This is a genomic window from Knoellia pratensis (assembly GCF_042666395.1).
In the GTDB taxonomy this organism is placed as follows: domain Bacteria; phylum Actinomycetota; class Actinomycetes; order Actinomycetales; family Dermatophilaceae; genus Knoellia; species Knoellia pratensis.
In genome coordinates, this window is the sequence record NZ_JBHTDJ010000001.1 from 1246054 (window position 1) to 1361396 (window position 115343).

Here is a 115343-nt window from a genome sequence, read left to right on the forward strand (position 1 = left end):
GCCGGCCTGGGTGTACGGCGAGATGACGATAAAGGGAATCTGGGACGACTTGGAGTCGCCCTCGTCGAAGGTGATGATCACGGCGCTCTTGCCGGCGGCATACTCCGATGAAGCCAAGAGCGCGGGAATGAACGTGCTGGCCCAGCGGTCGCCAGCTTGGATCCGTTCGGACGCGGTGGTGGTCGCGGAGGTGCCGTGCATGATGTTGACCCGGTTGGGGATGACGAGGTTGAACTTGGCGCTCATCGCGTTGTGCGAGCCGAGCGGGATGGCGTACATCGGGCACAGCGTCTTTTGGGTGCGGGTGTAGTACTGGAAGGGTGTGTGTCCGACCTCGAAGAGGTCACCGGAGTTGCCCATAAAGCAGTTGCTGGGCATGCTCTCCGCCCACTCGCGGGCGTCAGGTCCCATGGCCTCGAAGATGCTGACGCTGTCCTGTGGCCAGATCCGGGGGAGCTTGGTGCCTGTGATGAGAACCTCCTTGCCACCGGAGTGGCCCGTGTACCCAGATGTGAGGGCGATGTAGTTGGTGAGGCTCGTCGTGGTCATGTGGTGCATGTTGGTGGCATACGAACAGGCGCGGGCCAGTGACGTCAGGTACGGCGCGTCTTGAGTGTTGCCGATGATCTTGGGCAGCGTCTTGTTCTCGAAGATGACCACGGTGAGGTGTTCCCACTGGCCGTACCCGGGCTGGGCACCGACCTGGGTCCCGCATCGGGTATCTGCCGTGCCCGTCGCTTGAACGAGTTCACTTGGCTGCCCCAAGGCGCCGGACAGACTCATCACGATCAAGCCCGCCACAGTCATGCCCAGCCCTGTGCCTCGCATGCTGCAAGGATCTCCCCGTTGCTGCGTATACGACATGGCTCAGTCGGGTCATCTTCGCCTGCATGGCCAGAACCCAAGCATGTCCTGACCCGTACGTTTATGTGCCCTCGGCGTGATTCGAACACGCGACACCTTCTTTAGGAGAGAAGTGCTCTTCCCCTGAGCTACGAGGGCGGGAAGGGCCCGGAGGCCGCGACCAGACTAGAGGACGGCATACTCGCGCGGGTGACGGCACCGGACTCCGCAGAGGCGACCACCCATCGCGATTCCGTGCAGCGGCGCACGGTCGCCACCTTGTCGATGTCCCAGATCCTCGGCGGCGTCTCGCTCGCAAGCGGGGTTGCCGTCGGCGCGCTGCTCGCCGAGCAGGTGTCCGGCTCACCCACCTACGCGGGACTCGGGTCGACCTTCCAGGTCATCGGCTCGGCCCTCATCGCCGTCCCCCTGGCCCGCCTCAGCGCCGCGCGGGGGAGGCGGCCGGGGCTCGTCCTCGGCTACGCGCTGTCGTTCGTCGGGGCGCTCGGGCTCATCGCCGCCGGCATCATCGGCAACTTCGCGCTACTCCTCGTGGCGAGCCTGCTCTTCGGCGGCTCGACGGCGTCGAACAACCAGGCGAGGTATGCCGCGGCCGACCTTGCGGACCCGTCTCACCGTGGGCGTGACCTGAGTCTGGTGGTGTGGGCCACGACGATCGGGAGCGTCCTCAGGCCCAACCTCGTCGGGCCGAGCGAGCCCGTGTCAGACCTACTCGGCATCCCGCGCCTCACCGGACCGTTCGTCTTCTCGCTCATCGGCCTGCTGCTGGCCATCGCGGTTCTCATCTGGCGACTGCGCCCGGACCCGCTGATCGAGGCCCGTCACCGACTCACGGCCTCCGACCCGAGTGCCTCCGGCCAGACGCACGGCTCGATCGGCCGTGGGTTGCGCGTCATCGTTGCGCGCCCGAAGGCGTTGCTCGGCCTCATCACGCTGGCCCTCGGACACGTGACGATGGTGAGTGTCATGGTCATGACGCCGCTGCACATGCGCCATGGCCACGCCGACCTCACGATCATCGGCTTTGTCATCAGCATGCACATCCTCGGGATGTTCGCGTTCTCGCCACTCACTGGCATGGCGGTCGACCGGCTCGGGGGCCGCGTCGTCGCGATGGTGGGATCGGGGATCCTCGTTGTGGCCACCTTGTTGGCGTCGACAGCGCCCATGGGTCACTCGACTCGTCTGCTCATCGCCCTCTTCCTCCTCGGGCTGGGCTGGTCCTGCACGCTCGTGTCCGGCTCAACCCTGCTCACCGGCGCGGTGCCGACCGCGGAGCGGCCCGGAGCCCAGGGAGCCAGCGATCTCGTCATGGGACTGTCCGCTGGCCTCGGTGGCGCGCTCGCCGGAGTGGTCGTCGACCGGGCGAGCTTCCACGCACTCTCGCTGGCCTGCCTCGTCATCGCCCTCGCGATCGGCGCGGCGGCCCTCGTCCTGCGGGACTCCACCGATCAGCACAGGTGAGACGCCACACCGAGTGCGGCACGGCATACCCGCTCGTCGTTGTTAGCCTGCTGAGGTGAGTGACATCGGACCGCAGTCAGAGATCGACTCGCGGACCGAGCGAGTCCGCCACGCAGTAGCCGGGTGGACCAGGCACCTCGTCGACCTGGGCGGGCGCAACACCCTGCTCTGGTATCGCGACCTCCCCACGGGAACCCTCGACCTGACGACCGCACACCCCGGCGGAGTCTCGATGCTCCTCGCAGGTCGTCCCACGCGACTCTCTGACCTCGTGCGCGAGCCGGCAGCGTTCGACGAAGCGCGCCGACGGGCCCGCACCATCTCCGGCAAGACGCGCGAGCTGCGCGAAGAGCGCGGCATCGACACGGGCTTCGTCGCCCTGGGCATGGCGACGTGGAGCCTCGGCCGGGGCAAGGCGGCCGCCGCACGCCAGCCGGCCGCGCCCGTCCTCCTGCGCAGCTGCACGCTGCGACCCACGACGCCGCAGCACGACGACTACGAGCTGGACCTCGGCGACGAGATCGAGTTCAACCCCGTCCTCGAGCACTACCTCGTGTCGGAGCAGGGTCTGTCGATCGACTCCGAGAAGCTCGAGGCCCTGACCCATACGTCCGGCGGGTTCGACCCCTATCCGGCGTATGCCGCCCTGACCGAGGCCTGCGCGGACATCCCCGATTTCGAGGTGACGCCACGGATCGTGCTCGGCACGTTCTCCTACGCCAAGCTGCCGATGGTCGCCGACCTTGCCACCCAGGGCGACGCGCTCGCTGACCACGACGTCATCGCGGCCATGGCCGGTGACCCGACGGCACTGCGCTCCGTGCGTCACGAGCTGCCCTCCCGACCGGCCGACAGCGTGCCCGACCCCGCCCAGGGGCTCCTCGTCCTCGACGCCGACTCCTCGCAGCAGGAGGCCATCGAGGCGGCCCGCTCCGGCGCGCACCTCGTCATCCACGGCCCTCCCGGGACCGGCAAGTCCCAGACGATCGCCAACCTCGTCGCCGCCCTCGCGGCCGACGGCAAGCGGGTCCTCTTCGTCGCCGAGAAGCGCGCCGCCATCGACGCCGTCGTCGGTCGACTCGATCGCATCGGACTGGCCGACCTCGTGCTCGACCTGCACGACGGTGCCCGTGGCCGACGCCGCATCGCCACCGAGCTCGCCGACGCCCTGCCCGGTCGCTCGACCAAACCGGCCGACCCTCCCGGGCGCGACGTCGACCGGTTGCGCGCCGCCGCCTCCACCCTGCGCGAGCACCGCGACGCGATGCACGAGTCACGTCACCCGTGGGGAGTCTCGGTCCATGACGTCCAGGAAGCCATCAGCGCCCTGGGGGCCAGCGAACACCCGCCGCGCTCCCACGTGCGCATCCGGGGTGAGGCGTTGCAGGCGCTGCCGCGCGAACGCTACGAGGTGCTCACCCGCGAGCTGACCCGCATCGCCTCTCTCGGTGCCTGGCGCACCGACCACGCCAGCGACCCGTGGTTCGGCGCCACCGTGCGCACCTCCGACGGGGCCGTCAAGGCTCGCGAGCTCGTCGAACGCTGGTCCGGGGATGGGATTCCCGAGGTCGGCACCACGCTCGCCGACGTGTTCACCGGTCTGCGTCTGCCCGCGTCCCGCACCGTGCGCGACTGGGGCCACATCCTCGACACCGTCTCGCAGGTCCGCGACACCCTCGAGGCCTTCCGCCCCGAGATCTTCGACGTCCCGCTCGGTGACTTCGTCGCCGCGACCGGCACCGCGGCATACCGATCGTCCGTCGGCGCCGACCTCGGGTGGTGGGAGCGACGCGGTCTCAAGAAGCAGGTGCGCCGCTACGTCCGTCCGGGACGTCCTCCGGCCGACCTCCACGCGGCCCTCCTCTCCGCCAACGAGCAGCGCAGTGCCTGGAAGCAGATGGCCGGCGCCGGTGGCCGGCCGGAAATGCCGTCCGATCTCGACCGCGCGATGACGGCGTATGCCGGTCTGTCCGCCGATCTGACCTGGCTCGAGGAGCGCGTCCCGTCCACCGAGGGCGCGCCCTCCCTGCACGACGTCCCGCGTGAAGAACTCAGTGCCCGCCTGCAGTCCCTCGCCGATGCGCCCGAGCGCCTCGCCGTCCTGCCGTCGGTCATCGGACCCGTCGAGTCGATGCGCGACGCCGGGCTGGGTGCTCTGCTGGACGACCTCTCGACCCGCGGTGTGGCCGCGGACCGCGTCGCTGCCGAAGCCGACTTCGTCTGGTGGAGCTCGGTGCTCGACGACATCGCCCTGCGCGACCCCCGGGTGGGCGCTCACGACGGTGAGGACCTGCGTCGCACTGTGGGTGAGTTCGCCACGGCGGACCGAGAAGTGCTGCGGCAGAACGCTGGTCGCGTTCGTGCGGCCGTTCGAGCCAACGTCGATCGCATCCTTGCCGACGCGCCCGAGTACGAGAGTGTCATCCGTGCCGAGGGCGCCAAGTCGCGGCGGCACCGTTCGCTGCGCGACCTGCTGCCCGCCACCGGTGAACTGCTCACGGCCGTCCGGCCGTGCTGGGTCATGAGCCCGCTCGTCGTCGCGTCCGTCCTGCCGCCCGGGGTGTGGTTCGACGTCGTCGTGTTCGACGAGGCGTCCCAGATCCCGCCGGCCGAGGCCGTGTCCGCGATCTCACGTGCGCGGCAGGTCGTCCTGGCCGGTGACGCGAAGCAGTTGCCGCCCACCTCCTTCTTCACGACCGTGACCGATGTCGGCGACGCCACGCCCGACGACTCCCTCACCGAGGGGGTCGAATCGGTGCTCGACGTCATGGCCGCAACGCTGCCGAGCCGGCGGCTGTCGTGGCACTACCGCTCGCAGGACGAGCGGCTCATCGCGTTCGCCAACGAGCACGTCTACGACGGGTCGCTCGTCACCTTCCCGGGCGCCGGGGCAGCACCCGTGCTGCGCCACGAGCTCGTTGACGGTGTCGGAGTCGTGGCCGAGGCGGCCGGAAGCGTCGAGACCACGCAGGCGGAGGTCGAACGGGTCGTCGAACTCGTCATCGAGCACGCGCAGAAGCGGCCGGGCGAGAGCCTCGGGGTCATCGCTCTCGGTCTGGCGCACACCCAGCGCCTCGACGACGCGGTGCGGCGGGCACTGCAGGGACTCGACGCGCAGACGGTGGCGTTCTTCAAGGAGGACGTCCACGAACGGTTCTTCATCAAGAACCTCGAGCGCGTCCAGGGCGACGAACGCGACGCCATCATCCTGTCGGTCGGCTACGGCAAGACGCCGCACGGTCGCGTTCTGCACCGCTTCGGACCGCTCAACGTCGAGGGCGGCGAGCGGCGTCTCAACGTCGCCATCACCCGGGCCAAGAAGCGCATGACCGTCGTGTCATCGATCAGCCCCGACGAGCTCGACCCGCAACGCCTCAAGGCTCGCGGGGCCCTGATGCTGCGCGACTACCTGGCACACGCTGCAGCAGCGTCCCCGGCGGCTCCGACCGGCCCGGTGTCCGGCGGCGAGGCGGCAGCGGACGGTCACGCTGCCGCCAGTCCGGCGCAGTCGATCGTCATGGCCGAGTTCGCGCGACGCCTGCGAGCCGGTGGCCTCATCGTCCACGAGCGTTACGGCTCGTCGGCCGATCCCATCGACCTCGCCGTCGAGGACCCCCACCACCGCGGTCGGCTCGCCGTCGCCGTGGAATCCGACGGACCGGAGTATGCCGCGATGTCCAGTGCACGCGACCGCGACCGGTTGCGTGCCGAGCACCTCGGGCGCCTCGGTTGGCGCCACCACCGGGTGTGGACCCGCGACGCCTTCCGCGACCCGGCCCGCGACGTGGCCAGGATCAAGGACCTCGCAGAACGCGGCGGGTCGTGACCCGACGTTCACGCCGTGCCTCGAGCGCTCCCCAGCAGGTCGGCTCCGACGAGGGGCTCACCTCGAGCCGGCCCAGCGACGCCGAGGCGAGCGAGCCCACAAAGGCGGACACACGGCATACGCCCAAGAAGGTCGAACAGACCAAGGACGACACGGACGTGGGTTGGGGTGAGCGCGGCGACGACGACGCGTCGGCGCGATGGCTGCGCGAGAACCGTCCGCCCCACTGGGACTGAGCGCACCAACTTCGTGCCCCTGACGGACGCGTCTCGCTGCCCTCGCCGTGTCCGTCAGGGGCACGAAGTCGAAGTGGCCCGCCCCGTGGCGGTTGGGTCAGTCAACCCGGGTGATGCGTTCTGGTCAGAGGGTGGGACGCGCGCGCACGCTGTCGCGGATCTCCTTGAGGAGCTCGGTGTTGGGGTCGATCGTCTCGGAGTCCGGCTCCGCCGGGAAGAACCGGTCCTTGGCGTGGGTGTAGGGCTTGACGATGAAGAAGTAGACGACGGCGGCGAGGATGAGGAAGCCGACGAGTGCGGTGGTGAACGCGCCGAGCGGCAGGCCGGCCGGCTTCCACGTGCCGAAGTCGGGGTTGCCGCCGATCTTCCCGACGAGCGCCATGATCACGTCAACCAGGGCCGTGACGACCTTGCCGAACGCGCCAGCAATGACGAACGCCACCGCGAGCTCGACCAGGTTGCCGTGCATCACGAAGTCCTTGAAGCCCTTCATGGGGTGCTGTCCTTTCAGTCGGAAATCTTGCTGCCCGACGGCACTCGCCGAAGCGCTGCCACAGTACAAGTTGTCCGGTGACCTTGAGCGTCCAGACTCAGGGCACGTCGTGGCCGACCGGGACCTCGTTCATCGGGTGATCACGGTCAGGATTCTCGGTGGGCCACCGTCTGGCCGTTGACCTGCGAAGACGCGGTGCAGACCCTCTGGTGACAGGGCAAGGACCAGCCCTCGTGGGAGGACGCCCGATCCGGGCAACGATCCGGTCAAGGAGGCGTTTTCGGGCGTGTCGATGGCCAGAACAAGGACGTCTCGGGCCAACGCCTCTCCGCCCGTGTCGGCGAAGATCGTGACCCGTTGACCGGCGCAGACGAGGTCGAGGGAGCGCTCGTCGGCGTGGAGAACGTGGGCAGCGACGGTGTCGGCGGGCAGGCCTTCCGCGGCGGACCGCGGGACCAGGCGAGACGTCGTGACGAGCTCTCCGGTCTGCATGGCCGACACGAGACGGCGGCCGACGAGGTCGCGTGGCTCGCCCACGGCCCCGACCGTGCCCGGGCTGTCCGGCCCGCCGGGGAGCCTCGCGGTGCGGAGGTCGGCAGCGGTCAGGACCGCACCCGGCGGCAGGTCTCTGGCTGCGACCAGGGCTGAGGTGGTCGGCGGGGCTGGCGGCCGCACGAGCGCGAGCAGCATGAGCACGGCCGCCACCGCGCACAGGGCTGAGGCGCCTCGGCGCAGGACCCAGCGCCACCAGTGCGCCCTTCGCGAGGGCCCGAGGATCGCGGGGCGAGGAAGGGCAGGAAGGTGCGGTCGTGGCATGGCAGCGACGCTAGGTTCGGCCGCCGACGAGGGGGAGGGTGCGGACCAAAGCTGTGGATGAAAGGGCCGTTGAGGCACCGCCTGTGGATGTCGGCGAGTGCTGGTGGAGGCCCGTCATTCGCTGTGGCGGGGTGTGCGCCAGTACGGTCGTGACGTGAGCGATGACAGTGTGACCCCCGAAGAGACCGAACAGACCACCTTTTCCGACCTCGGTCTCGACGAGAGAGTCCTGCGGGCCCTCAAGGACGTGGGCTACGAGACGCCGTCCCCGATCCAGGCCGCGACCATCCCCGCGCTCCTCGCGGGACGCCACGTCGTGGGCCTCGCGCAGACCGGAACGGGCAAGACGGCGGCCTTCGCGCTGCCCATCCTCAGCCGCCTCGACCTCAAGCAGAAGACGCCCCAGGCCCTGGTGCTCGCGCCGACCCGTGAGCTCGCGCTCCAGGTCTGCGAGGCGTTCGAGAAGTACGCGTCGCGCATGCCCGGCGTCCACGTGCTGCCCGTCTACGGCGGTCAGGCCTATGGCGTGCAGCTCAGCGCCCTGCGTCGTGGCGTCCACATCGTCGTCGGCACCCCCGGCCGCATCATGGACCACCTCGAGAAGGGCACCCTGGACCTCTCGGAGCTGCGTTTCCTCGTGCTCGACGAGGCCGACGAGATGCTCAAGATGGGCTTCGCCGAGGACGTCGAGACGATCCTCGCCGACACCCCCGCCGAGAAGCATGTCGCCCTGTTCTCCGCGACGATGCCCTCGCAGATCCGCCGCATCTCCAAGAAGTACCTCACCGACGCTCTCGAGATCACGGTCGAGCGGACGACGGAGACGGCGCCCAACATCACCCAGCGCTACCTCTTCTGCTCCTACCCGCAGAAGATCGACGCCCTGACGCGCATCCTCGAGGTCGAGAACTTCGAGGGCATGATCGTCTTCGTCCGCACCAAGAACGAGACCGAGATGCTCGCGGAGAAGCTGCGCGCGCGTGGCTTCTCGGCGACGGCGATCAACGGCGACATCGCCCAGAACCAGCGCGAGCGCACCGTGGCCCAGCTCAAGTCCGGAAAGCTCGACATCCTCGTGGCGACCGACGTCGCGGCCCGCGGTCTCGACGTCGAGCGGATCAGCCACGTCGTCAACTACGACATCCCCACCGACACCGAGTCCTACGTGCACCGCATCGGTCGCACGGGTCGCGCCGGCCGTTCCGGCGACGCGATCTCGTTCGTCACGCCGCGCGAGAAGTACCTGCTCAAGGCGATCGAGAAGGCCACGAAGACCACCCTCACCGAGATGCAGCTGCCCTCGGTCGAGGACATCAACGCCACGCGACTCGGCCGCTTCGACGACCACATCACGACGGCGCTCGCGTCGAGCGAGCTCGATGCCTTCCGCGACGTCATCGCGCACTACGTCCGCAACCACGACGTTCCCGAGGCCGACGTGGCTGCGGCGCTGGCGATCGTGCTCCAGGGCGACGAGCCGATGCTGCTCGGTCCTGACCCGGTCCGCCCGCCGCGGCGCGAGCGTGACGCTGGAGGCGCTCAGGGCGGTCGCGAGTTCTCTGACCGTGGCCCTCGTCGCGATGACCGTGGCGGAAGCCGCTTCGACAAGAGCGGTGGAAGTGAGCGTCCCGCCCGTCGAGGATCGAACGTCCCGATGGCGACCTACAGGATCGCCGTGGGGCGTCGCCACAAGGTGGAGCCGCGTCAGATCGTCGGCGCTCTCGCCAACGAGGGCGGGCTCGGCCGTCAGGACTTCGGCCACATCGACATCCGCGCGGACCACTCGCTCGTCGAGCTGCCCGCGACCCTGCCCGCCGGCACGTGGGACCTCCTGCGCACCACGCGGATCTCGGGACAGCTCATCGAGCTGAGCGAGTCGAGCGAGCGCGGCGGACGCCTCGACAAGAAGCCGCACCGCAAGGGCGGCCCGCGGGACCGCTGACCCGTGTCCCCAACCGCCCTATGGGGACTGGTCAGGGACGAGGCGTCGGGGTCAGGCCGACTTGGCGGACGTCGCCGAGCTGCTGCTGGAGGAGCTCGACGAGGTCGCGGCGCTCTTTGACGAGTCGCTCGAACTGGAGCTGCTCGAGCTGCCGGACTCGGTCGAGCTGCTGGTCGAGGCCGAAGGGGTGCTGCTGCTGGCGGCGGCGCGCGAGTCCGTGCGATAGAAGCCGCCGCCCTTGAAGACGACTCCGACGGAGTTGAACACCTTGCGCAGGGATCCGTCGCACTCGGGGCAGATCGACAGCGAGTCGTCGCTGAACGACTGCACGACCTCGAAACGGTGGTCGCATTCGCGACACGCATAGGCGTACGTGGGCACGGGGTTCCCTCCTGGGCACTGCGGGATGAGCGCTTCCAAGGATACGGAACGCTGGGGGATGCTCCGGTATGCCGCCCACGCACCGAGCCATCCGGCATACCGGATCGTCGTTCTTGCGTTTCGGACCGGCTCAGGTGGTGGGTGGGGGACCGGAGGGTGACCAGCCGGCGAGGCGGCCTCCGCGGCTCACGGCATACAGGCGCTTCTCGACGACCGAGCGGACCGCAGCGGGCGTGACGACGAGCAACTGGTCGCCGCGGCGCAGCGGCGTCGTCTCCTTCGGCACGAACGAGACGCCGTCGCGCACGATGAGCGCCACGTTGACGCCCGAGGGAAGGCGCAGCTCATAGACCTGGACGCCGGACAGGCGTGACGTCGGCCCCACCGAGACCTCGATGAGGTGCGCGCCGATGTCGTCAAAAGCCGTCGCCTCCAGGGTGAGGTCGACCGAATGGTGCGACGTGTCGAGGCCCAGCCTGTGCGCGACCCAGGGCAGTGTCGGCGCCTGGACGAGCGTGAAGATGATGACGAGGACGAAGACGAGGTTGAAGATCCCCTGCACGCCCTCGGTGCCGAGGGTCATCGGCACCGTCGCGAGCACGACGGGCACAGCTCCACGCAGACCCGCCCACGACAGGAAGGCCTGCGAACGCCAGCTCAACCCGAACGGTGTGCAGGACACGATCACCGACAGCGGTCGGGCGATCAGCAGCAGGACGAGCCCCAGCACGAGGGCGGGCAGCAGCTGCGACGGGAACCCGGCGGGGTCGGCGAGCAGGCCGAGCAGGACGAACAACCCGATCTGGGCGAGCCACCCGAGTGCTGTCGAGAACCCCAGGACGGCTGCCCGGTGGGGAAGTCCCATGTTGCCGAGGAGCAACGACGCGAGGTAGCAGGCGATGAACCCGGACGCGTGGACGACGTCGGCAGCGGCATACGCCAACACCGAGATCGTCACGACCCCGATGGCGAACAGGGCCGACGACCCACCGGCAACGCGGGCCATGAGGTGGCCACCGAGCCACCCCACGGCCAGCCCGACGGCGGAGCCGACGACGAGTTCGACGACAACCGTGCCCACGATCGACCACCAGGAGAGCCCGCCAGAGCTGGCGGTCTGGGCCGCGAACGCGGTGACGAGGATGACCACGGGGGCGTCGTTGAAGCCCGACTCGGCCTCGAGCATGCCGCTGATCCGGCGCGGCAACGGGACCCTGCGCAGGACGGCGAAGACGGCGGCGGCGTCGGTCGAGGCGAGGATCGCGCCGATGAGCAGGGCAACGTTCCATGACATGTCGAGGACGAAGTGGGCGGCGACGGCGACGACTGCGATGGACACGACGACGCCGACGGTCGCGAGGGCGGCGGCCGGGGCGAGCGAGCCCTTGATCGACTCCCACTTCGTCGTCACACCCCCCTCCGTGAGGATGAGGACGAGCGCGGCGTACCCAAGGACCTGCGTGAGCTCCTCGTCGGAGAAGTCGATCCCGAAGCCCCGGTTGCCCAGCGCGAGACCGATGCCGAGATAGATGAGCAGCGACGGCAGGCCCGAACGGGTCGAGAGCCGCACCGCAGCGATGGCGGTGATGAGGACTGCCGTGCCGATGAGCAGCGCCATCGAGAGGGCGTGCAGGTCGCCGGACTCGGCCGCAGCCAACGTGTCGGCGGCCGAGTGAATCACCGTGCCCTGGGCACCGCTGAGGGCGCGCGGCACACCCAGGGTGTCGATCACGGCCCGTCCTCGCTCGTCGTCTCGCCTGACTGTCCTAGTCTCGCAGGGTGACTTCACACCGTGTTGCCCGACGGGTGGCGTTCGCGGTCATCGGCGTCCTCGCCGTGACCGCTCTCGTTCTCTCGATCGTCGGCGTCTCCCTCATCCGACGCTCCTTCCCGCAGACCGAGGGCGAGATCACCATCGCCGGTCTGAGCGGCAGGGTGGACGTCCTGCGGGATGAGCACGGTGTGCCCCAGATCTACGGAGACAGCGTCACGGACATCGCCAAGGCGCAGGGTTTCGTCCACGCCCAGGACCGCTTCTTCGAGATGGACCTGCGCCGCCACGTGACGTCGGGCCGCCTCTCCGAACTCGTGGGCGACGCCGGGCTCGAGACCGACAAGGTCATCCGCACCATGGGTTGGCGGCGCATCGCCGAGGCCGAGCTGCCCACGCTGGAGCCGTCGACGCGCACCTATCTCCAGGCCTATGCCGATGGGGTGAACGCCTACCTGCGTGGCCGGTCGCCGTCGCAGGCGTCGCTCGAATACGTGGTCCTCGGCACGAGCGTCAAGGACTACCGCATCGAGGACTGGACTCCGGCCGACTCGATCGCGTGGCTCAAGGCGATGGCGTGGGACCTGCGCGGCGACTACTCCGACGAGCTCGCCCGCGCCCGCCTCTCCACCCGCATCTCCCCGGCCCAGATCGCCGAGCTCTATCCGGCCTACGACCTCGCCAGGAAGCCGATCCTCTCGCCGCAGGACTGGCGTGCGCCCGTCGCGCAGAGCCAGCAGTCGTCGGCCGTGCCGTCTGCGCTGAGCGTGCCCGCCGCTGCGCTTTCGGGTTCGTCGTCGAGCAGGGACGGCGCCGCGAGCACCGTCACGAGCCCTTCGGCACAGCGGGCGTATGCCGCCGTCGGACGTGCGCTCGAAGCCGTGCCTGCGCTGTTGGGTCGCGGAGACGGCATCGGCTCCAACTCGTGGGTCGTTGGACCCGGCAAGTCCTCGACGGGCAAGCCGCTGCTCGCCAACGACCCGCACCTCAGCCCCGGCCAGCCCGGGATCTGGTACCAAGTGGGCCTGCACTGCCGCAAGACCTCGGACCAGTGTCCGCTCGACGTCTCCGGCTTCTCGTTCTCCGGTGTTCCCGGTGTCGTCATCGGCCACAACAACCGGATCTCGTGGGGCTTCACCAACCTCGGGCCCGACGTGAGCGACTTCTATCTCGAGAAGCTCGACGGTGACAAGGCCTTGCGTGGCGACGCGTGGGAGCCGCTCACCACCCGACGCGAGGTCATCAAGGTCGCCGGTGCCGCTGACGAGACGATCACCGTGAGGGCGACCCGTCACGGGCCCCTCATGTCGGACGTCATCGCCAACCTCGACGACGCCGGTGAGCGCTCCCCGGTGCCCCAGTCCGAGGGGCCGGCGGCGCCCGGTCAGGACTACGCCGTGTCGATGGCGTGGACCGGTCTGCGCGCGAGCAAGACGGCCGATGCCATCTTCTCGATCAACGTGGCCCAGAACTTCGACGAGTTCCGCGAGGCGGCCAAGTCGTTCGCGGTCCCCGCCCAGAACCTCGTCTATGCCGACGTCGACGGCCACATCGGCTACCAGGCGCCCGGCCAGGTGCCGGTGCGGGTGTCGGCTTTCCCCGGCGCGCCTCCGGGCTACTGGCCCGCTCCCGGCTGGGACGAGGCCTATGACTGGCAGGGCGACGTGCCGTTCGAGTCGATGCCCACGTCACTTGACCCCGTCGAGGGGTTCATCGTCGCCGCGAACCAGGCCGTGACGGCGAGCACCACACCGTTCCTCACGACCCAGTGGGACTACGGCTACCGGGCCCAACGCATCCGCGACCTCATCGAGACGGCCACCAAGGGTGGCGGCAAGATCTCGGTGCCGAAGATGGCGGACATGCAGATGGACTCCCGCAACGAGTTCGCGCCGACGCTGGTCAAGGCGCTGCTTGCGGTGCCTCTGGGTGACGCCGACGACTCCGACCAGGAGGTCGCCTTCACCCGCGAGGCGCAGGACCTGCTGCGCGACTGGGACCACACGACCCCCGCCGATGACTCCCCCTCGGGGGCTGCGGCGGCCTACTACAACGCCGTGTGGGCCAACCTCCTCCAACTGCTCTTCGATGACGAGGTGCCCGAGGACCTGCAGGCCGACGGCGGCAGTCGCTACATGGCCGCGGTCGGGCGCCTCCTCGCCAAGCCCAAGAGCGCCTGGTGGGACAACCGCCAGACGGCCGGCATCACCGAGGGCCGCGACGAGATCCTGCGTCAGGCCCAGGTCGAGGCTCGCCTCGAGCTCACCAAGCGCCTCGGCAAGGACCCGGACGACTGGCGCTGGGGTTCGCTGCACACCCTGGAGCTCAAGCACCAGGTCCTCGGTGGCGACAGCGTCCCCGGCATCGTGCGCAGCATCTTCAACCGTGGTGGTTTCGAGATGCCCGGTGGCTCGGCGATCGTCGATGCCAACGGCTGGGACGCCAGCTTGGGCTACGAGACCGACTGGGCGCCGTCGATGCGCATGGTCGTCGACCTCGGCGGCCTGGACCGCTCGACCTGGGTCAACCAGACCGGCGCCAGCGGGCACGCCTTCAACGGTCACTACGACGACCAGACGCAGGACTGGGTCGAGGGTCGGCAGCACCCGTGGCCCTTCAGCGAGAAGGCCGTTCGCGAGGCGGCCGAGGACGAGCTCACCCTCGTCCCCAGGACGGACTGACGTCGCGATCACCTAGAGCCAGGTGATCCCGTCGACGGTGAGCATGCCGTGGACGGGCTGGTCATGGTCGTCGCGAGGGAGCCGCACGCTGTGCACCTCACCCGGGTGCAGGACGACGACGACTCGGGCGTGCGGGCCCAGGCGGGCGAGCGCGCGGTCATAACTGCCGCCACCTCGCCCGAGGCGGGTCCCGACGAGGTCGACGCCCAGACCGGGAGTGAGGACGAGACCGGCGGCCGAGATCGTGTCGGGACCGAGCGGCATACGCCGCTCGTCCTGGGCGTCGCACCAGTCAAGATCGTTGTCCGACAACGTGATGGGAACGATGACGCGTATGCCGTGTGCCACCAGTGCGTCGACCGTCGCCGCCGTGGGTGGCTCGCTCCGCAGCGCCTCGTAGGCCGCCACGGTGTGGCCCGGAGCGAGGGCGAGTTCGCGCACGAGGGCGACGGACTGCGCGGCCAGGGCGAGGTCGTCGGCACCACGGTCACGCGAGGCGGCGATCTCACGTCGGGCAGCAATGAGTGTCGGGCGCAATGCGGCCTTCTCCTGGCTGACGCGGTCCTGGGTCATTCACACAGTCTCGCCGCAGACAGCACTGCGGAGGCACGGAGCGGTCCCCTAGGGTGGCGGCCATGGGTGAAGATGGCCTCGGACGGGGCACCGATCTGATGCGCGCGCGTGGGGTGGATGAACGGGCGGTCATGGCCTTCACCCGGTTCTACGCGATGCTCGAGCACGACGCGACGGGGCACATCCTCGAGGACACGATCGAACCGCTGGGCGAGGTGCATGCCCTCACGGACATCGAGCTCACCGATGCCGAGGCGCGCGACGCGCTCGCCACGACGGTTGTGCTCAAGCTCAATGGGGGCCTCGGCACGTCGATGGGCATCAGTGGGCCCAAGTCGGCGTTGCCCGTGCGTGACGGGCTCAGCTTCCTCGACATCATCGCCCGCCAGGTCCTCGCTCTCCGCAAGCAGTACGACGTCGAGCTGCCGGTCGTCTTCATGGACTCGTTCCGGACCCAGTCAGAGACACTGGAGATCCTCGCGGCCTACGACGACCTCAAGGTCGAGGGAGTGCCGCTCAGTTTCCTCCAGAGCGCCGAACCCAAGCTCCGTGCCGATGACCTCACTCCCGTCTCGTGGCCCGATGACCCCGAACTCGAGTGGTGCCCACCGGGACACGGCGACGTCTACATCGCCCTCCAGTCCAGTGGCCTGCTGGACACGTTGCGCGAGAGGGGTTTTCGTCACCTCTTCCTGTCGAATGCAGACAACCTGGGAGCGGTGTGCGACCCCCGGGTCCCTGCATGGATGGCCGACCAGGACATCCCCTACGTGGCTGAGGTCTGCGCCCGCACGCGCAACGACCGCAAGGGTGGACACCTGGCCCGACGTCGCGACGACGGGCGCCTCGTCCTGCGCGACTCGGCCCAGGTGGCGCCGGGCGAGGAGAGTTTCTTCGCCGACAACGAGCGGCACGAGTTCTTCCACGTCAACAACCTCTGGATCGACCTCGACGTCCTCGCGACCCAGCTCGCCGATCGCGCCGGAGTGCTCGAGCTGCCGATCATCGTCAACCGCAAGACCGTGGACCCGACTCGCAAGGACTCGACGCCGGTCATCCAGATCGAGTCGTCCATGGGCACGGCCATCGAGGTCTTCGAGGGTTCGCAGGCGATCTTCGTGCCGCGCGACCGCTTCCGCCCGGTGAAGACCACCAATGAACTGTTGTTGGTGCGCTCCGATCTGTATGAGCTCGATGCCGCGAGCCGGGTGGTCTCACTCATCGACCACGAGGAGCCGTTCATCGACCTGTCGAGCGAGTTCAAGTTCGTCACGGACTTCGAGGCGCGCTTCCCTCACGGGATCCCGTCGATCCGTGAGGCTCGATCGCTCAGCGTCAACGGTGACGTCACCTTTGGTCGCGACGTGGTCTGCGTGGGTGACGTGACCGTGCGTGCCGACTCGCCGCGCGTCATCGACGACGGTGCCCGTCTCGAAGGTGACGCGTGAGGACGGTCGACGAGCACCGGGCGGCATTGCTCGCCCTCGTCTCGTCCCTGCCCTCGGTGACGGTGCCGTTGGCCGAGTCCCTCGGACGCGTGCTGGCCGCCGATGTCGTTGCAGCAGTGGACCTTCCGGGCTTCGACAACAGTGCCATGGATGGGTATGCCGTCCGCTCGGCCGACGTCTCCGGGGCCAGTTCCGCTTCGCCAGCGGTGCTGGACGTCGATGGAGACATCGCTGCCGGGGACACCCGCCGTCACGTCCTGCGGCCCGGTCTGGCGATGCGGATCATGACGGGTGCGCCGCTCCCTGAGGGCGCCGATGCGATCGTTCCGGTGGAGGCGAGCGACGGGGGAGTGGCGCGTGTTTCGCTCACGTTGGCGGCCGAGGTCGGACGCCACCTGCGCTTGCAGGGCGAGGACGTGAAGGTGGGCGATGTGGTGCTCCGGGCCGGCACTCACCTGGGCCCGGGCCAGGTGGCGCTCGCTGCTGCGTCGAACGTTGCCGAACTGACGGTTGCCCCACGGCCGCGCGTCTCGATCCTGTCCACCGGTGACGAGCTGGTGCTGCCGGGACAGTCGCTCGAGCATGGCCAGATCGTCGACTCCAACAGCGTGATGCTGGCTGCCCTGGTCACCGCCGCAGGCGCAGACGTCATGGGGAGCGGCCACCTCAACGACGACGCCGACGCCATGGCGTCGTTGCTCCAGGACATGCCCGGGCAGCCCGACCTCATCCTCACGACGGGCGGGGTGTCGATGGGGGCCTACGACACCGTCAAGGAAGTCCTGTCGACCACCGGGACGGTCGAGTTCGTCAAGGTCGCCATGCGACCGGGGATGCCGCAGGGTGCCGGCGTGGTGGGTGAGCGGCGCACCCCGATCATCACGTTGCCGGGCAACCCCGTGAGTTCGTTCGTGTCGTTCCACGTCTTCGTGCTGCCCGTGCTGCGCGCTCTGGCCGGTCTCGACCCCGAGGTGCCGACGACGCAAAGCGTTGCAACACAGGGATGGTCGTCGATCGAGGGCAGGGCTGAGTTCACCAGGGTCGTGCTCGGGCCCGACGGTGTTCGACCCTCTGGTGGGCAGGGGTCCCACATGCTCGGAGCCCTGGCCGAGGCAACCCACTTGGCCGTCGTCGCCGCCGACGTCACGCAGATCCGGGCCGGGGACGCGGTCCACCTCCTGCCGCTGGTGGGGCAGGATTCATCTCGTGGCCACCGATGACTCCAGCAGCCCCCCTCACAGCGGGCTGACGCACGTCCGGGCTGACGGGACGGCGCACATGGTCGACGTCTCGGCCAAGGCCATCACCGCCCGTGAAGCCAGTGCCCGCGGGCGGGTTCTCCTGTCGCCGGTGGCCGTGGCCGCCCTGCGGGACGGGACCGTCCCCAAGGGTGACGCGCTCGCGGTCGCCCGGCTCGCCGGCATACAGGCGGTCAAGCGCGCACCGGAGCTCATTCCGCTCGCGCACCCGGTGGCCGTCCACGCAGCCTCGGTCGACCTGGACGTCGTCGACGACGGCGTCGACATCGCGGCCACCGTTCGAACTGCCGACCGCACCGGCATCGAGATGGAAGCCCTCACGGCCGTGAGCGTTGCCGCCCTCGCCCTCATCGACATGGTCAAGGCCGTCGACAAGCACGCCCGCATCACCGACGTGCGCGTCACTGCGAAGTCCGGTGGCCGCTCCGGCGACTGGGTCGAGCCGTGAGCACCGAGCCGGGCCTCGCCGGCCGCCGCGCCATCGTCGTCACGGCCTCGACACGCGCATCGCAGGGCGTCTACCCCGACAAGGGTGGGGCTCTCATCGTCGAGACCCTGCGCGCCTGGGGGGCCGAGGTGGACGACCCCACCGTCGTGGCCGACGCCGACATCGCCGAGACACTCGCTGCTGCCCTGGCGGTAGGGCCCGACCTCCTCATCACGACCGGCGGCACCGGCATCAGCCCTACGGATGCGACTCCCGAGGCGACCGCCCCGCTGCTCGATCGGGGGATCCCCGGGATCGCCGAGGCGATCCGTGCGGCCGGAGTCGCCGCGGGTGTGCCGACGGCGATGCTGTCGCGCGGACTCACCGGTGTGGCCGGTGCGACGCTGGTCGTCAACCTGCCCGGGTCGACCGGTGGGGTGCGCGACGCTCTCGCGGTGCTCGAACCCGTCCTTGGCCACGCCCTCAGCCAGCTCGCGGGAGGTGACCACTGATGCACTGGAACCGTCCGCGTCGGGGCTGGTCACTGCTCCTGGCCGGCACCACGCCCCGGGGTGTGCCGATCCTGCTGCGGCCGCTGCGACCGGAGGACGCCGACGAGTACACGTCAGTGCGTGCGCTCAACCGTCACTGGCTCAGCCCGTGGGATGCCACCTCGCCCACGCCGGCAACCTCGCCTCGGACCTTCGACGACCTCGTCACCCTCTATCAGGAGGATGCGCTCGCCGGGCGGATGATCCCACTCGTCATCGAGACCGACGGCCGGCTCGTGGGGCAGCTCAACGTCAGCAACATCGTCATGGGGTCGCTCCGGTCGTGCACGGTCGGCTACTGGGTGGCGCAATCGGTCGCCGGCAAGGGGATCATCCCGACGGCGCTCGCGCTCGTCGCCGACCACGTCATCCGGGATCTCGACCTGCACCGGATCGAGATCAACATCCGGCCCGAGAACACCGCCAGCCTGGCCGTCGTCCGCAAGCTCGGCTTTCGCGACGAGGGTCTGCGTGAGCGGATGCTCCACATCGACGGAGACTGGCGCGATCATCGCTCTTTCGCCCTGACGACAGAGGATCTCGCCGGTGGGACGGTCATGGACCGTTTGACCCACACGTCACAACAGTCACGTGGGCGACACACCGTAGAGGGTCCGACTGACTGACCCTCTGCACGCATAACGTCGTGTTCGTGCAGCCGAGCAGCCTGATCTTCCTGGTCATCATCGGGATCTGGGCTGCCTATTTTGTGCAGTACTGGGTCCGTCGGCGCGAGCACCTCGCCACAATCCGGTCCGTGGACGCCTTCTCGGAGACGATGCGAGTCCTCCAGCGACGCGCACCGCTGCCCTCGCTCGACCACGGCGGACAGGCTCCCCGCACGTATGCCGTGAGTCCCGCCCGTGCGATGCGACCCCAGGTCACGGTCAAGCGCGCCGAAGCCCACGTCGCTGCCCCGATCGAGCAGATCGAGCGCACTGAGGTCATCGAGCCGATCGCCGGGACCCACGTCGGCATGCGCCCCAACCGCGCCACCCGCGGCACCGTCGTCCTCATCGGCCTGGCCGGCACCGTCATCTTCGGACTGCTGTCCGTCCTCGGTGTGCTGGTGTCGTGGTCCTTCGTCGTGCCACTGGTGATGGCGGCCGGTGGTTTCGTCTGGCTCCGCGCCGGTGTCCAGGCAGAGATCAAGGCGAAGCGCGCAGCTCGCGGCCGCGCCCGTCGTGCCACGGCTCGGACCTCAGCACCTGCTGCGCGGATGTCCGCACCTGTTGCTGCGTCCCTGTCCACTGCGTCGCCGCAGCGTTCGGTCGACACCGTCGCCAGCGAGCCCACCCCTGAACCTGTCCACGAGTCGGCACCCTTCGACGTGGCCTCCGAGGTTGCGGTCAGCACCGCCACGTCCGCGCCCGCTGCTCACGAGCCCGTGGAGTTGCAGCCCGTCGCCCAGCACGAGGTGCCCCTGCCCGAGCTCGACGAGGACGACATCCCGCTCACCTGGGACCCCCGTCCGGTGCCGCGCCCGACCTACACGATGAAAGCCAAGGCCGCCGAGCGTCCCGCACCCACTCGGGAAGCCGAGCCGGCAGCTGAAGCCGAGCACCCGGCATACGACGAAGTTCTGCAGCGCCGCACGGCCGGCGGCTGACTCCCCTTCACACCTACGACGAACGCCCCGCGAACTCGCGGGGCGTTCGTCATTCGGCTGGGGGCTACTTCAACTGCTTCGCTTCCTCGACTTCGTCCGCAAGGGCCTCGGGCACCGGCTCTCCGTCGAGGAGGTGGTGGCCCACGGCGTTGAGAACGGCCACGAGGGGGACGGCGATGAGTGCACCCAGGATGCCCGCGACAACCACGCCACCGGCAATCCCGAGGATGACGGCCAAGGGGTGCACCCGGACCGCGCGCCCGAGCAGGAACGGCTGCAGCACGTGCGACTCGAGCTGCTGCACCGCGACGACGCCACCAAGCATGATCAGGGCCTGGACCGGGCCCAGGGCCACGAGGGCGAGCAGGACCGGCACAGCACCCGAGATGGCGGCACCGATGACAGGAACGAACGCGCCGAAGAAGACGAGCACGGCGACACCCGACGCGAACGGCACCCCGAGCACGCCGGCAACGATGCCGATGCCGAGGGCGTCGACCGCAGCCACGAGGATCGTCGCGCGGGTGAAGGCCGAGAGCTGACCCCAGGCGATGACGCCGGAGGAGTGGACGCGGTCGCGGGAGGTGCGTGGGAAGAGGCGGACGACCCACGCCCAGATGCGCTCACCGTCATAGAGGAAGAAGAACAGCGCGAACATCGCGATGAAGAAGCCGGCGAGGACGTGCGTCACGGTCAGGCCCGCCTGCGCGGCCGTCTCGCCGATGTTGCCCCCACCAGAGCTCAGTTCTTCGCGAGCCTTGTCGATCCACTCGTCGACCTGGGTGTCGGTGACCCCGAAGCTTGTGCGGAACCAGCTGCGGATCTCGTCAATTCCGTCACCCACTTGGGCGCTGATGTCACTGAACTGCGCCGAGAACTGCGAGCCGACGAAGCTCAGGGCGCCCACGATGACCGCGAGGGTGCCGAGCACGGTCAGGCCGGCCGCCGCACCGCGCGGGATGACGCGAGCGAGGCCGCGGGTGATCGGCATGAGCAGGGCCGCGAGGAGCAGGGCGATGATGATCGGCACCGTGACCTCGGAGAGGTAGGCGAAGACCCACAACGTGCCGAGCACTGCTGCCGCGATGATGATCAGTCGCCACGACCACTCGCTGGCGGTGCGCACTCCCATGGGGACCTGCCACGCTGCTGGCTGGTGCGTCGGATCGGTGTCGACGGCGGGTTGACCGGGTGCTGGTGAGGCCTCGATTGCCGGGGCCGGCATCCCAAGTCTTGGCAGGTCAGCGGGGTCGGCGCGGCCGACTCGGCCGGACGGCATACGAAGGCGCATGCCGTTGAGCGTATGCCGCGCTCGTCCGGTTTCGTGACCAGCCGCGGCCGGTGTTATCGTGATGCCGCTCAATGGGGCTGTGGCGCAGTTGGTAGCGCGTCTCGTTCGCAATGAGAAGGCCAGGGGTTCGAATCCCCTCAGCTCCACCCGTTCGGAACCCCGTCTGACCAGCACGAAGGTGCTCGGTGAGGCGGGGTTTCTTCGTGTCATTCCCATCGGGTCCGGTTGTGTGTGCCTCCGGGTACCCCCGGGTGTTGAGACGGTCCAGTTCAGCCGGAGGTGAAGGTCACCACCGATCAGAGGCGGAGCAGGTGACCCTCACCCGGGCCGGGGGACCTTTGGCCCTACGCCTCCTGCTCGAGCGATGATCGAGTGGTGCGCGGAGAGGCTTCTCGTCTGCCAAGAAGAAGCCATGACCCATTCCTCGACACCTCACGGAGACCCCATGCTGTCCACCAAGTCCGCCGCCGTCGTCAAGGCCACGCTGCCCGTCATAGGCGCCGCCATCGGCGACATCACGCCGGTGTTCTACAAGCGCATGTTCGCCGCGCATCCGGAGCTCGAACGTGATCTGTTCAATCGTGGCAACCAAGCCCAAGGTGACCAGCAGAGCGCGCTCGCAGGCGCGATCGCGGCGTACGCCACGCTCTTGGTGGCGGAGGATGGGCGCGACCCGGTCGAGGTGCTGGCCCGCATTGCCCACAAGCATGCCTCGCTCGGCATCACTGAGGATCAGTACCCGATCGTCCACGAGCACTTGTTCGCCGCGATCGTCGAGGTGCTCGGTGACGCGCTCACCGCCGAAGTCGCCAGCGCCTGGGACGAGGTCTATTGGCACATGGCCGGAGCGCTGGTCACCATCGAGAAAGGCTTGTACGCCGAAGCCGGCGTGGCAGACGGTGACGTGTGGCGCACCCTCGTCCTGCGCCAACGCCGCCAGGAGTCGCCGGACACGGTGTCCTTCGTGGTCGGCACCGCTGACCGCAGCGCGCTGCCGGACGCGCGTCCGGGACAGTACGTGTCGGTCCAGGTGACACTGCCGGATGGCGCCCGCCAGATCCGCCAGTACAGCCTCACTCGATCTTCCGAGCCCAGCGAGTGGGGAATCTCGGTCAAGGCCGCCCCCATGACTCATGCTGCTGACGGCACAGTCATTCCGGCTGGCGAGGTGTCGAACTTTTTGCACCACAACTTCTTCGAGGGTGACGAGATCAGGGCTTCGGCTCCCTTCGGCGACCTGGTCGTCGAGGACTCAAACCAGCCCTTGGTCCTCATCTCTGCGGGCATCGGCGCCACCCCCATCATTGGCATCCTTCACTACCTGGCGGGCATCGGCTCTGCCCGCGAAGTTCTGGTGTTGCACGCCGACCGCTCACCGGCGCGGCACGCCCACCGGCAAGAGCTGAAGGAGTTGGTGGCAGCCATGCCGACTGCCTCCCTGCACCGGTGGTACGAGGACCTCGGCGTTCGCCCGACCCGCGACGTCCTCCGGGCCGGACGGGTCGACCTCGGGACGGTGGAGATCCCCACCGACGCGCAGTTCTACCTGTGCGGACCGCTGCCGTTCATGGAATCCGTACACACCAGCCTGATCGAACAGAACGTCCCCGAGACTGACATTCACTACGAGGTCTTCGGCCCGGACAAGTGGTTGGCGTCGGCCTGAGTCACAGACCGCCGTGACCCGTTCTTCGCGATCCCCAGGAGAGCGAGCCACTCGACCCACCGAGGAGACCTTGTCTGCGCGGGCCGGCCCGTCCCCATTCCCGTGATGAGGTGCCGCGAGGGCGCAACTTTCTGTGACCCCGCCGCACGAGCGCCAACGCCTTAGTCTCCTTTGGTGGGCAGACCGGTCCTCGGACGGTCCGCGTCAACGAAGACACACCAGCAACGGAGGACCGATCGTGATCGACACCCGAAGCAGTTTCAGTCTCGACGGACGAGTCGCCGTGGTCACTGGCGGGACCCGAGGCCTTGGTGAAGGTTTTGCCCGGGCCCTCGGCGGCGCCGGGGCGTCGGTGATGCTGCTCGGCCGGGATCGGGCGCGGGGCGAGGCCGTTGCCACAGAGCTGATCGGCGAAGGCGTCGACGCGGCATACCTGACCGCGGATGTCACCGAGCCCGATGAGGTGACCCGGGCTCTCGAGGAGACCATCACTCGGTTCGGGCGATGTGACATCTTGGTCAACAACGCCGGCGCGTGCGTCCATGCGCCAGCACTGGATGTGACGCCCGAGGACTGGCGCAAGGTCATGTCCGTGAACCTTGACGCCGTGTGGACCTGCAGCCAAACCTTCGGCCGGCACTTCGTCGAGCAACGCGCAGGGGTGATCGTCAACATCGGGTCCATGTCCGGACTCATCGTCAACCGGCCTCAGTGGCAGCCTGCCTACAACGCCTCCAAGGCTGCCGTGCATCACCTCACTCGCAGTCTTGCGGCCGAATGGGGTGAGTTCGGCGTCCGCGTCAACGCTCTCGCGCCGGGCTACATCAAAACGGACATGTCGCCCGTGGACGAACCACGCTTCCGACAGAACTGGATCGAGGACGCTCCACTACGGCGCTACGGAACGGTCGAAGAACTGGCGCCAGCAGTGGTGTTCCTGGCCAGCGACGCGTCCTCCTTCATCACCGGCTCGGTGCTCGTCGCCGATGGTGGCTACACGGCCTTCTGACCGACCCGGTCCCTGTAGTCGATCAGGTGTGATGAGATGCCCGCGTGGCACAAGTCGGACGGCTGGACCGTTTCCAGCGCAAGCACCCCGTCGTGGGTTACCCCCTTGCCGTCATCTACAAGTTCATCGACGACCAGGCGGGCTACCTCGTCGGGCTCATCGCCTACTACGCGTTCCTGTCCTTCTTCCCGCTGCTGATCCTCTTCACGACAGCGCTGAGCTTCGTCCTGTCCAACTACCAGGACCTGCAGGACCTGGTGCTCAACTCGGCGCTCTCGGAGATTCCGATCATCGGCCAGCAGCTGGGGGAGCCGCAGACCCTGCGGGGCAGCGCGACGGGAATCATCGTGAGCAGCGTCGTCGCCCTGTACGGCGGACTCGGCGTCGGGCAGGCCTTCCAGTACGCGATGAATACGGTCTGGGGCGTGCCGCGCAACTCTCGGCCCAACCCCTTCAGGGCGCGGGGCCGCAGCTTCCTGCTCCTGTTGACGATCCTGCTCTTCGTCATCCTGACCACCACGATCTCCATCGTCAGTGCTCGGGCCAGTGACGACTTCCCGGTGACCACGCGTTTCGCGGTCACGGTCATCACCTTTTTGGGGACGGCGCTGGTGTTCGCGCTCGGGATGCGTCGCGCCGTCGCGCTCGACCTGGGGCTGAAGCAGGTGGTGGTCGGAGCAGTGGGGGCCGCAGGCACGTGGCAGGTGCTGCAGTACTTCGGGGTCGGGCTCGTCGAAAGAGCGGCGAGCTCGACGTCAGCGACCAACGGTGTGTTCGGCATCGTCATCGGGCTGTTCGCGTTCTTCCACCTGGCCGCGTTCGGCACGGTGCTCTTTGCCGAGGCGGACGTCGTGCGTGAACGCCACCTCTATCCGAGGGCGCTCCTCACGCAGTTCACCGACAACGTCGACCTCACCGATGGCGACCGCCGCGCTTATGCACAGCAGGCGCGCATCGGTCGGTTCAAGGAGTACCAACAGATTGACGTCGACTTCGAGCGCCCGATGGAACCGGTCGAACCGATCGAGCCCGACCAGCCCGTCGATCCAGCGCGCTGATTCGAGCCGGTCAGGCGCTCACCGTCGGGTGCTGCACGTTGGCCGTCGTTGTCACGGCGCGCTCGCACAGCCCGAGGAATGCGCCCAACGCGGTGAGCTCGTCGGGAGTGCGCGGCGCAAAGTCCGTCAGCACGGTCGAACGAACCAGGTATGCCGCGTGCTGGGCTCGTGAGACCGCGACGTTGATCCGGTGGCGATCGAGGAGAAAACCGATGCCCCGAGGGACGTCGGCGTGGGCGGACGCCGCCATCGACACGATCGCCACGGGCGCCTCGCGACCCTGGAACTTGTCGACGGTGCCGACGGAGATGTCGAGGAATCCCGCTGCGTCGAGGGCAGCCCGCAACGTGCCGACCTGCGCGTTGTAGGGCGTGATGACGAGGATGTCGTTCTGGCCGAGTGGCCGCGACGCTTCGTCGGGGGAGAGTTGCCAGCCCCGGCCGACGTGGTCGCGCACGAGGTCGACGACGACGTCGGCTTCCTCGGGTGACCACTGGGCGCGGTCGCGGTGGTCGACGAGGCGGACGTGCAGGCCCGGGTCCACTCCCTCGAGCAGGCGCTTGGCGGTGCGGTCCTCGTGGGAGCGCAACCGGCCCTCGTAGGCCAGTCGGGAGACCGGCTCGGTGAGGGCAGGGTGCATGCGCCAGGTCGTCTCGAGGAAGTAGCCGTGGGTCGAGGGCAGCACGCGCTCGTCCTCACGCTCGGCGCGGATGACCCATCCGAGGGCTGACGCATCGACGGGCTCGGGGTGGGTGCCCTGTGAGACCTGGGGCAGCTGCTGCGGATCGCCAAGCAGGAGAAGGCGATCGGCCGACTCCGCCACGGCCAGGGTCTTCGCCAAGGAGTACTGCCCCGCCTCGTCGATGACCAAGAGATCGAGCTGACCCGGCTGAACGCGCTTGGGGTTGGTGAGATCCCAGGCCGTGCCGCCGATGACGTAGCCACCCTGCTGCTCTGCCGCAAAGCCTGCGAGGTCGTCGGCCGAGGCGAGGTCGGTCCACGAAGGATCCGTCGCATCCTTGGTCATCTTTCCCACCTGCTCGGGCTCGACCCCAGCCTCGACAACGGCGGCGAGCACGTTCTCGATCGAAGCGTGGGACTGGGCGCAGACCCCGACCCGCCAGCCGTGGTCACGCACGAGGTGCGCGATGACCTGCGAGGCGACGTAGGTCTTTCCGGTCCCGGGAGGGCCCTGCACCGAAAGGGCTGATCGGTCGAGATCGAGCAGCGCAGCCTCGATGGCGCGGACATATCGGTCATCACCCTCACCGACGACGGGCAGCGAACCACCGGACCGCAGGCGCGGCGGCTGCCGCAGCAAGACGTCGACTCCGGCGCCGGCAGGCAGCTCGGGCAGCGAAGCCTGCACCCGACGGGCCAGGCGCTCGAGGGCCGCGTCGATGTTGGTCGTGCGAACGATGCCGCTCGGCACCAGGGCGGCGGGAGCGTCGGAGTGCTCGTCGCCGTCCTTGGGCATGAGCTCCTCGAGCGTCAGCACCTGGTGCACGTGACCATTGGGCGCGATGACGTCGTCGGTCTCGAGGACCTTGACGGAGGCCGACGACTTGGCGTTGAGGTGGCCCGGCAGCACCTCGACGCCCAGCGGCGGGGGAGAGGCATAGACCGCAGCAATCTCGGCCCCGGGTGCCAGCAGGGTTCCACCCATTGGCTCGCCCTTGACGACGATCGTGCGCCGAGGACGCTGCCGCGGGGTGTCCTTGTGCCAGTCCTCGACGACCTCGCCGTCCTCGATGAGGAAGACACCGGGGTCGGGCATCCACTCGGTGACGGGCAGCCGCAACCGGTCGAAGTGCTTCCACCAGAACGGCTTGTCCTCACGGGCGTGGAACAGCAGGGTCGCTGCCACCATGGCGATGGTCTGCTGCTCGGCCGTGCGGTCCTGAGGCTTGACGCCGTCGATCGTGGAACGCAGCAGCGCCTCGAGCTCTAGGAGGGCCACTCGCGAGTCGCTCGGCAGTTGCGCCGAAGCAGCAACACCGGGCAGCGATCCGTCACCAGACAGAGGCGACGCGGTGGACCCATTGGGCTCGCCGACACCATCGGCCTCGACCCGACGCGACAACAGCCAGTTGCGCAGGAGCAGGGTCGAGACGCAGTCCTCTTCGTTGTAGTTGGCGATGTCCTGGATCTCGCGCTCGGCGGTGGCGCGGTCCTCGATCTCACGAGCGAGGACGAACCGGTGGTAGGCCACGATCGAGTCGTCACCCTTGGCCACCGCCGCGGTGCGGTCGCCCATGTAGAGGGGCTCGAGCTTCTTGATGGAGTAGGACCGCTGCGACACGCGAATTCCCGCTCGCACCACGGCATACAGGTCGACGAAGACCCCGTCGCGCAGGAACTGGTCGATGTCGTCCTCGCACACCCCGTGGCGTGCCGCCAGCCGCAGCAACGCCGTCTTCTCGTAGGGCGCGTAGTGGTAGACGTGCAGATCCGGCCACTGGCGCCGACGCTCGTGCAGATAGGCGACGAAGTCGAGGAGAGCCTGCTTCTCCTGAGCGCGGTCATGCGCCCAGAACGTCACGAACCGCGGCTTCTCGCCGCCAGTCATGTCGACACCGTCGATCTCGACGAGACCGAACAGGTACTCCAATCCCCAGTCGTGAGAATCCCGCTCACTCCACAGGGGGTCGCCCTCGAAGTCGAAGAAGATGTCGCCATCACTCGGCGAGGGCAGGGCACGCAAAGCGGCAGCAGACGTCACCTCGGCGACGACGCGCCCCCCCGGATCGGCCTCCTGCACAAGCTGCAACCTGGCCTGCTCGCGCAACCGCGCCAACGTCGACTCGCGCACGTCGGCCACCGGCTCGGTGCGCACCGCCAACTGCTCGATCGTCGTGACTCCGGCCTCCAGCAGCCGGCGACGCTGCGGCAACCGCACGCCCGCCACCAGCAGCACGTCACGCGCAGCCTCCGACTCGGCCTCGCACACCTCACAACGGCCACACGCCAACCAGCGCGGGTCGCCCCACTGCGCCAGTCCCGACTCGGCGCGGTGCTCCGCCAGCACCGACTCCAACCGAGCCCGTCGCGCGGCATACACAGGAAGGATGTCGTCGAGCAGGTGGTCCGTCGACACACCACTGCCCAGGACCAACCGCGCCACGGGAGCAGTCGGCACGCCCGCGGAACGCAACTGGGCGGCATACGCCGCGATCTGGAGCAACGCTGGGACGCTCGCGGACCGCGCAAGCTTGGTGTCGCAGACGAGCCACCCGTCGGAGGTGCGCTCGAGGAAGTCGGCGTGACCGACGAGTCCGCCGTCGAAGAACGTCGCCTGGAACACGACGTCCGTGTCGTCACCCCGCAGCGTGGCAATCGTCGTGTCGTGAGCCGCGGTCAGGGAGGCCAGGTCATAGGCCGGCCGAGGGAACTGCTTGACCCGCCCCGGGTGCGCGGCCGAGAGCCGAAGCAGCTCCTGGCGTTCGTGGGCGTCTCCGAGCTCCTTGAGTCGCTCCATCATCAGCTCCTCTGCCTGCGGCGCCCTGGGCGCGCGACCGAGCGTGACGTCGAGCTCGCGGACGAGCGCGAACTCGCACAGGGAGGCGAGGCGCAGGTCGCTCGGGCTGAGGATCAGACGCCCGTCGTCACGAAGGAGGAACATGTTTCACACGATAGGTACGTGCACTGACACGGGCCGGGAGGTGGGGGCCCGCCAGGACCTCTCACTTCGCTTGGCATCGGTGTCAGCGATGTCTTGGCACATCACATGGCCGCGGCGATCAGGCGAAGTGAGTGAAACCCACTTCCGGCGGGAAAGTCATCGCGCTCAGATCCAGGACGGGAACCACATGAGCCGCAACCAGTGCGAGTACGGCACGACCTGCGCCGAGTAGATCGGGTAGAACCACGCGAACAACGCGATCGTCACCAACAGATAGCCGCCGACCACGATCGCGCCCCACCGTCGCCGCTCCCGCGTCGCCGACCGGCCCCCGAGCACCAACCCCGCGCAGAACGTCAGCCCCAGGATCACCCACGGCTCGAACGCGACGGAGTAGAAGGCGTAGATCGTGCGGTGCTGGTACATGAACCACGGCGCATAGCCCGCGAGCATCCCGGCCAGCACGGCGCCCGCCCGCCAGTCGCGACGCACCACCCAGTAGAACGCGCACACGAGCAGCGCCACGATCCCGACCCACCACACCGACACCGTGCCGATCGTGTGCACGGCCTGCGAGCACGAGTCGACGGTGCACGACCCCTCACCGCGCTTCGTGCCCGCATAGAAGAACGACGTCGGCCGCGCCTGGATCATCCAGCCCCACGGGTTCGACGAGTAGGAGTGCGGCGTCGACAGGGTGGTGTTGAAGTCCCACATGTCCTGGTGGTACTTCACGAAGTTGCGCAGGACCGCCGGCAGCCACTGGATGCCCTCGCCGGGGTGGAAGGTGTTCCACTTCCGGTGATAGCCGTCCGATGACGCGAACCAGCCCGACCACGACGCGACGTAGACGACGGCGGAGGTCACGACGAGCTGCACCGCGGCATACGGGCCGTCCTTGAAGAGCCCCTCGCGAAGCCACGGCCGCACGCCCACCGCACGGCGCGCGCCCACGTCCCACAGCACCGTCATCAACCCGAAGACCGCCAGGAAGAACAGGCCCGACCACTTCGTGGAGATGCACAACCCGAGTGAGATGCCCGCGAGCCAGCGCCAGGGCCGGACTCCCAGCCACGGACCTCTTTTCAGGGGTATGCCGGGTGCTCGCCGTCCGACGATCGTCGCGAGTTTTTCGCGGCTCTGGTCTCGATCGACGACGAGCGCCGCGAAACCTGCGAGGGCGAAGAAGGACACGATCATGTCGAGGATGCCGGTGCGGGACATTGTGAAGTGCGTGCCCTCGACCGCGAGCAGCAGTGCGGCGATGCAACCCAACAGCGTCGAGCCGAACATGCGACGGGCGACGCGACCCACGATGAGGATCGACAGGGTCCCGAGTGCAGCGACGGCGAAGCGCCATCCGAAGGAGCTCGTCGGCCCGAACAGCCATTCGCCCGCACCGATGAGCCACTTGCCGACGGGTGGGTGGACGACCATGTCGCCCTGGTCGCTGAAGACATTGACGTTGCCGGCGTTCCAGAGCTTGTCGGCGTCCTCGTTCTTGCCCTGGACGCGCATCTCGACGCCGTGCTGGATGAGCGACCAGCCCTGCTTGACGTAGTACGTCTCGTCGAAGACCAGCGAGTGCGGCCGGTCGAGGTGCCAGAAGCGGAGGAATCCCCCGATCGCCGCAATGAACAACGGTCCGACCCAACCCCAGGCGCGGTCCGTGGGAGTTGTCCCGAGCAGGCGGTCGCGCAGCTCGTCGGTCCGGGTCACCGGGCCATCGTAGGCAACGCTCCTTGTGAAACCCCGTGGGAGGATCACAACATGACTGCTGAACCGCGTGACGGAGTTCTCGTGCTCGCAGCCACGCCCATCGGCGACCCACGCGACGCAGCCCCCCGGCTGGCGGACGAACTGGCCACCGCCGACGTCATCGCGGCGGAGGACACGCGCCGGTTGCACCGGTTGTGCCAGGCCCTTGACGTCAACCCGACCGGCAAGGTCGTCAGCTACCACGAGCACAACGAGGCGTCGCGTACCGCGGATCTCGTCGAGAGACTTCGCGAGGGCGCTCGCGTTCTCGTCGTCACCGATGCGGGTATGCCGTCCGTCTCCGACCCGGGATACCGGCTGGTCTCCGCTGCGGTCGGGATCGACGTTCGGGTGACGTGTGTGCCCGGGCCCTCTGCGGTGTTGATGGCGCTGGCCGTGTCCGGGTTGCCCGTCGACCGGTTCTGCTTCGAGGGGTTCCTGCCGCGCAAGGGTGGGGAACGAATGAGATCGCTGCGGGCTCTAGCTGAAGAGAAGCGGACGATGGTGTTCTTCGAGGCGCCGCACCGGATCGCCAAGTCGTTGGCTGCGATGGAGGAGGCGTTCGGTGGGGACCGTCGGGCGGCGGTGTGCCGTGAGCTGACCAAGACGTATGAAGAGGTCCGGCGTGGGTCCCTGGTCGAGCTGGTGGCCTGGGCCGATGACGGGGTGCGCGGCGAGATCACGGTCGTGGTGGCTGGGGCGCTCGCTGTCGCGGGTGACGTCGAGAGCAACCTGACGTCGATCCTCGACCGGGTCGCGGAGGGAGAGCGGCTCAAGGACGTGTGCGCCGACGTCGCCTCGGCCACGGGCCTGTCCAAGTCAGCCCTCTACAACGCTGCCCTCGCCGCCCAGAAACCCTGAGCCCAAACGCACGAGCGACTTCGTGCCGGACCCCACACCCCACTTCGTGCCCCAAACGGACATGAGGAGCGCAGCGACGAGTGTCCGTCTGGGGCACGAAGGCGAGTCAGCAGGTGACGCAGGTTCGTGCTGTGGGTCGCGCCTCGAGGCGGGCCTTCAGGATCTGGCCACCGCACTTCGCGCACACCCCGAAGGTGTCGTCGGCCAGGCGGGTGAGCGCTGCCTCGATCTCGGTGAGATGGGCGCGCGCCTGATGGATGAGGGCGTCGACCTGGGAGCGCTCGAAGGCGATCGTCGCGCCCTCGGGGTCGTGCTCGTCGTCGGCGTTGCTGTCGCGTGAGGAGTCCACGATCCGGTCGAAGTCGCCGGTCAGCGCCGTCAGCCGGTCGAGCGTCGCCTGTCGCTCCTGCTCGAGAACGCTTCGGGTTTCCTCCACCCACGCATCGTGTCAGTGAGCGCCGACAAGGCGAGCGGACGGCATACGCCACTCGCGCCCCTGTCGGTCACGGTCGATAGGTTGGAGACCATGAAAACACGCAACGTGGGAGACACGCAGGTTGGCGCCATCGGCCTCGGACTGATGACCTTCGACCAGAGCGGGACCCAGCCCCGGCAGCAGCTCATCGACACCGTGCGGGCCGCGCTCGACGCCGGCGTGACCCTGTTCGACACCGCTGACGCCTACGGTCCCGGCGAGGAGAAGGGGCGCGAGGCGCAGGGCGAGAACGAGCGACTCATCGCCTCGATCCTCGACGAGCTCGGCGTGCGCGACCGCGTGCTCCTGGCCACCAAGGGCGGACACGTGCGCACGGAGGGGGGCGGCTGGGACACCGACAGCTCTGCCGACCACTTGCGTCGGGCCGTCGACGCGAGCCTGGGCCGGCTCGGCATCGACGAGATTGCGCTGTGGCAGCACCACCGCCCGGACCCGGACGTGCCCTATGACGAGGTCATCGGCACCCTCAAGGAGATCGCCGACAGCGGCAAGGTCGCCGGGGTCGGACTCTCCAACGCCAACCCCGACCAGATCCGTGCTGCACACGCGGTGCTCGGCGACTCGCTCGTGAGCGTCCAGAACCAGTTCAGCCCGGCCTTCCGCAGCAGCCGCCCGGAGATCGAGGTTTGTGAGGAGCTGGGGCTGGCCTTCCTCCCGTGGAGCCCGCTCGGAGGACTCGGTGGCGCGAAGGACCTCGCCGAGACGTTCCCGGCATTTGCCGACGTCGCCGATGCCCACGGGGTCAGCGCCCAACAGGTTGCCCTGGCGTGGGAGCTGGCGCAGTCTCCCGTCGTCATCCCCATCCCCGGCGCCAAGCGTCCCCAGTCGGTCACCGACTCCGCAGCCGCAGCAGGCCTCGAGCTCAGCGCAGACGAGGTGGCCCGGCTCAACGCGTGACGGGCCGGGCACGAGTAGGGGAGCGGACGGCATACGCGTCAGTAACGTGCCTATCTCACACGTGAGTTAGGTCTGCCTGAGCGCAGATCGCGGGTCGGCGCGCGGTACCTTTCGTTCCATGCCCACGACGACTCTCTCTCCGCGCGGGACCACCGCGCGGGGCACGACGATCGCGCTCAAGCTGCTCATGGCAGTGACCGGCCTGGTCTTCGTTGGATACCTGCTCCTGCACATGTACGGCAACCTCAAGGCCCTCACGGGAGAGGAGGGTTTCAACGAGTACGCAGAGCACCTGCGGGAGTTCGGTGAGCCGATGCTTCCCCACGGCGGACTCCTCTGGATCGTGCGAGTTGTGCTCCTGCTGTCGCTCGTCGGTCACGTGTATGCCGCGTACAAGCTGTGGAGCCGCGCCGGTAGTGCGCGCCGCACGAAGTACGCCGCAGTCAAGACCGCCGCGACCTCGTTGTGGATGCGTTGGGGCGGTGTCTTCCTGCTCACCTTCATCGTGTGGCACCTGCTCCACTTCACGATCATCAAGATCTCGCCCAACGGCGACAAGCAGGGTGCCAACATCACCGAGAACCCCTACCAGCTCGTGGTCGCGAGCTTCCAGGTGTGGTGGATGGTGTTGATCTACGTCGCGGCGATGATCGCGCTCTTCATGCACCTCAAGCACGGCGTCTACAGCGCGCAGCAGACCCTCGGCTGGACGGGTTCGCCCAAGGCGCACGTGCGGGCCAGGACGATCGGTCTCGCCGTCGCGGCGCTCATCACCGTCGGGTTCCTCATCCCGCCGCTGTCCATCGCATTCGGCCTGATCGACTGAAGGTGTCGCAGAACATGACTCAGAACTCCACCGGCTCGGCCCGCCTCGTCCAGGGTCTCTACACCGAGGGTTCGCCGATTGCGGACCACAAGGCGCCTGACGGCCCCATCGACAAGAAGTGGACCCGTCGCAAGTTCGAGGCTTCCTTGGTCAACCCGGCGAACCGGCGCAAGATGTCGGTCATCATCGTCGGCACCGGGCTCGCGGGTGGCGCTGCCGCTGCCACGCTCGGCGAGGCCGGCTACCACGTGAAGTCCTTCTGTTTCCAGGACTCCCCGCGTCGCGCGCACTCGATCGCCGCACAGGGTGGCATCAACGCCGCCAAGAACTACAAGGAGGACGGCGACTCCGTCCAGCGCCTCTTCTACGACACCGTCAAGGGTGGCGACTACCGCTCGCGCGAGGACAACGTCTATCGGCTCGCCGAGGTCAGCGCCAACATCATCGACCAGTGCGTTGCACAGGGTGTGCCCTTCGCTCGCGAGTACGGCGGACTGCTCGACAACCGCTCGTTCGGTGGCGTCCAGGTGTCGCGTACCTTCTATGCGCGCGGCCAGACAGGACAGCAGCTCCTCATCGGCGCCTATCAGGCCCTTGAGCGCCAGGTTGCCGCCAAGACGGTGGAGCAGTTCACCCGCCACGAGATGCTCGAGGTCATCGTCGAGGGAGAGGGTGCGAACCGTCGTGCCCGCGGCATCATCGTGCGCGACCTCGTCAGCGGTGAGATCGAGACCCACCTCGCCGACGCCGTCGTGCTGGCGTCGGGTGGCTACGGCAACGTCTTCTTCCTCTCCACCAACGCGATGGGCTCCAACGTCACCGCGTCGTGGCGTGCGCACCGCAAGGGCGCCCACATGGCCAACCCCTGCTACACGCAGATCCACCCGACCTGCATCCCGGTCTCCGGCGAGCACCAGTCCAAGCTCACGCTCATGTCGGAGTCACTGCGCAACGACGGGCGCATCTGGGTGCCCAAGAAGCGCGAGGACTGCGACAAGCCGGCCAACGACATCGCCGAGGACGACCGCGACTACTACCTGGAGCGGATCTACCCGGCGTTCGGCAACCTGGTGCCTCGCGACATCGCCTCCCGCCAGGCCAAGAACGTCTGCGACGAGGGCCGAGGCGTCGGTCCCGTCGTCGGTGACTTCCGTCGAGGCGTCTACCTCGACTTCGCGGACGCCATCGCACGTCTGGGTCGCGAGGCCGTCGAGGAGAAGTACGGCAACCTCTTCGACATGTACGCCCGGATCACCGGTGAGAACCCGTACGAGACGCCGATGCGCATCTACCCGGCCGTGCACTACGTCATGGGTGGCCTCTGGGTCGACTACGACCTGCAGTCCTCGATCCAGGGACTCTTCGTCGCCGGTGAAGCCAACTTCTCCGACCACGGTGCCAACCGTCTCGGCGCCTCGGCCCTCATGCAGGGCCTGGCCGACGGCTACTTCGTCCTGCCCAACACGATCCGCGACTACCTCGCGAAGGTGAAGCCGAGCGAGCTCACGCAGGACAGCCCGGTCGTCGTCGCCGCGCGCGCTGAGGTCCAGGAGCGCACCGAGCGACTCCTCGCCGTCAACGGTGAGCGCAGCGTCGACTCCTTCCACCGTGAACTCGGCAACATCATGTGGGAGTACTGCGGCATGGAGCGCTCCGAGGAAGGTCTGCGCAAGGCCATCGACCTCATCAAGGGCCTGCGCGCCGAGTTCTGGCGCAACGTGCGCGTGCTCGGCGCCGCCGACACCCTCAACCAGTCCCTCGAGAAGGCTGGCCGTGTCGCCGACTTCCTCGAGCTGGGCGAGCTCATGTGCATTGACGCCCTGCACCGTCGCGAGTCCTGCGGCGGTCACTTCCGGGAAGAGAGCCAGACCGAGGACGGTGAGGCGCTGCGTCACGACGACGAGTTCGCCTACGTCGCGGCCTGGGAGTTCACGCCTCCCAGCGAGACCGAGGGCGTCGGCGCCGGAATGGGCGTCCCAGTCCTCCACAAGGAAGACCTCGTGTACGAGTTCATCGAGCTGAAGCAGCGGAGCTACAAGTGAGCGGCAACACGAACAACATGAACCTGACCCTCAAGATCTGGCGTCAGACCGGCCCGAACGACCAGGGCGGCCTCGTCACCTACCAGGTGTCGGACATCAGCCCGGACATGTCGTTCCTCGAGATGCTCGACGTCCTCAACGAGGAGCTCAACGCCAAGGGCGACGAGCCGATCGCGTTCGACAGCGACTGTCGTGAAGGCATCTGCGGCATGTGTGGCCTGATGATCTCCGGCCACGCCCACGGCCCCGAGCGGACGACGACGTGCCAGCTGCACATGCGCTCGTTCAAGGATGGCGAGACGATCACCGTCGAGCCGTGGCGCGCCGAGGCGTTCCCGATCATCCGTGACCTGGTCGTCGACCGGGGCGCGTTCGACCGCATCATCCAGTCCGGTGGTTACATCTCCGCCAACACGGGTTCCGCCCCTGACGCGCACGCCGCGCCCGTCCCCAAGGACAAGGCCGACCGCGCGTTCATGGCGGCCGAGTGCATCGGCTGTGGCGCGTGCGTCGCGGCCTGCCCCAACGCCAGCGGCATGCTCTTCATGGGCGCCAAGATCACCCACCTCGGTGAGCTGCCCCAGGGCCAGCCGGAGCGCGACGCCCGCGTCGTCTCCATGGTCAACCAGCACGACCACGAGGGCTTCGGCGGCTGCACCAACATCGGCGAGTGCTCGAACGCCTGCCCCAAGGGCATCCCGCAGGACGTCATCAGCCAGCTCAACCTGGACCTGCGCACGGCCCTCAAGAACGGCCACTGACACTCCGCAAGCGCTCGCGTTCTGCGGCCCCTCGCCCTCGCCGGGTGACGGACGTGGCTGCGCCGGTGGCGCGAGGGGCGCAGATCGTGGTGAGCGGCGCTGCCACGCGAGCGCCCTTCATGAGCCTCTACGCCGGTGGCGCGAGGGGCGCAGCTCGTGATGTCTGCGGGTCAGAGCCAGCTGAGGTGGTCCTTGAGGAGGGCGTAGCCCACGAACGCGACCACATCGAGGATCGTGTGGGCGACGACGAGCGGACCGACGCGCTTGGTCTTGGTGTAGATCCACCCGAACAGCAGCCCCATGATCGCGTTGCCGACGAACCCGCCGAAGCCTTGGTAGAGGTGATAGGAGCCGCGAATCAGCGCTGAGGACAGCATGATTCGCGTCGTCGACCAGCCTGCCTGCGACCAGCGGGTGAAGAGGTAGCCGATCATCACCACCTCTTCGAGGATGGCGTTCTGCGCGGCCGCCAGCACCAACACAGGAACGGCCCACCAGACGTCTGTCAGGTTCGCCGCAGCGATGGTGGTGTTGAGATCGAGAGCCCGCGCGACGGCATACAGGCCGAGTCCGGGAATCCCGACGAGGGCCGCGAGACCGAGTCCGCGCACGACATCTCGCGCGGGCTGGGTGAGGTCCCAGCCGATGGTGAAGCGGGCGCGCACGTCATCGCGCGACAACAGGTGCAGAGCCAGCGCGACCGGGACGAGCGCGAGGCCGATCCCGACGAGCTGATACGCCAGGTCGAGCCAGGGCCGGTCGGGCGTGACCGAGGAGTTCATCGCGGTCGTCTGCTGGCTCAGGGCCACTTGGGCAGTGAGCTTGCGGATGAGCGACAGCGCGCTCCAGATGGCCGACGCCCCCAGTGAGACACCGAGGACCAACCACGTCTCCGCGAGGTGCCGACTGCGCATTGCCGCAGCCTATGGCGCCCCGCTCAGGAAATGCTGTGAGGTCAGTGTGCGGCGGCGGTGTGGAAGTAGAACGCCGGGATGCTGAGCTGACGGCTGCGGCGGACGGTGCGCGACTCGAGGAGCGCGGGGACTCCGGCGAACGCGGTCAGACCGATGACGAGGACGCCGGCGACGGCGACGAGGACGGTGAGGTAGGTGGTGATGATCGAGAGATCGGTGAGCTGGCCCATGGTGGGCCTCCTTTCGTTTCTACGTCTGTAGAAGACTCTACATCTGTAGAAGATTGCAATGCAAGACGGGGTCGTGCTCGGGGTCCGCCCAGTGCACAGAGGCCGCGACCGGCACAATGGCGCGATGACCTCACGTGAGACTCCTGCCGCAACGGGGCGGCGGGCCGAGCTGCTCGAGGCTGCCGTCGAGGTCGTGGCCGATCTGGGGCTCCGGGGGCTCACTCACCGCTCGGTTGATGCCCGGGCGGGCCTGCCCGAGGGCACGTGCTCTGCCTACTTCCGTTCTCGCGAGGCGCTGCTCATCGGTCTGGCCGAACACGTCGCCGCGAGCATGTCGCGCGACGTCGACGAGATGGCGACGCTCGCGTCCACCCACGCCGACGACACCGACGCCCTGGCCAGCGAGGCCACCGACCTGCTCCTGCGTTGGTTGGACCGGCCCCAGGTCGTCCGCACCCAAGGGGAGCTCTCGCTCGAAGCCGTGCGGCGCCCGGAGCTCATGAAGGTCTTCCAGAACTGGCGTGACGGCCTCGACACGCTCGTGGCCGGCATCTCCGAGGCCGGTGGGAGCAGCGATTCAGGGATCCGCGCGTCCGTTGTGGTCGCGGCGCTCGAGGGAGTGCTCGGCTCGGCCACGCGGATGTCGGCGGACAAGCGGGAGGACTTCGTCAGGGCCGCGGTGCCCATGCTCGTGCGCGGGCTGCACGCCGACCGCTGACCTCACCTGGCGGGCCGTGCGGCCCTCCGCCCTGTCACGGACGCGGGTATGCCGCGTCCGGACCGCCGCGTTCGAGTCGCCGCTTCTTCCACTTGCGGACCTTGAGCCACATCCACACGAGGAACCAGGCCAGGGCGATCAGGGCGAAGATCACGAGGATCGGGATGAAGATCGCGACGAGCGAGAGTCCCAGCGATGCGCCATCCTCGGCGGTCGAGACCACTGGTGCGCCGACGCCCAGAGTCCCGACGTTGATCGCGGGGCGGGCGGCCATCTTGCCCGAATGGACGAGGCCGGACACGACGATGCCAAGAACGACGCCCACCCAGGGGTTGTCGCCCATCCACGTCGACTTGTCGAGGGACTCGGCGGCGTTCGTCGCGGCGAAGATCAGCCCGCCCATGCTCGGCCGGATAAACGTCTGGATCGCGTCGTTGACCGTGTCGATGGCAGGGATCTTGTCGAGGACGATCTCGGTGATGAGCAGGATTGCACCCACGCCGATGGCCCAGGGTGACTCGATCCACTGGAAGCTCGACGGCAGCGTGATCACGTCGGTGAACCGGGCGATGAGGGCGACGATCATGAACGGGATGTAGGCGTTGAGTCCCGCGGCTGCGGACAACCCCATGCCGGTCAGTGCGGCAAGCATCGGCCACCTCCTGTGCTGGTCCGGTGAATCTGTCGAGACATGTCTACTGGACGCAGGCACCTGATGAGGGCTTCAGCGCGCCAGCACGAGCTCGGCATGGACACCCACGTGTGGACCGTGAACTTCGGTGGCGACATGAACCGGGCCATCTCGTGGGGCGTCGACAGGATCATCACTGACTACCCGAGCGTGCTGCACGACCTCCTGAAGGACTGAGTTCCCCTCTCGCACAACCCAATCACGCGCGTATGCCGTGTGGTCCCGATTGCGGGACCACACGGCATACGTGATGGTGTCGCTTTGCTCAGTCGACCTTGACATTGACCGTGTGTGGCTCCGCGACGAGTCTCTGCGCACGCGCGATACGCCAGCGGCGCATGTTGACGCTCTGAACTGTTCGGCCAAGTTGGATCGCTGCTGTCTCAGGATCCAGGGCCATGACAACCGGATCCTCGTGGGGGAGCCACCCTTTTCGTCGAATCCCGAAGCGGCTCGTTGGTGGTGTCCAAGCAGCCACCCGAGCAGCAGCCTCACGCTTTCTCTGCAGCCCAACCTGGTTGGGGACACCCCACACGGCCGTAGCGAGGTCCACCGCGGCCACCGACGCGACCATCACGTTGAAGGCGCCGTCACGGGTATTGCGACCCGCGCGCCGCCGAACGTGTGCGTGGCGGAAGATCTCCGCCTCCACGAACCTGACCAAGGCTTCGCTGTCCGTGACGAAGGAGACAAACGGGCAGTCCTTGGCGGTGAACCCAATGGAACCATCGCCGTCCAGGAGCCCACGCAAGTACGGCACCTGCAGGGTTGGTTCCAACGTCGGGGGAACGACGGTCCGGGACTTTCGACCTGGTGGCATGCCGAGGGTGGCCAACTGTTGACGAACCTCCTGGTCGAAGAAGGCCAACGTGGCCGTGGTGCAGTTGTCGGCGAAATTCGTCTTGCGCGTCCGCAGGCTGATGGACGAGTAACAGGGGATGACGGGTTGCACAGCGTTGAGCACGTCGATGTCTCGGACTGCGAGCTCGATCGTGACCTTGCCCTTGCCGTTGACATCCCCGTAGTGAGAGCCGTCCGTGTGGAGCAGGCCGAGCAGGTATGCCACGGCGGGGTCCGACACGTTGAGAAGCATGTCGTCGAACCTAGGTCGATCATCTGACACTCAGTGGGTGACAGCCTGGACCCAGCGAAAGGGCCCGTGGTCGAAGGGGGCAGAGTTGGGGCTGATCGAGCCAAACCCTCAGGAGACCTCGTGGCCACTCACCTCATTGTCACCAGCACCGAGCAGCTGACCCCGCGCCTGCGGCGAGTGTGGTTCCGCAGCAACGATCTCTCGGCGTTCGACGGCAACGCGTCGACGGACCGCTACGTGAAGTTGGTCTTCCCCAAGGCCGGTGTCGTGTACCCCGAGCCTCTCGACATGAAGGCCCTGCGCGGCACGATCCCGCCCGAGGACATGCCCGTGGTGCGGACCTATACGGCGCTCTTCCCCGACGTTGCCGCTGGCACGCTCGCCATCGACTTCGTGATCCACGGTGACGAGGGCATCGCCGGTCCATGGGCCGCAGCGGCGCAGCCCGGCGACACCCTGCTCGCCAACGGACCGGGTGGTGGTTATCGACCTGACGCCGATGCCGACTGGTACCTGCTGGCCGGCGACGAGTCTGCCGCGCCCGCCATCACAGCGGCCCTTGCCGACCTGCCCGCCGAGGCGGTCGCGCGCGTCGTGATCCTCGTCGACAGCCCCGAGCACGAGCTGGAGCTGGAGCTGCCCTCGGGTGCCGTTCTGACGTTCGTCCATCGCGAAGCCGGGGGAGACCTCGTCGAGGCCGTCCGCGCACTCGACTGGCTGGACGGTCGCGTCGACGCCTTCGTCCATGGCGAGGGCAACGCGGTCATGCACGGTATCCGTCCCTACCTGCTGCGCGAGCGCGGGCTCGACCGCAAGCAGGTGTCGATCTCGGGCTACTGGCGCCAGGGCCGCACCGAGGAGGGCTTTCGCGACTGGAAGTCCGAGCTCGCCGCAGCCGAGAGCGCGACCTGAGCGCACGGCATACCGGCGTGTCGTGTGCCCAACCCGGGAATTGGGTGGGTTCGGCACACAGGTGAGCGGGGGCAAATGGGGTTGCGCGCGCCGCCTAGGATTCACGGGTGACCAAAATCCTCAGCGCTGTCGCCTGGCCGTATGCCAACGGTCCGCGCCACCTCGGCCACGTGGCCGGGTTCGGTGTGCCCTCCGACGTCTTCAGCCGCTACATGCGGATGGCCGGACACGACGTGCTCATGGTCAGTGGCTCCGACGAGCACGGCACTCCGATCCTCGTCCTCGCCGACCAGGAGGGCGTCACGCCGCAGGAGCTCGTCGACAAGAACCACGCGATCATCGCGAACGAGCTCGCTGACCTCGGCTGCTCCTATGACCTCTACACGCGCACGACGACGGCCAACCACTACTCCGTCGCGCAGGAGCTCTTCAAGCAGGTCCACGCCAACGGCTACATGATCGAGCAGACGACGCGCGGCGCGATCAGCCCGAGCACCGGCCGCACGCTGCCCGACCGCTACATCGAGGGCACCTGCCCGATCTGTGGCTACACCGAGGCGCGCGGGGATCAGTGCGACAACTGCGGCAACCAGCTCGAGCCGACCGATCTCATCGACCCGAAGTCCAAGATCAACGGCGAGACACCGGAGTTCATCGAGACGCAGCACTTCTTCCTCGACCTGCCGGCGCTCGCGGACGCGCTCCGGGAGTGGCTCGAGGGACGCGAGGCCAGCGGCACGTGGCGTCCCAACGTCATCAAGTTCAGCCTCAACATCCTGGAGGAGATCCGCCCGCGCGCGATGACCCGCGACATCGACTGGGGCATCCCGGTCCCGCTCGAGGGCTGGGAGGACCAGAGCACCAAGCGCCTCTACGTCTGGTTCGATGCCGTCATCGGCTACCTCTCCGCCTCGGTCGAGTGGGCCCGCCGCCAGGGCAACCCCGAGCGCTGGCGCGAGTGGTGGGTTGAGGGCACCGTCCCCGAGGCTCAGTATTCGTACTACTTCATGGGCAAGGACAACATCACCTTCCACTCGCAGATCTGGCCCGCAGAGCTTCTTGCGTATGCCGGCCGCGGCGACAAGGGCGGCGAACCCGGCACTTTCGGTGTGCTCGGCCTTCCGACCGAGGTCGTGAGCAGCGAGTACCTCACGATGGAGGGCAAGCAGTTCAGCTCCAGTCGTGGCCACGTCATCTACATCCGCGACGTCCTCGAGCGCTACGGCCCCGACCCGATCCGCTACTTCATCTGTGCGGCCGGACCGGAGAACCAGGACAGCAACTTCACCTGGGCCGAGTTCGTGCAGCGCAACAACTCCGAGCTCGTCGCGGGCTGGGGAAACCTCGTCAACCGCACCGGCGCGATGATCGCCAAGAGCTTCGGCGAGATCCCGCAGCCGGGCACCCTTGAGCCCGTCGACGAGGCCGTGCGCGCCGCGACGCTCAAGGCCTTCGAAACCGTGGGCGACCTGCTCGCCAGGCAGCGCATCAAGGCCGCGGTCAACGAGGCCATGAGGGCGGTCGGCGACGTCAACAAGTACGTCACCGACACCGAGCCGTTCAAGCTCAAGGGCGACGACCAGCGCGAGCGCCTCGCGACCGTCCTGCACACGCTCATCCAGTGCGTCAGTGACCTCAACACCATCCTGGCGCCGTTCCTCCCGCACGCCTCCAACCGCGTGCACGCCTTCATCGGTGGCCAGGGCGAGTTCACCCCGATGCCCGTCATCGAGGACGTCAACGGACTCGATGAGGGCGACAAGGACCGCAGCTACCCGATCATCACCGGCGACTACAGCGCGACCCCGCGCTGGGAGTCGCGACCGGTGACGGTCGGCGCCCCCATCGCCAAGCCCACGGGAGTCTTCGTCAAGCTCGATGAGTCGGTCGTCGACGAGGAGCTCGAGCGGCTCCAGCAGTCGTGATTGCCTCATGAGCGAGTCGACCAGGGGCATCCCCGACCTGCCCGATCCGCTGCCCATCGCTGTCGTGGACAACCACACGCACCTCGACATCGAGCGTGAGGGCCACCCCGTCGACGTCGCAGAGGCCCTCGCGAAGGCCAAGGCGGTCGGCGTCGACCGGGTCGTCCAGATCGGCTGTGACCTCCCCGGAGCCCGCGCCACCATCGAGATGATCGACTCACACCCCGCGATGCTCGGGGGAGTGGCCCTGCACCCCAACGAGGTACCCGGGCTGGCCGACAGCGGAAGTCTCGACGCGGCATACGCCGAAATCGAGGAACTCGCCGCCCACCCCCGGGTGAGGGTCGTCGGCGAGACCGGCCTCGACTACTACCGGACCGGTCCCGAAGGCAGAGGGGTGCAGCACGAGAGCTTCCGCTGGCACATCGATCTGGCCAAGCGACTCGGCAAGGCCCTGCAGATCCACGACCGCGACGCCCACGACGACGTGCTGCGGATCCTCGAGGAGGAGGGCGCGCCGGAATCGACTGTGCTGCACTGCTTTTCGGGTGACCTGACGATGGCGCAGGAGTGCGTGGAGCGCGGTTACTACCTCTCGTTCGCCGGCACCATCACCTTCAAGAACGCCCAGGGTTTGCGCGATGCGCTGTCCAACACGCCCCTCGATCGACTCCTCGTCGAGACGGACGCGCCCTACCTGACACCGCACCCGTGGCGGGGGGCCGTCAACGCTCCGCACCTCGTGCCGCTGACGGTCCGGGCGATGGCGGCGACCCTCGGTGTGGCGGTGCCGACGCTCTGCGAGGCACTGTCCGCGAACTCGGAGCGTGTCTACGGCCCCTGGTGACGCCTCACCAGTCACACAAGTCCCACGGGTGACAAGGTGGCTGGCATCACCGTTACCAAAATTTGACCTTTGCCGGGTTTCTGGGGATGGTTGATGGGTTGGCCGGAGCTTGGCTTCGGGCGATATGCAGGGGCGAGGACGCCGGCGGTGACGCCAAGCGGACCTCGCTCTCCTGTTGTCGGGTCTCCTCCCCTGTGGAGCCCCGCGGTCCACCCCTGAGGACTGTCGCCCACCCAGGTGTCCGGAGAGTTCGATCATCGGAGCCCTCTTGATTTCCCGTCCCCTGCGTTTCGCTGCCCAAGGTGCCGCTGCACTCACGGTGGCCGCCGGATCCTTCGGCGTTGCCCACCTCGACAAGGCTGTCGCGCTGTCCGTCGACGGCCAGTCCTCGTCGCTGCACGTCTTCGGCTCGACCGTGGGCGATGCCCTCGCCAAGAAGGGCATCAAGGTCGGCGAGCACGACCAGGTCGTCCCCTCCGTCGGCTCGCCCCTGGAGGACGGCGACACCATCTCGGTGCGTTACGGGCGCAAGCTCACCGTGACCATCGACGGTGTTGCGAAGGAATACTGGACGACGGCCACGACCGTCGACGCCGCGCTGCGCGATCTCAACATCCGCGCCGGCAGTGACGCCAAGCTCTCCGCGTCGCGTTCGCAGACACTCGGACGCCAGGGCCTCGCCCTCACCGTCACGACCCCCAAGCCCTTCTCCGTGTCGGTCGACAAGAAGAAGCTCACCCTGCAGACCAACGCCACCACCATCGGTGCGGCGCTGACCGAGGCCGGGATCACGTTCGACTCGGACGACCGCATCACCCCGGCCGCCAACGCGCCGCTGACGCGTGGTCTCGCGGTCGCCGTCCAGCGTGTGTCGAGCGGACAGGCCACGTCCACCGAGCGCATCCCCTTCAAGACAGTGACCAAGAAGGACGCGACCCTCACGCAGGGCACCCGCAAGGTCGTCACTGAGGGCAAGGCCGGGTCGCGCAGCGTCACGGTGCGTCGCACCATCGTCGACGGCAAGGTCGTGACCGTTCGCGCGGTGGCCAGCAAGGTCGTCACGGCGCCCGTGTCCGAGGTCGTCCTCGTGGGCACGAAGGCCAAGCCTGCTGCCGCCCCCTCCCCGTCGTCGTCCCCGGCGACGCGCTCGGCCGGCAACACCTCCGGTGCTGGAATCAACCTGTCCAACGCCGCGATGTGGGACCGCATCGCCGAGTGTGAGTCCAGTGGCAACTGGTCGATCAACACCGGCAACGGCTACTACGGCGGACTCCAGTTTGACATCCGCACCTGGCTCGGTGCCGGTGGCGGCGACTTCGCCTCGCGTCCCGACCTTGCGTCGCGCGCCGAGCAGATCACCGTCGCGAACCGCGTCTACGCGGACCGTGGCCTCCAGCCGTGGGGTTGCGGACACGCAGCCTGACGCTGACAGACACCTCCGAGGCCGTGCCTCCCACTTCGGTGGGGCGCACGGCCTCGGTGCATCGGCGGGTCCGCCGGGGGCAATAGGGTGGCGGCCATGTCGACGTCAGGGCTCCTCGGGGCCGCGCAGATCCGCGAGCTCGCGGCCCGCTTCGGCATCCGCCCCACCAAGTCCTGGGGGCAGAACTTCGTCATCGACGCCAACACCGTGCAGCGCATCGTGCGCGTGGCCGGTGTCGGCCCTGACGACCTCGTCGTCGAGATCGGACCTGGCCTGGGCTCGCTCACCCTCGCCCTGCTGCCGGTCGTGCGTCACGTGACGGTCGTCGAGGTCGATCCGATCCTGGCGGGCGCGCTGCCCGAGACCGTCGAGACCGTCGCCCCCGCCGTGGCCGACAAGCTCACCGTCGTCCACGCCGACGCCCTGCGCATCGAGGAGCTTCCCGGCGACGCACCGACCGCGCTCGTGGCGAACCTGCCCTACAACATCTCGGTCCCCGTCGTCCTCAATTTCCTTGAGCGCTTCTCGAGCCTCGAGCGCATCCTCGTCATGGTGCAGCTCGAGGTCGCCGAGCGGCTCGCGGCCAAGCCCGGCTCCAAGATCTACGGCGTGCCCAGCGTCAAGGCCGCCTGGTATGCGGAGGTCACCCTCGCCGGCAACGTCAGTCGATCGGTGTTCTGGCCCGTGCCCAACGTCGACTCCGGCCTCGTCAAGCTCGTCCGGCGGGAGCAGCCGACGACGGACGCCTCACGTGAAGAGGTCTTCGCCTGCATCGACGCCGCCTTCGCCCAGCGGCGCAAGACCCTGCGCGCCGCCCTGGCGACCTGGGCCGGCTCACCGTCCGCCGCAGAGGCGGCGCTCGTGGCAGCCGGCATCGACCCGCGCACCCGTGGCGAGCAGCTCGACGTCCACCAGTTCGCGGCAATCGCGAGCGCCCACCGCGCCCATGTCGCTGCGCCGTCAGTGCCCGAGCAGGCCGAGTAGCTCTCGTTCGGTCTCGTCGCGCAGGCCGCAGCGTCTCGGGTCGGTCGCCTCACGACCTTCCTCGTATGCCGCCGCCTCCCGGAGCGTGTCCGCCACCGGTCGGCAGGTGAGCCCGGCTGCGCGGGCCGCCGCCCCGGTGTGGGAACCGAATCCACGCCACTCCTCGTCCGAGATCCACAGCGGCAGGCTCTCGTTGCCCATCCACTCCTGCACGCCGTGGTCGGCCAACCAGGCAGCCGCGGCCGGGACGACGGGCCCGTCGTGCCCGGCAACCTCACGCGCCGCCGTCAGCAGGCCGCCCAACGTGTCGGGCGAGCCCACGGCGTCGAACACCCCGCCCGTCCGCGACTCGGCGCAGCGCACGAGCCAGGCAGCGAGGTCGCGCACGTCGATGATCGCCATCGGCAGGGTCGGGTCGTCAGGGGTCAGCACGGCGCCGCCAGCCCCAACGGGGTGGGCGAAGCGCCATGGCCACCACCCCGAGCGCCCCGAGGCGTCTCCAGGTCCGCCGATGAGGCCGGCCCGCGCGATGAGCACCCTCTCCGCTCCGAACCCGTCGAGTACCGCCGCCTCGCAGGCCACCTTGGCCTCGCCGTAGACGGTCATGTCGGCCATGACGTCGCCGTCCAACGGCGACAACAGCGGAACGGACTCGTTCGACGCGAGACGCGAGTGGTCGGCATACACATTGCCCGTGGAGACGAAGACGAAGTGATCGGCGACCGGTTCGAGTTCGGCCACGGCCCGGCGCACCTGCCCGGGCTGGCGCGAGACGTCGACGACGGCGTCCCAGTGCGCACCGGCACCCGTCACCTCGGCGAGCCCGACGGCAAGGTCCCGATCGCCACGAACCCACCGCACGCCGTCGGGAACCTCCCCGGCCACACCGCGAGCCAAACAGGTCACGTCATGGCCGGCAGCCACCGCCTGGGCCGCCACCGCACGTCCGAGCATTGCCGTCCCACCGAGCACGAGAAGTCGCATGAGACCAGTGGACCCCGACCGACCGCACGGGCGCGAGCGTGTTCGCTGACAGCGTTGATGTCCCTGCTTGCGGCTGCACGTCCACGCCATGACTAGGGTGGCGGCATGACCTCGGCCCACTCGGACCCCTCACCAGTCACGGTGCGCGTCCCCGCCAAGGTCAACCTCGAACTTCTCGTGGGTCCCTTGCGCGATGACGGCTTCCACACCCTGTCGACGGTGTACCAGGCCGTGAGCCTCCACGACGACGTCACGGTCGCCCTCGACGACGACTGGGGCTGCTCGGTGTCGGGCCCCTACGCCGACGTCGTGCCGACCGACGCGACCAACCTCGCGCTGCGTGCCGCCAGCCTCCTCGCCGAGGAGACCGGCGTCGAGACTCCCGTGCACATCTCGATCTCCAAGTCGATCCCCGTCGCCGGCGGGATGGCCGGCGGCTCCGCCGACGCCGCCGCCACGCTGGTGGCCTGCGACCGTCTCTGGGCTCTCGGTCTGTCGACCGAAGAACTCGAGGAGTATGCCGCCGAGCTGGGTTCCGATGTCCCCTTCCTGATCCGTGGTGGCACGGCTGTCGGTAGTGGGCGCGGCGAACGGCTTGCGCCGGTCCTGGCCCGGGGCAACTATCACTGGGTCTTCGCGATCAGCGACATCGGCCTCTCGACTCCCGACGTCTACGCCGAGTGCGACCGGCTGCGCGGCAAGTCGTCCGTGCCCGACCCTTCGCCGAACTCCGAGCTGATGATTGCGCTGCGCTCCGGCGACCCGCACATCCTCGCGCCGCAGCTCACCAACGACCTGCAGGATGCGGCAGTCTCGCTGCGGCCCGAGCTCGGTGAGCTCCTGGCCAGCGGCATGGAGTTCGGTGCCCTCGGCGGCGTCGTCTCCGGCTCGGGACCGACCGTCGCGTTCCTCGTCGAGGACGTCGAGTCCGCCATCGACCTCACGGTGGCCCTCACCGCCACCGGAGCAGCCCGCGAAGTGCGCAAGGCGATCGGGCCCATCCACGGCGCCCACGTCATCCCGGCCCGGGTCGACTAGTGGCCGTTCTCATCTCGGTCGAGCGCGCTGCCCTGGCGCTCGGCACCGCTCAGGTGCTCGACGGCGTCTCCCTCGGTGTCTCCGGTGGCGACCTCATCGGCATCGTCGGACGCAACGGTGGCGGCAAGACGACCCTGCTGCGGGTCATTGCCGGCGAACTCGCCGTGGACAGCGGCCGGGTCGCACGTCTCGGCGGCGGGACCGTCGGTGTGCTCACGCAGGACGACACGCTCGACCCCTCGGCCACCGTGCGTGAAGTGGTGCTCGGCGACCTCGAGGAGTACGTCTGGGCGGGCGACTCACGCATCCGCGACGTCCTCACGGGTCTGCTCGGCGGCCTCGACGCTCCGGCGCTCGGCGGCCTGGAGTCGACCGTGGCCGGCAAGTCCGGCGGCGAGCGTCGTCGGCTCGCCCTGGCCAAGCTGCTCGTCGAGGACCCCGATGTCCTGCTCCTCGACGAGCCCACGAACCACCTCGACGTCGAAGGGGTCGCCTGGCTGGCCGACCACCTCGTCAACTACCGGTCGCGTCCCGACAACGCCCTCGTCGCCATCACTCACGACCGGTGGTTCCTCGACGCCGTCGCCACCCGCACGTGGGAGGTCGTCGACGGCCAGGTGAACGGCTTCGACGGCGGCTACGCGGCCTATGTGCTGGCCAAGGCCGAGCGCGAGCGGATGGCCAAGGTCACCGCCGACCGACGCAACAACCTGCTCCGCAAGGAGCTCGCGTGGCTGCGTCGCGGCCCGCCCGCGCGCACGACGAAGCCGAAGTTCCGCATCGACGCCGCCAACGCCCTCATCGAGGACGAACCGGCCCCGCGCAACGACGTCGAGCTCATGGCGTTCGCGACGAGCCGGCTCGGCAAGGACGTCGTCGACCTCCTCGACGCCTCTGTGTCCCTCGGCGATCGCACCCTGCTCGAGAAGCTCACCTGGCACCTCGCGCCGGGTGCCCGCATCGGCATCGTCGGCGTCAACGGCTCCGGCAAGTCGACCCTCCTGCGCGCCATCGCGGGCGAGATCCCGCTGACGGCGGGCAAGCGCAAGGAAGGCATCACCGTCCGCATCGGTCACCTGACCCAGGACGTGCGCGAACTCGACCGCCTCAGCAACGCCCGGGTCATCGATGCGGTCGAAGAGGTCCGCAAGGTCACGATCCTCGGCGGCAAGGAGGTCACGGCGTCCTCGCTGGCCAAGCGCCTGGGGTTCCCGGGGCCGCGCCAGCAGACGCGCGTCGGCGACCTGTCCGGTGGAGAACGGCGCCGACTCCAGGTGCTGCGCATCCTCATGGACGAGCCCAACGTCCTGCTCCTCGACGAGCCCACCAACGACCTCGACATCGAGACACTCACTGCGCTCGAGGATGTCCTCGACGGGTGGGCCGGAACCCTTCTCGTCGTCTCGCACGACCGCTACCTCCTGGAGCGCGTCGCCGACCAGCAGGTCGCGTTGCTCGGGGATGGTCACGTGCGTCAGCTGCCGGGTGGTGTCGAGGAGTACCTCAAGCTGCGCGCCACCGTCACGCCGACGTATGCCGCGATGCCGCCTGCCGCTGGCGCGTCCGGTTCGGCGACGGCCTCGGCCAACGAGTCGAAATCCGTTGTGGCACAGCCAGTTTCATCGGCAAGCCCCGCCGAGCAGCGCGAGGCGCGCAAGGTCATGTCCAGGGTGGAGAAGCAGCTCTCGAAGCTGGCGACCCGCGAGGAGCGGATCCACGCGGCGATGGCCGAGCATGTCGCCGACCACGCGAAGGTCCTCGGGCTCAACCAGGAGCTGCGCGACATCGTCGATGAGCGCGAAGTCCTCGAGCTCGAGTGGCTCGAGGCCGCCGACACCCTCGAGCCCTGACTTTCTCGCCGCGCGCGATCGCCCGCCCGCTGCTACGTTGACGCCAAGGCCCATGTGGTCGGCCGATCATGGGCCAGGGCAGGCTCCTCGAGCGGAAGTCAGTGGTCCGGATGAAAAGGCGAACAGTGTTGTTGGCAGCCGGAATTGGCGCGGCCTCGGTGCTCGCGGCGAGGCCTGCTGAGGCTGCCGTGCGAACCATCGACCGAGTGGGGCTCAACCTCGACATCGCCCGGCGCTACTGGTCGCCGGCGTCGATCATCACCCTCATCAACCTCGTGGCGGACAAGGGTGGGAACTCCCTGCACCTGCACGCGTCCGACGACCAGGCCTACGGTCTCGAGTCCGTCCTGCTGGGCCAGACCGCCGCCAAGGCGCAGCTCGTCGGGACGAAGTACGTCAACCCGCGCACCGGGAAGGGATTCCTCACCCGCGTCCAGCTCGCTTCAGTGATCGCTCACGCCGCGACCCGGGGTGTCGACGTCATGCTGGAGATCGACACCCCAGGGCACGCGGGCGGCATACGCCGCCTCATGGATCTCACCCCGATCGCGAGGTTCCCGACGGCGCAGGTGTTCTCCGACTACGCACCGAAGGAGATCGAGGTCCACAGCTCCACGGCGTGGGCCTTCGTGCGTGAGCTCTGGGGTGAGGTGCTCGGCATGCATCCGACCGCCACCCGCGTGCACCTCGGCGGGGACGAGTTCGCCGGATCCGTAGTGGAGAAGAAGGCCTGGGCCGCGGGCGCGAGCGAACTGGCGGCCGCTCTCGCAACGACGTACCGGGTGACCTCCACGGTGTGGAACGACGCCATCGTTCCCGAGTCGGCCGCCCTGCTCAGCCGCTCGATCACGGTGGCGTACTGGGACTACGACGACTGGGGCACCCCGGGTACCCGGCTGACGATGCCGGCCGTGGCCAGTGCCGGCTTCACGATCCACAACTACAACGGCTACTACTGCTACTGGGTGCCGCGCACCTCTGAGACGGCGGGCGACCGGCAGTGGATGTGCGACGCCCTGCGTGGCTGGTGGACGCTCGGGTACTGGGGAGCGGATCGCACGATGAGTGAGAGCCATGTGAACCTGCGCGGCGCCTGCTTCTCCATCTGGGGCGAGCAGAGTGCGTCCATGTCCGAGGCGACCATCATCAGTCGGGGTTCGCCGATCTACAGTGCGTTTGCCTCGAAGGTGCGCGCGATCTGAGCCGGGGCCGGGGGCGGGTGATGCGGAGCGGGTGGGACGGCGCGGGTCAGCTCGTCTCAAAAGGAGCCAACAGGACCCGCAGGTGTCCGGCAAGGGCAGTGCGTTCGCCCTTGGGCAGGTCCGCGAGCAGGTCGCGCTCGTGCGCGAGCAGGTCGTCGAGCGCGCCATCGACGGTCTGCATACCGTCCGTCGTCAGCCGGACGATAACTCCCCGGCGGTCGCGCGGGTCCGGCTGGCGCTCGACGAAACCACGAGCGAGGAGCCGGTCGACCCGGTTGGTCATCGTCCCGCTCGTCACGAGGGTCTCGGCGATGAGCTGTCCGGGAGAGAGCTCATAGGGCGCCCCCGCACGGCGCAATGCTGAGAGGACGTCGAACTCCCAACCGTCGAGCCCGTGCTCGGCAAAGGCCGTCCCGCGGGCGAGGTCGAGCCGACGCGCCAGACGAGAGACCCGGCTGAGGATCTCGAGCGGAGTGACGTCGAGTTCGGGACGCTCACGCCGCCAGGCTGAGACGATACGGTCGACGTCATCCTCGGGCATGAGGGCGACTGTACTCCCGTCAAGTATCTTGACATCAAGATAGATTGCGGGAAGGGTTGGGGACGGGCGGCCACACGGGTCGCACGCCACGGCAAGAGGAGCAACGATGCGCACACAGCCGAGCTGGGACCCAGCGGCATACTCACGATTCGGTGAGCAGCGGAGCCGTCCGTTCGCCGACCTCGTCGCGCAGATCCGTTCCGACGAGCCCGAACTCGTCGTCGACCTCGGTTGCGGCAACGGACCTGCGACCTTGGCCCTCGGCGAACTGTGGCCCAACGCCCGCATCGTCGGCGTCGACGAGTCCGAGGCGATGCTCGAGGCCGCCCGGGCGATGGACACCGGCAACCGGGTCGAGTGGGTCCAGGCCGACCTCAAGGACTGGGACCCTGCCTCCCTCGGCCAGACGCCCGACGTCATCATCACCAACTCGACCCTGCAGTGGGTGCCCGGTCACCTCAACCTGCTGCCGGCCTGGATGGACGCGCTGGCTCCGGGCGGCTGGCTCGCGATCCAGGTCCCCAACAACTTCGACGCACCCAGCCACGCGCTCATGCGCGAGACGTCGGCCACCCACGCACGCGCCAACGAACTGCTCGCCGCCCTGGACCTGCCGGCGGTGGGGGAGCCCAAGACCTACCTCACGTTCCTCAGTCGGCTGGGGGCCACTGTCGATGCGTGGGAGACGGTCTACGCGCACGTCCTCGACCCCGAGGGCGAGTCGGAGGACCCCGTGCTCGACTGGGTGAGCGCCACCGGTCTGCGTCCGGTCCTCGACATCCTCCCCGAGGGCGAGGAGCGCGACGCCTTCATCGAGCCGTATGCCGCCGCCTTGCGTGAGGCCTACCCGCGCGGTGAGGTGGGCGTTCTGTTCCCGTTCCGTCGCGTGTTCGCCGTGGCCCGCAAGAACGACGCCAGCTGATGGCCGTCATCGGCATCCACCACGTCCAGATCGCCTGTCCCTCAGGCTCCGAGGATCTGCTGCGCCACTTCTACGGAGTGGTCTGCGGGATGCCCGAGATCCCCAAGCCGCCAGCGCTCGCTGCCCGCGGAGGGGTGTGGTTCGCCGCGGGCGAGCAGCAGCTGCACTGCGGCGTCGAGTCCGGTTTCGCGCCGGCCCTCAAAGCGCACCCGTGCCTGGCCACCGATGATGTCGATGCCCTTGCTGCGGCCGTCGCGGGCGTCGGGGGAGAGGTGCGCTGGGACAACGCCATCCCGGGCGTGCGGCGCTTCCACACCGACGATCCGGTGGGCAATCGCGTCGAGTTCCAGCTGGTGCGCAGCCCGAAGGCCGACTTCATCGTCTGAGTTCGACTTCGTGCCCCGCACGGACACTCCTCGCTGCGCTCCTCCTGTCCGTGCGGGGCACGAAGTCGGAAGTGGCGCCAGTCAGATGTGGGTGATCTCGGGCTTCGCCTCGAGGCCGGTGAGGCCGTTCCAGGCCAGGTTGACCAGGGCTGCAGCGACGTCCCGTTTCTTGGCCTTGGGGTTCTCGAGCCACCACTGACCCGTGAGCGCCACCATGCCGACGAGCATCTGCGCGTACATCGGCGCCTGCTTCGGGTCCAGCCCGCGATTGGTGAACTGGGCCGCGAGGAGGTGCTCGACCTGTGAGGCCACGTCGGACATCAGCGAGGCGAAGTTGCCAGTCTGCTGTCCCGGCGGCGAGTCGCGCACGAGGATCCGGAACCCGTCCGTCGAACCCTCGATGTAGTCGAGCAGCGCCGTGGCGGCTCGCTCGAGCAGCGCCCGGGATCCGCCACCCGAGGTCAGCGCACCGGCGATCGCTCCCAGAAGTGACTGGATCTCACGGTCGACCACGACCGCATACAGACCCTCTTTGCCACCGAAGTGTTCGTAGACAACGGGTTTGGACACGCCCGCCGCGCTCGCGATCTCCTCGACGGTCGTCGCTTCGTAGCCGCGCTTCGCGAAGATCTGTCGCCCGATCCCCACGAGCTGCTCGCGACGCTGCGCTCCCGTCATGCGCCCCCGCGGAGTTCGCACCTTGGCTGTTGCCTCGTCTCGACTCACCTGCGCCATTGTGCCCTCCGGCGCGCCTGTGCGCTGACGAGACCGTTCGTGAGGCCGCGCACGCGTCAACTACCCTGTGCGCTGTATGCCGTGAGCTCGCCTGACGCGCATCGTTCCCCGGTTGGTCTGCCGGCAGGGCCCGCCTGACTTTGAATCAGGACTAGCGACGTAGGTTCGACTCCTACCCGGGGAGCAACACTTTGCACGCCCAGGGACGCTGATGCGTCCTGAGGTGAGGGCCCCGTCACGGGCCATCTTTGGGCGTTTCTCGCGCGCGAAGGCGACGGGAGTGTGAAGGTGTGCCCAGCGGCATACCCAAGAACTTCGGCTGCGGGGGCAACCTCGCAGACCTCTGCCGCGTCTTTGGTCATGGAGGGTTTCGTCAAAGGGGAGGTTTGGCATGAAGATCAATCGTCGATTCATGGCTGTCACCGGGGTGCTCGCACTCACGACAGTCGGTGTCGCACAGGGGTGGAGCGCCATGGCGGCACCCGGTGACCCGCAGCTGAGCCTGCGCGTCGCGTCGCCGCACCTGCAGATCGAGCGGATGGAGGGCGACCCCTACATCTTCGCCGAGCTCGGGACCTACATCGGGGCGACCAACGCGGCTCTGCAGATCGAGGCCATGCCCGCGGCCGACGGCACGGCGGACCTCTGGCTCGTCCATCGCGACGCCAAGGGCAAGATCACGCGTGACCGCAAGATCGAGACGCCGTCGCGCGGACCGATGTTCCTCGGACTCCCCGACTTCCTCGACGTCGAGCTGAAGAGCTCGGCCGGCCAGGTCGTCTCGCAGCAGAAGCTGGGCTTCTGTCCCGGCGGCGACTGGGGTCAGTCGTCACAGCAGCGGCTCGACGCGACAGGGCCGGCCGAGGCTGTACTGGCGAACAACTGCGGTTCGGAGCTGACCAAGCACATCGTCTACGGCCTCGACAAGGGATGGGCTGCGGGCGTCGGCAACGAACTGCTGAACAACTTCGCGGGTGCTGACGGCGACTACCAGGTCACTCTCAAGATCGCGCCGACCTATGTCCGCCAGTTCGCGATCCCGGCGAACAAGGCCTCTGCCTCGCTCACCACGACCGTCAAGACGGTGCCGTGCCCCTATGAGGACCCCGAGTGGTGCCCCGGTGGCGGGGAGGAGCCCCCGACCCCCGAGACCAGTGCAACGGCTCGCCTCTCCGCTGGCGCGCATGCCGGGCACTCTGCTCAGGCGTCGACCGGCTCCCACGGCTCGGGCCACGGTCCCGCCAAGCTCGACCCGCTGGTGAGGGCAGCCGCAGCCGACGTCAACGCCAAAGTCGCACGCACGGCGACGCTGCAGTCGTCGGTGGCTCTGAGGATCGCCCAGGCCAAGGGCCACCCGGAGCGGACCAACCGTCCCTCCGCCGACAAGGCCGGCAAGTCGAGTGGCCTGCCTGACATGGTGGCGCTGCCCGCGTTCGGCATGTTGGCGGAGACCGACGAGACCGGCCACGAGCAGCTGACGTTCGGTGCCAACATCGCCAACCTCGGCTCCGGGCCCCTGGTCGTCGAGGGCTATCGCGTCAACGACGCCACGATGACGGCGATGCAGTGGGAGTACCGCAAGGGCGTCCCGGTGAAGTCCTATCCCGCAGGGGAGTTCGAGTGGGACCCGCGTGAGGGGCACATGCACTGGCACTTCGAGGACATCGCGCAGTACGACCTCGTCGCCGCCAACGGATCCATCACCCGCAGCGGGAAGCAGGCGTTCTGCCTCGCGCCCACCGACCCGATCGACCTCACGATCCCTGGCGCCGAGCAGCGCGTCAACACCGACCGGCTCTGGTCGGCCTGTGGTGGTCAGTCGGCGCTGTGGATTCGCGAAGTGCTGCCCGCGGGCTGGGGTGACACGTACTTCCAGGGCCTGCCCGGCCAAGCCTTCGACATCACGGGTCTGCCCAACGGCACCTACACCGTTCGGGTGACGACGAACTTCCGCAACCGCCTCAAGGAGTCGAGCACGACCAACAACGTGTCGAACGCGAAGATCCTGCTCGAGGGCAGCCCGGGCGAACGCACGGTGACCCAGGTCAGCTGAGCCCCGGCTGCTCGACACGTCCAGCTTCTGACGGCGCGACCACGTAGAGGTGGTCGCGCCGTCATGACCTGGTCACCTCGGCGGCCACGCCGGGTGGCTCCGCGGTCAGACGTGGGGCCAGACCTGCGGCCAGGCCGTGACGAGGGCGCTCCTGGCTCGCGACGCCAGCTCCATGGACGTGATCTCGTCGAGGCTCCACCAGAGGGCGCTCGAGGAGAGGCGTGAGGCCTTCCAGACCCGTTCGGCGTTGCAGCGGTAGGTCAGGTCGAGGAAGTGGTCGCCATGCTCGATCGCGCTCTCGACGCCGTGGACCCGTGCCATCGACGGCGTGGCCCCGGTGTCGTGCACGAGGGCGCGGGACACGCGGCCGGGGTCCTCGCCGATCCGCAGGTAGGACCAGGGCAGAGTCCACGTCAGTGTCCCGGGGTGTCGGTCGAGCAACAGTCGGTGGTCGTCGTCGATCGCGACGACGTGCACCCGCACCCGTGGGCGTGCTGCGTTCATTCAGGCTCCTCGACCGTTCACAGCGATCTCCGTCGAACGCTGCGATCCCCTTGCTCCGGCCTAGGTTAGGGCGTCCTCATGGGAGGGGGTCAACTGCCTCGTGGGTCGCCACGCACGCAGGCCTGCGACCTGCAGTTATCCGATCCTGGCTGCGTTGGACGCCACGAATTCGACGAATCGGGCGGCCGGGGGAGCGAGTTCACGATCGGTGCGCCAGGTCAGGCCGATGGTCCGGCGGGCCGCCGACGAGGCCAGCGGGATACCGATCGTTCCCGTGTGGCCGGCGAACTGTGCCGGCAGCACGGCGACCCCGAGACCTGCGGACACCAGGCCCTCGATCGTCGCGAGATCGGCGCTCTCGAAGGACACGTTCGGTCGCACCCCGGCGCGGGCCAGGAGGTCGTCGATGAGGGTTCGGTAGCCGAACCCGTGGGGAGTGGTCACGAGGTCCTCGTCGGCGAGGTCCTCGAGGGTGATGCGCCGTCGCGCCTTCCACCGATGGTTCGGCGGGACGACGAGGACGAGCCGTTCCTCCTGCAGGGCCACCCACCCGAATGGGCCCGGAGGCAGCCACGACGTGATGGCCAGCTCGACGGCACCCGACGCGAGGTCGCGGGTGATGTCGTGGTGGGGCTCCTGCGTGAGGAGGACCCGGACCGCCGGAGCGCGCGCATGGAACTCGCGCAGCACGAGCGGCACGAGCGAGGTCGACATCGAGTCGAGGAACGCGAGGCGCACGGTGCCGCTGTCCGGATCGAGCTGTCCGGCGAGGTCGGCACGCAACTGGTCGTGCCGCGCGGTGAGGTCGCGCGCTCCGGCCACGACCAGCTCGCCGTGGGGCGTGAGGACCACCCCTGCCGGCACCCGCTCGAAGAGTCGCGCCCCCAGGTCGGCCTCGATCCGCGCGAGCGCACGGGAGAGCGTCGGCTGGCTCACCCCGAGCGCCGCCGCCGTCTCGGTGACGTGGCCGTGCTCGGCGAGGGCCAGCAACCATTCCAGATCGCGCAGATGCATGGGGACATCATGCGCCATGCGTATGCAGATCCGCCGTGGACGTCATTGGACGTATCCGCTCCCGCCACGTCACCCTCGAGAAGTGCAGACCGCAACGCAGATCCCCATGAGGCTGGAGCCGGGCCACCGTCCCGGCACGTCCGGCTACCGCCGAGTCGTCCTCGCCCTCTTCGCCGCAGGAGTCGCGACCTTCGCCCTCATCTACAGCACCCAGGCACTGCTGCCCGAGCTCGCCACCGAGTTCGCCGTCTCGTCGGCAGACAGCACCCTTTCGCTCTCGCTGACCACCATCGCGCTCGGACTCACCCTGCTCGTCGCTGGTCCACTGTCCGATCGCGTCGGCCGCACCCGCCTCATCCACGTGAGCCTCATCGCCTCCGTGGTCGTGGCGGCGGCGTCGGCCCTCGCACCCAACTGGCCCACCTTCCTCGGGCTCCGACTCGCGCTCGGCGTGACGATCGCAGGGCTCCCGGCGGTCGCGACGGCATACCTGCGTGAAGAGCTGCACCGCGGGGCGCACGCCCGCGCCGCCGGTCTCTACATCGGGGGAACCGCGATCGGCGGCATGACCGGACGACTCGCCACGGGCGCGGTGGCCGAGGCGTGGGGCTGGCGCTGGGCGCTCGCTGCCGCCGCCGTCCTGGGCCTGATCTGCGCCCTCATCGTGTGGTTCGCCCTGCCGGAGTCGCAGCACTTCGTCGCGCGCCGGGCCGGGGTCCGCCCCATGCTCGGGATGGCTCGACGGGCCGTCTGCGACCCGGTGCTTCTCGCGCTCTACGGGATCGGGATGCTCGGTGCGGGGGCGTTCGTCGCCGTCTTCAACGCACTCGGCTTCCGGCTCACGAGTGAGCCGTTCGGCCTCGGCCTCGGCGCCGCGAGCCTCGTCTTCCTCGTCTACGCCTTCGGCTCGGCCGGATCGGCGATCGCCGGCCGCCTCGCCGACGCCTTCGGTCGCCGGGCGGTCGTCCCGATCGGGGCCGGGCTCGCGCTCGCCGGTGTCCTCCTGACCATCCCAGGACAACTCCCGGTCGTCGTCGCCGGCGCGGCCCTCATGACCGCAGGCTTCTTCGTCTTCCACGGCGTCGCCAGTGGCTGGGTTCCGGTGCGCGCGCACGCGGGCGGAGTGGCCGGCGCGCAGGCCGCCTCGCTCTACCTGTTCGCCTACTACGTCGGCTCGTCCGTCTTCGGGACGGCCGGGGGACATGCCTGGGCGTATGCCGGGTGGTCCGGTGTCGTCGTCCTCGCCGGTGCGCTCTTTGCCGGGGTGGCGGTGCTCAGCCTCGTGCTGCGGCGCAGCCGGGCCCTGGCCAGCTGACGGTTCGCCGGCTCGTCAGCGAACGACGGTGTAGCGGCCGCAGAGGAAGTCGCGGTTGCGGGCGACCTCTTCGAGCCTGAGCTCCACGTGGCGAGGCAGGACCGGCGCCCCGGAGCCGAGGGTGACCGGGGCGAACTGCACCCAGACCTCGTCGAGGAGTCCCACGTCGTGGAACTGGCCGACGAGATCGCCGCCGCCCACGATCCACACGTCCTTGTCGCCGGCCGCCTCCACCATCTCGGCATGAACCTGGGGCACGTCGGCAGTCGTGAAACGGACCTGCTCCGAGGCGGGGAAGTCGCGATGGGTGAACACCCACGTGGGCTTGGGCTTCCAGCCCTGGGCGTCGTTCTCGACGATCCACCGCCACGTCGAGGCGCCCATGGCGCAGGCGCCCACGCGGGGGGCGAAGGTCTCGAAGCCCATGTCGGAGCCCACGTCGATGTCGCGCGACGTGAGCCAGTCGAGGGAGTGATCCGGTGTCGCGATGAATCCGTCGAGGGAGCAGCCGGTGTAGTAGATCGTCGCCATCGCATCACCATGGCACCGGGCCCCGACAACCGGCGTGGACGGCATACCGGCTGGTCGTCGGTAGAGTGGCGCGGACCGCCGCCACGAACCCCGGGAGCCCCACTCGTGACCACTGCTCGGCCCACCGCCGTCATCATCCTCGCCGCAGGCGAAGGAACCCGGATGAAGTCAGCCACCCCCAAGGTGCTGCACCGGATCGGCGGCCGAACCCTCCTCGGTCACGCCCTCGTCGCCGCCCGGGGGAGCAACGCGGAGAGCGTCGTCGTCGTGGTCCGCCATGACCGCGATCGCGTCGCTGCCCACGCCACAGAGGTGGACGCGGCCGCGATCATCGCCGACCAGGACGAGATCAAGGGCACCGGCCGCGCCGCCGAGTGCGGCCTCCTGATGCTCCCGGCCGACGTGCGCGGCGCGGTGCTCATCACCTCGGGTGACACGCCCCTGCTCACGGCTGAGTCGATCACCGCCCTCTACAGCGCCCACGCGGCGGCGGCCAGCGCGGTCACCGTCCTCACTGCGCGGGTCCCCGACCCCACCGGCTACGGCCGGATCCTGCGCGCCGACGACGACTCGGTGCTCGGCATCATCGAGCACAAGGACGCGACGGACGCGCAGCGGGAGATCACCGAGATCAACTCAGGGATCTGGGCGTTCGACGCCGATGTGCTCCGGGCCGCTCTCGGCAGCGTCGGCACGGACAACTCCCAGGGCGAGAAGTACCTCACCGACGTCCTCGCCATCGCCCGCGACGGCGGACACCGGGTCGGCGCACACCTGATCGACGACCTCTGGCAGACCGAGGGCGTCAACGACCGCGTCCAGCTCGCCGCCCTGGGCCGCGAGCTCAACCGCCGCAACAACGAACGCTGGATGCGCGAGGGCGTGACCATCGTCGATCCCGCCACGACGTGGATCGACGCCGACGTCACCATCGGCCGCGACGCGACGATTCTGCCCAACACCCAGCTGCTCGGCGCGACGTCGATCGGTGCGAACGCTCGCATCGGCCCCGACACCACCCTCACCGACACCGAGGTGGGCGAGGGCGCGGAGGTCAAGCGCACCGAGGCCAACCTCGCGCAGATCGGTGCGCAGGCCACCGTCGGCCCGTTCTCCTACCTCCGGCCGGGCACCACGCTCGGCGTCAAGGGCAAGATCGGCGGCTTCGTCGAGACCAAGAACGCGTGGATCGGCGACGGCGCCAAGGTCCCGCACCTCACCTATGCCGGCGACGCCACCATCGGAGAGGGCGCCAACATCGGCGCCGGCACGATCTTCGCCAACTACGACGGCGTCAACAAGCACCACACCACGATCGGCAAACACTCGTTCGTCGGATCCGACAGCGTCCTCGTCGCGCCCGTCGACGTGGCCGACGGTGCCTACGTCGCGGCGGGCACCACCCTCACCGGCGATGTCGAGCCCGGCCAGATCGCCGTGGGTCGTGGACGCCAGCGCAACGTCGACGGCTGGGTTGCCCGGGCCCGCGCCGGATCCGCGACCGCAGCGGCAGCCCAGGCGGCCACGGACGCGGGCACCCGGCATACCGACGCGTCCGCGAAGCCAGCCACCGATGAGGGAAAGGCCTGAGCATGAAGGAAGACCGCCCCAAGTCGGCCAACATCCGCAAGAAGCCCAAGAAGCAGCTGATGATCTTCAGCGGGCGCTCCCACCCAGGGCTCGCGCAGGAGGTCGCCGCGCTCATCGGCACCGAGCTCGTCCCCACGAGCGCCTACAACTTCGCCAACGGCGAGATCTACGTGCGCTACGAGGAGTCCGTTCGTGGCTCGGACGCGTTCGTCATCCAGAGTCACAGCGCCCCGCTCAACGAGGCGATCATGGAGCACCTCATCATGATCGACGCGCTCAAGCGGGCCAGCGCCAAACGGATCACCGTGGTCATGCCGTTCTACGGCTACGCCCGTCAGGACAAGAAGCACCGCGGTCGCGAGCCGATCTCGGCCCGCCTCATGGCCGACCTGTTCAAGACCGCAGGTGCGGACCGGCTCATCGCCGTCGACCTGCACACCGACCAGATCCAGGGCTTCTTCGACGGGCCGGTCGACCACCTCATGGCGCAGCCGGTGCTGTCGGACTACGTGTCCGCGAAGTACGGCCACGAGGACCTCGCCGTCGTCTCGCCCGACGCCGGCCGCATCAAGGTTGCCGAGCAGTGGTCCAAGCGTCTCGGCGGTGCGCCGCTGGCCTTCATCCACAAGACGCGCGACGTCAACCAGCCCAACCAGGCCGTCGCCAACCGCGTCGTCGGTGAGGTCAAGGGTCGGGTCTGCGTGCTCGTCGACGACATGATCGACACCGGCGGCACGATCACCAAGGCTGCTGACGCCCTCATGGCCGACGGTGCCAAGGACGTCATCATCGCGGCGACGCATGCCATCCTGTCGCCGCCGGCCATCGAGCGGCTGCGTGACTGCGCGGCCCGCGAGGTCATCGTCACCAACACGCTGCCGATCGCGCCGGAGTCGGAGTTCGAGGGCCTCACGGTGCTGTCGATCGCCCCGCTCATCAGCGCCGCGATCAAGGAAGTCTTCGAGGACGGCTCGGTGACGAGCCTCTTCGGCGGCCGCGCCTGAGCCCTGGCCATTGCAGGACCTACTGCACCGTATGTGGGGTGATTGCCCCCCATACGGTGCAGTAGGTGGTGGTTTGAGTCAGTTTTGTTGACGTGCCCGGTATGCCGCGACGTGGGCCTTGTTGGCGCACGTCCCGTCGCAATATCGCCGGCTTCGGTTCTTGCTGAGGTCGATGACGACGTCGTCGCAGTCGTCGGCTGCGCACACCCGCAACCGCTCGGTCTCACCGGCACGGATGAGGTCGATGAAGGCCATGGCGGCCTCGACCGCCATGCGCCGGGCGATGGGTGCGTCGTCGCGGGTCGCGTGGATGTGCCAGTCGAGGTCGTCGTGCTTGACGAGTCGGGGGACCGCCTGGTGCTCGGCGAGGAGCTCGTTGACGCCGACGACCAGGTCCTCGACGTCGCGGGACCACAGGTCGAGCAGGCGGGGGCGCAGGGCGTGAACCTCCTCGAGCGCGGCACGGGTCCGCGGGAGGTCACCGCTCCACTGCCAGCCGTTCATGTGGGTCACGAGCGACTCCACCGTGGGCAGGTCCTCGGCCATCGAGTCGCCGTGTCCGGGCCCGGTGTTGATCAGCGACGCGGCGTACTGCAGTGCCAGTTCGGTGTCATGGGCAAAGAGCATCTTGACTCCTGACAGGGCAAAGCCCTAACGTGATCCTTGTAAGGGTCATAGACCTAGTTTACTCCTGACAGAGGTGAGTGCCGTGAACTCCGGAATCCAGACTCGATCGACGCGTACGCTGCTGCTCGGCCTCATCCTCGTCGTGGTGTCCTCGGCGGCGTTCGGGTCGTCCGGGGCCTTCGCCAAGTCTCTCCTCAGTGCCGGCTGGACTCCTGCGGGCGTCGTCACCTGGCGCGTCGGATTCGCCGCCCTCGTCCTCGTCCCGGTCGCGATCTGGGCGCTGCGTGGTCGCTGGAGTCTCCTGCGCCGCAACGCCGGCCAGGTCATCGCCTTCGGGGCCGTGGCCGTCGCGGGGTGTCAGTTCGCCTACTTCAACGCGGTCGAGACCCTGTCGGTCGCCGTGGCCCTGCTCCTTGAGTACCTCGGGATCGTGGTCGTCGTCGGCTGGATGTGGGCTCGCCACGGCCACCGCCCGTCCCGCCTCACCCTGGCCGGCGTCGGCCTGTCCGTCGCTGGACTCGTCCTCGTCCTTGACGTGTTCTCGGGTATCCAGATCTCCTGGGCCGGAGTCGTCTGGGGCCTCATCGCGGCCGTCGGCCTCGCCACCTACTACGTCACCTCGGGCCACGAACACGAGGATTCGCTGCCGCCCCTGGCCCTGGCCGGATTCGGGCTGGGCGTCGGCGCGGTGCTCCTCGTTGGGGCCAGCGCCACCGGGCTCATCGACTACGGCACCGCCCGCGAGAGCGTCGAGATCGCCGGTCTCACGACGCCCTGGTGGTTCGCGGTCGCCGAGCTCGCCCTCGTGGCCGCGGCCCTGGCCTACGGAGTCGGGGTCATCGGGACCCGCCTCGTCGGTGCCACCGTCGCCAGCTTCCTCGGGCTCTCCGAGGTGCTCTTCGCCGTCCTCCTCGCCTGGCTCCTCCTCGACGAGCTCCCGGGCTGGATCCAGCTGGCCGGTGGACTCCTCATCCTTGGTGGCGTCGTCGCCGTCCGCCTGGGCGAGTCGAGCGACGCCGAAGACGAAGGTGACGGGACCACGGACGGCGAGCAGCCGGCATACGACGTCGATTTCCCTGCCCCGCACCCCGTCGCCTAGACTTCCCGGGTTGCCTCGGCGAGGGACGCTGCACCGGCCAGAGAGTCTGGGCCTTGCGTGTCCGTGATCGACGCGGTGGTCAGAGAAAGCACGGCTCATCCGGCTCGTGGCTTTCCGTGGACCAGCGCGCCTGTCCGTGCCGTGTCCCGCGTCGAGGCCACCGCAGACGTCGAGTCCCCACTGGCGTCGTCTCTGACCGATTCGCCCCACATCTTCAGGAGTTCCCCGTGGCCAACGACACCATCAAGCTGCAGGCGCAGGCCCGCACCAAGTTCGGCAAGGGTGCTGCCCGCACCATCCGCCGCGACCACAAGATCCCCGCCGTCATGTACGGCCACGGCTCCGAGCCGGTGCACATCACCCTCGTGGGCCACGACGCCATGATGGCGCTCAAGAACCCGAACGCCCTGCTCACGATCGTCCTCGACGGTGAAGAGCAGCTTGCTCTGGCCAAGGACGTGCAGCGCGACCCGATCAAGCCGGTCATCGAGCACATCGACCTTGTCATCGTCCGCAAGGGCGAGAAGGTCACCGTCGACGTGTCGGTCCACCTCGAGGGCGAAGCCGCCCCCGAGACCGTCGTCAACCTGGACCACTCGAGCCTGCAGGTCGAGGTCCTCGCCACCAACATCCCCGAGTCGGTCACCGTCTCGGTCGAAGGCCTCGAGGCCGGCACCCAGATCCTCGCCGGCGCCGTCGAGCTGCCCGATGGTGCGACGCTCGTCACCGACGCCGAGGCGCTCGTCGTCAACGTCACCCAGCAGATCTCCGAAGAGGCCCTCGAGGCTGAGCTGGCCGAGGCCGAGGCCGAGGCCGGCATCGAGCACGAGCCGTCCGAAGAGGAGGCCGCCGAGATCGAGGCCGAGGCCGCCGAGGGCGACGCTGCCGAGGGCGACGCGGAGAAGTCCGAAGACGCCTGAGCCACGCGCTCCTCTGCCTGAACGAACAGGCCCGGTCCCTTGCGGACCGGGCCTGTTCGCATCCGGCCAGTTGGGGACGCAGGGGGAGCGGACGGCATACTCGTCGGTTGTGAGTGAGACGTGGATGGTCGTCGGGTTGGGCAACCCAGGACCGACGTATGCCGGAAACCGCCACAACGTCGGAGCGATGGTCGTCGACGAGCTGGCTTCGCGGACGAAGAGCGCGCTGCGCACGCACAAGGCGCGCGTGGTCGCGGCGCAGGTCCGCATCGGCACGGGACCCGGGGGAGTGCCGGGACCGAGTGCCGTCATCGCCGTGCCCAACAGCTACATGAACGAGTCGGGTGGGCCGGTCAAGGCGCTCATGGGCTTCTTCTCCGTCGATCCCGACCGCCTCGTCGTCATCCACGACGAGCTCGACATCCCCTCCGGTGACGTGCGCCTCAAGATCGGTGGCGGCGAGGGCGGCCACAACGGGCTGCGCTCGATCTCGAAGTCGCTGGGCACCAAGGACTACCTGCGGGTGCGCGTGGGCATCGGACGCCCGCCGGGACGCCAGGATGCGGCTGACTTCGTGCTCAAGGACTTCTCGCCGGTCGAGCGCAAGGAGCTGCCGTTCCTGCTCGGGGACGCAGCCGACGCGGTCGAGATGCTCGTCACCAAGGGACTGCTCGACACCCAGCAGAAGTTCCACGCGCCCTCCTGACGGGGTTGGTCGAACCTCGGCCGAGCCGCCGTCCGCCGCGTGACCGAACGCGACCTTGCCAACGCGACCTGCGGGCGGGTGGTCACCTGCCTACCTCAACTGCCTGTCACTGCGCTGACACGTTCTGATGAGGTGAGGCCCTCTTTCGGGCCAACGGACATGACCGGAACTATGCATCTTTGCAGGATGCTCCGCGCGTACCGCGTCACCTCCGTAGCGTCCTGCACTAGGCGACCAAGGCCGCCAGCGCCGTGAACCGGTAGGAATCTTGGTGATGCAGGATGAAGGACCAACAGTCCGCTGAGGCGGGAGCAGTCGAGGTCGGACTCCTGTTGCCCGGTACGAAGCCACGGCGCGACGGGCCCAGCCGCTGGCGGACCTGGTCGCTGAAGGGGTACAGGGTCGATCCGACGTCGCAGACCCCGCTCGGGTGGCCATCGGCCTACCGGCAGCGCCTGGTCCTCGGTGACCTGATGTGCGCACTGGTGGCGAGCACGACAGCGTCGGTGATGCGACTCGGTCGGGTCCCGGACAGCATCGTCGTGCTGATCTACCTCACTCCTCTGGCGTGGGCGCTGGCCGTGCGATTGCTCCAGGGGTATCAGGGCCGCCACCTCGGGCAGGGCGCCCAGGAGTACCGGGTGGTGCTGTGGGCCGGGGCCGTGCTCCTGGGTGTGGCGGGCTTCACGTCCTACGCGTTCACCCTCGAGCTGGCCCGCGGCTATGTGTTCCTCGTCGTTCCTCTCGTCGTAGGCCTCTCGCTCGTGCTGCGCAAAGGTCTGAGACTGTGGCTCAGCCGCGCGCGGTCCCACGGCAGGTACCGGCAGCGAACAGTCGTCGTCGGGACGGCGAAGTCGGCCGGCGAGCTGATCCGTGAGCTGCGGAGGTCGCCCTCGAACTCCTTCGACCTCGTCGGAGCCTGCGTGAGCGGGGCCAAGCACAGCGTCGCTGTCGAGGGAGTGCCGGTCACCGGAAGGCCTCGGGACGTCACCCTCGCCGTGGACTTCAGTGATGCCGCGCTGGTCGCCGTGAGCGGACACCCGGGCCTGACCGGTCAGGAGCTTCGCGAGCTCGCGTGGGAACTCGAGGAGCGACACGTCGACTTGGTGATCTCACCGGGGATCTTCGAGGTGGCCGGGCCTCGGTTGTCGATCCGCGCCGAGGCGGGAGTCTCGCTCCTGCACCTCGAACGCCCGGTGCGTTCCGGATCGAGGATGGTGGTCAAGCGAGTCCAGGACCTCGCCCTGGCCGTCGTGATCACGCTGTTCGCCCTTCCTTTCCTGCTCCTGATCGCGCTGGCCGTGCGCTTGGACTCCGAGGGCCCGATTCTGTTTCACCAGAAGCGGATCGGTCAGAGCGGCCAAGAGTTTCGCATCTACAAGTTCCGAACCATGGTCGTCGACGCCGAAGCCAAGCTGAAGGCGTTGGCGGACAGCGGCCATGAGGTCAACGCAGTGTTGTTCAAGAGCAGGGTCGACCCCAGGGTGACCCGGGTCGGCCGGTGGCTGCGTCGGTTCTCGATCGATGAGGTGCCTCAGCTGCTCAATGTCTTACGGGGTGAGATGTCGCTCGTTGGCCCGCGACCGGGTCTGGCATCCGAGGTCGACCACTACGAGCCGGATGCCATGCGACGTCTGCGCGTCCGCCCGGGGATGACCGGTCTGTGGCAGGTGAGCGGCCGCTCGACCTTGAACTGGGAGCAGACTGTGCGACTGGACCTCTGGTACGTCGACAACTGGTCTACGACCCTGGACCTCCAGATCCTCATCCGGACTGCTCGGGCAGTTATCGGCGGACGAGGCGCATTCTGATGTACACGGGGACACCTCATTCGGGAGAGCTGGCTGCGGACCACGTCCTTGCTCGCGATCTGGCGCAGCGAGCCGGAGATCTCCTGGTTGGTGTCCGCGCGTCGTGGGCAGGCGACAGGGTAGGGCTGAAGGCGGCAGGTGACCGCAAGGCACACGAGTTCTTGGCAGCCGCACTCGCCAGGCATCGTCCCGATGACGGCATCCTCAGCGAGGAAGGTCCGGACGATCCTTCGCGCTTGGTCAAGGCGAGGGTGTGGATCGTGGACCCACTCGATGGGACCCGCGAGTTCAGCGAGGTCCCGCGCGACGACTGGGCAGTCCATGTGGCTCTGGTGGTTGATGGCAGGGTTGTTGCCGGCGCCGTCGCCCGCCCGGCACGAGGTGACGTGCTCGCGACCGACGATCCTCCGACCGTTCCTGAGCGTGCATCAGGCCCGCTGAGGCTCGCCGTGAGCCGAACCCGACCACCCCCGTTCGTGAAGGCGCTTGCCGACCACCTTGGAGCCGACCTGGTCCCCATGGGTTCGGCGGGCATCAAGGCGACCTCGGTCGTGGACGGCGTCGTGGACGCTTACGTCCACGCCGGGGGGCAGTACGAATGGGATTCGGCCGCACCGGTGGGGGTGGCTCTCTCGGCGGGGTTGCGCGCGTGTCGCATCGACGGGTCGGAGTTGACCTACAACCACGCCGACCCACTGCTTCCAGACCTCCTCATTGCACGTCCGGAGTTTGCAGGAATCGTGCTCGACGCCATCAGCACCATCGAGAGAGGCCGGACTCAGTGAAGGACATGCACCTGTATCAGCTCAGCCACCTCCAGGTTCTGGAGTCCGAGGCCATTCACATCATCCGTGAGGTCGTCGCCGAGCTCGAGCATCCAGTCCTGATGTTCTCAGGTGGCAAGGACTCGATCGTCATGCTCCGGCTGGCCGAGCGCGCCTTTCACCCCGCCAAGATCCCGTTCCCGGTGCTCCATGTGGACACTGGTCACAACTTTCCCGAGGTCCTCGAGTTCCGCGATCGTCGGGTTGCGCAGCTGGGGGTCCACATCGTGGTGGCCTCGGTGCAGGAGGCGATCGACTCGGGGTCGGTGGTTGAGCCGCCCGATGGCACCCGCAACCGGATCCAGACCCCGGTGCTGCTCGCCGCCATCGAGAAGGGCGGGTTCAACGCGATCTTCGGCGGCGCGCGACGCGATGAGGACAAGGCGCGTGCCAAGGAGCGGATCTTTTCCTTCCGGGACGACTTCGGGCAGTGGGACCCGAAGAACCAGCGCCCGGAGCTGTGGAGCTTGTTCAACGGTCGCATCCACAGTGGTGAGAGCATCCGGGTCTTCCCGCTCTCGAACTGGACCGAACTCGACATCTGGCACTACATCCAGCACCAGAAGATCGATCTCCCGTCGATCTACTTCGCTCACGACCGCGAGGTCGTCGACCGGGGCGGCATGCTCTACGCGGTCAACGAATTCATCCAACCGCGATCCACGGAGCTCATCGAAAAGCGCCGGGTGCGCTACCGCACCGTCGGCGATGCAAGCCTCACGGCCGCGGTGGAGAGCGATGCCGACACGGTGGCATCGGTCATCGCCGAAGTGGCCTCGACTCGCATCACGGAACGCGGGGCCACCCGCGGGGACGACAAGTTCAGCGAGGCATCCATGGAGGACCGCAAGCGTGAGGGCTACTTCTGATGGACATTCTCAGGTTCGCCACGGCGGGCTCCGTCGACGACGGCAAGAGCACCCTCATCGGGCGCCTCCTCTACGACACCAAGACGGTCTTCCTGGACCAGATCGAGGCCGTGCAGCGGGTGAGTCGCGAACGGGGTGAGGACTACGTGAACCTCGCGTTGCTCACCGACGGACTGCGGGCCGAGCGGGAACAGGGCATCACGATCGACGTCGCCTATCGGTACTTCACGACCCCGTCGCGAAAGTTCATCATTGCCGACACCCCCGGGCACATCCAGTACACCCGGAACATGGTGACCGGAGCGTCGACGGCGGACTTGGCCCTCGTGCTCGTGGATGCCCGCAAGGGCTTGGTCGAGCAGAGCCGTCGCCATGCGTTCCTCGCGACGCTGCTCGAGGTTCCGCACCTCGTCCTCGTCGTCAACAAGATGGACCTCGTGGGCTGGGATGAGGAGGTCTACAAGCGGATCAAGGACGAGTTCACCGGGTTCGCCACCAAGTTGCGGGTGCCTGACCTCCAGATCATCCCCGTGTCGGCGCTGCACGGGGACAACGTCGTCGACCGCTCGCCCAACACCCCGTGGTACACCGGACCGACGTTGCTGCATCACCTCGAGAACGTCCATGTTGCCAGCGACCGCAACCTCATCGACGTGCGCTTTCCCGTGCAGTACGTCATCCGTCCTCACTGTGACGCGCACCATGACTACCGGGGCTACGCGGGCCAGGTCGCTGGCGGTGTCCTCAGGAAGGGCGACGACATCATGGTCCTGCCCTCCGGCTTCACCTCCCGGATCAGGGCCATCGAGACCGCTGATGGTGAGATCGAGGCCGCCTACCCGCCGATGTCCGTGACCGTGAGGCTCGAGGACGAGATCGACATCTCACGCGGCGACATGATCTGTCGGCCGAACAACGCGCCGCAGGTTCTGCAGGACGTGGACGCGATGGTGTGCTGGATGGACGAGTCGGCTCCTTTGCAGATCGGCCGCAAGTATGCCGTCAAGCACACGACCCGAACCGCCAGGGCCATCGTGAAAGAGCTGCACTACCGGCTCGACGTCAACTCCCTCCATCGCGACGACGCTCCGAACGGCCTGTCGCTCAACGAGATCGGGCGCGTCCGTCTGCGCACGACCATCCCCCTGATGTGTGACGAGTACGGCCGCAACCGGACGACGGGTGGCTTTGTCCTCATCGATGAGGCCACCAACCGCACGGTGGGCGCCGGCATGATCGCGGGAAGGCAGTGACATGACACTGTTGCGGTTCCATGGAAGCGGGGACCTCGTGCGGAGCCTCTCCGGCCCCCCGGAGGTCAGTCCGTTCGGACCAACGGGAGCGAGGGCCTGGAGTGCGCCACCGAGACGATCGGCCACTCGGCAGTCCGGGCGCCGCAGGAGGCGCCCGGGACCACTTCGGGTGGCGATGATCGGTCAGAAAGGGCTCCCCGCGACGTACGGCGGGGTCGAGCACCACGTCGAGCAGGTGGGACGCCTGCTCGCCGCCCGTCCCGACATCGAGGTGACGGTCTACTGCCGCCGTCCGTACTGCTCGGACGTGGGTCCCGAGTACCTGGGCATGCGGCTGGTCTGCACGCCCGCTCTCGCCAGCAAGCACCTCGAAGCGATCTCCCACAGTGTCACCTCGACCGTTCACGCCCTGATGTCGGGCGCGGACGTCGTCCACTACCACGCACTCGGACCGGGTCTCGTCGCCCCGCTCGTGCGCTACCTCTCTCGCGCCAAGGTCGTGCTCACCGTGCACGGTCTCGACCAACAGCGGGCGAAGTGGAAGGCGCCCGCCAGCCACGTGCTTGAGCTCGCCTACCGAATGAGCGGCCACGTGCCGGACGCCGTCGTCACCGTGAGCCGGGCACTGACACAGCACTACGAGGAGCGCTTCGGCTGTGGACCCGTCTACGTCCCCAACGGAGTCCCGCAGCCCTCGCCGTCAGCCATCTCCGAGCGGCTGAGGAGCGAACATGGTTTGGAGCCCGGCCGGTACGTCCTCTGCGTAGGACGTGTCGTCCCGGAGAAGCGGGCTGACCTCCTCATCAGGGCAGCTCACTCGCTCCCGACCGACGTCAAGGTCGTCATCGTCGGTGGTTCATCGTTCAGCGAGGACTACGTGGCCGAAGTCGCCGCTCTCGCCGGCAACAACCCGCGCATCGTGCTTTCCGGCTTCCTCTACCAGGACGAGCTGGCGGGGGTCTACGCCAACGCCGCAGTGTTCGTGCAGCCGTCCGACCTGGAGGGTCTGCCTCTGACGCTGCTGGAGGCCACGTCCTATGGGATACCGGTGCTCGCCAGCGACATCGCACCCCACCGCGAGATCCTCGCTGCGTGTCGTTGCCGGGCGCACCGCATGTTTCCTCAGGGTGACGTCGTGGCGCTGGCCGCGCAACTCGTCCTGATGTTCCACGACCGGGAAGCGTTGCGCGAGGAGGCCTCGCGTGAGGGGTCCTCTCTCGTTGCGCCCTACGACTGGACCGCCGCGGCCGACGCCCTCGTCGAGGTGTACCGCACCGTCACCGGCACGCTCCCGCCTGCCACCAGCGCCAGGCACACGCACAGCCGCATCGCACTTCCCACACTCCCTCTCGGCTGAAGGGCCCAACGATGAACGTTGATCGCACCTCCCAGCGGCGCATTCATGGTGCGCGTCGCCTCGTCGCCACCACCTTGGCCGTGCTTGCGCTCGTGTTCTCGTCGGTGCTGGTCGCACCCACGGCACAGGGCAACGGCCCGCCCCCCTTGGCCCTCGCCCCGACGGCCGACACCACGGTGTGGGGGGCGAACGGACGGGTCATGGACATCGTCTCGCTCGGGACCAAGGCCCTCATCGGGGGTGGCTTCGACTATGTCGGGCCCACCACCGGACACGCCGCACGGACCGCGATCGACACCGGGGCCCTGCTGGGCGAGCGCCAGATGGTGACGGGGGACGTGTACACGACCATCCCGGACGGCGTCGGGGGCTGGTACCTGGGTGGGGAGTTCAGCGATGTGAACGAGCTGTACCGGCGCAGCGTGGCCCACGTCGGAGCCGACGGGTCGCTCGACCGGAACTTCAACGCCAACGTCAACGGACCGGTGTACGCCTTGGCCCGCGTGGGCGGCACCCTCGTGATCGGTGGAAGCTTCACTCAGGCCGGCGGCGCCTCAGTGACCAACCTCGTGGCGGTCGATGCGACAGGACTCGCCGTGCCGGGCTGGACCGGGAGCACCAACAACACGGTGTACTCCTTGCTCGCGACCGGGGACCGCATCTACGTGGGCGGGCAGTTCACCAGCCTGAACGGCGTGGGTCGCCGCTACCTCGGCCGGGTCTACGCCTCGACCGGTGCGACGGACACCGCCTTCTCCGGCCAGACCTACGCCCTGGTCCGCGCGCTGGCGCTGAACCAGGACGGGTCCTGGGTCTACGTCGGCGGTGACTTCACGAGTGTCTCCTCCCGGTTGGTCTCCACGACCCCCCGCGGCAGGCTGGCGGCGTTCACCACGAGCTTCGGTGACGTCCAGGCGTGGAACCCGTCGGCGAACGCGACGGTGCGTGCCCTTGCCGTGCACCCGACGACCGGGGTCGTGCACATCGGCGGGGCGTTCACATCCATCGGCGGCCTCACCCGCACGGCATTCGCAGCGGCCACCACGACGGGGGTCGTCACCTCACTCAACCTCGGGGTCACCGCGGCCCACTGCGCGCACGACGTGAAGTCGGTCTACGGGCTGCCGGCCCTGTGCCCCAACGACGTGTACACGACGTCCATCACCAACGGGCGCCTGCTGGTCGGCGGGCAGTTCGGCCAGGTGCTCGGCCAACGTCGTCACCACGTGGCGGAGATCGACCTCACGACAACCACGGTCACCAAGTGGGACCCCCTCCCCGGGAACCGGGTCTACTCCGTCCTCCGCCTCAACGACCAGATCGTCATCGGCGGAGCCTTCACCAGCGTCGGCGGACTGATGCGGCGTGGCCTGGCCCTGATCGACCTCGTGTCCGGGAAGGCCGACCCGGCGTTCCAAGCGGACGTCGACCGGATGGTGCTCGACCTCGTGCCCACGGCCGACGGGTCGGCGGTCTACGTGGCGGGCGACTTCAGGACAGTGGGTGGTCAGGCGCGCAACAAGGTTGCCAAGGTCAGCGTTGCAACCGGTGCCGTGGACAGCTTCAAGGCGGGGTTCAACAACACCGTCATCCGGCTCGCCTTGGCCGGCAACCGCCTGTATGCCGGCGGGAAGTTCACCAACGTCGGCTCCATCGAGCGGCTCCACGTGGCGCGTCTCGATGCGACGACGGGCCAGCTCGACACGACCTGGACAGCCAACACGTGGGGCCCTGACGGAACCCTGCGCCAGAACGGCATGGTCCAAGGCCTCGAGGTCGCACCCAACGGTTCCCTCGTCTACCTGGCCGGCCCGTTCACGACGGTCAACGGCGCCAGCGTCGCTGGTGGCATCGCCGTGGTGTCCGGTGCGAGCGGCCAGCTCGACCCTCGCCGCCTCGGTGGGGTACAGGGCTGCAGCACGGTGGGTCCTTGGATGAACCGGATCCACTTGTCCCAGGACGGCCAACGGCTCTACGGCGGTGACGTCTGCCCCGACTACATCTACAAGTACGACGCGGTGAACCTCTCCACGTCGGCGCGACCAACGGGTCTGCTGTGGCGCACGTGGTGCAACGCTGGTCTCCAGGGCGCGCTCGAGGTCAACGGTCGCTTCTACTACGGGTCGCACGGTGGCAACAAGGGCAGCGGCGGCTACTGCTCGGCATACCCCGGCGGGCCCAACGTCGAGGCGTCCCGCTTCATCGTCTTCGACGCGACGACCGGAGCCCTCCTCGACTACGCCCCCACGTTCGACCAACCCATGGGTGTCTGGTCCTTCGCCGCAAGCCCTTACGGGCTCCTCGTCGGCGGTGACTTCACTCTCGCCGGTGACCGAAGAACCATCGCCCAGGGTTTCGCACTGATCCGGGGCACACCGTGACCAGGCGGTGGGCCGTTGCGGCGGCCGCGGCGGTCGTGGCCACTCTGGGTCTGACCCCTGCGGCGGCGGCGGAGCCGATCGGTGCGACCTCATGGATGTCCCGGACGTGGGGCCTCGACGGCCGCGTGTCCGAGCTCGTCCCCACGTCGCGCGGCATCGTTGTCGGCGGGACCTTCTCGACCGCGATCGCGCCGTCCGGGGCCAGCCGTCCGGTCAGTTCGATGGCCCTGTGGGATCCCGCGTCCGGTCGCTTCGTCGACTGGCCGGTCGAGGTGTCCGGTGCGGTCCTTGCCGCGGCGGTCGACGGGGACACCGTGTACATCGGTGGCGACTTCTCGGCCGTCAACGGGTCCACTCGACGCAACTTGGCCGCCGTGAGTCTCTCGACGGGTGCGCTCCTTCCGTGGTCAGTGGATGCCTTCGGCACGGTGGAGACGCTGGCCGCCGGAGCCGGTTCGGTGTACGCGGGTGGCGCCTTCACATCCATCGAGGACGCCACCGCCAGGACAGCCGTGAACCGCGTCGCCCGCCTCAGAGCCGACGGCTTCCTCGACCGCACGTGGTCGGCCTCGATCAGCGCCAACGATCGGGTACGAGTTCTCGTGCTGGCGTCAGCAGGAGCGACGCTCTATCTCGGGGGCGACTTCAGCGCCCTCAACAACACGTCGGCCTACGGCAGGTTGGCCAAGGTGGGCACAGGTGCCACGGCGACCATCGATACGAACTTCCGCTCAGGAGCCAACAACAACGGCAACCGCAGCCCCGTGTTCGACCTGGATCTCGTCGGCGAGTCCCTGCTCATCGCCTCGGGTGGGGGAGGCGGTGGGTGCACTCGTCAGGATGCGGCCACCGGGCGCACGGCATGGAGCCACCACAGCACCGGCGACATCGTCGCCGTCAGGGTCCTGGGACCGTACGCATACTGCGGTGGACACTTCAGCGGCACCGGGTCCTTCGCGGGCCTCGACCGCTACAAGGCCGCCGAGGTCACGGTGTCCACCGGCGCGATCACGAGTTGGGCCCCCCGAGTCAACAGCGCGCTGGGCATCTGGGCGATGGCTGACACCCCGTCGACCCTCGTCGTGGGTGGGGACTTCACCCGGACGGGCAGCAGCCAGCAACCACGCCTGGGCGAGTTCCGTGACCGCTCGGCGGTGGCCGTCCCCAGCGCGCCGATCGATCTCCGTGGAACCCCCGGAAACGCGCAGGTGACACTGGAATGGGGGGCGCCGGACACCGACGGTGGAGCGCAGGTCAACCGCTACCTCGTCCTGCGCGCAAACGCAGCCGGGGAGTTCGTGCAGGTGGGCAGCACCACGTCGACCTCGTTCACCGAGGCGGGGCTCACCAACGGCGTGACCTACCAATACGCCGTGCGAGCCTCCACGTCGGCCGGCAACGGACCGGCGTCCGCCCCCGTGAGTGTCACGCCCCGCGCGTGACTTGCGGGGTCGAGCGCACCCTGTCGGTAGAAGTCGGCCGTCACCCGCGGAAGGACAGCCCTCCGATGCGATAGCCGTGGCGGCCGAGCAGGGGAAGGGTCAACAGGGTGCCCAGCGCGCGGTCGCGCCACGGCATACTCGTGCGCCACTCGTCGTCGAGCGCAAGGCGGACCAGTCCCGACGAGTGCCGGTTCGGGTTGCCGGCGACGGTGTGCGTCGGCTCCAGCCTGACGGTCCCGTCGGCGCCGAACTCAGGACCGCGCATGCGACCCAGCCGGTCGAGCACCCGTTGGATCGACGTCTCCGGCTGTGCCACGAAGTCCTCGTAGCGCATCACGAGATGACGGTCCCCGGCGGGGAACCAGTGACCCAGCAGGGTGTACCACACGGTCCACACGAGGGCGCTGCGCCAGATCTCGAGGCGCTCCATGGTCGCACCGTCATCGCGGTCACCAGTGGGTTTGGTCCGACGCCACGAGTGTGCTCCGGCGCGAGGATCGCGGACGACAGTGAGCATCGTGAGCTCCACGTCAGGCAGCCGGCTCAGCAGGAGGGCATAGACGGGGCTCTTGGAGGAGTCCACGATGACGTCGACGCCGTCGAGCTCGGCCACGGCGGCATACAGGCGGTGAATCGTGGCGTCGTGCCGGTGGTACGGCACGAACGACCGGCCGACGGCCGAACGCACCAGCCCCAGCGGAATCCTCATGGTGCGCAGTCGGCGGAGCAGGTCCTCGTGGACGGCGACAGGGTCAGGTGGTCCGTCGACGCCGAAGGCTCGGTCCACGACCCGGGTCCACACGGGGCAGCGACTGAACTGCTCGCCACACCCGCAACGGTGGTCCTGGTCGAACCCTCGTTCCCACGCGTAGCGCAGCTCGCCAGCGGCGAAGACGCCGGGGGACTGACCCAGGATGGTGCTGACGATCGTCGTGCCGCTGCGGCCGGCGCCGCCGACGTACAGCACCCGGATCGGACGCCGGCTCACGCGCCGATCCCCGCCGCAACACGTCCTCGGGCCACGTCGCGGTACGCGGCATCGAGTCCCGCGAGGTGCGACCGTGGGGAGAAGCTCGTCGCGACCAGCGTGAGGGCGCGTCGGCCCATCTCGTGTGCGGACACCGGGTCAGACACCATCGCGGTAAGGCACGTGGCCAGGGCCTCCGGCCGATCCGCCGGAACGAGCCGGCCCGTGAGGCCGTCGGTGACGAGCTCGGGAAGACCGCCGAGGTCCGTCGAGACCACGGGGACGCCCAGAGCGAAGGACTCGAGTACGGACAGGGGCTGGTTCTCGTGCCACCGGGACGGGACGACGGTGGCCACGCAGGACGCGACCAGCCGGTGTAGGTCGGGGGCTGGCAGCCGACCGTGGAAACGTACGCGCCCGGGCGCGAGCCGGTGTGCCAGGTCGTGCAGGGACTGGGCCTGGGGGCCGTCACCGGCGACATGGAGCACGGTGTCCCCCGGCACCGAGGTCATCGCCCTGATCGCGACGTCGACCCCCTTCTCGTGACTCAGTCGGCCAGCGACGACGAGGTCTCGCCCAGGCCCGGTGGCGGGATCCCCGGCGGGGTCGACGACATTGTGGAGCACCCTGATCCGGCCCTCCGCCACCCCACTGCGACGGACGACGTCAGCAAGGAAGCGGCTCGGGCTCAGGAAGAGGTCGACGGCATCCCATGCGCCCAACGCCCGGTGCACGCCCGACTCGGCTGCGAGCACGGCGCTCGCTGCGAGCGAGCCCTCCTTGCACCGGCGCGCCACGGCATGCCAGGTACCGGACTCGACGCAGTCCTGGCACAGCGCGCCGTTCGCGAGTAGCTGATAGCTGGGACAGGCGATCTTGTAGTCGTGCAGGGTCATGACGCAAGGCACGTCCGCGGACGCCACCGCAGCCACGACCGAGGGTGAGAGCTGGTGGTAGACGTTGTGGAAGTGCACGATGTCGGGCTCGAACCGGGCCAGAGCCTGCTCGATACCCGTGCGGCTGCGTGGGGACCACACCATGCGCGCTGCCGCGCCGAGACTGGCGAGCCCACCGGGAGCAGGGTCGAGCTGGACGTAGCGCGCGAAGGTGTCGGCGAGGGGGAGGCCGGGCGCGTTGTCGGGGTGGTCCATACCCCAAAAGTCGACCACGTCCCCGCGGGAGCTCTGGAGCGCCCCGACGTCGAACATGTACCCCTCCGCGCCGCCACGCCGATGGAGGAACTTGTTCACGTGCAGCACACGCATCGGTCCACAGCCCCTTCCGATCGTCGCCCAATTTACTGCATGCGACCGCGCGTGTCCGGTGGTCTGCGGATGTTGCCGGTCACCCGCACGGAGCCGATCCCGCGGCTACGATGTGAGAGCCGGGTGCAGCGTCGACCCGGAGGAGTGCAGGTCATCGCGCCGGGAGGATCCATGCAGGGATCAGTAGGGCGCGGGATCCGCCGGCGAGTCCGACGGGCCGTCACCTGGCGGCCGACTCGCGCCGGAACCGATCCCGTCGACATCGCCGAGCTCATCGCTCCGCTGCGCTTCGACGTGGTCGTCCGCGCCCGCTTCCTCGACTGGCTCGAGCCGAGGCTCGATGACGACCCCGTGGCAACGGCCCGACAGGCCTTGGACCATGAGTATGCCGCATGGTTCCGCCACATCGAGGTCGCCCGTTTCCGTCCCCACCTCGCGAGCGACGAAGTCGCGCTCCGGACGGCATACGGTGACCGGGTGGGGCGCACGGCCACCCTCCTCCGTTCCTACTTGGTTCGTGGTTTCGACCCGAGCCACCCGGTGACCCTCCGGCGCACGAGCAGTGCCAGGACGGCCGACTCTGGCCTGCTCGTCGCGAAGACGCTCCACGTCGGTGACGGGGCGCACCGGTTGGCCCTGCTCCTTCGTGACGGACTCCCCCTCCAGCCCGAGATGTACGTCGTGGAACCACGTCCGATGCCGGTCATCGACAACACCAGCGTTCTCGTGCGCCACCTCGACGTGGGTGCGGGGGAGTATGCGTCGTTCCTGGCTCCCTGGTATGCCGCCGGGCGGGTGGCCTCGCTCGCAGGGCTTGAGGCAGCCGTGGGCGAGGGAGCACCCGAGCGGGTCGCCGAGCTGAGGGCGGTCATGCGCACCCACCTGGCCGCAGGCGTGCGGTCCTGATGTCCCGCGGAGACCTCCTCGCGCGGTGGAGCGCCCCACCGGTGGCCCCTGAGTCCACGCCCCGATACGTGCTGCGCAAGGTGTTGCGGCACGCCTACTGGGCCCGTACCGAGGGCATCGGCCGGCTCGTCGAGGAGGACCGACTCGACCCACGCGAACGCGTCGGCTCGGCCCTTCGCAAGGCTCTCTGGCGCCGCCGTTCGGGTGGTTTGCCCGGGTCGACCCGGCCGGTCTACGTCGTCGGCCTGCAGCGGTCCGGGACCAACATGCTCCTTCGTGGTCTCGATGCGGCTCCGCAGATCGAGGCTCGGGGAGAGAACGACCGCGAGCTGTTCGAGCGGTTCCGGCTCCGGGATCGGGACACCCTCGCGGCGGCGGTGCGCAGGAGCCGCCACCACCTCGTGCTGATCAAGCCCATCTGCGACTCACACCGGGTCGATCTGCTGCTTGATGACCCACTGCTGCCGCACGGCAGGGCGCTCTGGGTGGTGCGTGACGTCGTCGAGCGGGCGCGCTCGGAGGTCTCGAAGTTTGGCCCCGCCAACCTCATCGCACTGCGGGACATCGCGGCCGGTCGCGGCGAGCTGAGGTGGCAGGGCGAACGCCTGCCCTCGGCGAGTGTGGAGCTGGTCCGATCCTTCGACACCGAAAGCATGACCTCGCACACGGCCGCGGCACTGTTCTGGGTGGTGCGCAACCAGCTGGTCTTCGACCTCGGCCTCGACGCTCGCGACGACGTGCTCCTCGTCTCCTACGACGCCTTCGCCGCCGACCCCGAGTCCGAGATGCGCCGGATCTGCACGTTCCTCGACTTCCCCTTTCGCCCCGAGCTCTGCGCCCACGTGACCCGTCGTAGCACCCACGGGCACAAGCCGTTGGACATCGACCCGCGGGTCCTCGCGCTGGCCCACGGCCTCGAGAAGCGGCTGACGCGGCTCCGCGAGCAGCAGGGAATGGCGTCGTGAGGTGGCTCGCCGCGGCCGGTGCGATCGTCGTCGCCACGCTGACCGGCTGCACCGGCGGGACACCTGACTACGTGCCGCCCTCGACCGTGCCCAGCGGGGCTTCTGTCCCGCCGACCCCCGTCGTCGTGCCCACGCCCGGCGACGGCGAGGGGCCGGTCGGAGCGAAATGGGACTGGGGTCGCTTCGACGCCTTCGAGCCCTACGTGCGGCAGCTGTCCGGGGGTGCGACGTTCTACGAGCTCGTCTGGTGCCAGGTCGAGAAGACCCCCGGCGATCGCAACTGGGCGATCCTGGACCGCATTGCGAGCCGGGCCGAACGAGCCGGTGTCGAGCTCATGCTCAAGGTTCGGGTGGGACAGTGCTGGGCGACCGGCCAGGAAGGTGAGTTCGTCAGGGGGAACAAGGCCAAGACCGAGTCGAGTATGCCTCGGTCCGAGCTGGAGTACACCGACTTCGTCACCGAAGCCGTGCGTCGCTACTCCGCCAGGGGAGTGCGCGTCTGGGCTGTCGAGAACGAGGTGAACTCCCCGACGTTCTGGGCGGGCACGGCGGCCCAGTACGAGCGCCTCGTCGCGACGGCAGCCCGCACGGTCCGATCCCTCGATCCCGAGGCGGTCGTCGTCGACGCCGGGTTGAGCAGCACGAGCTACGGCGTCGGCATCGCGCAACGGCTCATCGATGACGGCGACGAGGATGCAGCCGTCGGGGCGTGGAACACCTACTACTCCCGGCGCTTCGGGACCCGCGGTGACGAGCTCATCCGGGCCGCGGGGGTCGACGAGCTCCGCGCCGCGCTCGCCGGGGAGCAGCAGCGCCGCAACGCCGACTACCTCGCCGCGACGATCCGGCTGCTCGACCAGGGCGTCGTCGACGTGCGGCAGGTTCACTTCTACGAGGACGCCTCTGCGGCGGACCTGCTCACCGACTACGTCCGTGAGACGACCCCCGCAAACGTCCCGGTCGAGCTGTGGGAGGTGGGGAGCTTCGTCCGGGGGGCGGAGCTCTCCCAGGAGGAGCAGGTCACGGACCTGGTCGTGAAGGTGTCACTGTTCCTGGCCGCCGGGATGCGCAAGGTCATCTGGCTCCCCCTCATCCCCAACCCGGACGGCCGCAACGCCGACGAACCCCGCTCAGGGCTCCTCGCAGCCGACGCGTCGGTGCGTCCGCTCGGTGAGGTCTACGCGCGGTTCGCCGCCGATGCCCGCGCCGCGCGGGCCGCCCCCGTCATTCAGGGTGACGTCCGCGGTGTCGCCCTCACGAAAGAGGGCAAGTCGGTCGCGTACGTGTGGTCCACCGGAGATCCGGTGCAGCCGGCGCCCGGGATGCGTGTGGAGCCGCTGCCACCTGGATCACCCGCCACCGAAGTCGTGGGAAACAAACCGGTGCGCGTCACCGGCGCGTCGACCCCCGACGAGCTGTGGAAGGACTCCCCGTGACGACGAGCATCGACCCGGCCCGTCTCGTCTTCGTCGGCGGGCTGCACCGCAGCGGCACGACACCGTTCGCCCGGCTGCTCGCGGAGCACCCCGATGTCTCAGGGCTCGCCCGTACGGGAGTGCGTGAGGACGAGGGCCAACACCTGCAGGGCGTCTATCCCAAGGCCAAGGTCTTCGGTGGATCCGGACGCTTCGCGCGTGATCCGCGGGCGCACCTCACCGAGGACTCGCCGTTGTTGACCCCCGAGGCGCCCCAAGCCATGCTCGACGCCTGGCTGCCGTACTGGGACGACGGCGCGCGACTGCTCTTGGAGAAGTCGCCGCCCAACATCCTCATGGGACGTTTCCTGCAGGCGGCATACCCCGGCTCGGCCCTCATCATCGTCGTGCGCCACCCCGTGGCAGTCGCGCTGTCGACGAAGAAGTGGCGCAGGTTCTCCTCAGGTGACCCTCGCCGGTTCGAGTCGCTGAGCAGGTTGGTCGAGCACTGGATCCTCGCTCACGACATTCTCGCGGAGGACCTCGAACGACTCCCGCGCGCCATGGTCGTGCACTACGAGACCCTGGTTCACGCACCCGGCCCCGAGCTGGAGCGAGTGCGAAGCCACCTCGGTCTTGACCCCGCTCATCCGCTGCAGCCGCTGTCACGCGACCACGGGTCCGAGTACGAGCTGTGGTGGGAGGAGCTTCGCTCCTCGCTGCGCCCGGGGGGGTGGCAGCGCCGCCTCATCGAGCGACGATACGGAGACCGCATCGCGCAGTTCGGCTACGACGTCACGGACCTCAGCGCCCAACGCGCAGTGGCGGCAGACCCGCACCTGCTCCGTGCCTGAGCACGAGCTCGTGCCCACCATCCGGCCGGGCCCATGGCACAGGCCGTCAGCAGGCCTTCGCGGCGACCGTGTCCGCCGTGACGCGCAGGTCCTGTGCCGAGGCCACGGCGGAGTTCGCCGTCTGCTCCGTCCCCGAGATCTGGTCGGCAGCGCCCTCGATGGTGGTCCGCGCCTGAGCGAGGGCGGCCGCCTCGTCCGCGGTCGACGTACGCCCGCCCGCCGTGCTGGCTGCGCCGAGCCGTCCGAGGGTTGCCCGAGCACGCACGAGCAGGGCTGAGCGGACTGCGTTGCGGCTGCGGACCGCCGCCGCCGCCGCCGCCGTCCGCGCGGCATTCAAGCGGGCACGGGAGAGAGCCGACTCGACGGTCGCACACGACTTGTCGGGGCCGTAGGCCTTGTCCCGAAGTTCCTTGACCTCAGTGCGCGTCGCCGCCAGCGCCGAGGCGACGGCGGGCATCGCGTCTCGCGAGCTGGCCGCGTGGGAGAGGTCGCGCAGGTTGCGGGCAAGTTCGTCGAGCTCTTTCGTCACAGCGGCCGGCCGGACCGGAGTAGCGGCGGTGGGCGTTGAAGTCGACGTTCCTGTGGGCGCAGGGCTGGCCGGGGCGGTGGGAGAGGCGACTGGTGTCTCACGACCCCCGAGGTCACGCGTGCTGGCCTCGGTGCTGCAGGCCGCCAGGACGGCGACCAGGACGGTGGCGACGAAGGAGCCACGGGTGCTGCGTATTGAGGTCACCGACCCTCCTCATCGGGTCGACATGACGGTTCATGCGATTCCAAGACCGCGACGTCACCCTGTCGATATCATGATCATCTGATCATGCCACGCAGGGGCCGGATCGGGACCGGATCGGGTGAACGCCCGCCCGGTGGGCGTCGGGGTCATACCCTCGTCAGTAGGACCGAGGACGGAGCGCGATGTCGATGAAACCTTCGACACGATTGCGGCAGACCTTGAGCCCGTTGCGCCCGATCCTGCGCCGGGGAGAGCGGATGGTGCCCGGCTACCTCGTCGTGGGGACCAAACGAGGCGGTTCGACATCGCTCGCTGACTGGATCGCCGGACACCCAGAGGTCTCCCCGTGCCTGTCGGAGAAGGGCACGCACTACTTCGATGTCAACTGGACCAAGGGTGAGGCCTGGTTCCGCTCGGCCTACCCGAAGCAGGCGCCCGGCAAGCGGATCACCGGGGAGGCGAGCCCTTACTACATGTTCCATCCCGAGGCCCCTGCCCGGATCGCGCGCACTCTTCCGGAAGTCCTGCTCATCACCTGTCTGCGGGACCCTGTCGCCCGAGCGTGGTCCCACCACGCGTACGAGGTGGCCAAGGGTCGCGAGACCCTCGGCTTCGAGGAGGCGCTCGACGCCGAGCCGGATCGTCTTGCGGGGGAGGAGGGAAGGCTGCGCAGCGACCCCGGCTACCAGAGCCCACACTGGCGCTACCACGCGTACCAACGCCGCGGTCACTACGCCGCGCAGATCCTCGAGCTGCAGCGGCACGTCGGGGCCGAGCGTGTGCTCGTCGTGCAGAGCGAACGGCTGTTCGCCGACCCGAAGGGCCAGCTCGCGAAGGTGTGGGACTTCCTTGGTCTTTCGCCGTTCGTGCCCGACGACCTCCAACCGCAGAACGCCAACCGGCCGTACGGCTCGATGCCCCCCCACCTCATCACGCGCCTGCAGACGTACTACCGCCCGCACAACGCCCTCCTCTCCACCATCGAGGGCGTGGACGTGTCGTGGCCCGAACACGAACCGAACTGACGACCCTGACCACCGACCCCGACCCCGGAGCGCAGCCCGCCATGGAGATCATCGATTACCTCCGCATCCTCCACCGGAGGTGGCTCGTGCTCGTGCTCGTGCCGCTCGTCGCGGTCGCCGCCGCGGTGGCGTGGGCCTTGTTCAGGCCCCCCACGTATGCGGGCGTTGCCACCGTCAACGGGACGGCCCTCGTCGGCACGACGAGCAGTCAGTTCACCGGTCCACAGGGCGTGGGTCAGTTCGTGTCGGCCTTCGGCGCTGCCGCGAGCGGGCCGTACGTGCTCAACGTCGTCAGTGCACGCACGTCCATGACGGTCCGCGACCTTCGGGACGGGCTCCTCGTCACGCAGGTGGGGGACAGCTCGACGATGCGGGTCGCCTACGAAAGCGGCAAACGTGAGACCGTCGAGCCGGTGCTCACGGCCGTGGTCGAGGAGACGCTCATCGCGCTGTTCCGCCCGCGCGCCGACCAGTCGATCCGTGACCGTGACGCCGCGGCCCGTGAGGTCGAGACGGCCAACGCCGAGGCCGAGGCGCTGGCCAAGAAGGTTGGCCGAGCGAACCCCCGAGAGACCTACCAGGCTCTCGTGAGCAAGATTTCCAGTTTGGAGCAGCAGCAGGCCACCCTGCGCGCAAACGGAAATGCCGTCGGGGCCGCCGTCCTCAACGCCCCGCTGAAGGCCGCGCAAATCGAGGCGGCCGGGTACGGACCGATCCTCGCCGACTTCGCCACGGTGGAAGCCAAGCAGCAGGCTGCAGCCGACGCCCTCGCCTCGGCCCAGCAGGAGTACCGGCTGGCCACCGGCCAACTGACGGCGACCTCGTCGGACCGCGTCGTGTTCGTCTCGGGCGTGTCAACCGCGGCCGCGTCCACTGCCGCGTGGTCGCTCGTCCTCCCGGTGCTCGGCGCGGGGATCTTCACCGCTCTCGTCGTGGTGTTCGTCCTGGAGTTGCTGGGCCGCAGCCGTGCGCGGGGTTCGCGGCGACCCGGCGGCAGTGCCGCGGAGACCGGGGTGGACGACGATGTGGTCGACCGTGCCGGTCCCGTCATGACCGACCCTCCCGGACCGGCCCTCCCGGCCGACTCCCGCTCACGACACCTGACCTCGGCCCGGAACGGTTCAGGAACGGTCGTGGTACCGGACGACGACCGACGGGGCGACCACACTCGGGCCGAGGTCGGGGAACCTCGAGGCGAGACCGACGCGGGGGGCGCCGAGCGGGAACCGGTGCCCGAGCCGTCGGTCGAGCAGGCCCGACCGGTCGCCGGCAGTGATCCGGACGCCTTCTCCTGGGAAGAGGGCCGTAACGGCGCAGCCCGTGCCACGCGCCAGCCTCGCCGACGCTGAACGGAGGGTAGACGTCACGTGACTGCGACACCCTCGAACCGTCCGATCTTCGTCGTCGGCTGCCAGCGGTCCGGCACCACGATGCTCCGCCTCATGCTGGACTCCCACGCGAGGATCAGCTGCGGCCCCGAGACGCGCTTCCTGGAGGGGTTCGAGCCGATCCTCACGGACGACTGGAAGCGGCTGTCCCAGTACGGTTTCACCGAGGAGGAGTGGATCCGGAGGATTCGCGGCTTCTTCGAGGGGATCCACGGTGACTACGCCAAGTCCAAGGGCAAGGAGCGCTGGGCCGACAAGACACCACGCTATGCCCTCATGCTCCCGCTGATCCTGCGCATCTTTCCTGATGCGCAGGTCGTGCACGTGATTCGTGATCCCCGGGACGTCGCGGTCTCGCACCGCGAGCGGTTCGGCTACTGGTCCTGCCTGAAGTCCACCGCCAAGTGGCCCCGCTACGTCGGGACGGCGCGGGACGCGGCTCGCGGCCTTCCGGGTGAGGCGTACACAGAGGTGCGCTACGAGAACCTCGTCGCGGACCCCGAGGCGACCATGCGAGACCTCCTCGCGTGGCTGGGGGAGGAATGGGACCCCGCCGTGCTCGATTTCGACAAGGCCCGACACGACGTCCCCGCGCGGTACCACGCCCAGCTCGCGGCGCGTCGAGCCACCGCTGGCACTGAGGCGGCGGTCTACGCGTCTCGGGTGGGCTCGCACCGTCGCGAGCTCGACCCACTCGTGCGGCTCCTGGTCTGGACCAACAGCCGTCGGCTGCTTCACGAGCTCGGGTACTGACAGTGTCAACGGCCGGCACCCCCACCCAGGGACCCTCGGATGCCCCGTCCCGCTCGGCCGCAGCCTCGGCCACGACCAGACCAATGCTGGTACTGAGTTTCGGTCTTGGTGCCGTTGCCGTCGCGGCCGCAGTGGTGTCCGGGCTCGCCATGGCTCGGGGCGACAAGATCCTCACCGTCCTGCCCCTGGCCCTCCTGGTCGGGCTCGCTGTCGGGGTGCTTGCCTTCACCCGGTACCGGATCTTCGTCCTCCTCCTACTGGCCATCCGCCCCAGCATCGATCTCGTCAAGCTCAGCGGCGACCCCACCGGCACCGCTGGGGGGGCAGGCGTGTCCCGGGGCGTGGACCCCTCGAGCATGCTCGCCGTGCTCTTCCTCGCGGCAGCCCTGCTCTGGTTGGCGGGGCGGGTCGCCGAACAGAGGGCTGTCGCCCCCGGCCGGCTCGGCTGGGCGCTCATTGCGTTCGGCACGACCGCCTACCTCAGTGTCATCGGTTCCGCCCGGCCCGGCGCGAGCGCATTGGAGGCGACCCGAATCGCGTCCGTGGTGATGATGTTCATCGTGCTCGAACAGCTCATCCGCGACGAGCGGTCGATGGGTCTCGTGCTCGGGGCGTGCTACGTCGGCCTGCTGTACCCGCTGCTGTACACCGTCTTCGGCATCGTCACCGGCAACCCTCCGTCCGAGACAGCCGGCTCGTTCACTCGGCTCACCGGCCCCTTCAACCAGTCGAACACCTTCAGCCGCTACCTCGCCTACATGCTGGTCTTCGCCATCGCCGTGTATCCGTACATCGAGCGGCGGCTGCGCGTGCCCGCCCTGGCCGTGATCATGCTGTCCGGGGTCTTCCTCGTGATGACCCTCACTCGCACCGGGATGTTGGGGGCGGTGATCGGCATCGCCCTCGTGGCCGCGTTGCAGCGGCGCCACAAGATTCTCGTGGGGATGAGCGTCTTCGCCGTCATCGCTCTGTTGATGCTGCCCGGAGTCTCCGAACGGTTCGGCACGACGGGGACCGGAACCGAGCTGGGCGCATCAGCGCCGACCGGGAACACCGTCGACTGGCGCTTTCGCTACTGGGCCGAGGTGCTCCCGCTGGCGAACGAGAACCCGGTCACCGGGATCGGCCTGACCATGACCCAGTACGGCACGGCTTCCGAGAAGCAGCCGCACAACGACTTCCTGCGTGCTTACGTCGAGACGGGTGTCATCGGGTTCGGCACCTTCGTCGCGGTCATCGCCACCCTCCTCGGCACCGCGTGGGCCGCGATTCGTGCGGTACCGCGAGGCAGCCCCGGTCATGCAGTGGCCGTCGGGGCCTTCGGATGCGCAGTCGCGTTCAGCCTCAGTGCCGCGTTCGCCAACGTCATGTCCAACGTGGTGAGCCTCTGGTACCTGTTCGCGTTCGCGGCCGCTGCCGGCTGGGTGCTCCGCTCCGCGTCCGGCGAGCGACGTCATCGGGGTCGTTGACTGCGGCACCGATTGGTCGTTCCGTGTGCTCACTGGTCGCGCCGCGCGAGGCCATCCTGACTGACACGACGGCCCACTCGAGTATGGCGCAGGGCCGACACCGGCGACATTGTCGGGTGAGGGAGGGACTGCCGGGCCTTGCGCGTCCGTACGCAACTGGTGGGCGGTCGCCCCGGTCGCGGGGGATGGCGGCCAGGCGCGATGCGAGGAAGTGAACGGGCGGGCCATCGGCCAAGGACTGGTCGACCATTGCTCGGATGCCTCTCAGGATCCAGCTCACGTCATCAGGGTCTTGCTGGGCCTCAGTCGTGTGACTCGCGCGACGATCGCCCGCAGTGCTGCACGGTCCTCCGGCGCGATCCCGAACCGCACCAGGAGCGCGGACTGAACCGTGAGCAGGAGTGGTACTCCTACGAGCAGGGCCGTCACAGGCTCCTCGACCACGGACCGCACCAGGAGTCCCAGTGCTGCTGCGGGGAGCGAGGCGAGGATCAGGGGGACGATGCGTGCGCCGAGGGCGACGGTGCCGAGCACCCGGTACACCTGCAGCACCTTGGTCACGTTGACAACGACGAGCGAGATCGACCAAGCGAGCGCGGCGCCGGTGATGCCGAAGGGGGGAACGAGGAGCAGGGTGAGCACAACGTTGAGAATGAGGACTCCGACGTTGTCCACCATGGAAAGCACGACCCGCCCGGACATGTTGAGCACCACACCACACGGCCCTGCCACAGCGGCGACGAATTGTCCGAAGGCAAGGACGACCGTGACCATCGCCCCCGCGACGAAGTCCTCACCGAAGAGCAGGAGCACCGGCCCGGCGAATGTGACCAGCAGGACGAAGGCGGGCAGGGATGCGGCGAGGATCCACCGTGTGGCCGTGCCGTAGGCGCGTGCCGCCTCGTCACGGTGCCCCAGGTGAGCGAGGTGCGCCATGTGGGGGGTGAACGCGTTGGTGATGGGAGCCATGACGAATACGGCGAGGGAGACCAGGCGCGCCCCGACGGTGAAGACCCCGACGCTCTGCGGGTCACTGAGCCTGCCGAGGATTAGGGTGCCCGACCAGATGAGACCTGTCGCAGCGAGTGTGGATCCCCAGCTGACCAGCGAGAACGAGAATATCGCCCGGGCCTCGATGATCGGACGCACCTTCGGTATCCACCGCAGGCGGCGGATGAGGGCCGCCACCGAGAGGACGGCGGCGAGCCACGCCCCGGCCGCGACGGCCCACAGAGCTGCCGTCAGGCCAAGGCCGAGGCCGACCACGAGACCCGTGAGACCGAGGACCGTCAGCGGGTCGAGGAAGCGACCGATGAGGGTGTACTCGACCTGGCTGCGCCAGCCTTGGGTGGCAGAGAGGGCGGCGTCCGTGATCGTGGTGGCCGGCAGGGTCAGTGCGACGATCCGCACGCCGTCCACGAGCGTGGCGTCGCGGTAGAAGGCGGCCACGGCGGGGGCTGCCAACGCCAGCCCTACGGCCAGTGCCGACGATCCGAGGACGGTGACGCCCATACCGAGCCGCACGGTTCCACGCAATCGCGCCGGGTCGTCGTCGGCGAGGTAGATCGCGACGAAACGAGTCATCCCGGCTCGGAAGCCGGCCAGCCCGAGCAGCGACAACAGGGCCAGCATTCCGTAGAGCAGCGAGTAGCGCCCGAGGTCCGCGGCCCCGAGAGAAGTAGCCAGCAGACTCAGCACCACGAAAAGAGCAGCCTGCTGGACCAGAGCCCCGGCGAGGTTGAGTGCACCCCCCCGTGCGAACGTCTGCGCCCTGCGTGCGTCCCCGGCGGGGCTCGGGTGGTCCCCTCGCGACGTCATGCGTCGCTGGCGCGCGGAGGCTCGACGACGGGCCCGGTCTGTTGTGTCGCCGGTGTGCCCGCCTCGGGCGGGGCCTGCGATCGTCGGCCGAAGGCGGGCAGGCCGTGGTGACGGCGGACCACCATCCACAGGACGGGCGCGATGACGAGCGAGACGAGCAGGATCATGGCAGTGACGGACGTGGGCACCTCGAGCAGCTTCAGTGCCGAGGCGAGCAGCACGAACGCGAGGGCCCGCCGCACGAGTCCACCGGGCGCCCGGGACGACAGCTGGGCCCCGATCCAGACACCGGGGATGGCTCCGACGAGCAGGGAGGCCGTGAGGGTGAGTTCGAAGTCCCCGTAGAGGATGTGGGCGACGGCGGCGGACGTGACGAGGGGGACAGCCTGCGCCAGGTCGGTGCCGACGAGGCTGTTCGCCCGGAGCATGGGATAGAGGGCCATCAGCGCGATGATGATGAGCGATCCGGACCCCACGGAGGTCATCCCGACCACGAGTCCTCCGAGGGCTCCGACGAGCACCGTCGGCAGGACTCGCACCACGACCTCCGGCCTGTCCGCCGTCCGGAGCAGCCCTTCGGCTCGCCGTCGGCGAGCCCGCTCGACAAGTCGCACGTACGCCTTGAGGATGAGCCCCCCGGCCGCGATGAGCAGGGCCACGCCCAGGGCGCGGCGCGTGAGCTCCTCCACCTGCTCGCCGTCGCCGAGTGCACGGATGACGAACACCCCGGAGAACGCCGTCGGCACCGACCCGACGCAGAGCCACGCGGCGAGGCGGAGGTTGACCGTCCCGCGGCGCAAGTGGACGGCTGCCCCGACGGGCTTCATCGCCGCCGAAGCGACGAGGTCGCTGGACACGGCAGTGAGAGGAGGGATGTTGAAGAAGAGCACGAGTACGGGGGTCATCAGCGCACCTCCGCCCATCCCCGTGAGGCCGACCACGACACCTATCCCGAAGCAGGCCGCGGCCAGGGCCCAGTCGACGCTCATCGGATCTCCTCCGACAGCCAGCCCCCGGTCTGAAGGTGGGCGAGGACCACTGCGGTGGCCTCTGCGACGCGCATCACCGTCGTGTCTACGACGAGGTCGGCGTCGTCCGGGCTCTCGTAGGGGTCAGACACCCCGGTGAACTCCCGAATCCGTCCGGCGCGGGCAGCGGCATACAAGCCCTTGAAGTCGCGGGCCTCGCACGTCTCGAGCGGCGTGCTCACGTGGACCAGAACGAAGTCTCCGACCTCCCGGACCATGGCCCGCACCTCTGCGCGAGTGGATCGGTAGGGCGCGATCGGTGCACAGAGCACCAACCCGCCATGGCGAGCCACCTCGGTGGCGACGAAGCCGATCCGCCGGATGTTTTGTTCGCGCCCGACGCGGTCGAAGCCGAGCCCACTCGACAGCAGGCCGCGAACGGCGTCGCCGTCGAGGAGGCTGACCGTGCGACTCGAGGTCTCCAGCAGCGCGTCACGCACCGAGCGGGCCAGGGTTGACTTCCCCGAGCCCGACAGGCCGGTGAACATGACCACGACCCCTCGGCGCGGCCTCGGTGGGCGCCACCGCCGCAGCGCTTGGTCGACACTGTCGGGAACGCGATCCAAGGGGTCGTCGCGAACCGCCGAGTCAAGGGCGGCCCTGACATCGCGCCAGCCCACGGCACGGGGGTCGACGTCGGGAGACGGATGACGCAGGTCGACGGGCGCGCCGAGCCGGGCGGCGAGGAGATCCCCCAGAGCCGTGTCGCTCGCGGGGTCGCGCCACCGCAGTGGAGCGGTGCGAATGGTGACGTCGCTCCCCACCTCGGGTGCGAGGTGGCGGGCCATGTCCAGCAGGACCGCTGTGGGGATGCCATCGGTCGATTGGCGGCTGTCCGGCACCAACAGAAGCACGCGACCCCGCTCCCAGGGCGGCAGCTCGTCGGTGGTGAGCGGGCGGGAAAGGATGACGACGAGATGCCAGTCGGCCAAGAGGGCCGCCTCGTCCAGACGAGGTCCCCCGGCGCCCGATTCCCTGGCGCGTTCACGGCGGAGAAGTCCTCGCAACAGGTCGGACCCGCCCTCGCAAGGAACAGCCTCCTGGACGATGAGCGTCGCGAGGGGTGTGCACTCCTCGTCGACGAGCAGGAGCTCGCCGGAAGGGTGCCCGCTGCCGTCCAGGCCACGGGGGAGCAGTACCGTGGCGCCGGTTACGGGTGAGCCGACCCGCACGACGCCACCGAGGACGTGGTCCACCGGGAGCACGCCGAGCAGTGCGAGCTCCACGTCGCCGAGGGTCACGTCGTCGAGCACCACGCGTGGCCCGACCGTAGATGTCGTCGGCATTAACACACCCTCTCTGCGAGCGCGGTGCACGAGGCAGAGGACGTCCAGAGCCACGGTGCCCCTGTCGGTCCAGCGTATGACCTAGCGGTGGCGTCCCGCCGGGTTTTGGAGATGCCGCCGCCGCGCTCGAGTCAAGGCAGACGTCCCGCACGCTGAGCGGGACGACGTGGCCTTCCCGCTCCCGGGGAGGCCGCCATGCCAAAGCGCAACCGCCCTCCGTCAGCGAACGCATATGTGACCCCGCCGTCCTCTTGGCGCCTCCCGCACACGCCAACTCGTTCGGTGGCCTTCTCGGCTGCTCCGACCGACCCGTCGCGTTCGGCGCGCCAGCCCATTGTGAGGCAGGTCAGCGCACCGAGTTCGCCGTCGTGCACTCCCTCAGTGGCGTCGTTCTCGCCGTAGCCTCTGGGCTCCGTGAGCCCACGTGGAGAAGGACAACGCGAACGCCGCCGGTGGCCACTGGAAGGTTGGGCTGCACATGGTGCCCACCGCGCATGGGCTGGCATGGTCGCCGGAGCATGCGTCGTTCGAGGCCTGATGGGGTCACGACCGGAGCGAACCGTAAGGGAACGGTCCTCGTCCTGACATCGGCACGGGGGCACACCTCGCCTGCGCCGGGGATCGCCCACAAGCCGAGACGACGTCAACCCGCCACGTCTACGACGGCCTGCTCACGGACCTTGTCCTCGTCCGGGGCTGACTCCAACCCCACTGGCTCGGGAGCGGTCGGCCTCGCGGTAGCGTTGCTGCGCGATGCCCACGCTGCAATCCGTCGTCGACCATTTCGCCGCGGCACCCCAGATCCGCTCGTTCCTCGAGACTGCCACCGGCCCCGGCACGGAGACGATCGACGTCTCCGTCAGTGCCGGTGCGCGCCCTGCGCTGATCGCTGCCGCGGTCGAGCGCCTGCGCGCGACCGCTCCCGATCGACTGCCGCTGCTCGTCGTGACCGCGACGAGCCGGGAGGCAGAGGACCTCACCGCCGCTCTCGGTTGCGTCCTCGACCCCGACGTCATCGCCGACTTCCCGTCCTGGGAGACGCTGCCGCACGAGCGACTCAGTCCGCGCTCCGACACCGTTGGTCGTCGACTGGCCGTGCTGCGTCGTCTCGCGCACCCGGCCACGGTCGCCGATGACGACGTCGCACACGGTCCGCTGTCCGTCGTCGTGGCACCGGTGCGCGCCGTCCTCCAGCCGATCTCCATCGGCCTGGGCGACCTCAGCCCCGTTGCCCTGCGCGCCGGAGAGGACCACAACCTCGACGAGGTCGTCGAGGCGCTCGCAGGCGCGGCCTACTCGCGCACCGACCTCGTCGAGCGGCGTGGTGAGTTCGCCGTGCGTGGCGGCATCCTTGACGTCTTCCCGCCGACCGAGGAGCACCCGCTCCGCGTCGAGTTCTGGGGCGACACCATCGAGGAGATCCGCTGGTTCAAGGTCGCCGACCAGCGTTCGCTCGAGGTCGCATCGCACGGGCTGTGGGCCCCGCCGTGCCGCGAGGTGCTCCTCACCGACGCTGTGCGAGATCGCGCGGCGAGCCTCGCCGACCAGCTCCCCGGTGCCGCTGACCTGCTGCACAAACTCGCTGCCGGCATCGCCGTCGAGGGCATGGAGTCGCTTGCGCCAGCCCTCGTCGACGGCATGGAGTCGATGCTCGACAGCTTCCCCGCCGGTTCGCCCGTCGTCACGTGTGACCCCGAGCGCGTGCGCACCCGTGCCCACGACCTCGTCGCCACGAGCCAGGAGTTCCTCGAAGCGGGGTGGGCCAACGCCGCCGCGGGCAACGCCGTCCCCATCGACCTCGAGAAGATCCTCGGATCCGCCTCGTTCTGGTCGGTCGGCGATCTGCGCGACCACGCCCGCGCCACCGAGCACCCGTGGTGGGACCTCACCCCCTTTGTGCTCGATCTGGAGACGACCGACGGCAACGCCGTCGAGACCGGCACCGAGGACCCCACGGCATACCGGGGTGACATCGAGTCCGCCGCCGCAGACCTGCGCACCTGGACCAACGACGGGTGGCGCGTCCTCGTCGCCACCGACGGACAGGGCTCGGCCAAGCGCATCGTGGAGGTCCTGGGTGAGGCCGAGGTGCCCGCGCGGCTCGAGACCGTGCTCGACACCTTCGAGCCCGGCATCGTCCACGTCACGACCGCCCAGCTGGGGCGCGGCTTCGTCCATGCGGCCGGCCGCCTCGTCGTCCTCACCGAGACCGACCTCACCGGCACCCCGTCGACGGGTCCGTCGACCAAGGACATGCGGCGTATGCCGTCGCGCAGACGCAACCAGGTCGACCCGCTCCAGCTCAAGCCGGGCGACTTCGTCGTCCACGAGCAGCACGGCGTCGGCAAGTTCGTCGAGATGATGCAGCGCACTGTCCAGGGCGCGACACGTGAGTACCTCGTGCTCGAGTACGCCCCGGGCAAGCGCGGACACCCCGGCGACCGGCTGTTCGTGCCCACGGACCAGCTCGACCAGATCACCCGCTACGTCGGCGGCGAGCAGCCCACCCTCAACAAGATGGGCGGCTCGGACTGGAAGACCACCAAGTCCAAGGCCCGTCGTTACGTCAAGCAGATCGCCGCCGAGCTCATCCAGCTCTACTCCGCCCGGATGGCGACCAAGGGGCACGCCTTCTCGCCCGACACTCCGTGGCAGCGCGAGCTCGAGGACGCCTTCGCCTACATCGAGACGCCCGACCAGCTCAGCTCCATCGACGAGGTCAAGGCCGACATGGAGCGAGAGGTCCCGATGGACCGACTCATCTGCGGCGACGTCGGCTACGGCAAGACCGAGATCGCGGTGCGTGCGGCGTTCAAGGCGATCCAGGACGGCAAGCAGGTCGCCGTCCTCGTGCCGACGACCCTGCTCGTCCAGCAGCACCTCCAGACCTTCACCGAGCGCTACGCGCCCTTCCCCGTGACGGTCAAGCCGTTGAGCCGCTTCCAGTCCAAGAAGGAAACTGACGCCGTCCTCGAGGGTCTGGCCAACGGGTCCGTGGACCTTGTCATCGGCACGCACCGCCTGCTGTCCGACTCCGTGCACTTCAAGGACCTCGGCCTCGTCGTCGTCGACGAGGAGCAGCGCTTCGGGGTCGAGCACAAGGAGCAGCTCAAGCAGCTCCGTACGGCCGTCGACGTTCTGGCGATGTCCGCAACCCCGATCCCGCGCACACTCGAGATGGCTGTCACCGGCATACGCGAAATGTCCACTCTCGCAACGCCTCCGGAAGAGCGGCACCCGGTCCTCACCTACGTGGGCGCCTACGAGGAGAAGCAGATCACCGCGGCCGTCCGGCGCGAGATGCTGCGCGAGGGGCAGGTCTTCTACATCCACAACAAGGTCGCCACGATTGAGCGCGCGGCTGCCCGGATCCGTGAGCTCGTGCCGGAGGCTCGCATCGCCGTGGCCCACGGCAAGATGGGTGAGCACCGGCTCGAGCAGGTTGTCCTCGACTTCTGGGAGAACCGCTTCGACGTCCTCGTCTGCACGACGATCGTCGAGACCGGCCTCGACATCTCCAACGCCAACACCCTCATCGTCGAACGCGCCGACCGGCTCGGCCTGAGTCAGCTCCACCAGTTGCGCGGGCGCGTCGGACGTGGCCGTGAGCGCGCCTACTCGTACTTCCTCTACCCGCCCGAGAACCCTCTCACCGAGACCGCGCACGACCGCCTCCAGACGATCGCCAGCCACACCGACCTCGGCGCCGGCATGCAGGTCGCGATGAAGGACCTCGAGATCCGCGGCGCCGGCAACCTCCTCGGCGGCGAACAGTCCGGCCACATCGCCGGGGTCGGGTTCGACCTCTACGTACGTCTCGTCGGCGAGGCCGTCTCGAGCTTCAGGGGCGATGTCGACGAGGAGATCGGTGAGATCAAGATCGAGCTCCCGGTCGACGCCCACCTCCCGCACGACTACGTGCCGGGGGAGCGGCTGCGCCTGGAGGCCTACAAGAAGCTCGCGACCGTGGCCGACGAGGCCGCCCTCGGCGAGATCGAGGCCGAACTCCTCGACCGCTACGGCAAGCCGCCGGAGGCTGTCCGCAACCTCATCGAGGTCGCCCGCCTGCGCACGGTCGCTCGCGCTGCCGGCATCAAGGACATCGCGGTGCAGGGCAACACGATCCGCTTCGGGCCGGTCGAGCTGCGCGAGAGCCAGGAGCTGCGACTCCAGCGCCTCTATCCCGGCTCGATCATCAAGGAGGCGCTCGGCACGATCCTCGTGCCCAAACCCATGACGGCCCGCATCGGGGGGCAGCCGCTGCGCAACCACGCGGTCCTCGAGTGGGCGGGTGCGGTCATCCGCACCGTCGTCATGGACAATGTCGGGGAAGCAGCAAGGGTGGCGACGTCCACCCGATGACGAAGGGACACCGAAGTGAAGCCCGTGAAGGCTCGCACCATCGCTCTCGCCCTCGCGGGCGTCCTCGCCCTCTCGGCCTGCTCGGGTACGTCCTCGGCGCAGACCGCCGCGGTCGTCGACGGCCGGGTCATCACCGAGCAGCAGCTGCGCGAGGCGACGGACCAGCTCAACGCGGCCTTCCCGAGGGAGGGGAAGCCCTACACCGCCAGCGAGATCCTCGGTCTCCTGATCCGGGCGCCCTACATCAACGAGGCCGCGACGAAGGCGGGCAAGGCGCAGAGCGAGTCGGCGGCGCGAGCCCAGTTCAAGAATTTCGAGGGGACCCCCGCCGAGTCGGCCGTCGAGGTCGTTCAGGCAGACATGAGCGGCCAGCAGATCGACCAGGCCGCAGGTCAGGCGCTTCTCGCGTCGTTCGCCAAGATCGACGTCACGGTCAACCCGCGCTACGGCACGTTCGACCCTGCCCAGGCCGCGGTCGTCGGCGAGCGCCCCAACTGGCTCGTTCCCGCCCCCCGCGCGAGCTGACGCAGTGGGGCGCCTGAGCCTCCTCGTCACCAGTCCGCGCGTTGCGCCGGGCCTGTTGTCCCGCAGTGCCTGGTATGCCGTGGAGTCGGCTTCCGCGCGCCTGTGCCGTGACCTTTCCGAGCCGGTCGTTGATGCGATCGTCGAGTCGGGCCTGACCGTGGATGCGGTGGGTCCCGAACCGACGGCACCCGACCTCGCCCGACTGCTCGTGAGCCGTTGCGTGGACAGCGACGTCGTGTGGCTGGGTTCGTCGGATGCAGATCCCGGGCTCACCGATGCCATCGCTTCCGAGGTGTCGCGCCTCGAGGTCCCCCCGGAGGTCGAGGTCATCGTGGGGTCGTGGGACGTGCCGGGATCCCGGTTGCTCGACGCTGTCGCCGTGATGGACCGGCTGCGCTCCCCGGGTGGATGCCCGTGGGACGCCAAGCAGACCCACGAGTCGCTCGCGAAGTACCTCACCGAGGAGGCCGGCGAGGCCGTCGAGGCCATTGGGACGGGGGACCGTCAGCACCTCGCCGAGGAACTCGGAGACGTCCTGCTCCAGGTGCTCTTCCACGCGCGGGTCGCCGAGGACGCCGAGTCGGCGCAGGACCAGTTCGACATCGACGACGTCGCCGGAGTCCTGGTCGACAAGCTCGTCCGGCGTCACCCCCACGTCTTCGCCGACGGAGACGCCTCGACCCCCGAAGAGGTCGAAGCCGAGTGGGCACGGATCAAGGCGCAGGAGAAGGCCGCCAAGCAGTCCGGCTGAATTCGGCGTTCCCGTCGGTGTTGCGCGTGGCAGGGCTGTTCGTGAGTGACCGTGGCCGTTTCGTCTGGTCCCAGCTGCCCGTCGACCCCAGCGCGTACCTGCCTGAAGAGTGAGTCGGGCCGGTCACGAACCGGCCAATGCCCGGACACGGTCGCGGGACGCGTGCGACTCTGACCACCCGTTCGCCCTTGAGGAGCCCACCTTGTCGTACCAGCCACCCCTGCCTCCCGGCCCCGGCCCCGGCCCCGGCGCGGGTTACGGCCCCGGCCCCCACGCGTACTACGGCCAGCCCACCCAAGGTGCGCCGCCTCCGTACGGTGCGCACCCGGCATACCTCGGTATGCCCTCTCCCGCACCGCAATCCACCGGCCTGAACCCCTGGATCGCCGGTCTGATCGGAGTGATCTGTGGAGGGGTGCTCACCGTCATCGGCATGACGGTGATCCCGATGATCCTGTTCGGCTTCCTCCTCGGTGGGCCCATGGGTGACGAGGGGTTCATGGAGGGTCCCCACAGCGTCACTGTGGCTGCCGACGGCTCCGTCTCGGGGGTGGCACTCGCGGACGCGCTCGAGGACGGTGAGTGGTACGAGGACATGACCTGCCCCAACACGGCGACGGTGGCGACCGACGTGACGACGATCTGCGAGGGCACGGACGGCTTTGCCGACCTGCGGGTGGTCGTCGTCTTCCGCGGCACGGACGGAAGGTTTGGCACGGCCGACCTCTTCGAGTGAGGTCCCCCGGATCCTTGACTTGGAGAAATAAGCCATGCTTAACTCTCCAATGTGAAGCTCACTCCTCAGGAACAGACCATCCTGCGCCTGCTCCGGTCCGACCCGCTGCTCGACGCTGCCGGTCTCGCGGACCGCCTCGGCACGACGAAGGCCTCGATCTCGGTCGCCCTGTCCAACCTCACCCGCAAGGGCGCGATCCTGGGTCGCGGCTACCTCGTGCGCGGCGAAGCGGCGGTCGTCGTCGTGGGCGGAGCGATCATGGATGTCAAGGCTCGCTCGAGCGCACCGCTCGACCACGCGACCAGCAACCCCGGCGAGGTCGACACGGACCCCGGTGGAGTGGGGCGCAACATCGCCGAGAACCTCGCTCGCCTCGGCACCCCGACCCACTTGGTGGCGGCGATCGGGAGTGACTCGTTCGGCGAAGCGCTCCTCGCCCACACCCGGGGAGCCGGCGTCCAGCTCGACCACGTCGTCACGAGCGGCCGGCCGACCGGCACCTATCTCGCGGTCCTCGACCACGACGGTGACCTCTCGGTGGCGGTCTCGGACATGAGCGCCACGGACGCCCTCACCGTGTCCGACATCGAGCCGGCGCGCTCGCTCGTCCAGAACTGCGATCTGCTCGTCGTCGACGGCAACATCCCGCTGGACGTCGCGACCTGGCTGTGTGACGTCGCCCGAAGCGGCGACGTGCCCGTCGTCATCGAGCCCGTCTCCGTGGTCAAGGCGCGCAGGCTCCGACCGCTCCTGGCTCCGGAGCGGCCGATCCTTGCCGTGACCCCCAACATCGCGGAGCTCGCAGCCCTCGTCGACCACGATGTCGCCGACACCGTCCCCGCAATCACTCGCGCCACCACCGAGCTGCACGCCCTGGGTGTGCGCCACGTGTGGGTCCGGCGTGGGAAGCGCGGCAGCCTCCTCTCCTCGGCCCCGGCCGGCTCCGGCGTCACGTCCCGCCCGACCGTCACCACGAACACCGCCGTGAGCGCCGACGTCGTCGACGTCACCGGCGCTGGCGACTCCATGACCGCCGGGTTCGTCCACGCCCTCCTTCGCGACGACGACCCCGTCACCGCCGCAGCCTTCGGCCAGGCCACTGCCGCCCTGACCACCGAGTCCGCGCACACCGTGCGTCCAGACCTCACCCACGCGCTCGTGACCGGGCGCCTCACCACCCAGCAAGGAACCTCATGAACGCCCTCACGTCCGCCTCTGCCCATCCTCACCCCGCGCTCGCCCTCGCACCCGAGGTCGCCGAGGCCATCGCCCAGGGCCGTCCGGTCGTCGCGCTGGAGTCGACGATCATCAGCCACGGAATGCCCTACCCGCGCAACGTCGAGATGGCCCGCGAGGTCGAGCAGATCGTCCGTGACGGCGGCGCCACCCCCGCGACCATCGCGATCCTCGACGGTGTCGCCCGCATCGGCCTCTCCGCCGACGAGCTCGAGCTCCTCGCCACCCACGAGGACGTCGCCAAGGTGAGCATCCGCGACCTCCCGCACGTCATGGCGACCAAGCGCCATGGAGCGACGACCGTCGCGAGCACCATGCGCCTCGCCGCACTTGCTGGCATCAAGGTCTTCGTCACCGGCGGGCTCGGTGGTGTCCACCGCGGCGCCGAGGACTCCATGGACGTCTCCGCCGACCTCACCGAGCTGAGCCTCACCGACGTCGCCGTGGTCTCGGCCGGCGTGAAGTCGATCCTCGACATCGGCCGCACCCTCGAGGTCCTCGAAACCCTCGGGGTGCCCGTCGTGACGTTCGGCTCCGACGAGTTCCCCTCCTTCTACTCGCGCTCCTCGGGCTTCACCGCGCCAATGCGCTCCGACACGGTCGAGGAGCTCGCCGAGATGATGCGGGTCAAGTGGGACCTCGGGCTCGCCGGCGGCATCGCCGTCACGAACCCGGTCCCGGTGCAGGACGAGCTGGCACCCGAGGCGATCTCGGCCCTCATCGACCAGGCCGTCGCCGAGTGCGGCGAGCGTGGCATCACCGGCAAGGACATCACCCCCTTCCTCCTCGGCCGCATCGTGGAGCTGTCCGACGGTGCGAGCCTGGAGACCAACATCGCGCTGGTGCGCAGCAACGCCCGCCTCGGCTCCGCCCTGGCCCGGGCCTACGCGGCAATGGCGCCGGTCGCCTGACCCAGCCACCCGGCATACCCACGGTGTGCCCTCGCGAGAGGACCACTTCTTGGTGAGGCGTACAGCCCGAGCTGGCCGTCTCGTCACGAAGTGGTCCTCTCGCGCTCTGAGCAGCCGGGTATGCCGGCATGCGGGTCGGTCGGACGGGTCACCTTCCCGATTGGCTAGGCTCGGGGCGAAACCCGTCTTCCCCACCCCAGGAGCACAAGTGGCCAGCATCGACGCCGTCGGCGCACGCGAGATTCTTGATTCTCGCGGCAATCCCACCGTCGAGGTCGAGGTCGCCCTCGACGACGGAACCATCGCTCGCGCCGCGGTCCCCAGCGGGGCATCGACCGGAGCCTTCGAGGCCGCCGAGCGTCGTGACGGCGACAAGAACCGCTACGGCGGCAAGGGTGTCGAGAAGGCCGTTGACGCCGTCATCGACGAGCTCGGCCCCAAGCTCCTCGGCTTCGAGGCGCACGACCAGCGCCTGATCGACGCCGAGATGATTGCCATCGACGGCTCCAAGAACAAGGAGAACATCGGCGCCAACGCGATCCTCGGCGTGAGCCTTGCGGTCGCCAAGGCCGCGGCCGAGTCTGCTGGCCTGCCGCTGTTCCGCTACCTCGGTGGCCCGAACGCGCGCGTTCTGCCCGTGCCGATGCTCAACATCCTCAACGGTGGCTCCCACGCCGACTCCAACGTCGACATCCAGGAGTTCATGATCGCGCCGATCGGCGCCGAGACCTTCCGTGAGGCCCTGCGTTGGGGCACCGAGGTCTACCACTCGCTCAAGGCCGTGCTCAAGGAGAAGGGTCTCGCGACCGGCCTCGGCGACGAGGGTGGCTTCGCCCCCAACCTCGACAGCAACCGTGCCGCGCTCGACCTCATCCTCGAGGCCATCGAGAAGGCTGGCTACACGGCGGGCGAGGACATCGCGCTCGCGCTCGACGTCGCCGCCAGCGAATTCCACAACGACGACGACGGCACCTACAACTTCGAGGGGGGCAAGAAGACCGCCGCCGAGCTCATCGACTACTACGCCGAGCTCGTCGACGCCTACCCGCTCGTGTCCATCGAGGACCCGCTCAATGAGGACGACTGGGATGGCTGGAAGGCCATGACCGACCGTCTCGGCGACAAGGTGCAGCTCGTGGGAGACGACCTCTTCGTCACCAACCCCGAGCGCCTCGCCCGGGGTATCGAGACCGGCACGGCCAACTCGTTGCTCGTCAAGGTCAACCAGATCGGCACCCTCACCGAGACGCTCGACGCGGTCGAGATGGCCCAGCGCGCGGGGTTCCGTTGCATGATGAGCCACCGCTCGGGCGAGACCGAGGACACGACGATCGCCGACCTCGCCGTCGCGACGAATTGTGGCCAGATCAAGACCGGTGCACCTGCTCGCTCCGAGCGCGTCGCCAAGTACAACCAGCTCCTGCGCATCGAGGAGGAGCTCGACGACGCGGCGGAGTATGCCGGCGCCAGCGCCTTCCCGCGTTTCACCACTGGCAAGAAGGCCTGAGGCGCAACCCTTGGCGCGCGGCAGCAGTCGAGGACCCGGTTCGTCACCGCGACGACCGGCATCTTCGCGACCCTCGCCGCGCGCCCGGGCCGCACGCTCGTCCGTCCTGAGCCAGGTCGGCGAGCGCGCCGCCAACGGCTGGCGTGAGCGGCTCAACGCGGCCCGGGCCAATCGGCGCACGGTCCGTCGCGTCGGCGTCGGCGTCGTCCTGCTCTTCCTCGTCATCCTCGTCGCACCGACCCTGCGCGCCTACTGGCAGCAGCAGTCCGACATCAGCGCACTGCGCGATCGCGTGGCACAGCAGAAGGTCACTGTCGAGAAGCTGCAGTCCGAGCAGGCTCGCTGGGAAGACCCCGCCTACGTTGAGCAGCAGGCCCGCACCCGCCTGAAGTTCGTCAAGGCCGGCGAGAAGTCCTACACGGTGCTCGACCCGGTGGCCGACAAGCGCAACTCCAAGGTCGCCCACGCGGGTGAGAGCACCGACCCCTGGTATGACACGATCTGGTCCTCGATGCAGGCGGCCGACGTGCCCGCCAACCAGCGCCGGTGACCTCGACCCCCGACCACGCACCGGTCGCCCAGGAGGACCTCGACGCCGTCGAGCGTCAGCTCGGTCGCATCCCACGCGGTGTCGTCGAGGTCTCCCACCGTTGCCCGTGTGGTCAGCCCGACGTCCTGCGCACCCTGCCGCGACTGCCCGACGGCACGCCGTTCCCCACGTCGTTCTATGCCACCTGCCCCCGGCTCACGGGTGCGATCAGCACCCTCGAGGCGCGGGGGGTCATGCGTGAAATGACCGAACGCCTCGGCGAGGACGATGACCTCGCCGCTCGCTACACGGCTGCGCACGTGGACTACCTCGCCCGCCGCTCGGAGCTGGGGCATGTCGACGAGATCGAGGGCATCAGCGCTGGCGGTATGCCCACCCGCGTCAAGTGCCTCCACGTCCTCGTGGCGCACTCGCTCAGCGTCGGTCCCGGCATCAATCCTCTGGGCGACGAGGCCCTCGACCTCCTGCCCGACTGGTGGCTGACCCATCCGTGCACCGAGTTGGCCGACGAGGCCGAGGGCACCCAGCAGTGACCCGCGTCGGCGCGATCGACTGCGGCACGAACTCGATCCGCCTCCTCATCGCGGACGTTGTGGACACTGCTGGAGCCGACGGGGCTTTGGCTCTTCGGGATGTCGTCCGTCGCACCGAGGTCGTCCGGCTCGGCTACGGCGTGGACCGCACCGGGGTCATCGACCCGGTCGCCATGGAGCGCACCCTGGTTCAAACCCGTGAGTATGCCGCCCAGTGCCGTGAGCATTCCACCGAACGTGTGCGCTTCGTCGCCACGTCGGCCTCGCGCGACGCCAGCAATGCCGCCGAGTTCGTGGCCGGAGTCGAAAGCGCCTTTGCGGCAACGGGATTCGACGTCTCGCCCGAGGTCGTGAGTGGCGACGCCGAGGCCAACCTGTCGTTCACGGGCGCGACCGGAGACCTCGTCGCGGCCGACGTCCCGGGCCCCTATCTCGTCATCGACCTCGGAGGTGGATCGACCGAGTTCGTGCGCGGAACGGGCCATGTCGAGAGCGCGCGGTCGGTCGACATCGGATGCGTCCGGATCAGCGAACGCCACCTCACCAGTGACCCGCCGAGCGACGAACAGATCGCCGCAGCAACGGCCGACATCACCGCTGCCATCGACCGCGCGGAGGAGGTCGTCGACCTGTCCGGCATCGCCACGGTCGTGGGACTTGCCGGCAGCATCACGACGATCACGGCGCACGCACTGGGACTCACGGCATACGCACCGGATCTGATCCATCTCGCGCACCTCACGCCGGAAGCGCACCGTGAGTCAGCGCAGAGTCTCCTCCACGCGACGACGGAGGAGCGCGCCGAACTCGGCTACATGCACCCGGGTCGCGTCGACGTCATCGGGGCCGGTGCGCTCGTGTGGCACGAGATCCTCGGGCGCGTGCTCGAGCGATCACCGCGCGCTCAGGTCGTGACGTCGGAGCACGACATCCTCGACGGCATCGCCCTCAGCTGCGCGGGCTGACCTCGACCGCCGGGACCGTTCCGGCGGTGTAGGAGCCGAAACCGTTCCAGAGCACGGCCATGACGATCTCGACCGCCGTGTCGAGGTCGATCTCGGGGTTGCGCAGGCGCCAGGCCGCGACTCGCTCGTTGGTCGCGATCATGATCTCGGCCATGGCCTCGCGGTAGGCCATGGGGTAGGCGGCGATCGCCGCGTTGCCGCTGAACCGCTCGGCGATCTCTCGGGCCTGTGCCTGGCGGAGGTTCTCGATGTCCTGCCCGGCCACGACGGCGACGGCGGACTCCTGCATGTAGACCCGGAAGCTGCCGCGCCGCGCCTCGAAGAACTGCATGAAGGAGCGCACGCCCGCCCGGAAGTGGGCCTCAAGGGGGGAGTGTGGCGGCAGCGCGTCCAGAGCGGCTGCGGTCGAGGAGAGCAGGTCCTCGCGGGCGCGGGCGACGACGGCGACGAGGAGGTTCTCCTTGGAGCCGAAGTGGTCATAGATGACCGGCTTGGTGATGCCCGCCGCGGCGGCGATGGTCTCCATCGTCGTGTCCTGGTAGCCGTGGTCGGCGAAGACCGACTCGGCGACATCGAGGAGCTGGCGTTCACGCTCCTCACGCTTCATCCGTGGCGCGCGGGGAGTGCCCTTGGCCGGGCCGCGGCGTCGCGAGGCGTGGCTGTCCGTGCCGTCGGAGGCATCCGAGGAGGCGGGCGTGGCCGTGGAGGTCATGCGGGGAGGTCGTCCGTTCTGAGTGTTGCGCGGTTGACCCCTGAGCCTACCGGGCGTATCCGCGCACGCTGGGGCCTTCGCGCAGGCGGCGACACGCGGTCGCTCCTGTTGTTGCCGCACTAATGCGGAGTGCGTAGTAGTGTGCACTGTGCGCCATCAGGTCGATGGCCGTCATTGGGTGGAGGTGGCTGGCGAACATGGACGCCACGCAGCTGGTCAAGGGAGTGCTGGACCTCGCGGTCCTGGCCGTGGTCGCCCGCGAGGACGGCTACGGCTACGACGTCGTGCGACGACTCCGCGCCGCCGGACTCGAGGACGTCGGTGACGCGTCGGTCTACGGCACGCTCCGCCGCCTCTACAGCGCCGGGGCGCTCACGTCCTACGTCGTCCCGAGCTACGAGGGCCCGCACCGCAAGTACTACGGGATCAACGCGCAGGGCCGCGACGCCCTCGCGAGCCAGGGCAAGACGTGGGCCGCCTTCGCAGGGACGATGGCCGGTCTCCTCGACGAAGCAGGAGTGAAGGCATGAACAGCACCGTGTCGACGGAGGTTCGCGACTATGTGGCCCAGGTTCGGGCCGCCCTCGCGGACCTGCCGACCGAGGATGTCGAGGAGTTCACGACCGGGATGGAGGCCGACCTCACGGAGCGCTTGGCCGAGCCGGGAGACGGCACGTTGCGTGACCGATTGGGAGAACCCGATGCGTATGCCGCCGAGTTGCGTTCCGCTGCTGGCCTCCCGCCACGTGCGGCCTTGGTTCAGTCGAAGAAGCCTGTGGCGCAGCGTGTTTCGGGGCTCTGGTCCGATCTGAGTGGCAGCGCCCTCACGGCCATGCCGTGGCTGCGCGACCTGCGTCCCGTGTGGTGGGCCCTGCGCGGCGTTGCGCTCGCCACGATCCCAGCGCTCATTCTCGGTGTGGCGATCACGTGGCTCGGTCTCTTCGGAGCGATCGTCTCCATAGTTGCGGGACTACTTGCCCGCAACGGCAAGCTCACGGGCGGCTGGGTCGGACCGGTCCGTGTCATCGGAAACGTCACGGCGGGGCTCCTGCTTCCGTTCGCTTTTGTGCTGTTCGTGGACGGTCCCTCTGACGACGAAACCTCGTACTCCGACCCCTATGCCGGTTCAGGTGAGGGCATCTCGTACCTCGGGGAGCCTGTCGCGAACGTCTACGCCTACGACGAGACCGGACGACGCCTCGACAAGGTGCGCCTGTACGACCAGAACGGTCGAGCCCTTGGCATCTCACCCGAGTCCGTCATGTACGGCCCCCTCGATTCCACGGGCGCCATCGATCCGCAGACGGGCCAAGTGACGGCCGAGCTGGATGTCTTCCCGTTGCGCTGGCCAGGGCATGATGCCTGGCTGAAGTACAACGAGTGGGAACCGCCCGTGGCGATCACGCCGCTACCGGGGCCGGTGCCGACCGTCGACGCCAGCCCGTCACCCACGGTGACGATGACAACCTCTCCGACGCCGTCGCCGAGTGCCAGCGTCAGCCGGTCGCCCGCGTCCCCACAGACGTCGCCGAGCTCAGGGGTCTCGGCGACTCCCACCCCGACGCCCACCGCAAGCCCGAGCGCGTCGAGGTGAGCCCCTTGCGTCTGCGGATGTGGCGGCTAGAGCAACCACATCCGCAGACGCAAGCAGGGTGCGAGGGGTAAGCGGGCGGCATACGCAGGCTTTAGGGTGAGTGCGCCCCCGTGGCCCAACTGGCAGAGGCAGGCGACTTAAAATCGCTCCAGGTACGGGTTCGATTCCCGTCGGGGGCACCAGCACTCAGCGGTCGAGGTCGTGACCCACCCGGCACGAACCCTGGCTGTCGCAGCGGACGTCCGGAGGTCCGTAGCGGATCGGTCCGGAAACGAAGAGCCCGCAGGCGACCAACGCCACGGCGGTTCCGGCCAGGCAGGCCCGGGTCATGAGCCGCCTCGCGCGAGGCCCGATGCCGTGCTGGACCAGGGCGAACAGAACTATCCCGACCGCAGCCCCCGCCGTGTTGGCGATGACATCCGAGCTGTCGGTGCGTCCGACGGCCAGCACGAACTGCGCAGCCTCCATCGCTCCACTCACGCCCACAGCCAGAGCCGTCATCGACAGCGGGGACCACGACGGCGCGAGCAACCTGAGGTAGACACCGAAGGGCACGAACAGCAGGAGGTTTGCCCAGACCTCGATCGGCTGGCTGGCACCGTCCCCGTTGCTGCCGGTGACGAAGGGCACGAGCTTGACGTTGCGGACGCCTCCGCCGACCCAGGGCATCTCGAGCTTCCACATCACGACCCACGTGAGAAGCACGAGATAGACGAGGAACAAGGTGGCGAGGAGGACGCGTCGGCGTCGCTCCTGGGGCCGCTTGGCGTTGACTGGATGAATCACTCACCCAGTCAACGCGTCGCGGTGTTGCGTGAGCGTATGCAAATCGTCGGCTTCTCCGGGGATTGTTGTCCGCCGAAGCCAGGAGTGGATCGATGACGTCGCCCGAGATTGCGTCGACTCCCAGGCCGCGCAGGAGTCAGTCGGTGAACAGCGCCTCCCACTCGTGGAAGAAGAGCCGCTGATCGCCGTCCTCCTCGGTTTGGCCGAACATCCCGTAGTCGACCACCCCGTAGAGGTCCTGCGGTACGTCACTGCCGCGCCAGGGCCCAAACCCGCTTTGACCCCAGTCCATTCGGCCCTTGCTGCCGTTGGACATCGCCCGGCGCCGGTCAAGATAGCCGTCCGACTGCGAGAAGTAGTAGGTGTCGCCGTGCGCCTCGACGCCTTGCACCTTGTAGACGTCGGAGTCGGTGTCGATGAGCAGGTTGTCGGTCGACCCCACCACGCCGTCCGAGCTCGCCAGCGCACCACCGGCTCGCAGCGGCCAGCGCACCACGTTGGGCGCCACGTCATGGTCGTCGGTGTATTGCGCGCTCACCAGCGATCTGCGGCTGCCCGACCAGTCGGTCGAGATCGAGCTGAAGACAGCTTCGCCCAGCGGCGTGCTCGCGTCGTTGAGCGCGTCATACCGGCGGTCTGGCACCAGCAGAGGATTGCCCCCGCTGTCCTGCATCAGTTGCCGCACGTCGAAGCGAAACAGCCGGTCGGTGTCGGCGACGTAGAGATAGGGCCCGGCCCACGCGGCACCGCCGGCATGGATCTCCAGCGGGCTCAGGGCCCCGGATCCCGTCGCGTGCATCAGGGTGACCGTGCGGTAGCTGGGCGTGTCCGTGTTGGGTGTGACGAAGCGCAACTGGCTGGCGGTCGAGGTGTGATCGGCCTCGGTGGCGCGCCGGTACCAGGCCGACACGACCACCTCCGTACCCTGGTAGCCGGACCACATCGACTCGCGGCTGCCGGTCAGCCCCTGCGGGTACCAGAGGTCGTCGTCGACCTCGTCAGGCCATTCCCAGCAGCGGTCACCCTCGTCGCAGGCGCCCATCGGCACCCCGTCACGGCTCACCAGGCTGCTGAGCGCCAACAGGTTGATGTCGTCGCGATCGAGCACAGTGCGCACCCGGGGTTCCAAGTTGGTGACGGTGACCTTGTAGGTGCCCGGCCCGTGCTGGCTCGGCCGGTCGAGGGCGTATCCGTTCTCGCTCCCCGCCGCCGAGCTGGAGCTGCTCGGCTGGGCCGCGTTGTCGGTGCCGGTCGAGTGCGCCGGCACCGCGGTGGTGGCGAGCAGCCCTGCGGCGACGGCCGCGGTGAGCACTGCGGACGCGCTGTAGCGTCGGTTCATGTCGGTGGTCCTTCCCTGTTGGTCGTGCCGGACGGGTGGATCACCGGGCTCCGGGAACCGGAACCGGTGAGACCCTCACGCAAACGCTTCCGGTGCCCCTCCGGTCCCCTCACGCAGACCGTTCGGTCTGGCTGCTACTCAGCCCGGGCGCCGCAGATGGGCGGTGAGCGCCCCACGGCGTCGACCGGCTGGACGCCGGTGGCGGCACCCTACCAAGTCGAGGCAGGAATCGGTCGGGCACGGCGCCGTCGGGTCGGTGCGACCGGCGAAGCAGTCGACCGCGCTCACCGCGCTCACCGCGCTCATCCGGGCGACGTAGCCGGGCCATCTCGCTGGCGCAGGTGAGCTGGCTGACCTGATTGTCGACGACCTTGGGGCGCACCTCCTCGCGTGGGAGGCGTCGAGGGCGCTCCACGGGTGGAACCGTGGCAACGGGGTGAGTCATTCACCCAGTCAACGGCTCGCGATGTTGCTTGAGCGTATGCAAATCGTCGGATTCTCCGGGGATCGTTGTCCACAGGAGACCGTGCCGCGGGAACACATGGGGCCTCGAACACGATTGAATGGGTAGACGACGCGGTGGATCGCCATCGCGCCAGACATACGGAGGACACGATGGCCAGCAATCCGGCCTTCAACCGACTCGAGAAGGACGCCCAGTCCGGCTATGCCGGGTTCCAGGGCGAAGGCTCCGGCACGAACCCGGGCAACAACGTCTCCTACGCCCAGCAGGGCGCCACCGACACGTTCTCGCAGCAGCAGCTACAGGACATGTACAACCAGCCGTCCGCGGGCCCGGTCGACACCGGCCGCGTGACGATGGATGACGTCATCATGAAGACGCTGGGCCTGTTCGTCCTCGTCCTCGGCTTCGGTGCCGTCGGTTGGACCGTCGCGTCGCAGAACCCGCAGCTCGGCTTCATGCTCCTCATCGGCGGCATGATCGGCACGCTCGTCCTGGGGCTCGTCATTGCCTTCAAGAAGACCCTGAGCGTTCCGCTCATCGTCGGGTATGCCGTGCTCGAGGGTCTGTTCATGGGTGCGGTGAGCCAGATCTTCGAGGAGCGCTACCCGGGTGTCGTGGCAACGGCTGCACTCGCCACCGTGGCGACGTTCACCGGCATGTTCCTGGCCTACAAGTTCGGTCTGATCAAGGTCACGGCCAAGTTCCGTCGCATCGTGACGATGATGATCTTCGGCTACGCGATCTTCGCCGTCATCAACTTCATCTACGCGATGGTCACGGACACGCCGTTCGGCATCGGTGGCAACGGCCCGCTGGGCATCGCCATTTCGGTGTTTGCGGTCGGGCTCGCGTCCGTGTCGCTGGCTCTCGACTTCGACATGATCGAGCGCGCCATCGCGACGGGTGCCCCCCAGAAGTACAGCTGGCTCCTCGCTCATGGCCTCATCGTGACCGTCGTGTGGCTCTACATCGAGTTCCTGCGCCTCTTCGCCCGCATGCGCGAGTGACGTGCTGGTCTGATGCACAGCTTGCCTGAGGACGTCTCTCGGGAGCTCGAGCGCGTGGTCCGCAGATGGCGAGAGCTGTCAGCGGACCACGCGCTCGGTGCATCCGGGGACGTTCGTGAGCTCGTTCAGGACCTGGCCGCGGTCACGGCGAAGCAGCCGGTGCCCGAACTCGGCCCCGTCGTCCTCATCGACCAACTGCGTGTCCTCGTGTGGGACGCCGCCTCAGCGGGCGTCCCCGACCTCGTGGACCGGCTCGCCGACCTGCGCCGGCGCCTTCCTTGACGCGGAAGTCGCCTGATGACGCGGTTATTGCCGCGTCATTCGGCGATCACCGCGTCATCGGGGCGCCGGGTGTCCACGTCGGCCTGGGGGTCGCGGGCGTCCGGCACGGCGTCGGGGCGACGGCGCAGCAGCACTGCCCAGCGGCCGCGCGGACCGCGAGCCTGTCCGCCGACCTCCGTCGGTGACACCTCGGTCCCCGGGTCCTTGACCGCCTGACCGGCCGCGACCGCGACCGGGCCAACGCCCTCGCCACGTCGGGCCTCGGGCGGGCGGTCAGCCGTGTCGTGACCCCACACGCCGAGAGCGGCGCACACCGACGGCAGGAGAGCCGCCGCGGCCCGGGCATAACCAGCGGCCGAGGGGTGGAAGCGGTCCTCGCTGAACATTGTCTTCGGGGAGGCGGCGAACTCCTTGCCGAGCAGGTCGCCCAAGGACACGGTGCGACCGCCGGCCTCGACCACGGCAATCGTCTGGGCCGCTGCGAGGTCGCGACTCCAGCGCCGGGCCAACAGCCGCAGGGGCTGGGCCAACGGCTCGATGGTGCCGAGATCGGGGCAGGTCCCGACGACGACCTCGCTGCCGAGGGAGCGGATGCGCCGCACCGTGAGCTCGAGGTGGCGCACGGCCGTGGCTCGGTCGACGCGGTGGGTCACGTCGTTGGCGCCGATCATGACGACGACGACGCTGGGCCGGGTCACGGACTCCAGTCCCTGGGCCAGCTGGCGCTCGAGGTCGCTCGACTCGGCGCCGACCACGGCGCGGTTGGTCAGGTGGACCCTGCGGCCCATGAGGGCGCTCACCCCGCCGGCGACGATTGCGCCGACGGTCTCGTGCGGGTGCTGGGCTCCCATGCCGGCCGCACTGGAGTCGCCGATGACGAGGATCTCGATCGGCTCACCCGGGCCGGCGCCATAGGTGCCGTTGTCATCGGGGGAGGTGTCGAACGGGTTGCCGACGAGTCTGCGAGCGAGCAGCGCCTCCCCGCGGATGACGCCGTAGCTCACCGCGCCCAGCGCAGCACTGGCCGCGGCCAGGCCGCCACCCCCGTATGCCGCTGTTGCTGCGATCTTGCGTGCTCGTCGTGCGCGTCCCATGACTGGTGGTCGACCTCCTCGATCTCTCCAACACGCTAACGCGAGGTACGGACGCTCATGTTCCCACCCGGCATACCCGCAATGTTCGCGGCGTCCCGGGGCTCGCCCGCGAGATGGGAGAATGGGCCCATGAAGTATGCCGAGCACATCGCCGACCTCGTGGGCAACACCCCTCTCGTGAAGCTGAACTCCGTCACCGACGGGATCGCCGCGACGGTTCTTGCCAAGATCGAGTACATGAACCCGGGCGGGTCCGTGAAGGACCGCATCGCCCTCAAGATGATCGAGGCCGCCGAGGCCTCGGGCGCGCTCAAGCCGGGCGGCACCATCGTCGAGCCGACCAGTGGCAACACCGGCGTCGGGCTGGCGCTCGTCGCCCAACGCAAGGGTTACAAGTGCATCTTCGTGTGCCCCGACAAGGTAAGTGAGGACAAGCGCAACGTCCTCAAGGCCTATGGCGCGCAGGTCGTCGTCTGCCCGACGGCGGTCTCCCCGGACCACCCGGACTCCTACTACGAGACCTCCGACCGCCTCGTGCGCGAGACCGAGGGCGCGTGGAAGCCGGACCAGTACTCCAACCCCATGGGCCCGGCCTCGCACTACGAGACCACCGGTCCCGAGATCTGGAACGACACCGACGGCACCCTCACCCATTTCGTGACGGGCATCGGCACCGGCGGGACGATCACCGGCACCGGCCGCTACCTGCGCGAGCAGAGCGAGACCCGTGAAGGCGGTCGCGTCCAGATCATCGGCGCCGACCCTGAGGGCTCGGTCTACTCGGGTGGCACCGGTCGCCCCTACCTCGTCGAGGGTGTCGGTGAGGACTTCTGGCCGACCGCCTACGACCCCAAGGTCGTTGACCAGATCGTCGCCGTCTCCGACGCCGACTCGTTCGCCATGACCCGTCGCCTCGCCCGCGAGGAGGGCCTGCTCGTCGGCGGCTCCTGCGGCATGGCGGTCGTCGCGGCCCTCGAGGTCGCCAAGGACCTGCCGGCTGACGCGACCGTCGTCGTCCTCCTGCCCGACTCGGGCCGCGGCTACATGTCCAAGATCTTCAGTGACGACTGGATGAGCTCCTACGGCTTCATGCACTCCGACGAGGGCACGACGGTCGGCAGCATCCTGCGCGCCAAGTCCGGTGAGATGCCGGCCCTCGTGCACACGCACCCCAACGAGACGATCCGCGACGCCATCGAGATCCTGCGCGAGTACGGCGTCTCCCAGATGCCCGTCGTCAAGGCCGAGCCGCCCGTCATGACCGGTGAGGTTGCCGGGTCGGTGAGCGAGCGCGAGCTGCTCGAGCTGCTCTTCGTCGGCAAGGCGCACCTGTCCGACTCGGTTGAGAAGCACATGGGCCAGGGCCTGCCGCTCGTCGGTTCGGGTGAGCCCGTCTCGACGGCGCGCCACGAACTCGAGCACGCGGACGCCGTCCTCGTCATCGAGGGTGGCAAGCCGGTCGGCGTCCTCACCCGGGCCGACCTCCTGGGTCACCTCGTCGACTGACCCTTTTCGACTTCGTGCCCCGCACGGACAGCGAGCGCCAGCGAGTTGTCCGTGCGGGGCACGAAGTGGGCTGTAGTCCGCGACCACAGACCAAGGCGGCGTATGCCGGGAGCCCGCTTCCCGGCATACGCCGCCTTTGCTCTGGGGTGGCGTGATGCTGGTTACCTCTTGCCAAGTTGGCACTTTACAAGCCATAGTGGTTTGTCAAGTGATCTGGGCAAGGAGGCCTGCACCATGGCGATGAACGCGACCGTCCCGATCGGCTCGACCGAGCAGTGGCGTGACCCGAAGCGGTATCTCTGGCTGATCGGGCTCGTGGTGCCGTCGCTGGCGCCGCTCGGCCTGGGGATGTGGCTGCTGACGGGCTGGTCGGCCTGGTTCTGGCTCGGGCCGATCGTCATCCTCGTTGTCGTGCCGGCCATCGATCTCGTCGCCGGGCTGGACCGCTCGAACCCGCCGGACGACCTCATCGAGGCGCTCGAGAAGGACCGCTACTACCGGTGGATCACGTATCTCTATCTGCCGATCCAGTACGGCGGGTTCATCGGGGCCATGTGGGTCGTGTCGGGCGCGAGCCCGTGGGAGCTCTCGCTCGTCGAGAAGCTCGGCCTCGCGATCTCGATCGGCTGCATCGGCGGCATCGGCATCAACACCGCGCACGAGCTGGGGCACAAGCGCGAGGAGAACGAGCGCTGGCTGAGCAAGGTCGCGCTGGCGCAGAGCTTCTACGGCCACTTCTACATCGAGCACAACCGCGGTCATCACGTGCGCGTCGCCACCCCCGAGGACCCGGCGTCGAGTCGGGTGGGGGAGAACTTCTACCAGTTCTGGCCACGCACGGTCTGGGGGTCGCTCAAGAGCGCGTGGCGGCTGGAGAAGCGGCGCATCGGGCGGCGCAAGCAGCACCCGTTCCGCCTGTCCAACGACGTCCTCAACGCCTGGCTCATGTCGGCGGTGCTCTGGGGTGCACTGATGGTCTGGCTCGGGGTGGGGATCCTGCCGTATCTGTTGATCCAGGCCGTGATCGGCTTCTCGCTGCTCGAGGTCGTCAACTACATGGAGCACTACGGGATGCTGCGGCAGAAGGTCGGCCACGGCGACCGGCAGCGCTACGAACGCGTCGACCCGTCGCACTCGTGGAACTCCAACAACATCGCGACCAACGTCCTGCTCTATCACCTGCAGCGACACAGCGACCACCACGCGAACCCCACCCGCCGCTACCAGACCCTGCGCGACTTCGAGGAGTCGCCGGCACTGCCGACGGGGTATGCCGGGATGATCGTTCTCGCGCTGGTGCCGGCGATCTGGCGTCGGGTCATGGACCCCAGGGTGCTGCGCCACGTCGACGGTGACCTGAGCCGGGCCAACCTCCAGCCGCGCAAACGGGACCGGATCCTGGCGACGTACCCGCCGCCGGCGGCTGTGCCCGTAGGTGTGGGTGTGGGCACCGATGAGCGGGGGTCCGCGGGCGTGCGCGACGAGGTGCTCGCCGCGCGGTGTCCGGGCTGTGGTTACACCTATGACGTCGTGGCGGGGGAGGAGCGTGAGGGCTTCGCTGCCGGGACGGCCTGGGCGCAGATCCCAGCCGACTGGTGCTGCCCCGACTGTGGCGTGCGCGAGAAGGTCGACTTCGTGGCGGTGGAGCCGCGCGCGGCATGATGTCCTGCGTGACGAGACAGTCGACGACCTCCCTGCGCGAACGCATCATCGAGGCCACCGCGGGCCTGACCGTCGAACAGGGTTGGGCCGCGGTGACGATGAGCGATCTCGGCACCCGCGTCGGGGTCAGCCGGCAGACCGTCTACAACGAGGTCGGCACCAAGTCCGACCTCGCCGAAGCGCTCGTCCTCTGGGAGTTGGGGCACTTCCTCGAAGCGGTCAACTCCGGCTTCGACCACCATCCCGACGACCTGGTCGCGGCTGCCCGCGAGGCCGTGCTCCGCGTGCTGCAACGCGCCGAGGTCAACCCTTTGCTCCGGGCCGTCGTGTCGGGGTCGCAGGGTGCCGACACCGGGCTCCTCCCGCTCCTCACGACCGACTCCGCCTCGCTCGCCGGGGCGGCCGCAGTGGTTGTCGAGCTGCGGTTGGGCGACTACGACCCCGGCATCGAACCGCACCGGCTCGGCGCCCTCGTCGACACCATCGTCCGCCTCGTTGTCAGCCACGTGATCCGCCCGACGGGAACTCCCGACGAGTCCTCGGGCCACATCGCGTGGATCATCGAGCAAGTGCTCCGGCCCGGTCGTCCCTGAGGGCCGGCCCCCTCATCGAGGACGGGTGGGCAGGAACACACGCGGATGGGCTGACGGAGCACCCACGTGTGTCCGTACTCTCGAGTAATGACTGGCTACCCGCACCTGCTCGCGCCCCTCGAGCTCGGCCATGTGACCCTGCCCAACCGTGTGGTCATGGGGTCGATGCACACCGGCCTCGAGGATCGTGCGCGTGACTTCCCGAAGCTGGCGGCGTTCTTCGCCGAACGGGCGCGGGGTGGGGCGTCGCTCATCATCACCGGTGGATTCGCGCCCAACATCGAGGGCACGCTGCTGCCGCTCGCTTCGAAGTTGACGACGTCGCGCGAGGCCAAGCAGCACAAGGTGATCACCGACGCGGTGCATGCGGAGGGTGGACGGATCGCGTTGCAGCTGCTGCACGCCGGCCGATACGCCTACACACCGTGGTGCGTCGCTCCGTCCGCCATCAAGAGCCCGATCTCGAAGTTCAAGCCCCGCGCCCTGTCGGGACGTGGCGTGGAGCGCACGATCGACGCGTTCGTGCGGGAGGCGAGACTGGCGCGCGAAGCCGGCTACGACGGGGTCGAGGTGATGGGCTCGGAGGGGTACCTCATCAACCAGTTCCTCGCGCCGCGCACCAACAAGCGCACCGATGCCTGGGGCGGGACCCCTGAGAAGCGGCGTCGCTTCGCCGTCGAGATCGTGCGTCGCATTCGCGAGGAGGTCGGCGAGGACTTCCTCGTCATCTATCGCATCTCGGCGGTCGACCTCGTGACCGACGGTCAGACGTGGGACGAGGTCGCTGCGTTGGCCCGCGAGGTCGAAGCGGCCGGTGCCACGGTCCTCAACCTCGGTATCGGCTGGCACGAGGCGCGCGTCCCGACGATCGTCACCTCCGTGCCCCGCGCGGCCTTTGCGTCGTATGCCGCCCGCCTCAAGTCCGAGACGTCGCTGCCGGTCATCGCGACGAACCGGATCAACATGCCCGAGGTGGCGGAGTCGATCCTCGGCGCGGGCGACGCGGACCTCGTGTCGTTGGCCCGCCCGTT

The 115343-nt window shown here is 68.7% G+C and carries 102 protein-coding genes and 4 tRNA genes (2 of these 106 only partly in view); 74 read left to right on the forward strand and 32 right to left on the reverse strand.

What is annotated here, in order from left to right; genetic code table 11:
* A protein-coding gene (locus ACFQRE_RS06010; protein ID WP_380119943.1) for an alkaline phosphatase family protein crosses the window boundary here: on the reverse strand, nt 1-828 show its 5' portion. It extends 141 nt beyond the left edge of the window; 828 of the gene's 969 nt are visible here — the first part of the coding sequence; it begins with the start codon at nt 826-828; its stop codon lies beyond the left edge, outside the window.
* A 102-nt stretch (nt 829-930) separates the two neighbouring features.
* Nucleotides 931-1002 (reverse strand) — tRNA-Arg (locus tag ACFQRE_RS06015).
* A gap of 51 nt (nt 1003-1053) precedes the next feature.
* Here ACFQRE_RS06015 and ACFQRE_RS06020 point away from each other — a divergent pair.
* Genes ACFQRE_RS06020 through ACFQRE_RS06030 form a run of 3 tightly spaced genes read left to right on the forward strand, consistent with a single transcriptional unit; the run spans nt 1054 to nt 6390 of the window.
* On the forward strand, nt 1054-2328 hold the full coding sequence (locus ACFQRE_RS06020; RefSeq protein WP_380119945.1) for an MFS transporter: 1275 nt from the start codon (nt 1054-1056) through the stop codon (nt 2326-2328).
* A 55-nt stretch (nt 2329-2383) separates the two neighbouring features.
* Complete coding sequence (locus ACFQRE_RS06025; RefSeq protein WP_380119947.1) at nt 2384-6154, forward strand: AAA domain-containing protein; 3771 nt, start codon at nt 2384-2386, stop codon at nt 6152-6154.
* Complete coding sequence (locus ACFQRE_RS06030) at nt 6151-6390, forward strand: hypothetical protein (protein ID WP_380119949.1); 240 nt, start codon at nt 6151-6153, stop codon at nt 6388-6390. The genes ACFQRE_RS06025 and ACFQRE_RS06030 overlap by 4 nt, the downstream gene beginning before the upstream one ends.
* 124 nt (nt 6391-6514) lie before the next feature.
* On the opposite strand, the gene mscL is transcribed toward ACFQRE_RS06030, so the two are convergent.
* Nucleotides 6515-6883: a large conductance mechanosensitive channel protein MscL gene (gene mscL / locus ACFQRE_RS06035; protein ID WP_380119951.1), complete on the reverse strand. Its 369-nt coding sequence runs from the start codon at nt 6881-6883 to the stop codon at nt 6515-6517.
* 129 nt (nt 6884-7012) lie between these two features.
* The gene (locus ACFQRE_RS06040; RefSeq protein ID WP_380119953.1) at nt 7013-7699 is read right to left on the reverse strand and encodes an SAF domain-containing protein; all 687 of its coding nucleotides are present in this window, start codon (nt 7697-7699) and stop codon (nt 7013-7015) included.
* A 154-nt stretch (nt 7700-7853) separates the two neighbouring features.
* Between ACFQRE_RS06040 and ACFQRE_RS06045 the strand changes: the two genes are divergently transcribed.
* Nucleotides 7854-9641: a DEAD/DEAH box helicase gene (locus ACFQRE_RS06045; RefSeq protein WP_380119955.1), complete on the forward strand. Its 1788-nt coding sequence runs from the start codon at nt 7854-7856 to the stop codon at nt 9639-9641.
* 51 nt (nt 9642-9692) lie between these two features.
* On the opposite strand, the gene ACFQRE_RS06050 is transcribed toward ACFQRE_RS06045, so the two are convergent.
* Both ACFQRE_RS06050 and ACFQRE_RS06055 read right to left on the reverse strand, forming a co-directional pair.
* Nucleotides 9693-10022, reverse strand: a complete 330-nt coding sequence (locus tag ACFQRE_RS06050) for an FmdB family zinc ribbon protein (protein ID WP_380119958.1) — start codon at nt 10020-10022, stop codon at nt 9693-9695.
* Between the two features lie 130 nt (nt 10023-10152).
* Entirely contained in the window at nt 10153-11754 is a 1602-nt protein-coding gene (locus ACFQRE_RS06055; RefSeq protein WP_380119960.1) for a potassium/proton antiporter, read from the reverse strand.
* Nucleotides 11755-11801: 47 nt separating this feature from the next.
* Here ACFQRE_RS06055 and ACFQRE_RS06060 point away from each other — a divergent pair, with 47 nt between their 5' ends.
* Nucleotides 11802-14474 (forward strand): penicillin acylase family protein, encoded by a 2673-nt coding sequence (locus tag ACFQRE_RS06060; RefSeq protein WP_380119962.1) that lies wholly within the window; start codon nt 11802-11804, stop codon nt 14472-14474.
* A gap of 12 nt (nt 14475-14486) precedes the next feature.
* On the opposite strand, the gene ACFQRE_RS06065 is transcribed toward ACFQRE_RS06060, so the two are convergent.
* Nucleotides 14487-15047, reverse strand: a complete 561-nt coding sequence (locus ACFQRE_RS06065) for a 5-formyltetrahydrofolate cyclo-ligase (RefSeq protein ID WP_380119964.1) — start codon at nt 15045-15047, stop codon at nt 14487-14489.
* 62 nt (nt 15048-15109) lie between these two features.
* On the opposite strand from ACFQRE_RS06065, the gene ACFQRE_RS06070 reads away from it, so the two are divergent.
* Genes ACFQRE_RS06070 through ACFQRE_RS06095 form a run of 6 tightly spaced genes read left to right on the forward strand, consistent with a single transcriptional unit; the run spans nt 15110 to nt 20341 of the window.
* Nucleotides 15110-16495 carry a UTP--glucose-1-phosphate uridylyltransferase gene (locus ACFQRE_RS06070; protein ID WP_380119966.1) on the forward strand — a complete coding sequence of 462 codons (1386 nt, stop codon included), beginning with the start codon at nt 15110-15112 and terminating at the stop codon, nt 16493-16495.
* Entirely contained in the window at nt 16492-17715 is a 1224-nt protein-coding gene (locus ACFQRE_RS06075; protein WP_380119968.1) for a molybdopterin molybdotransferase MoeA, read from the forward strand. Before ACFQRE_RS06070 ends, ACFQRE_RS06075 begins: the two co-directional genes overlap by 4 nt.
* 58 nt (nt 17716-17773) lie before the next feature.
* The gene (gene moaC / locus ACFQRE_RS06080; RefSeq protein WP_380120444.1) at nt 17774-18202 is read left to right on the forward strand and encodes a cyclic pyranopterin monophosphate synthase MoaC; all 429 of its coding nucleotides are present in this window, start codon (nt 17774-17776) and stop codon (nt 18200-18202) included.
* On the forward strand, nt 18199-18693 hold the full coding sequence (locus tag ACFQRE_RS06085) for a MogA/MoaB family molybdenum cofactor biosynthesis protein (protein WP_380119970.1): 495 nt from the start codon (nt 18199-18201) through the stop codon (nt 18691-18693). The genes moaC and ACFQRE_RS06085 overlap by 4 nt, the downstream gene beginning before the upstream one ends.
* A complete protein-coding gene (locus ACFQRE_RS06090; RefSeq protein WP_380119972.1) occupies nt 18693-19358 on the forward strand; it encodes a GNAT family N-acetyltransferase in 666 nt (221 codons plus the stop codon). Before ACFQRE_RS06085 ends, ACFQRE_RS06090 begins: the two co-directional genes overlap by 1 nt.
* Before the next feature lie 26 nt (nt 19359-19384).
* Nucleotides 19385-20341, forward strand: coding sequence for a hypothetical protein (locus ACFQRE_RS06095; RefSeq protein ID WP_380119974.1), 957 nt, complete (start codon nt 19385-19387; stop codon nt 20339-20341).
* Nucleotides 20342-20405: 64 nt separating this feature from the next.
* Here the strand turns inward: ACFQRE_RS06095 and ACFQRE_RS06100 are convergent, their stop codons facing one another.
* Nucleotides 20406-21632, reverse strand: coding sequence for an AI-2E family transporter (locus ACFQRE_RS06100; protein WP_380119976.1), 1227 nt, complete (start codon nt 21630-21632; stop codon nt 20406-20408).
* A gap of 73 nt (nt 21633-21705) precedes the next feature.
* Between ACFQRE_RS06100 and ACFQRE_RS06105 the strand changes: the two genes are divergently transcribed.
* The 4 genes from ACFQRE_RS06105 to ACFQRE_RS06120 all read left to right on the forward strand — a co-directional run bounded on the left by ACFQRE_RS06105 (nt 21706) and on the right by ACFQRE_RS06120 (nt 25365).
* Nucleotides 21706-21778, forward strand: a tRNA-Ala gene (locus ACFQRE_RS06105).
* A gap of 266 nt (nt 21779-22044) precedes the next feature.
* Nucleotides 22045-23298, forward strand: a complete 1254-nt coding sequence (locus ACFQRE_RS06110; RefSeq protein WP_380119978.1) for a globin domain-containing protein — start codon at nt 22045-22047, stop codon at nt 23296-23298.
* Nucleotides 23299-23536: 238 nt separating this feature from the next.
* Nucleotides 23537-24307, forward strand: coding sequence for an SDR family NAD(P)-dependent oxidoreductase (locus tag ACFQRE_RS06115; RefSeq protein WP_380119980.1), 771 nt, complete (start codon nt 23537-23539; stop codon nt 24305-24307).
* Nucleotides 24308-24351: 44 nt separating this feature from the next.
* A complete protein-coding gene (locus ACFQRE_RS06120) occupies nt 24352-25365 on the forward strand; it encodes a YihY/virulence factor BrkB family protein (RefSeq protein ID WP_380119982.1) in 1014 nt (337 codons plus the stop codon).
* 10 nt (nt 25366-25375) lie between these two features.
* Here the strand turns inward: ACFQRE_RS06120 and ACFQRE_RS06125 are convergent, their stop codons facing one another.
* Both ACFQRE_RS06125 and ACFQRE_RS06130 read right to left on the reverse strand, forming a co-directional pair.
* Entirely contained in the window at nt 25376-28987 is a 3612-nt protein-coding gene (locus tag ACFQRE_RS06125; protein WP_380119984.1) for a TM0106 family RecB-like putative nuclease, read from the reverse strand.
* A gap of 165 nt (nt 28988-29152) precedes the next feature.
* Nucleotides 29153-30706, reverse strand: a complete 1554-nt coding sequence (locus ACFQRE_RS06130; protein ID WP_380119986.1) for a dolichyl-phosphate-mannose--protein mannosyltransferase — start codon at nt 30704-30706, stop codon at nt 29153-29155.
* A gap of 51 nt (nt 30707-30757) precedes the next feature.
* Between ACFQRE_RS06130 and rsmI the strand changes: the two genes are divergently transcribed.
* Complete coding sequence (gene rsmI / locus ACFQRE_RS06135) at nt 30758-31606, forward strand: 16S rRNA (cytidine(1402)-2'-O)-methyltransferase (RefSeq protein WP_380119988.1); 849 nt, start codon at nt 30758-30760, stop codon at nt 31604-31606.
* A gap of 106 nt (nt 31607-31712) precedes the next feature.
* Here the strand turns inward: rsmI and ACFQRE_RS06140 are convergent, their stop codons facing one another.
* The gene (locus tag ACFQRE_RS06140; RefSeq protein WP_380119990.1) at nt 31713-32042 is read right to left on the reverse strand and encodes a TraR/DksA family transcriptional regulator; all 330 of its coding nucleotides are present in this window, start codon (nt 32040-32042) and stop codon (nt 31713-31715) included.
* 90 nt (nt 32043-32132) lie between these two features.
* Here ACFQRE_RS06140 and ACFQRE_RS06145 point away from each other — a divergent pair, with 90 nt between their 5' ends.
* The 4 genes from ACFQRE_RS06145 (at nt 32133) to ACFQRE_RS06160 (ending at nt 36628) form a co-directional block, all read left to right on the forward strand.
* Nucleotides 32133-32999, forward strand: coding sequence for an aldo/keto reductase (locus ACFQRE_RS06145; RefSeq protein ID WP_380119992.1), 867 nt, complete (start codon nt 32133-32135; stop codon nt 32997-32999).
* Between the two features lie 118 nt (nt 33000-33117).
* On the forward strand, nt 33118-33825 hold the full coding sequence (locus ACFQRE_RS06150) for a succinate dehydrogenase cytochrome b subunit (RefSeq protein ID WP_380119994.1): 708 nt from the start codon (nt 33118-33120) through the stop codon (nt 33823-33825).
* A gap of 14 nt (nt 33826-33839) precedes the next feature.
* Complete coding sequence (locus ACFQRE_RS06155; protein WP_380119996.1) at nt 33840-35867, forward strand: fumarate reductase/succinate dehydrogenase flavoprotein subunit; 2028 nt, start codon at nt 33840-33842, stop codon at nt 35865-35867.
* A gap of 17 nt (nt 35868-35884) precedes the next feature.
* Nucleotides 35885-36628 carry a succinate dehydrogenase/fumarate reductase iron-sulfur subunit gene (locus ACFQRE_RS06160; protein ID WP_380120446.1) on the forward strand — a complete coding sequence of 248 codons (744 nt, stop codon included), beginning with the start codon at nt 35885-35887 and terminating at the stop codon, nt 36626-36628.
* 170 nt (nt 36629-36798) lie between these two features.
* Here ACFQRE_RS06160 and ACFQRE_RS06165 read toward each other — a convergent pair whose 3' ends face one another.
* Together ACFQRE_RS06165 and ACFQRE_RS06170 are read right to left on the reverse strand one after the other, a co-directional pair.
* Nucleotides 36799-37542: a CPBP family intramembrane glutamic endopeptidase gene (locus ACFQRE_RS06165; protein ID WP_380119998.1), complete on the reverse strand. Its 744-nt coding sequence runs from the start codon at nt 37540-37542 to the stop codon at nt 36799-36801.
* 41 nt (nt 37543-37583) lie between these two features.
* The gene (locus tag ACFQRE_RS06170; RefSeq protein WP_380120000.1) at nt 37584-37772 is read right to left on the reverse strand and encodes a hypothetical protein; all 189 of its coding nucleotides are present in this window, start codon (nt 37770-37772) and stop codon (nt 37584-37586) included.
* A gap of 124 nt (nt 37773-37896) precedes the next feature.
* Here ACFQRE_RS06170 and ACFQRE_RS06175 point away from each other — a divergent pair, with 124 nt between their 5' ends.
* Nucleotides 37897-38490 (forward strand): TetR/AcrR family transcriptional regulator, encoded by a 594-nt coding sequence (locus tag ACFQRE_RS06175; protein ID WP_380120002.1) that lies wholly within the window; start codon nt 37897-37899, stop codon nt 38488-38490.
* Between the two features lie 34 nt (nt 38491-38524).
* Here the strand turns inward: ACFQRE_RS06175 and ACFQRE_RS06180 are convergent, their stop codons facing one another.
* Nucleotides 38525-39142 (reverse strand): DUF4126 domain-containing protein, encoded by a 618-nt coding sequence (locus ACFQRE_RS06180; protein WP_380120004.1) that lies wholly within the window; start codon nt 39140-39142, stop codon nt 38525-38527.
* 63 nt (nt 39143-39205) lie between these two features.
* Here ACFQRE_RS06180 and ACFQRE_RS06185 point away from each other — a divergent pair, with 63 nt between their 5' ends.
* Nucleotides 39206-39358: a glycerophosphodiester phosphodiesterase family protein gene (locus ACFQRE_RS06185; RefSeq protein ID WP_380120006.1), complete on the forward strand. Its 153-nt coding sequence runs from the start codon at nt 39206-39208 to the stop codon at nt 39356-39358.
* An 88-nt stretch (nt 39359-39446) separates the two neighbouring features.
* On the opposite strand, the gene ACFQRE_RS06190 is transcribed toward ACFQRE_RS06185, so the two are convergent.
* Nucleotides 39447-40274 (reverse strand): hypothetical protein, encoded by an 828-nt coding sequence (locus ACFQRE_RS06190; protein WP_380120008.1) that lies wholly within the window; start codon nt 40272-40274, stop codon nt 39447-39449.
* A gap of 120 nt (nt 40275-40394) precedes the next feature.
* Here ACFQRE_RS06190 and ACFQRE_RS06195 point away from each other — a divergent pair, with 120 nt between their 5' ends.
* The 5 genes from ACFQRE_RS06195 (at nt 40395) to rsmA (ending at nt 46365) form a co-directional block, all read left to right on the forward strand.
* Nucleotides 40395-41186: a siderophore-interacting protein gene (locus tag ACFQRE_RS06195; protein ID WP_380120010.1), complete on the forward strand. Its 792-nt coding sequence runs from the start codon at nt 40395-40397 to the stop codon at nt 41184-41186.
* Between the two features lie 107 nt (nt 41187-41293).
* The gene (metG, locus tag ACFQRE_RS06200; RefSeq protein WP_380120012.1) at nt 41294-43111 is read left to right on the forward strand and encodes a methionine--tRNA ligase; all 1818 of its coding nucleotides are present in this window, start codon (nt 41294-41296) and stop codon (nt 43109-43111) included.
* A gap of 7 nt (nt 43112-43118) precedes the next feature.
* Entirely contained in the window at nt 43119-43958 is an 840-nt protein-coding gene (locus tag ACFQRE_RS06205; protein WP_380120014.1) for a TatD family hydrolase, read from the forward strand.
* 268 nt (nt 43959-44226) lie between these two features.
* Nucleotides 44227-45381, forward strand: a complete 1155-nt coding sequence (locus ACFQRE_RS06210; RefSeq protein WP_380120016.1) for a ubiquitin-like domain-containing protein — start codon at nt 44227-44229, stop codon at nt 45379-45381.
* Between the two features lie 96 nt (nt 45382-45477).
* Nucleotides 45478-46365, forward strand: a complete 888-nt coding sequence (rsmA, locus tag ACFQRE_RS06215; protein ID WP_380120018.1) for a 16S rRNA (adenine(1518)-N(6)/adenine(1519)-N(6))-dimethyltransferase RsmA — start codon at nt 45478-45480, stop codon at nt 46363-46365.
* On the opposite strand, the gene ACFQRE_RS06220 is transcribed toward rsmA, so the two are convergent.
* The gene (locus ACFQRE_RS06220) at nt 46342-47349 is read right to left on the reverse strand and encodes an NAD-dependent epimerase/dehydratase family protein (RefSeq protein WP_380120020.1); all 1008 of its coding nucleotides are present in this window, start codon (nt 47347-47349) and stop codon (nt 46342-46344) included. The two genes, rsmA and ACFQRE_RS06220, sit on opposite strands and share 24 nt — an antisense overlap.
* A gap of 105 nt (nt 47350-47454) precedes the next feature.
* Here ACFQRE_RS06220 and ACFQRE_RS06225 point away from each other — a divergent pair, with 105 nt between their 5' ends.
* The 3 genes from ACFQRE_RS06225 to ACFQRE_RS06235 all read left to right on the forward strand — a co-directional run bounded on the left by ACFQRE_RS06225 (nt 47455) and on the right by ACFQRE_RS06235 (nt 51439).
* Complete coding sequence (locus ACFQRE_RS06225) at nt 47455-48387, forward strand: 4-(cytidine 5'-diphospho)-2-C-methyl-D-erythritol kinase (protein WP_380120022.1); 933 nt, start codon at nt 47455-47457, stop codon at nt 48385-48387.
* A complete protein-coding gene (locus ACFQRE_RS06230; RefSeq protein ID WP_380120024.1) occupies nt 48387-50237 on the forward strand; it encodes an ABC-F family ATP-binding cassette domain-containing protein in 1851 nt (616 codons plus the stop codon). The genes ACFQRE_RS06225 and ACFQRE_RS06230 overlap by 1 nt, the downstream gene beginning before the upstream one ends.
* Nucleotides 50238-50425: 188 nt before the next feature.
* Nucleotides 50426-51439 carry a family 20 glycosylhydrolase gene (locus ACFQRE_RS06235; protein WP_380120026.1) on the forward strand — a complete coding sequence of 338 codons (1014 nt, stop codon included), beginning with the start codon at nt 50426-50428 and terminating at the stop codon, nt 51437-51439.
* Nucleotides 51440-51485: 46 nt separating this feature from the next.
* Here ACFQRE_RS06235 and ACFQRE_RS06240 read toward each other — a convergent pair whose 3' ends face one another.
* Entirely contained in the window at nt 51486-51980 is a 495-nt protein-coding gene (locus ACFQRE_RS06240; protein WP_380120028.1) for a MarR family winged helix-turn-helix transcriptional regulator, read from the reverse strand.
* Nucleotides 51981-52086: 106 nt separating this feature from the next.
* On the opposite strand from ACFQRE_RS06240, the gene ACFQRE_RS06245 reads away from it, so the two are divergent.
* Nucleotides 52087-52902 carry a methyltransferase domain-containing protein gene (locus ACFQRE_RS06245; protein ID WP_380120030.1) on the forward strand — a complete coding sequence of 272 codons (816 nt, stop codon included), beginning with the start codon at nt 52087-52089 and terminating at the stop codon, nt 52900-52902.
* Complete coding sequence (locus tag ACFQRE_RS06250) at nt 52902-53288, forward strand: glyoxalase (RefSeq protein WP_380120032.1); 387 nt, start codon at nt 52902-52904, stop codon at nt 53286-53288. Before ACFQRE_RS06245 ends, ACFQRE_RS06250 begins: the two co-directional genes overlap by 1 nt.
* 81 nt (nt 53289-53369) lie before the next feature.
* Here the strand turns inward: ACFQRE_RS06250 and ACFQRE_RS06255 are convergent, their stop codons facing one another.
* Nucleotides 53370-53966: a TetR/AcrR family transcriptional regulator gene (locus ACFQRE_RS06255; RefSeq protein WP_380120448.1), complete on the reverse strand. Its 597-nt coding sequence runs from the start codon at nt 53964-53966 to the stop codon at nt 53370-53372.
* A 162-nt stretch (nt 53967-54128) separates the two neighbouring features.
* On the opposite strand from ACFQRE_RS06255, the gene ACFQRE_RS06260 reads away from it, so the two are divergent.
* A tRNA-Gln gene (locus ACFQRE_RS06260) sits at nt 54129-54207 on the forward strand.
* Nucleotides 54208-54414: 207 nt separating this feature from the next.
* Nucleotides 54415-56076, forward strand: a complete 1662-nt coding sequence (locus ACFQRE_RS06265) for a lysyl oxidase family protein (RefSeq protein ID WP_380120034.1) — start codon at nt 54415-54417, stop codon at nt 56074-56076.
* Between the two features lie 105 nt (nt 56077-56181).
* On the opposite strand, the gene ACFQRE_RS06270 is transcribed toward ACFQRE_RS06265, so the two are convergent.
* Nucleotides 56182-56580, reverse strand: a complete 399-nt coding sequence (locus tag ACFQRE_RS06270) for an NUDIX hydrolase (RefSeq protein ID WP_380120036.1) — start codon at nt 56578-56580, stop codon at nt 56182-56184.
* A gap of 135 nt (nt 56581-56715) precedes the next feature.
* Nucleotides 56716-57594 (reverse strand): LysR family transcriptional regulator, encoded by an 879-nt coding sequence (locus tag ACFQRE_RS06275; protein WP_380120038.1) that lies wholly within the window; start codon nt 57592-57594, stop codon nt 56716-56718.
* A gap of 82 nt (nt 57595-57676) precedes the next feature.
* Here ACFQRE_RS06275 and ACFQRE_RS06280 point away from each other — a divergent pair, with 82 nt between their 5' ends.
* Complete coding sequence (locus ACFQRE_RS06280) at nt 57677-58909, forward strand: MFS transporter (RefSeq protein ID WP_380120040.1); 1233 nt, start codon at nt 57677-57679, stop codon at nt 58907-58909.
* A 15-nt stretch (nt 58910-58924) separates the two neighbouring features.
* Here the strand turns inward: ACFQRE_RS06280 and ACFQRE_RS06285 are convergent, their stop codons facing one another.
* Nucleotides 58925-59440 (reverse strand): dihydrofolate reductase family protein, encoded by a 516-nt coding sequence (locus tag ACFQRE_RS06285; protein WP_380120042.1) that lies wholly within the window; start codon nt 59438-59440, stop codon nt 58925-58927.
* Between the two features lie 105 nt (nt 59441-59545).
* On the opposite strand from ACFQRE_RS06285, the gene glmU reads away from it, so the two are divergent.
* Both glmU and ACFQRE_RS06295 read left to right on the forward strand, forming a co-directional pair.
* Nucleotides 59546-61030 carry a bifunctional UDP-N-acetylglucosamine diphosphorylase/glucosamine-1-phosphate N-acetyltransferase GlmU gene (glmU, locus tag ACFQRE_RS06290; RefSeq protein WP_380120044.1) on the forward strand — a complete coding sequence of 495 codons (1485 nt, stop codon included), beginning with the start codon at nt 59546-59548 and terminating at the stop codon, nt 61028-61030.
* 2 nt (nt 61031-61032) lie between these two features.
* Entirely contained in the window at nt 61033-62034 is a 1002-nt protein-coding gene (locus tag ACFQRE_RS06295; RefSeq protein WP_380120046.1) for a ribose-phosphate diphosphokinase, read from the forward strand.
* 78 nt (nt 62035-62112) lie between these two features.
* Here the strand turns inward: ACFQRE_RS06295 and ACFQRE_RS06300 are convergent, their stop codons facing one another.
* On the reverse strand, nt 62113-62661 hold the full coding sequence (locus ACFQRE_RS06300) for a CGNR zinc finger domain-containing protein (protein WP_380120048.1): 549 nt from the start codon (nt 62659-62661) through the stop codon (nt 62113-62115).
* 82 nt (nt 62662-62743) lie between these two features.
* On the opposite strand from ACFQRE_RS06300, the gene ACFQRE_RS06305 reads away from it, so the two are divergent.
* From ACFQRE_RS06305 to ACFQRE_RS06350, 10 genes are all read left to right on the forward strand, one after another.
* Nucleotides 62744-63760, forward strand: coding sequence for an EamA family transporter (locus ACFQRE_RS06305; protein ID WP_380120050.1), 1017 nt, complete (start codon nt 62744-62746; stop codon nt 63758-63760).
* A 227-nt stretch (nt 63761-63987) separates the two neighbouring features.
* On the forward strand, nt 63988-64680 hold the full coding sequence (locus tag ACFQRE_RS06310; protein WP_380120052.1) for a 50S ribosomal protein L25/general stress protein Ctc: 693 nt from the start codon (nt 63988-63990) through the stop codon (nt 64678-64680).
* 124 nt (nt 64681-64804) lie between these two features.
* Nucleotides 64805-65386, forward strand: a complete 582-nt coding sequence (pth, locus tag ACFQRE_RS06315; protein WP_380120450.1) for an aminoacyl-tRNA hydrolase — start codon at nt 64805-64807, stop codon at nt 65384-65386.
* 281 nt (nt 65387-65667) lie between these two features.
* Nucleotides 65668-67197: a sugar transferase gene (locus ACFQRE_RS06320; RefSeq protein WP_380120054.1), complete on the forward strand. Its 1530-nt coding sequence runs from the start codon at nt 65668-65670 to the stop codon at nt 67195-67197.
* Complete coding sequence (locus ACFQRE_RS06325) at nt 67197-67982, forward strand: 3'(2'),5'-bisphosphate nucleotidase CysQ (RefSeq protein WP_380120056.1); 786 nt, start codon at nt 67197-67199, stop codon at nt 67980-67982. Before ACFQRE_RS06320 ends, ACFQRE_RS06325 begins: the two co-directional genes overlap by 1 nt.
* Nucleotides 67983-67987: 5 nt before the next feature.
* Nucleotides 67988-68890, forward strand: a complete 903-nt coding sequence (gene cysD / locus ACFQRE_RS06330; protein ID WP_380120452.1) for a sulfate adenylyltransferase subunit CysD — start codon at nt 67988-67990, stop codon at nt 68888-68890.
* Nucleotides 68890-70143 carry a sulfate adenylyltransferase subunit 1 gene (locus ACFQRE_RS06335; RefSeq protein ID WP_380120058.1) on the forward strand — a complete coding sequence of 418 codons (1254 nt, stop codon included), beginning with the start codon at nt 68890-68892 and terminating at the stop codon, nt 70141-70143. Before cysD ends, ACFQRE_RS06335 begins: the two co-directional genes overlap by 1 nt.
* Nucleotides 70144-70318: 175 nt before the next feature.
* Nucleotides 70319-71500 (forward strand): glycosyltransferase family 4 protein, encoded by a 1182-nt coding sequence (locus ACFQRE_RS06340; RefSeq protein ID WP_380120060.1) that lies wholly within the window; start codon nt 70319-70321, stop codon nt 71498-71500.
* 11 nt (nt 71501-71511) lie between these two features.
* Nucleotides 71512-73881, forward strand: coding sequence for a hypothetical protein (locus tag ACFQRE_RS06345; protein ID WP_380120062.1), 2370 nt, complete (start codon nt 71512-71514; stop codon nt 73879-73881).
* Complete coding sequence (locus ACFQRE_RS06350) at nt 73878-75323, forward strand: fibronectin type III domain-containing protein (RefSeq protein ID WP_380120065.1); 1446 nt, start codon at nt 73878-73880, stop codon at nt 75321-75323. The genes ACFQRE_RS06345 and ACFQRE_RS06350 overlap by 4 nt, the downstream gene beginning before the upstream one ends.
* Nucleotides 75324-75363: 40 nt before the next feature.
* On the opposite strand, the gene ACFQRE_RS06355 is transcribed toward ACFQRE_RS06350, so the two are convergent.
* Together ACFQRE_RS06355 and ACFQRE_RS06360 are read right to left on the reverse strand one after the other, a co-directional pair.
* Nucleotides 75364-76311 carry a sulfotransferase gene (locus ACFQRE_RS06355; protein WP_380120067.1) on the reverse strand — a complete coding sequence of 316 codons (948 nt, stop codon included), beginning with the start codon at nt 76309-76311 and terminating at the stop codon, nt 75364-75366.
* Complete coding sequence (locus ACFQRE_RS06360) at nt 76308-77555, reverse strand: glycosyltransferase family 4 protein (protein ID WP_380120069.1); 1248 nt, start codon at nt 77553-77555, stop codon at nt 76308-76310. Before ACFQRE_RS06360 ends, ACFQRE_RS06355 begins: the two co-directional genes overlap by 4 nt.
* Nucleotides 77556-77726: 171 nt before the next feature.
* Here ACFQRE_RS06360 and ACFQRE_RS06365 point away from each other — a divergent pair, with 171 nt between their 5' ends.
* The 4 genes from ACFQRE_RS06365 to ACFQRE_RS06380 are packed head-to-tail and all read left to right on the forward strand — an operon-like array spanning nt 77727 to nt 81695.
* Complete coding sequence (locus tag ACFQRE_RS06365; RefSeq protein ID WP_380120071.1) at nt 77727-78461, forward strand: hypothetical protein; 735 nt, start codon at nt 77727-77729, stop codon at nt 78459-78461.
* Nucleotides 78461-79426 (forward strand): sulfotransferase domain-containing protein, encoded by a 966-nt coding sequence (locus tag ACFQRE_RS06370; RefSeq protein WP_380120073.1) that lies wholly within the window; start codon nt 78461-78463, stop codon nt 79424-79426. The genes ACFQRE_RS06365 and ACFQRE_RS06370 overlap by 1 nt, the downstream gene beginning before the upstream one ends.
* Nucleotides 79423-80862, forward strand: a complete 1440-nt coding sequence (locus ACFQRE_RS06375; protein WP_380120075.1) for a hypothetical protein — start codon at nt 79423-79425, stop codon at nt 80860-80862. The genes ACFQRE_RS06370 and ACFQRE_RS06375 overlap by 4 nt, the downstream gene beginning before the upstream one ends.
* Nucleotides 80859-81695: a sulfotransferase family protein gene (locus ACFQRE_RS06380; protein WP_380120077.1), complete on the forward strand. Its 837-nt coding sequence runs from the start codon at nt 80859-80861 to the stop codon at nt 81693-81695. Before ACFQRE_RS06375 ends, ACFQRE_RS06380 begins: the two co-directional genes overlap by 4 nt.
* Nucleotides 81696-81741: 46 nt before the next feature.
* On the opposite strand, the gene ACFQRE_RS06385 is transcribed toward ACFQRE_RS06380, so the two are convergent.
* Nucleotides 81742-82428, reverse strand: coding sequence for a hypothetical protein (locus ACFQRE_RS06385; protein WP_380120079.1), 687 nt, complete (start codon nt 82426-82428; stop codon nt 81742-81744).
* Between the two features lie 218 nt (nt 82429-82646).
* On the opposite strand from ACFQRE_RS06385, the gene ACFQRE_RS06390 reads away from it, so the two are divergent.
* From ACFQRE_RS06390 to ACFQRE_RS06405, 4 genes are all read left to right on the forward strand, one after another.
* Nucleotides 82647-83453 carry a sulfotransferase family protein gene (locus ACFQRE_RS06390; protein WP_380120081.1) on the forward strand — a complete coding sequence of 269 codons (807 nt, stop codon included), beginning with the start codon at nt 82647-82649 and terminating at the stop codon, nt 83451-83453.
* Nucleotides 83429-84802, forward strand: coding sequence for a hypothetical protein (locus tag ACFQRE_RS06395; protein WP_380120083.1), 1374 nt, complete (start codon nt 83429-83431; stop codon nt 84800-84802). The genes ACFQRE_RS06390 and ACFQRE_RS06395 overlap by 25 nt, the downstream gene beginning before the upstream one ends.
* An 18-nt stretch (nt 84803-84820) precedes the next feature.
* Complete coding sequence (locus tag ACFQRE_RS06400; RefSeq protein ID WP_380120085.1) at nt 84821-85594, forward strand: sulfotransferase family protein; 774 nt, start codon at nt 84821-84823, stop codon at nt 85592-85594.
* Nucleotides 85595-85677: 83 nt separating this feature from the next.
* Nucleotides 85678-87063: an O-antigen ligase family protein gene (locus ACFQRE_RS06405; protein WP_380120087.1), complete on the forward strand. Its 1386-nt coding sequence runs from the start codon at nt 85678-85680 to the stop codon at nt 87061-87063.
* Nucleotides 87064-87339: 276 nt separating this feature from the next.
* On the opposite strand, the gene ACFQRE_RS06410 is transcribed toward ACFQRE_RS06405, so the two are convergent.
* Genes ACFQRE_RS06410 through cysC form a run of 3 tightly spaced genes read right to left on the reverse strand, consistent with a single transcriptional unit; the run spans nt 87340 to nt 91195 of the window.
* Nucleotides 87340-88881, reverse strand: coding sequence for an oligosaccharide flippase family protein (locus ACFQRE_RS06410; RefSeq protein WP_380120089.1), 1542 nt, complete (start codon nt 88879-88881; stop codon nt 87340-87342).
* A complete protein-coding gene (locus ACFQRE_RS06415; RefSeq protein ID WP_380120091.1) occupies nt 88878-89870 on the reverse strand; it encodes a sulfite exporter TauE/SafE family protein in 993 nt (330 codons plus the stop codon). The genes ACFQRE_RS06410 and ACFQRE_RS06415 overlap by 4 nt, the downstream gene beginning before the upstream one ends.
* Nucleotides 89867-91195 (reverse strand): adenylyl-sulfate kinase, encoded by a 1329-nt coding sequence (gene cysC, locus ACFQRE_RS06420; RefSeq protein ID WP_380120093.1) that lies wholly within the window; start codon nt 91193-91195, stop codon nt 89867-89869. The genes ACFQRE_RS06415 and cysC overlap by 4 nt, the downstream gene beginning before the upstream one ends.
* 753 nt (nt 91196-91948) lie before the next feature.
* On the opposite strand from cysC, the gene mfd reads away from it, so the two are divergent.
* The 10 genes from mfd to ACFQRE_RS06470 all read left to right on the forward strand — a co-directional run bounded on the left by mfd (nt 91949) and on the right by ACFQRE_RS06470 (nt 103271).
* Nucleotides 91949-95557: a transcription-repair coupling factor gene (gene mfd, locus ACFQRE_RS06425; protein WP_380120095.1), complete on the forward strand. Its 3609-nt coding sequence runs from the start codon at nt 91949-91951 to the stop codon at nt 95555-95557.
* A 24-nt stretch (nt 95558-95581) separates the two neighbouring features.
* Nucleotides 95582-96082: a hypothetical protein gene (locus ACFQRE_RS06430; protein WP_380120097.1), complete on the forward strand. Its 501-nt coding sequence runs from the start codon at nt 95582-95584 to the stop codon at nt 96080-96082.
* A 4-nt stretch (nt 96083-96086) separates the two neighbouring features.
* On the forward strand, nt 96087-96833 hold the full coding sequence (locus ACFQRE_RS06435) for a MazG nucleotide pyrophosphohydrolase domain-containing protein (RefSeq protein WP_380120099.1): 747 nt from the start codon (nt 96087-96089) through the stop codon (nt 96831-96833).
* A 202-nt stretch (nt 96834-97035) separates the two neighbouring features.
* Nucleotides 97036-97569 (forward strand): hypothetical protein, encoded by a 534-nt coding sequence (locus ACFQRE_RS06440; RefSeq protein WP_380120101.1) that lies wholly within the window; start codon nt 97036-97038, stop codon nt 97567-97569.
* Nucleotides 97570-97620: 51 nt separating this feature from the next.
* Entirely contained in the window at nt 97621-98766 is a 1146-nt protein-coding gene (locus ACFQRE_RS06445) for a PfkB family carbohydrate kinase (RefSeq protein WP_380120103.1), read from the forward strand.
* Nucleotides 98763-99716, forward strand: coding sequence for a pseudouridine-5'-phosphate glycosidase (locus ACFQRE_RS06450; RefSeq protein WP_380120105.1), 954 nt, complete (start codon nt 98763-98765; stop codon nt 99714-99716). Before ACFQRE_RS06445 ends, ACFQRE_RS06450 begins: the two co-directional genes overlap by 4 nt.
* A gap of 208 nt (nt 99717-99924) precedes the next feature.
* Nucleotides 99925-101223 carry a phosphopyruvate hydratase gene (gene eno / locus ACFQRE_RS06455; RefSeq protein WP_380120107.1) on the forward strand — a complete coding sequence of 433 codons (1299 nt, stop codon included), beginning with the start codon at nt 99925-99927 and terminating at the stop codon, nt 101221-101223.
* 10 nt (nt 101224-101233) lie between these two features.
* Entirely contained in the window at nt 101234-101773 is a 540-nt protein-coding gene (locus ACFQRE_RS06460; RefSeq protein ID WP_380120109.1) for an FtsB family cell division protein, read from the forward strand.
* Nucleotides 101770-102306, forward strand: coding sequence for a DUF501 domain-containing protein (locus ACFQRE_RS06465; protein ID WP_380120111.1), 537 nt, complete (start codon nt 101770-101772; stop codon nt 102304-102306). Before ACFQRE_RS06460 ends, ACFQRE_RS06465 begins: the two co-directional genes overlap by 4 nt.
* On the forward strand, nt 102303-103271 hold the full coding sequence (locus ACFQRE_RS06470; protein WP_380120113.1) for a Ppx/GppA phosphatase family protein: 969 nt from the start codon (nt 102303-102305) through the stop codon (nt 103269-103271). The genes ACFQRE_RS06465 and ACFQRE_RS06470 overlap by 4 nt, the downstream gene beginning before the upstream one ends.
* Here ACFQRE_RS06470 and ACFQRE_RS06475 read toward each other — a convergent pair.
* On the reverse strand, nt 103255-103983 hold the full coding sequence (locus tag ACFQRE_RS06475) for a TetR/AcrR family transcriptional regulator (RefSeq protein ID WP_380120115.1): 729 nt from the start codon (nt 103981-103983) through the stop codon (nt 103255-103257). The genes ACFQRE_RS06470 and ACFQRE_RS06475 overlap by 17 nt on opposite strands.
* Nucleotides 103984-104180: 197 nt before the next feature.
* Between ACFQRE_RS06475 and ACFQRE_RS06480 the strand changes: the two genes are divergently transcribed.
* From ACFQRE_RS06480 to ACFQRE_RS06490, 3 genes are all read left to right on the forward strand, one after another.
* Nucleotides 104181-104513 (forward strand): PadR family transcriptional regulator, encoded by a 333-nt coding sequence (locus ACFQRE_RS06480; RefSeq protein WP_380120117.1) that lies wholly within the window; start codon nt 104181-104183, stop codon nt 104511-104513.
* Complete coding sequence (locus tag ACFQRE_RS06485; RefSeq protein ID WP_380120119.1) at nt 104510-105577, forward strand: HAAS signaling domain-containing protein; 1068 nt, start codon at nt 104510-104512, stop codon at nt 105575-105577. The genes ACFQRE_RS06480 and ACFQRE_RS06485 overlap by 4 nt, the downstream gene beginning before the upstream one ends.
* Nucleotides 105578-105681: 104 nt before the next feature.
* A tRNA-Leu gene (locus tag ACFQRE_RS06490) sits at nt 105682-105759 on the forward strand.
* Nucleotides 105760-105763: 4 nt separating this feature from the next.
* Here ACFQRE_RS06490 and ACFQRE_RS06495 read toward each other — a convergent pair.
* Both ACFQRE_RS06495 and ACFQRE_RS06500 read right to left on the reverse strand, forming a co-directional pair.
* A complete protein-coding gene (locus tag ACFQRE_RS06495; RefSeq protein ID WP_380120121.1) occupies nt 105764-106363 on the reverse strand; it encodes a VanZ family protein in 600 nt (199 codons plus the stop codon).
* A gap of 136 nt (nt 106364-106499) precedes the next feature.
* On the reverse strand, nt 106500-107702 hold the full coding sequence (locus ACFQRE_RS06500) for a hypothetical protein (RefSeq protein WP_380120123.1): 1203 nt from the start codon (nt 107700-107702) through the stop codon (nt 106500-106502).
* A 615-nt stretch (nt 107703-108317) separates the two neighbouring features.
* Here ACFQRE_RS06500 and ACFQRE_RS06505 point away from each other — a divergent pair.
* Together ACFQRE_RS06505 and ACFQRE_RS06510 are read left to right on the forward strand one after the other, a co-directional pair.
* Complete coding sequence (locus ACFQRE_RS06505; protein ID WP_380120125.1) at nt 108318-109175, forward strand: Bax inhibitor-1/YccA family protein; 858 nt, start codon at nt 108318-108320, stop codon at nt 109173-109175.
* A 12-nt stretch (nt 109176-109187) separates the two neighbouring features.
* Nucleotides 109188-109457 (forward strand): hypothetical protein, encoded by a 270-nt coding sequence (locus ACFQRE_RS06510; RefSeq protein WP_380120127.1) that lies wholly within the window; start codon nt 109188-109190, stop codon nt 109455-109457.
* A gap of 35 nt (nt 109458-109492) precedes the next feature.
* On the opposite strand, the gene ACFQRE_RS06515 is transcribed toward ACFQRE_RS06510, so the two are convergent.
* Nucleotides 109493-110551: an SGNH/GDSL hydrolase family protein gene (locus ACFQRE_RS06515; RefSeq protein WP_380120129.1), complete on the reverse strand. Its 1059-nt coding sequence runs from the start codon at nt 110549-110551 to the stop codon at nt 109493-109495.
* Nucleotides 110552-110680: 129 nt separating this feature from the next.
* On the opposite strand from ACFQRE_RS06515, the gene ACFQRE_RS06520 reads away from it, so the two are divergent.
* From ACFQRE_RS06520 to ACFQRE_RS06535, 4 genes are all read left to right on the forward strand, one after another.
* Nucleotides 110681-112057 (forward strand): cystathionine beta-synthase, encoded by a 1377-nt coding sequence (locus ACFQRE_RS06520; RefSeq protein ID WP_380120131.1) that lies wholly within the window; start codon nt 110681-110683, stop codon nt 112055-112057.
* A gap of 234 nt (nt 112058-112291) precedes the next feature.
* Nucleotides 112292-113719 carry a fatty acid desaturase gene (locus ACFQRE_RS06525; RefSeq protein WP_380120134.1) on the forward strand — a complete coding sequence of 476 codons (1428 nt, stop codon included), beginning with the start codon at nt 112292-112294 and terminating at the stop codon, nt 113717-113719.
* A complete protein-coding gene (locus tag ACFQRE_RS06530; protein WP_380120136.1) occupies nt 113719-114312 on the forward strand; it encodes a TetR family transcriptional regulator in 594 nt (197 codons plus the stop codon). Before ACFQRE_RS06525 ends, ACFQRE_RS06530 begins: the two co-directional genes overlap by 1 nt.
* Nucleotides 114313-114399: 87 nt before the next feature.
* Nucleotides 114400-115343, forward strand: the beginning of a protein-coding gene (locus ACFQRE_RS06535; protein ID WP_380120138.1) for an FAD-dependent oxidoreductase. 1099 nt of this gene lie beyond the right edge of the window; 944 of the gene's 2043 nt are visible here — the first part of the coding sequence; its start codon is at nt 114400-114402; its stop codon lies off the right edge, out of view.

What these genes read in the sequence shown, in the direction of transcription:
- mscL (WP_380119951.1), bottom strand. Translation starts at nt 6,883, where the DNA reads ATGAAGGGCTTCAAGGACTTCGTGATGCACGGCAACCTGGTCGAGCTC.
- ACFQRE_RS06040 (WP_380119953.1), bottom strand. Translation starts at nt 7,699, where the DNA reads ATGCCACGACCGCACCTTCCTGCCCTTCCTCGCCCCGCGATCCTCGGG.
- ACFQRE_RS06065 (WP_380119964.1), bottom strand. Translation starts at nt 15,047, where the DNA reads ATGACCCAGGACCGCGTCAGCCAGGAGAAGGCCGCATTGCGCCCGACA.
- ACFQRE_RS06070 (WP_380119966.1), top strand. Translation starts at nt 15,110, where the DNA reads ATGGGTGAAGATGGCCTCGGACGGGGCACCGATCTGATGCGCGCGCGT.
- moaC (WP_380120444.1), top strand. Translation starts at nt 17,774, where the DNA reads ATGGTCGACGTCTCGGCCAAGGCCATCACCGCCCGTGAAGCCAGTGCC.
- ACFQRE_RS06090 (WP_380119972.1), top strand. Translation starts at nt 18,693, where the DNA reads ATGCACTGGAACCGTCCGCGTCGGGGCTGGTCACTGCTCCTGGCCGGC.
- ACFQRE_RS06100 (WP_380119976.1), bottom strand. Translation starts at nt 21,632, where the DNA reads ATGCGCCTTCGTATGCCGTCCGGCCGAGTCGGCCGCGCCGACCCCGCT.
- ACFQRE_RS06110 (WP_380119978.1), top strand. Translation starts at nt 22,045, where the DNA reads ATGACCCATTCCTCGACACCTCACGGAGACCCCATGCTGTCCACCAAG.
- ACFQRE_RS06125 (WP_380119984.1), bottom strand. Translation starts at nt 28,987, where the DNA reads ATGTTCCTCCTTCGTGACGACGGGCGTCTGATCCTCAGCCCGAGCGAC.
- rsmI (WP_380119988.1), top strand. Translation starts at nt 30,758, where the DNA reads ATGACTGCTGAACCGCGTGACGGAGTTCTCGTGCTCGCAGCCACGCCC.
- ACFQRE_RS06145 (WP_380119992.1), top strand. Translation starts at nt 32,133, where the DNA reads ATGAAAACACGCAACGTGGGAGACACGCAGGTTGGCGCCATCGGCCTC.
- ACFQRE_RS06150 (WP_380119994.1), top strand. Translation starts at nt 33,118, where the DNA reads ATGCCCACGACGACTCTCTCTCCGCGCGGGACCACCGCGCGGGGCACG.
- ACFQRE_RS06155 (WP_380119996.1), top strand. Translation starts at nt 33,840, where the DNA reads ATGACTCAGAACTCCACCGGCTCGGCCCGCCTCGTCCAGGGTCTCTAC.
- ACFQRE_RS06160 (WP_380120446.1), top strand. Translation starts at nt 35,885, where the DNA reads ATGAACCTGACCCTCAAGATCTGGCGTCAGACCGGCCCGAACGACCAG.
- ACFQRE_RS06165 (WP_380119998.1), bottom strand. Translation starts at nt 37,542, where the DNA reads ATGCGCAGTCGGCACCTCGCGGAGACGTGGTTGGTCCTCGGTGTCTCA.
- ACFQRE_RS06170 (WP_380120000.1), bottom strand. Translation starts at nt 37,772, where the DNA reads ATGGGCCAGCTCACCGATCTCTCGATCATCACCACCTACCTCACCGTC.
- ACFQRE_RS06175 (WP_380120002.1), top strand. Translation starts at nt 37,897, where the DNA reads ATGACCTCACGTGAGACTCCTGCCGCAACGGGGCGGCGGGCCGAGCTG.
- ACFQRE_RS06180 (WP_380120004.1), bottom strand. Translation starts at nt 39,142, where the DNA reads ATGCTTGCCGCACTGACCGGCATGGGGTTGTCCGCAGCCGCGGGACTC.
- ACFQRE_RS06185 (WP_380120006.1), top strand. Translation starts at nt 39,206, where the DNA reads ATGAGGGCTTCAGCGCGCCAGCACGAGCTCGGCATGGACACCCACGTG.
- ACFQRE_RS06190 (WP_380120008.1), bottom strand. Translation starts at nt 40,274, where the DNA reads ATGCTTCTCAACGTGTCGGACCCCGCCGTGGCATACCTGCTCGGCCTG.
- ACFQRE_RS06205 (WP_380120014.1), top strand. Translation starts at nt 43,119, where the DNA reads ATGAGCGAGTCGACCAGGGGCATCCCCGACCTGCCCGATCCGCTGCCC.
- rsmA (WP_380120018.1), top strand. Translation starts at nt 45,478, where the DNA reads ATGTCGACGTCAGGGCTCCTCGGGGCCGCGCAGATCCGCGAGCTCGCG.
- ACFQRE_RS06220 (WP_380120020.1), bottom strand. Translation starts at nt 47,349, where the DNA reads ATGCGACTTCTCGTGCTCGGTGGGACGGCAATGCTCGGACGTGCGGTG.
- ACFQRE_RS06225 (WP_380120022.1), top strand. Translation starts at nt 47,455, where the DNA reads ATGACCTCGGCCCACTCGGACCCCTCACCAGTCACGGTGCGCGTCCCC.
- ACFQRE_RS06240 (WP_380120028.1), bottom strand. Translation starts at nt 51,980, where the DNA reads ATGCCCGAGGATGACGTCGACCGTATCGTCTCAGCCTGGCGGCGTGAG.
- ACFQRE_RS06245 (WP_380120030.1), top strand. Translation starts at nt 52,087, where the DNA reads ATGCGCACACAGCCGAGCTGGGACCCAGCGGCATACTCACGATTCGGT.
- ACFQRE_RS06250 (WP_380120032.1), top strand. Translation starts at nt 52,902, where the DNA reads ATGGCCGTCATCGGCATCCACCACGTCCAGATCGCCTGTCCCTCAGGC.
- ACFQRE_RS06255 (WP_380120448.1), bottom strand. Translation starts at nt 53,966, where the DNA reads ATGACGGGAGCGCAGCGTCGCGAGCAGCTCGTGGGGATCGGGCGACAG.
- ACFQRE_RS06265 (WP_380120034.1), top strand. Translation starts at nt 54,415, where the DNA reads ATGAAGATCAATCGTCGATTCATGGCTGTCACCGGGGTGCTCGCACTC.
- ACFQRE_RS06270 (WP_380120036.1), bottom strand. Translation starts at nt 56,580, where the DNA reads ATGAACGCAGCACGCCCACGGGTGCGGGTGCACGTCGTCGCGATCGAC.
- ACFQRE_RS06275 (WP_380120038.1), bottom strand. Translation starts at nt 57,594, where the DNA reads ATGCATCTGCGCGATCTGGAATGGTTGCTGGCCCTCGCCGAGCACGGC.
- ACFQRE_RS06285 (WP_380120042.1), bottom strand. Translation starts at nt 59,440, where the DNA reads ATGGCGACGATCTACTACACCGGCTGCTCCCTCGACGGATTCATCGCG.
- ACFQRE_RS06295 (WP_380120046.1), top strand. Translation starts at nt 61,033, where the DNA reads ATGAAGGAAGACCGCCCCAAGTCGGCCAACATCCGCAAGAAGCCCAAG.
- ACFQRE_RS06300 (WP_380120048.1), bottom strand. Translation starts at nt 62,661, where the DNA reads ATGCTCTTTGCCCATGACACCGAACTGGCACTGCAGTACGCCGCGTCG.
- pth (WP_380120450.1), top strand. Translation starts at nt 64,805, where the DNA reads ATGGTCGTCGGGTTGGGCAACCCAGGACCGACGTATGCCGGAAACCGC.
- ACFQRE_RS06320 (WP_380120054.1), top strand. Translation starts at nt 65,668, where the DNA reads ATGAAGGACCAACAGTCCGCTGAGGCGGGAGCAGTCGAGGTCGGACTC.
- ACFQRE_RS06325 (WP_380120056.1), top strand. Translation starts at nt 67,197, where the DNA reads ATGTACACGGGGACACCTCATTCGGGAGAGCTGGCTGCGGACCACGTC.
- cysD (WP_380120452.1), top strand. Translation starts at nt 67,988, where the DNA reads ATGCACCTGTATCAGCTCAGCCACCTCCAGGTTCTGGAGTCCGAGGCC.
- ACFQRE_RS06335 (WP_380120058.1), top strand. Translation starts at nt 68,890, where the DNA reads ATGGACATTCTCAGGTTCGCCACGGCGGGCTCCGTCGACGACGGCAAG.
- ACFQRE_RS06340 (WP_380120060.1), top strand. Translation starts at nt 70,319, where the DNA reads ATGATCGGTCAGAAAGGGCTCCCCGCGACGTACGGCGGGGTCGAGCAC.
- ACFQRE_RS06345 (WP_380120062.1), top strand. Translation starts at nt 71,512, where the DNA reads ATGAACGTTGATCGCACCTCCCAGCGGCGCATTCATGGTGCGCGTCGC.
- ACFQRE_RS06360 (WP_380120069.1), bottom strand. Translation starts at nt 77,555, where the DNA reads ATGCGTGTGCTGCACGTGAACAAGTTCCTCCATCGGCGTGGCGGCGCG.
- ACFQRE_RS06365 (WP_380120071.1), top strand. Translation starts at nt 77,727, where the DNA reads ATGCAGGGATCAGTAGGGCGCGGGATCCGCCGGCGAGTCCGACGGGCC.
- ACFQRE_RS06370 (WP_380120073.1), top strand. Translation starts at nt 78,461, where the DNA reads ATGTCCCGCGGAGACCTCCTCGCGCGGTGGAGCGCCCCACCGGTGGCC.
- ACFQRE_RS06405 (WP_380120087.1), top strand. Translation starts at nt 85,678, where the DNA reads ATGCTGGTACTGAGTTTCGGTCTTGGTGCCGTTGCCGTCGCGGCCGCA.
- ACFQRE_RS06410 (WP_380120089.1), bottom strand. Translation starts at nt 88,881, where the DNA reads ATGACGTCGCGAGGGGACCACCCGAGCCCCGCCGGGGACGCACGCAGG.
- ACFQRE_RS06415 (WP_380120091.1), bottom strand. Translation starts at nt 89,870, where the DNA reads ATGAGCGTCGACTGGGCCCTGGCCGCGGCCTGCTTCGGGATAGGTGTC.
- cysC (WP_380120093.1), bottom strand. Translation starts at nt 91,195, where the DNA reads ATGCCGACGACATCTACGGTCGGGCCACGCGTGGTGCTCGACGACGTG.
- mfd (WP_380120095.1), top strand. Translation starts at nt 91,949, where the DNA reads ATGCCCACGCTGCAATCCGTCGTCGACCATTTCGCCGCGGCACCCCAG.
- ACFQRE_RS06450 (WP_380120105.1), top strand. Translation starts at nt 98,763, where the DNA reads ATGAACGCCCTCACGTCCGCCTCTGCCCATCCTCACCCCGCGCTCGCC.
- ACFQRE_RS06475 (WP_380120115.1), bottom strand. Translation starts at nt 103,983, where the DNA reads ATGACCTCCACGGCCACGCCCGCCTCCTCGGATGCCTCCGACGGCACG.
- ACFQRE_RS06480 (WP_380120117.1), top strand. Translation starts at nt 104,181, where the DNA reads ATGGACGCCACGCAGCTGGTCAAGGGAGTGCTGGACCTCGCGGTCCTG.
- ACFQRE_RS06485 (WP_380120119.1), top strand. Translation starts at nt 104,510, where the DNA reads ATGAACAGCACCGTGTCGACGGAGGTTCGCGACTATGTGGCCCAGGTT.
- ACFQRE_RS06500 (WP_380120123.1), bottom strand. Translation starts at nt 107,702, where the DNA reads ATGAACCGACGCTACAGCGCGTCCGCAGTGCTCACCGCGGCCGTCGCC.
- ACFQRE_RS06505 (WP_380120125.1), top strand. Translation starts at nt 108,318, where the DNA reads ATGGCCAGCAATCCGGCCTTCAACCGACTCGAGAAGGACGCCCAGTCC.
- ACFQRE_RS06510 (WP_380120127.1), top strand. Translation starts at nt 109,188, where the DNA reads ATGCACAGCTTGCCTGAGGACGTCTCTCGGGAGCTCGAGCGCGTGGTC.
- ACFQRE_RS06515 (WP_380120129.1), bottom strand. Translation starts at nt 110,551, where the DNA reads ATGGGACGCGCACGACGAGCACGCAAGATCGCAGCAACAGCGGCATAC.
- ACFQRE_RS06520 (WP_380120131.1), top strand. Translation starts at nt 110,681, where the DNA reads ATGAAGTATGCCGAGCACATCGCCGACCTCGTGGGCAACACCCCTCTC.
- ACFQRE_RS06525 (WP_380120134.1), top strand. Translation starts at nt 112,292, where the DNA reads ATGGCGATGAACGCGACCGTCCCGATCGGCTCGACCGAGCAGTGGCGT.
- ACFQRE_RS06530 (WP_380120136.1), top strand. Translation starts at nt 113,719, where the DNA reads ATGTCCTGCGTGACGAGACAGTCGACGACCTCCCTGCGCGAACGCATC.